This is a genomic window from Streptomyces cacaoi (assembly GCF_006539165.1).
Lineage (GTDB): Bacteria > Actinomycetota > Actinomycetes > Streptomycetales > Streptomycetaceae > Streptomyces > Streptomyces cacaoi.
On the sequence record NZ_BJMM01000002.1, the window covers coordinates 1 to 115,343 of the forward strand.

94 protein-coding genes and 1 pseudogene (1 of these 95 running past the window's edge) are annotated in these 115,343 nt (G+C 73.0%); 58 read left to right on the forward strand and 37 right to left on the reverse strand.

The genetic code is table 11. From position 1 onward, the window contains the following. Window positions 1–51: 51 nt before the first annotated feature. The 4 genes from SCA03_RS00520 to SCA03_RS00535 all read right to left on the reverse strand — a co-directional run bounded on the left by SCA03_RS00520 (window position 52) and on the right by SCA03_RS00535 (window position 3,957). Complete coding sequence (locus SCA03_RS00520; protein WP_051856178.1) at window positions 52–1,269, reverse strand: saccharopine dehydrogenase family protein; 1,218 nt, start codon at window positions 1,267–1,269, stop codon at window positions 52–54. A 91-nt stretch (window positions 1,270–1,360) separates the two neighbouring features. Next, the gene (locus tag SCA03_RS00525; protein WP_086817176.1) at window positions 1,361–2,239 is read right to left on the reverse strand and encodes an Fpg/Nei family DNA glycosylase; all 879 of its coding nucleotides are present in this window, start codon (window positions 2,237–2,239) and stop codon (window positions 1,361–1,363) included. 52 nt (window positions 2,240–2,291) lie between these two features. Next, window positions 2,292–2,717 (reverse strand): OsmC family peroxiredoxin, encoded by a 426-nt coding sequence (locus tag SCA03_RS00530; RefSeq protein WP_030890771.1) that lies wholly within the window; start codon window positions 2,715–2,717, stop codon window positions 2,292–2,294. Between the two features lie 190 nt (window positions 2,718–2,907). Next, window positions 2,908–3,957, reverse strand: coding sequence for an LLM class flavin-dependent oxidoreductase (locus SCA03_RS00535; protein ID WP_086817178.1), 1,050 nt, complete (start codon window positions 3,955–3,957; stop codon window positions 2,908–2,910). Window positions 3,958–4,326: 369 nt separating this feature from the next. Between SCA03_RS00535 and SCA03_RS00540 the strand changes: the two genes are divergently transcribed. Together SCA03_RS00540 and SCA03_RS00545 are read left to right on the forward strand one after the other, a co-directional pair. After that, window positions 4,327–4,884, forward strand: coding sequence for a glycoside hydrolase family 25 protein (locus tag SCA03_RS00540; RefSeq protein ID WP_030879069.1), 558 nt, complete (start codon window positions 4,327–4,329; stop codon window positions 4,882–4,884). Window positions 4,885–5,432: 548 nt separating this feature from the next. Then, window positions 5,433–5,696 (forward strand): hypothetical protein, encoded by a 264-nt coding sequence (locus SCA03_RS00545; protein WP_159787933.1) that lies wholly within the window; start codon window positions 5,433–5,435, stop codon window positions 5,694–5,696. 489 nt (window positions 5,697–6,185) lie between these two features. Here SCA03_RS00545 and SCA03_RS00550 read toward each other — a convergent pair whose 3' ends face one another. The 5 genes from SCA03_RS00550 to SCA03_RS00575 all read right to left on the reverse strand — a co-directional run bounded on the left by SCA03_RS00550 (window position 6,186) and on the right by SCA03_RS00575 (window position 11,419). Next, the gene (locus tag SCA03_RS00550; protein WP_141275188.1) at window positions 6,186–7,676 is read right to left on the reverse strand and encodes a CoA transferase; all 1,491 of its coding nucleotides are present in this window, start codon (window positions 7,674–7,676) and stop codon (window positions 6,186–6,188) included. Window positions 7,677–7,892: 216 nt separating this feature from the next. Beyond that, on the reverse strand, window positions 7,893–8,699 hold the full coding sequence (locus SCA03_RS00555) for a DeoR/GlpR family DNA-binding transcription regulator (protein ID WP_030879059.1): 807 nt from the start codon (window positions 8,697–8,699) through the stop codon (window positions 7,893–7,895). Then, complete coding sequence (locus SCA03_RS00560; protein WP_030879055.1) at window positions 8,686–9,579, reverse strand: class II fructose-bisphosphate aldolase; 894 nt, start codon at window positions 9,577–9,579, stop codon at window positions 8,686–8,688. Before SCA03_RS00560 ends, SCA03_RS00555 begins: the two co-directional genes overlap by 14 nt. Window positions 9,580–9,627: 48 nt before the next feature. Further along, complete coding sequence (locus tag SCA03_RS00565; protein ID WP_030879053.1) at window positions 9,628–10,524, reverse strand: SIS domain-containing protein; 897 nt, start codon at window positions 10,522–10,524, stop codon at window positions 9,628–9,630. A 322-nt stretch (window positions 10,525–10,846) separates the two neighbouring features. After that, window positions 10,847–11,419 carry a DUF1203 domain-containing protein gene (locus SCA03_RS00575; RefSeq protein ID WP_086815192.1) on the reverse strand — a complete coding sequence of 191 codons (573 nt, stop codon included), beginning with the start codon at window positions 11,417–11,419 and terminating at the stop codon, window positions 10,847–10,849. Window positions 11,420–11,587: 168 nt separating this feature from the next. Between SCA03_RS00575 and SCA03_RS00580 the strand changes: the two genes are divergently transcribed. The 5 genes from SCA03_RS00580 to SCA03_RS00600 all read left to right on the forward strand — a co-directional run bounded on the left by SCA03_RS00580 (window position 11,588) and on the right by SCA03_RS00600 (window position 19,197). Next, window positions 11,588–13,093, forward strand: a complete 1,506-nt coding sequence (locus tag SCA03_RS00580; protein WP_158102275.1) for an MFS transporter — start codon at window positions 11,588–11,590, stop codon at window positions 13,091–13,093. 163 nt (window positions 13,094–13,256) lie between these two features. Next, entirely contained in the window at window positions 13,257–14,459 is a 1,203-nt protein-coding gene (locus SCA03_RS00585; protein ID WP_107428973.1) for a CaiB/BaiF CoA transferase family protein, read from the forward strand. Beyond that, complete coding sequence (locus tag SCA03_RS00590) at window positions 14,456–15,598, forward strand: acyl-CoA dehydrogenase family protein (RefSeq protein WP_030879040.1); 1,143 nt, start codon at window positions 14,456–14,458, stop codon at window positions 15,596–15,598. The genes SCA03_RS00585 and SCA03_RS00590 overlap by 4 nt, the downstream gene beginning before the upstream one ends. 111 nt (window positions 15,599–15,709) lie before the next feature. Continuing rightward, entirely contained in the window at window positions 15,710–16,924 is a 1,215-nt protein-coding gene (locus SCA03_RS00595; protein ID WP_030879036.1) for an acetyl-CoA C-acetyltransferase, read from the forward strand. Between the two features lie 98 nt (window positions 16,925–17,022). Then, window positions 17,023–19,197 (forward strand): 3-hydroxyacyl-CoA dehydrogenase NAD-binding domain-containing protein, encoded by a 2,175-nt coding sequence (locus SCA03_RS00600; protein WP_086816966.1) that lies wholly within the window; start codon window positions 17,023–17,025, stop codon window positions 19,195–19,197. A 56-nt stretch (window positions 19,198–19,253) separates the two neighbouring features. On the opposite strand, the gene SCA03_RS00605 is transcribed toward SCA03_RS00600, so the two are convergent. Then, window positions 19,254–20,144: a MerR family transcriptional regulator gene (locus tag SCA03_RS00605; RefSeq protein ID WP_086816964.1), complete on the reverse strand. Its 891-nt coding sequence runs from the start codon at window positions 20,142–20,144 to the stop codon at window positions 19,254–19,256. A 203-nt stretch (window positions 20,145–20,347) separates the two neighbouring features. On the opposite strand from SCA03_RS00605, the gene SCA03_RS00610 reads away from it, so the two are divergent. The 3 genes from SCA03_RS00610 to SCA03_RS00620 all read left to right on the forward strand — a co-directional run bounded on the left by SCA03_RS00610 (window position 20,348) and on the right by SCA03_RS00620 (window position 24,849). Beyond that, window positions 20,348–22,213 (forward strand): AMP-dependent synthetase/ligase, encoded by a 1,866-nt coding sequence (locus tag SCA03_RS00610; RefSeq protein WP_086816962.1) that lies wholly within the window; start codon window positions 20,348–20,350, stop codon window positions 22,211–22,213. A 169-nt stretch (window positions 22,214–22,382) separates the two neighbouring features. After that, window positions 22,383–23,873: an amino acid permease gene (locus SCA03_RS00615; RefSeq protein WP_037850663.1), complete on the forward strand. Its 1,491-nt coding sequence runs from the start codon at window positions 22,383–22,385 to the stop codon at window positions 23,871–23,873. A gap of 37 nt (window positions 23,874–23,910) precedes the next feature. Next, on the forward strand, window positions 23,911–24,849 hold the full coding sequence (locus SCA03_RS00620; RefSeq protein WP_141275153.1) for an oxygenase MpaB family protein: 939 nt from the start codon (window positions 23,911–23,913) through the stop codon (window positions 24,847–24,849). 154 nt (window positions 24,850–25,003) lie between these two features. On the opposite strand, the gene SCA03_RS00625 is transcribed toward SCA03_RS00620, so the two are convergent. Further along, window positions 25,004–26,491, reverse strand: a complete 1,488-nt coding sequence (locus SCA03_RS00625) for a M1 family metallopeptidase (RefSeq protein WP_086818443.1) — start codon at window positions 26,489–26,491, stop codon at window positions 25,004–25,006. A 194-nt stretch (window positions 26,492–26,685) separates the two neighbouring features. Between SCA03_RS00625 and SCA03_RS00630 the strand changes: the two genes are divergently transcribed. After that, window positions 26,686–28,056 carry a M14 family metallopeptidase gene (locus SCA03_RS00630; RefSeq protein WP_141275154.1) on the forward strand — a complete coding sequence of 457 codons (1,371 nt, stop codon included), beginning with the start codon at window positions 26,686–26,688 and terminating at the stop codon, window positions 28,054–28,056. Window positions 28,057–28,122: 66 nt separating this feature from the next. Here the strand turns inward: SCA03_RS00630 and SCA03_RS00635 are convergent, their stop codons facing one another. From SCA03_RS00635 to SCA03_RS37395, 3 genes and pseudogenes are all read right to left on the reverse strand, one after another. Beyond that, window positions 28,123–29,151, reverse strand: coding sequence for an FAD-dependent oxidoreductase (locus tag SCA03_RS00635; protein WP_078874959.1), 1,029 nt, complete (start codon window positions 29,149–29,151; stop codon window positions 28,123–28,125). Window positions 29,152–29,228: 77 nt separating this feature from the next. Further along, entirely contained in the window at window positions 29,229–30,122 is an 894-nt protein-coding gene (locus tag SCA03_RS37390) for an ATP-binding cassette domain-containing protein (protein ID WP_443098227.1), read from the reverse strand. Between the two features lie 216 nt (window positions 30,123–30,338). Further along, a pseudogene (locus SCA03_RS37395) lies at window positions 30,339–31,067 on the reverse strand (ATP-binding cassette domain-containing protein); the annotation flags it as partial. A 128-nt stretch (window positions 31,068–31,195) separates the two neighbouring features. Here SCA03_RS37395 and SCA03_RS00645 point away from each other — a divergent pair. Next, a complete protein-coding gene (locus tag SCA03_RS00645) occupies window positions 31,196–31,882 on the forward strand; it encodes a nitroreductase family protein (protein WP_078874958.1) in 687 nt (228 codons plus the stop codon). A gap of 63 nt (window positions 31,883–31,945) precedes the next feature. On the opposite strand, the gene SCA03_RS00650 is transcribed toward SCA03_RS00645, so the two are convergent. The 3 genes from SCA03_RS00650 to SCA03_RS00660 form a co-directional block, all read right to left on the reverse strand. Next, entirely contained in the window at window positions 31,946–34,309 is a 2,364-nt protein-coding gene (locus SCA03_RS00650; protein WP_030879007.1) for a Tex family protein, read from the reverse strand. A 203-nt stretch (window positions 34,310–34,512) separates the two neighbouring features. Continuing rightward, window positions 34,513–35,385 (reverse strand): SCO6745 family protein, encoded by an 873-nt coding sequence (locus tag SCA03_RS00655; RefSeq protein ID WP_030879004.1) that lies wholly within the window; start codon window positions 35,383–35,385, stop codon window positions 34,513–34,515. A gap of 120 nt (window positions 35,386–35,505) precedes the next feature. After that, window positions 35,506–36,345: an enoyl-CoA hydratase/isomerase family protein gene (locus tag SCA03_RS00660; RefSeq protein ID WP_141275155.1), complete on the reverse strand. Its 840-nt coding sequence runs from the start codon at window positions 36,343–36,345 to the stop codon at window positions 35,506–35,508. Between the two features lie 524 nt (window positions 36,346–36,869). Between SCA03_RS00660 and SCA03_RS00665 the strand changes: the two genes are divergently transcribed. Next, the gene (locus SCA03_RS00665) at window positions 36,870–37,322 is read left to right on the forward strand and encodes an ATP-binding protein (protein WP_030878999.1); all 453 of its coding nucleotides are present in this window, start codon (window positions 36,870–36,872) and stop codon (window positions 37,320–37,322) included. A 122-nt stretch (window positions 37,323–37,444) separates the two neighbouring features. Here the strand turns inward: SCA03_RS00665 and idi are convergent, their stop codons facing one another. Beyond that, a complete protein-coding gene (gene idi / locus SCA03_RS00670) occupies window positions 37,445–38,005 on the reverse strand; it encodes an isopentenyl-diphosphate Delta-isomerase (RefSeq protein WP_030878997.1) in 561 nt (186 codons plus the stop codon). 122 nt (window positions 38,006–38,127) lie between these two features. Next, window positions 38,128–39,123 (reverse strand): UDP-glucose 4-epimerase GalE, encoded by a 996-nt coding sequence (galE, locus tag SCA03_RS00675; RefSeq protein WP_030878994.1) that lies wholly within the window; start codon window positions 39,121–39,123, stop codon window positions 38,128–38,130. Window positions 39,124–39,358: 235 nt separating this feature from the next. On the opposite strand from galE, the gene SCA03_RS00680 reads away from it, so the two are divergent. The 7 genes from SCA03_RS00680 (at window position 39,359) to SCA03_RS00710 (ending at window position 46,457) form a co-directional block, all read left to right on the forward strand. Further along, window positions 39,359–41,164 (forward strand): DUF5941 domain-containing protein, encoded by a 1,806-nt coding sequence (locus SCA03_RS00680; protein WP_086814821.1) that lies wholly within the window; start codon window positions 39,359–39,361, stop codon window positions 41,162–41,164. After that, on the forward strand, window positions 41,161–41,898 hold the full coding sequence (locus SCA03_RS00685) for a phosphocholine cytidylyltransferase family protein (protein ID WP_030878988.1): 738 nt from the start codon (window positions 41,161–41,163) through the stop codon (window positions 41,896–41,898). Before SCA03_RS00680 ends, SCA03_RS00685 begins: the two co-directional genes overlap by 4 nt. Beyond that, a complete protein-coding gene (locus tag SCA03_RS00690) occupies window positions 41,886–42,947 on the forward strand; it encodes an iron-containing alcohol dehydrogenase family protein (protein ID WP_030878987.1) in 1,062 nt (353 codons plus the stop codon). Before SCA03_RS00685 ends, SCA03_RS00690 begins: the two co-directional genes overlap by 13 nt. Further along, a complete protein-coding gene (locus tag SCA03_RS00695; RefSeq protein ID WP_170297943.1) occupies window positions 42,925–43,710 on the forward strand; it encodes a CDP-alcohol phosphatidyltransferase family protein in 786 nt (261 codons plus the stop codon). The genes SCA03_RS00690 and SCA03_RS00695 overlap by 23 nt, the downstream gene beginning before the upstream one ends. 17 nt (window positions 43,711–43,727) lie before the next feature. Beyond that, the gene (locus SCA03_RS00700; RefSeq protein WP_030878982.1) at window positions 43,728–44,600 is read left to right on the forward strand and encodes a glycosyltransferase family 2 protein; all 873 of its coding nucleotides are present in this window, start codon (window positions 43,728–43,730) and stop codon (window positions 44,598–44,600) included. A gap of 65 nt (window positions 44,601–44,665) precedes the next feature. Next, window positions 44,666–45,625, forward strand: a complete 960-nt coding sequence (locus SCA03_RS00705) for an ABC transporter permease (protein ID WP_086814814.1) — start codon at window positions 44,666–44,668, stop codon at window positions 45,623–45,625. After that, a complete protein-coding gene (locus SCA03_RS00710; RefSeq protein ID WP_030878975.1) occupies window positions 45,612–46,457 on the forward strand; it encodes an ABC transporter ATP-binding protein in 846 nt (281 codons plus the stop codon). Before SCA03_RS00705 ends, SCA03_RS00710 begins: the two co-directional genes overlap by 14 nt. A 103-nt stretch (window positions 46,458–46,560) precedes the next feature. Here SCA03_RS00710 and SCA03_RS00715 read toward each other — a convergent pair whose 3' ends face one another. Next, complete coding sequence (locus SCA03_RS00715; protein ID WP_086814815.1) at window positions 46,561–48,762, reverse strand: MMPL family transporter; 2,202 nt, start codon at window positions 48,760–48,762, stop codon at window positions 46,561–46,563. Window positions 48,763–48,879: 117 nt separating this feature from the next. Between SCA03_RS00715 and SCA03_RS00720 the strand changes: the two genes are divergently transcribed. From SCA03_RS00720 to SCA03_RS00765, 10 genes are all read left to right on the forward strand, one after another. After that, window positions 48,880–49,530 carry a TetR/AcrR family transcriptional regulator gene (locus SCA03_RS00720; RefSeq protein WP_030878969.1) on the forward strand — a complete coding sequence of 217 codons (651 nt, stop codon included), beginning with the start codon at window positions 48,880–48,882 and terminating at the stop codon, window positions 49,528–49,530. Between the two features lie 254 nt (window positions 49,531–49,784). Then, window positions 49,785–50,687, forward strand: a complete 903-nt coding sequence (hpnC, locus tag SCA03_RS00725; RefSeq protein WP_086814817.1) for a squalene synthase HpnC — start codon at window positions 49,785–49,787, stop codon at window positions 50,685–50,687. A gap of 7 nt (window positions 50,688–50,694) precedes the next feature. Further along, window positions 50,695–51,657: a presqualene diphosphate synthase HpnD gene (gene hpnD / locus SCA03_RS00730; protein WP_230988421.1), complete on the forward strand. Its 963-nt coding sequence runs from the start codon at window positions 50,695–50,697 to the stop codon at window positions 51,655–51,657. A gap of 116 nt (window positions 51,658–51,773) precedes the next feature. Next, the gene (gene hpnE, locus SCA03_RS00735) at window positions 51,774–53,237 is read left to right on the forward strand and encodes a hydroxysqualene dehydroxylase HpnE (RefSeq protein WP_086814818.1); all 1,464 of its coding nucleotides are present in this window, start codon (window positions 51,774–51,776) and stop codon (window positions 53,235–53,237) included. Beyond that, the gene (locus SCA03_RS00740) at window positions 53,224–54,387 is read left to right on the forward strand and encodes a polyprenyl synthetase family protein (protein ID WP_078872945.1); all 1,164 of its coding nucleotides are present in this window, start codon (window positions 53,224–53,226) and stop codon (window positions 54,385–54,387) included. The genes hpnE and SCA03_RS00740 overlap by 14 nt, the downstream gene beginning before the upstream one ends. 56 nt (window positions 54,388–54,443) lie before the next feature. Continuing rightward, a complete protein-coding gene (shc, locus tag SCA03_RS00745) occupies window positions 54,444–56,444 on the forward strand; it encodes a squalene--hopene cyclase (RefSeq protein ID WP_030878955.1) in 2,001 nt (666 codons plus the stop codon). Continuing rightward, on the forward strand, window positions 56,444–57,091 hold the full coding sequence (locus SCA03_RS00750; protein WP_030890711.1) for a phosphorylase family protein: 648 nt from the start codon (window positions 56,444–56,446) through the stop codon (window positions 57,089–57,091). Before shc ends, SCA03_RS00750 begins: the two co-directional genes overlap by 1 nt. Window positions 57,092–57,098: 7 nt before the next feature. Beyond that, window positions 57,099–58,118 (forward strand): adenosyl-hopene transferase HpnH, encoded by a 1,020-nt coding sequence (gene hpnH, locus SCA03_RS00755; RefSeq protein WP_030878950.1) that lies wholly within the window; start codon window positions 57,099–57,101, stop codon window positions 58,116–58,118. Between the two features lie 121 nt (window positions 58,119–58,239). After that, window positions 58,240–60,237: a 1-deoxy-D-xylulose-5-phosphate synthase gene (dxs, locus tag SCA03_RS00760; protein ID WP_086814819.1), complete on the forward strand. Its 1,998-nt coding sequence runs from the start codon at window positions 58,240–58,242 to the stop codon at window positions 60,235–60,237. Continuing rightward, window positions 60,234–61,616 carry an aspartate aminotransferase family protein gene (locus SCA03_RS00765; protein ID WP_030878944.1) on the forward strand — a complete coding sequence of 461 codons (1,383 nt, stop codon included), beginning with the start codon at window positions 60,234–60,236 and terminating at the stop codon, window positions 61,614–61,616. Before dxs ends, SCA03_RS00765 begins: the two co-directional genes overlap by 4 nt. A 108-nt stretch (window positions 61,617–61,724) precedes the next feature. On the opposite strand, the gene SCA03_RS00770 is transcribed toward SCA03_RS00765, so the two are convergent. Then, window positions 61,725–62,519: a tyrosine-protein phosphatase gene (locus SCA03_RS00770; protein ID WP_030890704.1), complete on the reverse strand. Its 795-nt coding sequence runs from the start codon at window positions 62,517–62,519 to the stop codon at window positions 61,725–61,727. A 118-nt stretch (window positions 62,520–62,637) separates the two neighbouring features. Here SCA03_RS00770 and SCA03_RS00775 point away from each other — a divergent pair, with 118 nt between their 5' ends. From SCA03_RS00775 to SCA03_RS00800, 6 genes are all read left to right on the forward strand, one after another. After that, window positions 62,638–63,297, forward strand: coding sequence for an alpha-ketoglutarate-dependent dioxygenase AlkB family protein (locus SCA03_RS00775; protein ID WP_086814820.1), 660 nt, complete (start codon window positions 62,638–62,640; stop codon window positions 63,295–63,297). Between the two features lie 399 nt (window positions 63,298–63,696). After that, window positions 63,697–66,453 (forward strand): ATP-binding protein, encoded by a 2,757-nt coding sequence (locus SCA03_RS37130; RefSeq protein WP_230988422.1) that lies wholly within the window; start codon window positions 63,697–63,699, stop codon window positions 66,451–66,453. A 32-nt stretch (window positions 66,454–66,485) separates the two neighbouring features. Further along, on the forward strand, window positions 66,486–66,914 hold the full coding sequence (locus SCA03_RS00785; RefSeq protein ID WP_141275157.1) for a roadblock/LC7 domain-containing protein: 429 nt from the start codon (window positions 66,486–66,488) through the stop codon (window positions 66,912–66,914). A gap of 68 nt (window positions 66,915–66,982) precedes the next feature. Further along, window positions 66,983–67,396, forward strand: coding sequence for a DUF742 domain-containing protein (locus SCA03_RS00790; RefSeq protein ID WP_371863881.1), 414 nt, complete (start codon window positions 66,983–66,985; stop codon window positions 67,394–67,396). Next, on the forward strand, window positions 67,374–68,045 hold the full coding sequence (locus SCA03_RS00795) for a GTP-binding protein (RefSeq protein ID WP_030890697.1): 672 nt from the start codon (window positions 67,374–67,376) through the stop codon (window positions 68,043–68,045). The genes SCA03_RS00790 and SCA03_RS00795 overlap by 23 nt, the downstream gene beginning before the upstream one ends. Further along, entirely contained in the window at window positions 67,996–68,604 is a 609-nt protein-coding gene (locus SCA03_RS00800) for a GAF domain-containing protein (protein ID WP_086816822.1), read from the forward strand. The genes SCA03_RS00795 and SCA03_RS00800 overlap by 50 nt, the downstream gene beginning before the upstream one ends. Window positions 68,605–68,613: 9 nt before the next feature. Here the strand turns inward: SCA03_RS00800 and SCA03_RS00805 are convergent, their stop codons facing one another. Continuing rightward, window positions 68,614–69,819, reverse strand: a complete 1,206-nt coding sequence (locus SCA03_RS00805) for an acyl-CoA dehydrogenase family protein (protein WP_030890693.1) — start codon at window positions 69,817–69,819, stop codon at window positions 68,614–68,616. A 399-nt stretch (window positions 69,820–70,218) separates the two neighbouring features. Here SCA03_RS00805 and lacZ point away from each other — a divergent pair, with 399 nt between their 5' ends. Together lacZ and SCA03_RS00815 are read left to right on the forward strand one after the other, a co-directional pair. Beyond that, complete coding sequence (gene lacZ, locus SCA03_RS00810) at window positions 70,219–73,338, forward strand: beta-galactosidase, LacZ type (protein WP_230988423.1); 3,120 nt, start codon at window positions 70,219–70,221, stop codon at window positions 73,336–73,338. A 40-nt stretch (window positions 73,339–73,378) separates the two neighbouring features. Then, window positions 73,379–74,311: an alpha/beta fold hydrolase gene (locus tag SCA03_RS00815; RefSeq protein ID WP_030878917.1), complete on the forward strand. Its 933-nt coding sequence runs from the start codon at window positions 73,379–73,381 to the stop codon at window positions 74,309–74,311. A gap of 66 nt (window positions 74,312–74,377) precedes the next feature. On the opposite strand, the gene SCA03_RS00820 is transcribed toward SCA03_RS00815, so the two are convergent. Both SCA03_RS00820 and SCA03_RS00825 read right to left on the reverse strand, forming a co-directional pair. Next, window positions 74,378–76,522, reverse strand: coding sequence for a putative bifunctional diguanylate cyclase/phosphodiesterase (locus SCA03_RS00820; RefSeq protein WP_086816826.1), 2,145 nt, complete (start codon window positions 76,520–76,522; stop codon window positions 74,378–74,380). After that, entirely contained in the window at window positions 76,519–77,337 is an 819-nt protein-coding gene (locus SCA03_RS00825; protein ID WP_030890681.1) for an SAM-dependent methyltransferase, read from the reverse strand. Before SCA03_RS00825 ends, SCA03_RS00820 begins: the two co-directional genes overlap by 4 nt. A gap of 269 nt (window positions 77,338–77,606) precedes the next feature. Between SCA03_RS00825 and SCA03_RS00830 the strand changes: the two genes are divergently transcribed. The 5 genes from SCA03_RS00830 to SCA03_RS00850 all read left to right on the forward strand — a co-directional run bounded on the left by SCA03_RS00830 (window position 77,607) and on the right by SCA03_RS00850 (window position 82,888). Continuing rightward, the gene (locus SCA03_RS00830; protein WP_086816828.1) at window positions 77,607–79,205 is read left to right on the forward strand and encodes an ABC transporter substrate-binding protein; all 1,599 of its coding nucleotides are present in this window, start codon (window positions 77,607–77,609) and stop codon (window positions 79,203–79,205) included. Window positions 79,206–79,246: 41 nt separating this feature from the next. After that, window positions 79,247–80,248, forward strand: coding sequence for an ABC transporter permease (locus SCA03_RS00835; protein ID WP_371863885.1), 1,002 nt, complete (start codon window positions 79,247–79,249; stop codon window positions 80,246–80,248). Continuing rightward, window positions 80,245–81,075, forward strand: coding sequence for an ABC transporter permease (locus SCA03_RS00840; RefSeq protein ID WP_230988424.1), 831 nt, complete (start codon window positions 80,245–80,247; stop codon window positions 81,073–81,075). The genes SCA03_RS00835 and SCA03_RS00840 overlap by 4 nt, the downstream gene beginning before the upstream one ends. A gap of 110 nt (window positions 81,076–81,185) precedes the next feature. After that, the gene (locus SCA03_RS00845; protein WP_086816853.1) at window positions 81,186–82,124 is read left to right on the forward strand and encodes an ABC transporter ATP-binding protein; all 939 of its coding nucleotides are present in this window, start codon (window positions 81,186–81,188) and stop codon (window positions 82,122–82,124) included. Then, the gene (locus SCA03_RS00850; RefSeq protein ID WP_086816830.1) at window positions 82,121–82,888 is read left to right on the forward strand and encodes an ABC transporter ATP-binding protein; all 768 of its coding nucleotides are present in this window, start codon (window positions 82,121–82,123) and stop codon (window positions 82,886–82,888) included. Before SCA03_RS00845 ends, SCA03_RS00850 begins: the two co-directional genes overlap by 4 nt. Before the next feature lie 155 nt (window positions 82,889–83,043). Here SCA03_RS00850 and SCA03_RS00855 read toward each other — a convergent pair whose 3' ends face one another. Beyond that, a complete protein-coding gene (locus SCA03_RS00855; protein ID WP_086816832.1) occupies window positions 83,044–84,402 on the reverse strand; it encodes a transglycosylase family protein in 1,359 nt (452 codons plus the stop codon). A gap of 372 nt (window positions 84,403–84,774) precedes the next feature. Next, entirely contained in the window at window positions 84,775–85,578 is an 804-nt protein-coding gene (locus SCA03_RS00860) for a DUF6227 family protein (protein WP_086816834.1), read from the reverse strand. A gap of 267 nt (window positions 85,579–85,845) precedes the next feature. On the opposite strand from SCA03_RS00860, the gene SCA03_RS00865 reads away from it, so the two are divergent. Further along, complete coding sequence (locus SCA03_RS00865; RefSeq protein WP_086816836.1) at window positions 85,846–87,396, forward strand: FAD-dependent oxidoreductase; 1,551 nt, start codon at window positions 85,846–85,848, stop codon at window positions 87,394–87,396. Between the two features lie 127 nt (window positions 87,397–87,523). Then, a complete protein-coding gene (locus tag SCA03_RS00870; RefSeq protein WP_086816838.1) occupies window positions 87,524–88,987 on the forward strand; it encodes an LCP family protein in 1,464 nt (487 codons plus the stop codon). 66 nt (window positions 88,988–89,053) lie between these two features. On the opposite strand, the gene SCA03_RS00875 is transcribed toward SCA03_RS00870, so the two are convergent. The 5 genes from SCA03_RS00875 to SCA03_RS00895 all read right to left on the reverse strand — a co-directional run bounded on the left by SCA03_RS00875 (window position 89,054) and on the right by SCA03_RS00895 (window position 93,999). After that, window positions 89,054–90,901, reverse strand: a complete 1,848-nt coding sequence (locus SCA03_RS00875; protein WP_086816840.1) for an acyl-CoA dehydrogenase — start codon at window positions 90,899–90,901, stop codon at window positions 89,054–89,056. Window positions 90,902–91,152: 251 nt separating this feature from the next. Beyond that, window positions 91,153–91,992, reverse strand: coding sequence for an SAM-dependent methyltransferase (locus SCA03_RS00880; RefSeq protein ID WP_230988425.1), 840 nt, complete (start codon window positions 91,990–91,992; stop codon window positions 91,153–91,155). Window positions 91,993–92,018: 26 nt separating this feature from the next. Further along, complete coding sequence (locus SCA03_RS00885) at window positions 92,019–92,843, reverse strand: SAM-dependent methyltransferase (RefSeq protein ID WP_086816842.1); 825 nt, start codon at window positions 92,841–92,843, stop codon at window positions 92,019–92,021. A gap of 37 nt (window positions 92,844–92,880) precedes the next feature. After that, window positions 92,881–93,141, reverse strand: a complete 261-nt coding sequence (locus SCA03_RS00890; protein ID WP_030878883.1) for a DUF397 domain-containing protein — start codon at window positions 93,139–93,141, stop codon at window positions 92,881–92,883. A gap of 3 nt (window positions 93,142–93,144) precedes the next feature. After that, window positions 93,145–93,999 carry a Sco1979 family transcriptional regulator gene (locus SCA03_RS00895; protein ID WP_030878880.1) on the reverse strand — a complete coding sequence of 285 codons (855 nt, stop codon included), beginning with the start codon at window positions 93,997–93,999 and terminating at the stop codon, window positions 93,145–93,147. A gap of 334 nt (window positions 94,000–94,333) precedes the next feature. Between SCA03_RS00895 and SCA03_RS00900 the strand changes: the two genes are divergently transcribed. Next, a complete protein-coding gene (locus SCA03_RS00900; RefSeq protein WP_030878877.1) occupies window positions 94,334–94,795 on the forward strand; it encodes an ATP-binding protein in 462 nt (153 codons plus the stop codon). A gap of 370 nt (window positions 94,796–95,165) precedes the next feature. Next, window positions 95,166–95,999, forward strand: a complete 834-nt coding sequence (locus SCA03_RS00905) for an SAM-dependent methyltransferase (protein WP_051846393.1) — start codon at window positions 95,166–95,168, stop codon at window positions 95,997–95,999. Window positions 96,000–96,080: 81 nt separating this feature from the next. On the opposite strand, the gene SCA03_RS00910 is transcribed toward SCA03_RS00905, so the two are convergent. Together SCA03_RS00910 and SCA03_RS00915 are read right to left on the reverse strand one after the other, a co-directional pair. Then, complete coding sequence (locus SCA03_RS00910) at window positions 96,081–96,983, reverse strand: Sco1979 family transcriptional regulator (RefSeq protein WP_371863886.1); 903 nt, start codon at window positions 96,981–96,983, stop codon at window positions 96,081–96,083. Window positions 96,984–97,193: 210 nt separating this feature from the next. Continuing rightward, complete coding sequence (locus tag SCA03_RS00915; protein ID WP_030878870.1) at window positions 97,194–97,436, reverse strand: DUF397 domain-containing protein; 243 nt, start codon at window positions 97,434–97,436, stop codon at window positions 97,194–97,196. A 208-nt stretch (window positions 97,437–97,644) separates the two neighbouring features. On the opposite strand from SCA03_RS00915, the gene SCA03_RS34915 reads away from it, so the two are divergent. After that, window positions 97,645–97,806, forward strand: coding sequence for a hypothetical protein (locus SCA03_RS34915; protein WP_158102330.1), 162 nt, complete (start codon window positions 97,645–97,647; stop codon window positions 97,804–97,806). Window positions 97,807–97,909: 103 nt separating this feature from the next. On the opposite strand, the gene SCA03_RS00920 is transcribed toward SCA03_RS34915, so the two are convergent. Both SCA03_RS00920 and SCA03_RS00925 read right to left on the reverse strand, forming a co-directional pair. Next, entirely contained in the window at window positions 97,910–100,198 is a 2,289-nt protein-coding gene (locus SCA03_RS00920; RefSeq protein ID WP_086816844.1) for a HelD family protein, read from the reverse strand. Between the two features lie 83 nt (window positions 100,199–100,281). Continuing rightward, complete coding sequence (locus SCA03_RS00925; RefSeq protein WP_030878868.1) at window positions 100,282–100,926, reverse strand: TetR/AcrR family transcriptional regulator; 645 nt, start codon at window positions 100,924–100,926, stop codon at window positions 100,282–100,284. A 241-nt stretch (window positions 100,927–101,167) separates the two neighbouring features. On the opposite strand from SCA03_RS00925, the gene SCA03_RS00930 reads away from it, so the two are divergent. The 7 genes from SCA03_RS00930 to SCA03_RS00960 all read left to right on the forward strand — a co-directional run bounded on the left by SCA03_RS00930 (window position 101,168) and on the right by SCA03_RS00960 (window position 109,691). Continuing rightward, window positions 101,168–101,698, forward strand: coding sequence for a ferritin-like domain-containing protein (locus tag SCA03_RS00930; RefSeq protein WP_030878865.1), 531 nt, complete (start codon window positions 101,168–101,170; stop codon window positions 101,696–101,698). 73 nt (window positions 101,699–101,771) lie between these two features. Beyond that, window positions 101,772–104,342, forward strand: a complete 2,571-nt coding sequence (locus SCA03_RS00935; RefSeq protein WP_086816846.1) for an ATP-dependent Clp protease ATP-binding subunit — start codon at window positions 101,772–101,774, stop codon at window positions 104,340–104,342. A 136-nt stretch (window positions 104,343–104,478) separates the two neighbouring features. Next, on the forward strand, window positions 104,479–105,513 hold the full coding sequence (locus SCA03_RS00940) for an NAD(P)-dependent alcohol dehydrogenase (RefSeq protein WP_030878863.1): 1,035 nt from the start codon (window positions 104,479–104,481) through the stop codon (window positions 105,511–105,513). Between the two features lie 100 nt (window positions 105,514–105,613). Next, window positions 105,614–106,546, forward strand: coding sequence for a universal stress protein (locus SCA03_RS00945; protein WP_051846392.1), 933 nt, complete (start codon window positions 105,614–105,616; stop codon window positions 106,544–106,546). 210 nt (window positions 106,547–106,756) lie between these two features. After that, window positions 106,757–108,301, forward strand: coding sequence for a purine-cytosine permease family protein (locus SCA03_RS00950; RefSeq protein WP_037865846.1), 1,545 nt, complete (start codon window positions 106,757–106,759; stop codon window positions 108,299–108,301). A gap of 150 nt (window positions 108,302–108,451) precedes the next feature. Beyond that, a complete protein-coding gene (locus tag SCA03_RS00955) occupies window positions 108,452–109,237 on the forward strand; it encodes an aldo/keto reductase (RefSeq protein ID WP_051856187.1) in 786 nt (261 codons plus the stop codon). A 7-nt stretch (window positions 109,238–109,244) separates the two neighbouring features. Continuing rightward, window positions 109,245–109,691, forward strand: coding sequence for an HIT family protein (locus tag SCA03_RS00960; protein WP_086816848.1), 447 nt, complete (start codon window positions 109,245–109,247; stop codon window positions 109,689–109,691). Between the two features lie 3 nt (window positions 109,692–109,694). On the opposite strand, the gene SCA03_RS00965 is transcribed toward SCA03_RS00960, so the two are convergent. Together SCA03_RS00965 and SCA03_RS00970 are read right to left on the reverse strand one after the other, a co-directional pair. After that, window positions 109,695–110,423, reverse strand: coding sequence for an aspartate/glutamate racemase family protein (locus SCA03_RS00965; protein WP_030878850.1), 729 nt, complete (start codon window positions 110,421–110,423; stop codon window positions 109,695–109,697). A gap of 33 nt (window positions 110,424–110,456) precedes the next feature. Then, a complete protein-coding gene (locus SCA03_RS00970; protein WP_086816849.1) occupies window positions 110,457–111,938 on the reverse strand; it encodes an NCS1 family nucleobase:cation symporter-1 in 1,482 nt (493 codons plus the stop codon). A 332-nt stretch (window positions 111,939–112,270) separates the two neighbouring features. Between SCA03_RS00970 and SCA03_RS00975 the strand changes: the two genes are divergently transcribed. From SCA03_RS00975 to SCA03_RS00985, 3 genes are all read left to right on the forward strand, one after another. Beyond that, window positions 112,271–112,543: a hypothetical protein gene (locus SCA03_RS00975; protein ID WP_030890078.1), complete on the forward strand. Its 273-nt coding sequence runs from the start codon at window positions 112,271–112,273 to the stop codon at window positions 112,541–112,543. 57 nt (window positions 112,544–112,600) lie between these two features. After that, window positions 112,601–115,015, forward strand: coding sequence for an ATP-binding protein (locus SCA03_RS00980; protein WP_230988426.1), 2,415 nt, complete (start codon window positions 112,601–112,603; stop codon window positions 115,013–115,015). Between the two features lie 84 nt (window positions 115,016–115,099). Next, window positions 115,100–115,343 carry the start of a serine/threonine-protein kinase gene (locus SCA03_RS00985; RefSeq protein ID WP_141275158.1) on the forward strand. The gene runs 1,421 nt beyond the window's last position, so only the first 244 of its 1,665 coding nucleotides appear in the window; the start codon lies at window positions 115,100–115,102; its stop codon lies off the right edge, out of view.

The following is a 115,343-nucleotide window of genomic DNA, read 5'->3' on the forward strand; positions in this document are numbered from 1 at the left end:
GGCGGCCGGCTCCCGCCGCTCCCGGCCCGGCGGTCGGGGCCGGGAGCCGGCTCAGCCGGCCGCGGACGTGCCCGGGGCGTCCTCGGTGACCTCCAGGGTGCGGAACTCCAGGCCCGAGGCCGCCAGCCGGCCGATGAGCGCGTCCCCCATGGCCACGGCCGGTGTCACCTGCCCCGCCGTCCCGGGCAGTTCGTCGTGCGCCAGGCACAGCGCCGCCTCGCCGAGGATCCGCGCCGTCTCGTCGTACCCGGGGTCGCCGCCCGCGACCTCCGTCACCACACGACGGCCGCCGCCCCGCCCCGTGAAACGCAGCGAGAACCAACTGCGCGCCCGCCGCTGGGGATCCGGGCCCTCGCCCGGCGCGAGCCGCGCGGAGACGAACTTGCGCACCGACGGCACCTGGGCGGCCACGAACAGCGCGCCCAGCCCGGCGGCGGCGCCGGCGATCACCGGAAGATTCGGTGCCGCCACATACGGCCGGTAGGTGAACTCCGGCCCGTAGCGCTCCAGCGCGGCGGCCGAACGGGCCACGATCTGCGCGTCGATCGTCGGCATCGGCACCGCCCACGCGTCCAGGTCCGCCCGCCGGTGGACGGTTCCGAGCGGTGTGTGCACCCCGCGGTCGGCCGGGCGCGGATCGGCGGCCCTGCGGGCCTTCATGGCGCGCAGCGTACGGTCGGCGCGGGAGAGGCCGAGCATGATGCTCGCGAACGTCCCGCCGGAGACACGGGCGTTGGTCCGCAGACAGGCGTCGACGGTCAGCGGCACGCCCTCGGGCAGCTGCTCGACGGTGTGGAGCGCGCCCAGGTCCTGCGGCACGGAGTCGAAACCGGCCGCGTGCACCAGCCGGGCACCGGTCCGACGGGCCCGGCTGTGGTGGCGCAGATACATCAGATCGACGAACTCCGGCTCCCCGGACAGATCCAGATAGTCGGTGCCCGCGTCGGCGCAGGCGGCGACCAGCCGCGTCCCGTACCGGATGTACGGGCCGACCGTCGTCGCCACCACCCGGCCCTGCCGGGCCAGCCGGGCGAGCGCCTCGCTGTCGCCCGCGTCGGCCGTGAGCACACCCGCCTCCGCCGCCCGCGGATGCACCGCCGCCAGCCGCTCCCGCACGCCCTCCAGCTTCTCCCGGCTGCGGCCGGCCAGCGCCCAGCGGCAGTCCGCGGGCGCGTGCCCGGCCAGATACTGCGCCGTCAGCTCCCCGACGAAGCCCGACGCGCCGTACAGGATGACGTCGAACTCCCGCGTACCGCTCCGCACCGCCACGGCGGCCCTCCTCAACTCGCTTCCGGCGTACGCTCCGTTCCTACCCGGCGTCCGGCGGGGACCGCGAGGGGACGGGCCGGGCGGGCCCGGCTCACTTCAGCAGCCGCGACAGCCTCCGGTCGGCCAGCGGCTTGCCGCCCGTCTGGCAGGTGGGGCAGTACTCCAGCGAGGAGTCGCGGAAGGAGACCGAGCGGATGGTGTCCCCGCACACCGGACACCGCTCACCGGCCCGGCCGTGCACCCGCAGCCCGAGCCGCTTGCCCGCCTTCAACTGGCCGGCGTCCAGCCCCCGGGCCCGCCGCACGGCGTCGCCGAGCGTACGGGTCATGGCCTCGTACAGCGCCGTCAGTTCGTCCTCGCGCAGATCGGCGGCCAGCTTGAACGGGGACATCCGCGCCGCGTGCAGGATCTCGTCCGAGTACGCGTTGCCGATACCGGCGATGACCGACTGGTCCCGCAACAGCCCCTTGAGCTGCTGCCGTCTGCCCCGCAGCAGCGCCGCGAACTCCTCCCGGCCGAAGCCCGGGGCCAGCGGGTCGGGGCCCAGCCGCGCGATGCCCGGCACCTGCTCCGGCTCGCCGACCAGATACACCGCGAGCCGCTTCTGGGTGCCCGCCTCCGTGAGGTCGAAGCCGTCGGCCGCGCCGCCCTGCTCCGCCTCCAGCGCCACACGCAGCGCCAGCGGGCCCTTGCCCGGGCGGGGCGGCGCGGCCGGCAGGGAGTCCTGCCAGCGCAGCCAGCCCGCCCGGGCCAGATGGACGACGAGACGGAGCCCGCCGTCCACCGCCAGATCGAGGAACTTGCCGTGCCGTACGACCTCGCTGAACGTCCGCCCTTCGAGCGCGTCGAGCGGCGGATCGTACGTCTTGAGCACGCTCACCGCGACCGGCAGGACCCGGCCGACGGTGCGGCCGGCCAGCCGCTCGTCCAGAAAGCCCCGCAGGGCCTCGACCTCGGGGAGCTCCGGCATGGTGCTGCGCCTCCGTTCTGGCGCGTGCGGTCGTACGGCGGATACCGGCCGGTCAGGCCAGCTTGGCCTCGTGGGTGATCTCGGTGCCCTTGAGCGCCTGGCTGACCGGGCAGTTCTGCGCGGCCTCGGCGGCGGCCGCGGCGAACGCCGCCTGGTCGATCCCCGGCACCTCGCCCTCCACGGTGAGGTGGATGCCGGTGATGCCCGTGCCCGGCTGGAACGTGACCGAGGCGCGGGTGGTCAGCGTGGTGGGCGGCGTACCGGCGCTGGTCAGCCCGTTGGAGAGGGCCATCGAGAAGCAGCTGGAGTGCGCCGCGGCGATCAGCTCCTCCGGGCTCGTCCGGCCGGCCGGCTCCTCGGCCCGGGACGGCCAGGAGACCGACTGCTCGCCGATGCCCGACGAATCGAAGGAGACGGTGCCCGACCCCTCCATCAGGGTGCCGTTCCAGACGGTGTGGGCCGTGCGTGTGGTGGCCATGGTGGTCCTTCCGGTGACGTCTCGTGATCGGCTGTCGCGGCAGCGGAACGGCCCGCCCGCCGTGGCCGGCGGACCGCACCTGCCGCAGTACCCGATCCTGCTCCTTCACCGCCCGGACCGCGAATCCGCGGCCCTCGCCCCGCGCCCGGCACGCACACGGGCGCCGGGCGCGGGCACCTCCCGCCGGCCGTCAGACGAACTCCGGCATGATCCGGTCGTGGATGAGCCGGAGCTGTTCGTTCACGTCGGCGACCCCCTCCACGGTGCGCCCCGTGAACGCCTGCACGAGGATCCGGTCGGTGACGGCGCAGATGATGTGGTTGACGCCCGCCGGCGCGATCTGCTCACTGATCCTGGCGGCGCACTCCTCCGGCGTGCCCGCGATGGACAGCCGCTCCGCCAGCGACGGGGTCGTCAGCTCGATCCCGCGCGCCAGATCGCCCTCGGCGATGGCCGCGACCACCGGCTCCACCTCGGCCGGATCGACGCCGTTGCGGATCAGCTGCTCCGGCGGCATGGACGAGGCGTAGATACCGACCATGCTGCGCGCGGCGTCCTTCGCCGCGTCCCCGTCCGGGCCGGTCGCGAAGACCACCCACGCCCCGATGTCCAGCGCACGCCAGTCCTTCCCGGCCCGCTCGGCACCGGCCCTGATGTGCCGGACGGCGTACTCGTAGGCGGGGCGCGAGCAGCTCAGCGCGTGGTGACAGCCGTCGGACAGCTCCCCGGCGGCCTCGAAGGACCGCGGGCCGCGCATGGCACCCAGCTTCAGCGGCACCCGCTCCTGCACCGGGCGCGCGAAGGTGAACAGCCCGTCGTAGGTGTAGAACTCGCCGTGGTGCGTAATCGCGCCGTCCGCCAGGAGCGTACGGACGACGCCGAGCGCCTCCTTCGTCCGGGACAGCGGCTTCGTGCGCTTCCAGTCGACGCCGTACTGCGCGAGCAGCCCGAAGTTCCCGCTGGAGAGCACCGCTTCGGCCCGGCCGTCCGACAACTCGTCCAGCGTGGCCACCGCCTGGGCCACCAGCGACGGCTCCCGCAGCGTGACGGGTGTGACGCTCGGCCCCAGCCGGATGCGTTCGGTGCTGCCGGCCGCCGCGGCGAACAGCAGCCACATGTCCTTGTGCCAGGTCTCGTCGGCCGCGTAGCAGGCGTGGAAGCCCAGCTCGTCGGCGAGCCTGATGGAGGCCAGCGACTCGCGCAGCGGGTAGTCGGGGAGCATCGCGTAACTGAACTTCACTGGGGCCACCTTTTCCGTAGCGGCGGTGCCTCGGCCGCGCGCGGTGAGCCGGCGCGGGCCTCGGCGGTGCGAAGTGGGGCGCGGACGCGCAGATTGTGCCAACGCGGCGCCCGCCGGGGGAGAGGGCGGACGCGGTTGTGCGGGCGAGCGGACGGGGCTCGTGGAGCGTGCGCGCGGGGCGCCCCGCACCGCAACAGCGTCGATGGCCGGTGAGTGCGGCAGCGGTCCGCCGCGCTCACCGGGGTTCCATGCCGTTCCTTCACAACTTCCGCCCGGGGACCGCCCCTTGCAGAGGTACGGTGTGCGTCCCGGCGGGTATCACCGAGTAATCAGCACATCACCGGAGAGTGAACAAGGGGAAGGTGAAGCATGATCAAAGGGATCGATGTGTCCTCCTACCAGCCGGAGGACTACAGCACCAGGGGCATCGACTTCGTCTTCATCAAGGTGACCGAGGGCAAGTCGTACACGAACCCGAAGTGGGTCAAGCAGCGCAAGACCGCCCGCGACGCCGGACTGGTCACCGGCTTCTACCACTTCGTCCGCTCCGGCAGCATGAAGACCCAGGCCGACTACTTCCTCTCGAAGATCAACCTCGTCGCGGGCGACATGCTCGTCCTGGACTGGGAGGACCCCGACGTCGGCAACGGCGAGAAGGACGACTGGATCAAGTACGTCCAGGACAAGCGCCCGGACCACAAGGTGCTGCTCTACTGCAACCGCGACTTCTGGCTCAACCGGGACAAGACCTCGTTCGCGGGCGACGGGCTATGGATCGCGCACTACAACGGCAAGCCCGGCGAGCCCGGCATCAAGCACCGCTGGCGCTTCCACCAGTACACGAGCGAGCCCATCGACACCAACCTCGGCGACTTCGACAGCAAGGCCGCGCTGCGCTCCTGGGCCGGCGGCGACAAGAAGGAATAGAGCGACAACGGCGACAACCGACCGGCTTCCGCCGGGAGACCGGCAGCCTCCGGCTCCGCCGTGTGCGGGCGGCAGATACCCTCCCCTGCATGCCGGAAGCCGACGCGTCCTCCTCCCCAGCCCGCACCGTCTCCACCCGGGACCGCTCCGGGACCCCGCCGCACACCCCCGACCAGCCGCCCGCAGCCGACGCACCCCGTCCCGAACCGGGACCGCGCGCCGAGCAGGGAGCGGGCTCCGCCGCACACGGGCAGAGCCCGGAGCGGGGGCCGAGCGAGGGCGCAGGGTCGAGCGGGGGCGCGGGTCCGAGCGAGCCCGGAGGCCCGGGTGGGCTCGAAGGCCCGAGCGGGCCCGGAGGTCCGCGCGAGGGAGGTCCGCGCGAAGGCGGAGGGCCGGGTGAGGACCACGGCCCGGAGCGGGAGCCCGGCGCCGGAGCGCGGCCGGAGCAGCGGATAGCCGACGGCGAGAGGCCCGATCCGGACGAGCCCGCCACGACGGACGGACTCCCGACCGCCCCCGAGGAGCAGGAGGCAGACCTCCGGCCCTCATTGACCCCCCGTCAGGCCCGTCGGCTGCGGATCGTCCTGTCCGCCGCCGTCATGCTCGCCGTCGCCGTCGCCCTGATTCTGCGGCTGGGCTCGGAGCCCTCCGTGCTCACCGTCGGGTTCTACGGCATCGCGCTCGTGCTCTCCGGCACGGCCATCGTGCTCAGCCGCCGGGGACGCACCCGGGTGGCGACCGCGGTCCTCGGCGTGGGCTTCGCCGTCATCCTGGGCGGCGAATGGCTCCTCGGCTTCCCCGGAGGCATCTGAACCGGGCCCGTACGCAGGGGAGTCGGAGCCGGACTCCACGAGCCTCTGCGCACGGCGACCACGGTGAGCACGGCGACCACGACGCGCACGGCGATCACGTCTGCTCGGAGGCCCGTGGCCGTGCGGTACGGCAGCCGCCGACGCACGGAGACCATCCGAGAGCACAGCTCCCGCACGGAGCGCCCGGCCGACACACGGACGCCGTGGGCACACGGGATCCACGACCGGACGGCGCCGTCCCCGGCCACCGGACGGCGGGGGACCGCAGCCGGACGTGGGCGTCTCCGGGACGGAGCCGACCGGCGGCCCACACCGAGCACGCCCCGTCGGCCGGACGCGACCGACGCGGACGCGACCGGCGCGCGGATGCGACGAGTGTGCGGACGCGACCGGTGCGCGGGACGTGCGGCGCGGAGACGCGGGGTACGGGGACCCGGGCAGCGGGGTGCCGGGTACGGGAGGCGGGTTCCCGGGCGTGGTGATGTCGCGTCAGGACCAGGCGGCGGGATCGGCGCCGGCGGTGCCGGGGGGCCGGGACCAGTCGGCCGGGCCGGCGGAACCCGGCGAGCCGAAGCGCACCGGCGGCAGCACATACCGCAGCCGGCCCAGCGGACCGTCGGCCTCCGTCAACCACGGCGAGGGATCGAAATCCCCGGCGGGCACCGGCGCACCTCCCGGTTCGACCGTGGGCTCCGACGGCAGATCGTGCAGCAGCCAGTGTGCCGTACGCGCCAGCGCGACCCGCACCACCCGCGATCCGGCCGTACCCGCCCGCTGCTCGCTGAGCGCCCGCAGAAGACCGGCCGCCAGCAGATAGCCGGTCGCATGGTCCAGCGCCTGTGCGGGGAGGGCACCCGGCGCCGGGTCCGTGCCGGCCTCGTCGGGGGCGCCCGCCTCGATACGGGAGATCCCCGTCGCGGCCTGGACCAGGCTGTCGAAGCCGCGTCTGCGCTGCCAGGGCCCGGCGGTGCCCCAGGCGCTGAGCTGGCCGACCACCAGACCGGGCCGCCGGTCCGCCAGCGACTCGGGCGCCAGCCCGAACCTGTCCAGCGCACCCGGCCGGTACCCGGTCACCACGAGGTGCGCGCCGGACAGCAGTTCCTCGAACGTCGCCTGCCCGGACCGGCTGGAGAGATCCAGCAGCGTCGACCGCTTCCCCAGATCACCGTCGGCGTGCGCATCCACCAGCTCGGGCCGGTCGGGTGCGTCGATCCGCAGCACCTCGGCGCCCAGCAGGGCCAGCGTGCGGGTGGCGACCGGACCCGCGATGGTCCGCGTCAGATCCAGCACCCGCAGGCCCGCGAGCCCGCCCGGCCCCGCCTGCGCCCCCGGATCGAGCGGAGCGGCGGTGTCCAGCCGCGCGGAGCCCACCAGGGGCAGCCGGGCGACGGCGGCGCACTGCGGATGCGCGGCCCACTCGTCGGGCGTCCGCACGGCCACGGCCAGGCCGCCCGCGCCGAAGACGGTCTCCTCGACCTCGTGCGCCGAGCGCTCCGCCAGCTCCGCCGCCAGCCGTCCCACCGTGGCCTCGTCCTCGGCGGGACCGGGATCCGGCAGGCCGAGCGCCGCCAGCAGCCGGGCCCGGTGGTGCGGATAGTTGGCGTGCGTACGCACCCAGCCGTCGGCGACCGGCCAGAATCGGGAGAGCGGAGCGAAGTTGACCGGGGGGCGGCCGTCGGTACGGACGAGCCGGTCGCTGAGGAAGGCCGCGGCGACCGCGCCGTCATCCGTCTCGACCGGCGGTACCAGCTCACTGCCGGTACGCACCGCGAGGAACTCGGCGGCGGCCAGCGCGCACACCGACACCGTCGAAGAGGCCAGATCCAGCACGGGCAGCGCGGAGGGCAGCAGCCCCGGACGGCGCTCCCGCCGGATCCGGCCCGGCAGCGCCGGGTCCCCGCCGAGCGCGGCCCATGCCTGCGCGGGCCCCGGCTGAGCGGGTGAGCCGCCCGGGACGACCGGGCCGCTCGCGGCGCCCATGGCATCCGCCTCGACGGAACCGCGCCGCCCGGCGGCCTGCGCGTCTTCGGGCTCTACAGCGGGTGAGAACTGATCCATGCCGCGATTCTGGCACCGGACCCGCCCCGGGCCGGTGACGGCGGGGCACGAACGCCCAGGTTGCAACAGCCGACGACCCCCGATGGAGGCCTCCACACCCCCACCTGCACCCCTGGCCGCCGGCTCCGGCAGCGGTGTTCAGGAGCCTTCGGGGGGCTCCTCGGCGAGGACCAGGCGCAGGCCTTGCTCCTCGAACTCCTTGCGGCGGGCGGCGGTGATGCCGGTGTCGGTGAGGAACGTCTTGAAGAGCTCCGCGCCGCCCACCCGGGCGAAGCAGCGGTTGCCGATCTTCGACGAGTCGGCGACGACCACGGCACGCTCGGCCCGCTGGGCCATCAGACCGTTGATGCGGGCCTCCGCCTCGTCGTGCACCGTGGCGCCCGTCTGCGGATCCATCCCGTTGGCGCCGATGAAGGCCAGGTCCATCGAGATCTGCTGGAGTACGAGATCGCTGTAGGGCCCGGTGAGTTCGAAGGTGCGGGAGTGGGCGACGCCGCCGGTCAGAACGGTCTTGATCTGGGGCCGCACGGCCAGCTCGTTGGCGATGTTCAACGCGTTGGTGACGATCGTCAGATGCGGCTGGGGGCCCGGCTCCGCCAGATCGGGACGGGTCGCCAGGGCGCGGGCGATCTCCGTCGTCGTCGTGCCGCCGCTGAGTCCGACGACGTCTCCGCGCTCCACCATCTCGGCCGCCGTACGGGCCAGGGACTCCTTGGCCGCCGCGTGGTACCCCCGCTTGTAGCGGATCGGCAGATCGTAGGTGACCGCGCTGAGGACGGCTCCGCCCCGGGTCCGGGTGAGCAGTTGCTGCTCGGCCAGCGCGTCCATGTCCCGGCGCATGGTGGCGGCCGAGACCTCCAGCTCCGTGGCCGCCTCCTCCACGTCGACACTGCCGCGCTCGCCGAGCAGCTCCAGCAGAGCGTTCATCCGTTCATGGCGTTTCACCGCTCGTTCCCTCTCCCTGGCCGGCGGGCTGTGCGGCGGCCTCCGGGGCGCTGCCGAGGAGTTGCAGCAGCCGGGCCGCCTCCGTCGCGACGGCCTCACGCGCCGGAGCCACATACTTCCGAGAATCGATCAGCGCCGGATCCGCGTCCAGCGTCCCCCGCAGGCTACGGGTGAACGTGGAGACGAGGTGCGTCGATATGTTGATTTTCGTCATCCCCGCGGCGACCGCGGCACGCAGTTCCTCGTCCGGGACGCCCGAGGAACCGTGGAGGACGAGGGGGACGGGGAGGGCGGCGCGCAGGCTGCGGATCAGCTCGGTGTCCAGCTTCGCCGTCCGCTCCCGCATGGCGTGCGAGGAGCCCACGGCGACCGCCAGGGCATCGACGCCGGTGGCCGTCACGAACTCCAGCGCCTCCCCGGGATCCGTCCGTACGCCCGGCGCGTGCACCCCGTCCTTCCCGCCGACCTCCCCGAGCTCGGCCTCGACGAAGACGTCGCGGTCGTGGCACCAGGAGGTCAGCCGCCGGGTGGTGGCGAGGTTCTGCTCGTAGGGGAGGGTCGAGGCGTCGATCATCACCGAGCCGACACCGGCCTCCACGCCCTGGCGTACCAGCTCGGCCTCGGTGATGTGGTCCAGGTGCACCGAGACACCGGTGCGGGCCGCCTCGGCGAGGGCCAGGGTCGCCCTGGTGAGGGGCAGCAGACTGCCGTGGTAGCGCACGCAGTTCTCGCTGATCTGGAGAATGACGGGCACGCCCGTACGCTCGGCGGCGGTGACGAGCGCTTCGGCGGTCTCCAGGTGGATCACATTGAACGCGGCGGCTCCCACCCCGGCCGAGCGCGCCGAGGCCAGGATCGAGGCGGTGGATACAAGGGGCATGGCTCTTCCTCGGGTTGGCAGGGCTCAGGGCCGGGGGCGGGGGAGTGCTCAGTTCTCCAGCATCACGGAGCGGGTGAGGCTGCGGGGGTTGTCCGGGTCGAGGCCGCGGGCGCGGGCACGCTCCAGGGCGATGCGCTGCACCAGCACCAGATCGGCCAGCGGGTCGCGGGAGTGGCGGACAAACCGGGCGCCGGTGCCGGTGACTTCGGCGCTCAGCCCCTCCGGCTCCGCTCCGAAGAGCCAGGTGACCCGGCCCGGGGCGGCGATGGCTATCGGGCCGTGCCGGTACTCCATCGCGGGGTAGGACTCCGTCCAGCTCTGCGACGCCTCGCGCATCTTCAGCGCGGCCTCGCGGGCCAGGCCGTAGGTCCAGCCGGTGCCGAGGAAGGTGAACTGCTCGGCGTCGATCCACTCCTGCTCGACCGGCGCCTCCAGGGCCTCCCGTGCGTCCTGCACCGCGGTGCCGAGATCCTCGCCGAGGTGGGCGCGGAGCAGGGCGAGGGCGGAGGTGGCGAAGCGGGTCTGCACGACCGACTGCTCGTCGGCGAAGGGGAGTTCGACGGTGTGGTCGGAGAGCGGGGTGGCGGGGGTGTCGGGATCGCCGAGGATGCTGATGCTCGGGATGCGGCCGCGTGTCGACTCCAGCACCCGGAGCACCTCCGTCGTGGTGCCGGACCGGCTGATCGCCACCAGCGCGTCGTACCCCCGGGCCTCGCCGAGGGGGGCTTCGGAGGCGGCGAAGGCGTCCGTCACGCCCTGGCCGGCCGCCTCCCGCAGGGCCGCGTACGCCTGGGCCATGAACCACGAGGTGCCGCAGCCGACGACGGCCACGCGTGCGCCGGGGGCCGGGAGCCCCTTCTCCGCGGCGCCCAACTCCGCCGCGGTGCGCCACACCTCGGGCTGACTGTGCAGTTCCCGTTCCATGTGCGTTGCTGTCGCGCTCATGCGGTACCCCCTCCATGGCCGGGTCGGCCGTCACGATGGTGCATGCGTGTTAGTGCGTGAAATCCGACTGCTTCGCTCAACTTTACGCAAAGAACGGCGGGGGCGTCCATACCTCTTACGAGGGACGCCGGCCCCGTGCCGGGAGGCGGGCTGCCCTGTGCGGTCGTGGGGTGGCGCCGGGCGTGCGAACGCGCCGGAGGGGCGCGGGATCTCCGCGCCCCTCCGGGCAGTTCTCTGTCGGTCGAGTCGGTCGGGTCGGTCGGGTCGGTCGGGTCGGTCGAGTCGGTCGAGTCGGTCGGGCTGGTCGGCCGGTCGGGGCCGGTCACGGGTCCGTGCGGCGCGTCTCCACGAGGAAGCAGCCGAACTCCACGGCCCGTACGTGCACGGTGGCCACCCGGGGATCCGCGTACAGCTGGTCCAGGCCCTCCTCGATGGTCGGCGCGCCGTCCGGGCGGCTCCGGTCGAGCAGCAGCCCTCCGAGGATCCGTCCCTCGCCGGAGTAGGCGCGCAGTGTGCGGCGTTCGCCCCGCATCGCGTCGGGGAAGCGGCCGTGGGGCGTGCCGGGGTCTCCGCCGCAGTCGTGCGCGTGCAGGAAGACCGGGCCCGACTCGTCGTACGCGGCGGGGTCGGCGCCCGTCTCGCGTGCCCAGCGCCGCAGCGGTGCGTACGAGGCGAAGGCCAAGGTCTCGCCGGGCGTGCTGCGTCCGAAGCAGCAGCGCAGCGGGTTGCCGCCGTCGGTGTCGGTGATCCGCCGGGTGGCCGCCCCGGTGTCGTCCCGCTCGCGCAGCTGAGCGAGGAGTTCGGCGGGCAGCGGGTGCACCGCCCAGTGGGCGGCGGAACGGGGGTCCGTGGTGTCCGTGCCGGGGGTGCGGTGTGTGGCGTGCGGTGTGCTCATGGTCTCCAGGTTCCGTCGTTCCGGGCGGCGTCGCTGGCGGAAATACGGCGTCGCGTTCCGCCCGGTGAGACGGCGCGGAAAGGGCGTTGACGGGCTCGCGCGGGGATTTCTACGCTCACATCACAAGACAGAGAGTTTCAATATGTGAGACGCGGAATGTGGGACGCGATGAGTGAACAGCCTCTCCGTGCGGCTTCTGACGGGGCAGCGGTCTTCGACCGGGCGCCGGGCGCGGCCACGGGCCGGCCGCGGGGCCGCGCCCGGCCCCTGCTCGGGTTCACCGGGATCTGCCTCGGCTACTTCGTGATCATCCTGGACGGCAGCGTGCTCAACGTCGCCGTGCCCACCATCCGTGCGGGCCTGGGCAGTTCGATGGCCGGTGCCCAGTGGGTGCTGAACGCGTACACGCTCACGCTGGCCGCCCTGCTGCTCACCGCCGGGGCGCTGGGCGACCGGATGGGCCTGCGGCGGATGCTGCTGGGAGGGCTCGCGGTGTTCGCGCTCGCGTCGGCGGCCTGCGCCGCCGCGCAGGGCACCGCCGCACTCGTGGCGGCCCGTGCCGCGCAGGGCACCGCCGCACTCGTGGCGGCCCGTGCCGTGCAGGGCATCGGGGCCGCCGCGCTGCTGCCCGCGACGCTGGCGCTGATCCCGCATCTGTTCCCGGCGGCGGCCGCCCGGTCCCGCGCCACGGTCGTCTGGGTCGCGACGGGGGCGATATCGATGGCCGTCGGGCCGCTCGTCGGCGGCGTCCTCGTCGACACCGTCGGCTGGCGGTCCATCTTCCTGATCAACCTGCCGCTCGGCGTCGCCGGGATCCTCCTGGTGCGGGCCGGGGTGGCCGAGACACCCAGGCGCCGTACGCCGGTCGACCGGGCGGGGCAGATCGCCGCCGCGCTGACGCTCGCGTCCCTGACGGCCGGGCTGGTGCAGGCCGGTTCGGCGGGCTGGTCAGCGCCCGTCACCCTGGGGCTGCTCGCCGGATCGGCCGTCGCGGGGGCGTGGTTCGTGTGGTGGGCGCGCCGGGCGCCGCATCCGATGCTGCCGCCGTCGTTCTTCGCCGTCCGCATCAGGACGTCGGCCGTCGCGAGCGCGGGCCTGATGGGATTCGTCTTCTACGGGGCGCTGTTCGTGATGTCCCTGTACTTCCAGCAGCTGCGCGGCTGGTCGGCGGCCGGGGCCGGGGTGGCTCTGCTGCCGATGACCGTGGGCAGCACCGTCGGCCCGCTGCTGCTGTACCGGCCGCTGTCCGAGCGCTTCGGTCACCGCCTCCTGCTGCCCGCCGGGTTCGTGTGCTGTGCGGCCGGAGTCGTGACCCTGGCGCTCGCCGGTCCCGACGCGCCGTACTCCGCAACAGCTGTGGGACTGCTGCTCATCGGGGTCGCCAGCACGATGGCCTTCTCCGCGCTGACGTCGCTGCTGATGGCGAACGTCCCGCAGGAGCTGTCGGGGTTGGCGTCGGGGGTGCAGAACACCAGCCGGCAGAGCGGGGCGCTCATCGCCGTCGCGGTCCTGGGCGCGCTGCTGAACGGCTCCTCGCCGCGGCAGGGGCTGCCGGCCGCCTTCGCCGTCCTCGTGGGCGCCGTCCTGCTCGGTGTCGCCGTCGGCGTGTGCGCCCTGCGGGCCGCCGGTACGGCCGGGCGGGAGCACGCCGGCCAGGGAGGGTCTTCCGAGTAGCGGCGTCCGCCCGTCGGGCAGGCGGGACTTCGCCGACACGACCTGGGGGCGCGGGGTGGCGCGGAACGGCTGGTGCTCCGGCCGTCCCGGGTCTTGTGGAACGGAAAAGCGGTTCTTAGCATTCCTGGTGTTACATCAGATGTGTCACAGCGCTGGGGGCTTGATGACAGCAGCCGGAGAGCAGTCCCGTTCCGGCCCGCGGCCCTCCTCCGGGCCCGGGCCGGCCGGTCCCCTCGCCGGGGTGCGGGTCGTGGAGCTGGCGGGAATCGGGCCCGGCCCGTTCGCGGCCATGACGCTGGCCGATCTGGGCGCCGATGTGGTGCGCGTCGACCGGCCGGGCGGCGGGGGCCTCGCGATCCCGCACCGGCACGACGTCACCAACCGCAACAAGCGCTCCGTGCTGCTGGATCTCAAGCAGCCGGCGGGGGTCGAGGCCGTGCTCGCCCTCGCCGAGCGGGCCGACATCCTCGTCGAGGGCTTCCGGCCGGGGGTCGCCGAGCGGCTCGGTGTGGGCCCCGACGCCTGTCTGGCCCGCAACTCCCGGCTGGTGTACGGCCGGATGACCGGCTGGGGCCAGGACGGCCCGCTGGCGCACCGCGCCGGGCACGACATCGGCTACATCGCCGTCACCGGCGCGCTCGGCATGACGGGCGCGCCCGACGGCCCGCCGTACGCCCCGGCCAATCTTCTGGGCGACTACGCGGGAGGCGCGCTCTACCTCGTCATCGGGGTGCTGGCGGCGCTCCAGCACGCCCGCGCCGAGGGCGGCGCCGGGCAGGTGGTGGACGCCGCGATCGTCGACGGGACGAGCCATCTGACGGCGATGATCCAGGGGATGCTCGCCGCGGGCGGCTGGCAGGACCGGCGCGGCGCGAATCTGCTGGACGGCGGCGCGCCGTTCTACGGCACCTACGCCACCAAGGACGGCGGATACATGGCCGTCGGCGCCCTGGAGCCCAAGTTCTACGCCGAGTTCGTACGGCTGCTCGGTCTCGCCGAACAGGCACCGGCGCGGGACGACCCCGCCGCCTGGGCCGCGCTGCGCGAGGCCGTCGCGGCGCGCTTCGCCTCCCGCACCCGCGCGGAGTGGACGCGGGTGTTCGAGGACTCCGACGCCTGTGTGGCGCCCGTCCTCTCCCTCACCGAGGCGCCCCACCACCCCCATCTCGCCGCCCGGGGCACCTATGTCGACCACGCGGGCATCACCCAGCCGGCGCCCGCACCCCGGTTCTCCGCCACCCCCACCGCCGTCGCCTCGGGCCCCGCCCGGCCCGGCGCGCACGCCGCCGAGGTGGCCAGGGACTGGGCGGCGCCCGAGGTCGAGGCGGCGGCCCTACCGTCCGAAGGAGCGCAGTCCACCCCATGAAGCGCCGCATCTTCACCGAGGAGCACGAGGCGTTCCGCGCCACGGTCCGCACCTTTCTGGCCAAGGAGGTCGAGCCGCACTACGAGCAGTGGGAGCGGGACGGCATCGTCTCGCGGGAGGCGTGGCGGGCCGCCGGCCGGCAGGGGCTGCTGGGCATGGCCGTCCCGGAGGAGTACGGCGGCGGGGGCGAGCCGGACTTCCGGTACGCGGCCGTGCTCACCGAGGAGTTCGCCCGGGCGGGCGCCGCCGGGCTGGCCGTCGGGCTGCACAACGACATCGTCGGGCCGTATCTGACCGGCCTGGCCACCGAGGAGCAGAAGCGCCGCTGGCTGCCGGGCTTCTGCTCCGGGGAGACCGTCACCGCGATCGCCATGACCGAACCCGGCGCCGGCTCCGACCTCCAGGGCATACGCACGACGGCGGAGGAGCACGGCGACCACTGGGTGCTCAACGGCTCGAAGACGTTCATCTCCAACGGCATCCTCGCCGACCTCGTGATCGTCGTGGCGCGGACGACGCCGGAGGGCGGGGCGCACGGGCTGAGTCTGTTCGTCGTCGAGCGGGGTGCGGAGGGCTTCGAGCGGGGCCGTAATCTGGCCAAGATCGGCCAGCACGCCCAGGACACCGCCGAGTTGTTCTTCCACGACGTGCGGGTGCCGAAGGAGAATCTGCTCGGCGAGCTGAACGGCGCGTTCGTCCACCTCATGACGCATCTGGCGCAGGAGCGGATGGGCATCGCGGTCGCGGGGATCGCCGCCGCCGAGCAGCTGCTGGAGATCACCACGGCGTACGTCAAGGAGCGCGAGGCGTTCGGCCGTCCGCTCGCCAGGCTCCAGCACATCCGCTTCGAGATCGCGGAGATGGCCACGGAGTGCGCCGTGACGCGCTCCTTCCTGGACCGCTGCATCGAGGACCACGCGAACGGCGAACTGGACGCCACGCACGCCTCGATGGCCAAGTGGTGGGCGACCGAGCTGCAAAAGCGCGTCGCCGACCGCTGCCTCCAACTCCACGGCGGATACGGGTACATGAGCGAGTACCCCGTCGCCCGGGCGTTCACCGACGGCCGTATCCAGACCATCTACGGCGGGACCACCGAGATCATGAAGGAGATCATCGGCCGTTCGCTGCTCGGCTGAACCCCGCCGCCCCGCCGCCCCGCCGCCCCGCCGCACGCCTGACGCGCTCCACGCCCCACGCCCCGCACCGGGCACCGGCCCCGCACCCGTACACCCGAGAAAGGCACCACAGTGACCAGCGAAGCGTATGTCTACGACGCCCTCCGCACCCCGCGCGGGCGCGGCAAGGCGAACGGCGCCCTGCACGGCACGAAGCCCGTCGACCTCGTGGTCGGCCTCATCCACGCGCTGCGCGAGCGGCTGCCCGGGCTCGACCCGCAGGCCATCGACGACGTGGTGCTCGGCGTCGTGGGGCCGGTCGGTGACCAGGGCTCCGACATCGCCAAGATCGCCGCGCTCGCCGCCGGGCTGCCCGACACCGTCGCCGGCGTCCAGGAGAACCGCTTCTGCGCCTCGGGCCTGGAAGCCGTCAACCTGGCCGCTGCGAAGGTGCGTTCGGGCTGGGAGGATCTGATCCTGGCCGGCGGGGTGGAGTCCATGTCCCGGGTCGCGATGGGCAGCGACGGCGGAGCCTGGTTCAACGACCCGATGACGAGCTTCGAGACGGGGTTCGTCCCGCAGGGCATCGGCGCCGACCTCATCGCCACCGTCGAGGGCTTCAGCCGCCGCGACGTCGACGAGTACGCCGCGCGCTCCCAGGAACTGGCGGCGGCGGCCTGGAAGGACGACCGCTTCGCGCGCTCCGTCGTACCGGTGCGCGACCGCAACGGGCTCACCGTGCTGGACCGCGACGAGCACATCAGGCCCGGCACCACCGCCGACTCCCTCGCCGGGCTCAAGCCGTCCTTCGCCGCCATCGGCGACATGGGCGGCTTCGACGCCGTCGCGTTGCAGAAGTACCACTGGATCGAGCGGATCGACCATGTGCACCACGCGGGCAACTCCTCGGGCATCGTGGACGGTTCGGCGCTGGTCGCCATCGGCAACGAGGAGGTCGGGCGGCGCTTCGGGCTGACCCCGCGGGCCCGTATCGTCTCCGCCGCGGTCTCCGGGGCCGACCCGACGATCATGCTGACCGGCCCGGCGCCCGCTTCCCGCAAGGCCCTCGCCAAGGCCGGGCTGACGATCGACGACATCGACCTCGTGGAGATCAACGAGGCGTTCGCCGCGGTCGTGCTGCGGTTCGCCCGCGACATGGACCTGCCGCTGGAGAAGATCAACGTCAACGGCGGCGCCATCGCCATGGGGCACCCGCTGGGCGCGACCGGGGCGATGATCCTCGGCACGGTCGTGGACGAACTGGAGCGCCGGGACCGGCGCTACGGGCTGGTGACGCTCTGCGTGGGCGGCGGCATGGGCATCGCCACCGTCGTCGAGCGGCTGTAGAGCCGGCCGCCGCCGGCCGCCGGCCGGCCTCCCGATCCGCGACGAACCGGGCCGCCGCGACGCGCGCGGGCCCGCACCGACCTTGGAGACGACCAGAAATGCCCGAGTCCACCACCATCCGCTGGGACCGCGACAGCGACGGTGTCGTCACGCTCACGCTCGACGACCCCGACCAGTCCGCCAACACCGTGAACGCGGCCTTCCAGACCTCGCTCACCGCGATCGCCGACCGGCTGGAGGCCGAACGCGACGAGGTACGCGGCGTCATCGTCACCTCCGCCAAGAAGACGTTCTTCGCCGGGGGCGATCTGCGGCTGCTGATCCAGGCGCGCCCGCAGGACGCCGAGGAGGTGTTCGAGCGGAGCATGGGCGTCAAACGCGACCTGCGCCGTATCGAGACCCTCGGGAAGCCGGTCGTGGCCGCCCTCAACGGGGCCGCGCTGGGCGGCGGCCTGGAGCTGGCGCTCGCCTGCCACCACCGTGTCGCCCTCGACGCGCCCGGCTCGAAGATCGGCTGCCCGGAGGCCACGCTCGGGCTGCTGCCCGCCGGGGGCGGCGTCACCCGCACCGTACGGATGCTCGGTGTCGCCGACGCGCTGCTCAAGGTGCTCCTCCAAGGGCAGCAGTACACCCCGCACCGGGCCCGGGAGGCCGGCCTGGTCGACGAGGTGGCCGGAACGCCGGAGGAGATGCTCGCGGCGGCGCGGGCGTACATCGAGGCGCACCCCGAGGCACGCCAGCCCTGGGACGAGGACGGGTACAAGATCCCCGGCGGTACCCCGGCGCACCCGAAGTTCGCCGCGAACCTGCCGGCGTTCCCCGCGAACCTCAAGAAGCAGACGGCGGGCGCCCCCTACCCCGCGCAGCGCAACATCCTGGCGGCGGCCGTCGAGGGCTCCCAGGTGGACTTCGAGACGGCACAGGTCATCGAGAGCCGCTACTTCGTCGAGCTGGTCACCGGCCAGATCTCCAAGAACATGATCCAGGCGTTCTTCTTCGACCTCCAGGCCGTCAACGCCGGGCGCAGCCGGCCGCGCGGCGTCGAGGAGCGCACCGTACGCAAGGTCGGCGTGCTCGGCGCCGGGATGATGGGCGCGGGCATCGCCTACGTCTGCGCCAAGGCCGGGATCGACGTCGTCCTCAAGGACGTCTCCGCCGAGGCCGCGCAGAAGGGAAAGGCGTACGCCGAGCAGCTCCAGGACAAGGCGCTGGCGCGCGGCAGGACGACGCAGGAGAAGCGGGACGCGCTGCTCGCCCGGATCGCCCCGACCGCCGATCCGCGGGACCTCGCGGGATGCGATGCCGTGATCGAGGCGGTGTTCGAGGACCAGGCGCTCAAGCACAAGGTGTTCCAGGAGATCCAGGACATCGTCGAACCCGATGCGCTGCTGTGCTCCAACACCTCCACCCTGCCCATCACCGCGCTCGCCGAAGGCGTCGAGCGGCAGGGGGACTTCATCGGTCTGCACTTCTTCTCGCCCGTCGACAAGATGCCGCTCGTCGAGATCATCAAGGGCGGGCAGACCGGTGACACGGCGCTGGCCCGCGCCTTCGACCTGGTCCGGCAGATCCGCAAGACGCCGATCGTCGTGAACGACTCGCGCGGCTTCTTCACCTCGCGGGTGATCGGCCACTTCCTCGACGAGGGCATCGCGCTGCTCGCCGAGGGCGTCGCCCCGGCCACCGTCGAGCAGGCCGCCGCCCAGGCCGGCTACCCGGCCAAGGTGCTCTCCCTGATGGACGAGCTGACGTTCACGCTGCCCCGGAAGATCCGCCAGGAGACCCGGCAGGCGCTGCGTGCCGAGGGCGAGGATCTGCCCGTGCACCCCGCCGAGGCCGTACTCGACCGCATGATCGACGAGTTCGGGCGCACCGGACGCAGCGGGGGAGCGGGCTTCTACGACTACGACGAGGAGGGCCGGCGCACCGGGCTGTGGCCCGGCCTGCGCGAGCACTTCGGCACGGCCGGGGACCCGGGCATCCCGCTGAAGGACATGCAGGAGCGGATGCTCTTCGCGGAGGCGCTGGACACCGTCAGGCTCTTCGAGGAGGGCGTGCTGACCTCCGTCGCCGACGCCAACATCGGCTCGATCATGGGCATCGGCTTCCCCGCCTGGACCGGCGGTGTCCTCCAGTACATCAACGGCTACGAGGGCGGCCTGCCCGGCTTCGTGGCGCGGACGAAGGAGCTGGCCGAGCGGTACGGGGACCGGTTCGCCGTGCCCGCGCTGCTCGCCGAGAAGGCCGATCGGGGCGAGGTCTTCGCGGACTGAGCGGCACGTGCGGGGCCCGTGCCCGCGGCCCGAGGGGGCGCGGGCACACCGCCGGTTCAGCCGTCGGCGCCCGGCTCGTCCCCGCGCGCGCTCCCGGTACGCGGGGCGCTCTCGGCCGGGAACGCCTCGCGCAGCTCCTCCTTCATCGACCGCTGGAAGGCGGTGAGCAGCGCCTGGACCACCATCGGTTGCAGATGCGCGGACAGCGACTTCATCCGCTCCACCCGCTCGGGGTCGCTCTCGTGGGCGCGGTAGGGCTCCCACACCTCCTGTTTGAACAGCCGGCTCAACTCCCGTGCGGCGGACCGCGCGTGGTCGAGCGTGACCCGGCGGGCCGCGAGGATGGCCTCGTGCGAGACGGGGACGTCCAGCAGCCGCACGCCCAGCTGCACCAGCGCCGGGTCGACGCGGAAGACGTCCGGTTCCTCGGTGCGGGCGAGCACGCTCATGGCCGCGAGCCGGTCGATGTCGTCCTCGGTCAGCGCCCGCCCGACGCGCCCCTCCAACTGGGCGCGCGTCGTCTCGTCGACGGTGTCCGGCATCCAGGAGGCCACGACCGCGCGGTGGATGGCCAGATCGTGGGCGCTGAGGTCGTCCGGCAGCCGCTGGAGGTAGCGCTCGATGGCGGCGAGCGTCATGCCCTGGTTCTGCAACTCCTCTATCAGCGCCAGGCGCGAGAGGTGCTCGGCCCCGTACCGGCCCACGCGGCGGGGGCCGATGGTGGGCGGCGGCAGCAGACCGCGGGTGCCGTAGAAGCGGACGGTCCGCACGGTCACCCCTGCGCGGGCGGCCAGTTGATCGACGGTGAGGCCGTCGGCGGGGTCCGCCGCTGCGGCCTGCGCGCCCTCGGCGGGTGCGGTGCGCCGCGTCAACGGTGCCGGCCGGGACGACCGGGACGGTTGCACTTCCGCCGTTTCGTCACGTGCGGTGCCGTTCGCTGGTTCCATGTACGGGTGCCCCTCCCACCGCCGGCCCGGGGGCCGGCCTGCGCCGATCAACGTTCAACAGTATTGCTGTCGCACCGGTCCTGTGAAACCTTCCCCACGCTCACCCCGCCCGCCGGGCCCGCGGGCCGGGAGAGCCGCGGAGCGGCCGTACGGCGGGACAGGCGGGGCACACGGTTTCCCGGTGCATTCCCTGTGGAGGTGTCATGACCACGAGCCTGCGGCTCCCCGGCGACGACCCGGAGCAGCTCACCGTCCCGCAACTCCTCCTGCGCAATGTGCGGGACCACGGCGAACTCCCCGCCCTCAGCTGGCAGTCGGAGGAGAGCGGCGGGACGACCCTCACCTGGGCCGAGGTCCGGCAGGAGGTCGCCGCACTCGCCGCCGGGTTCGCCGCCGCCGGCGTCCGGCGCGGCGAGCACGTGCTGCTGAAGCTGGGGAACACGCCCGAGCACTGGCTCAGCGATCTGGCACTGGTGCATCTGGGCGCGGTCCCCGTCTCCGTCTACGGCACGGCGGCGCCGGACCAGATCGCCTATATCGCCCGGCACTCCCGCGCCCGGCTCGCGGTCGTCGGCAGCGCGGCCGATGTCGCCTGCTGGGAGCCGCTGTTGGAGCCGGACGCCGGGACGCGGCTGGAGCGGCTGGTCGTCACCGAGCCGTCCGCCACCGGCCCGCACACGCACTGGAGCACACTGCGCCGCCCGGCCGGGCAGCCGGCGTCCGAGGAGCCAGGGGAGGAGCCCGCGGACGCCGTGGACGCCGTGGACGCCGCGGAGTTCGAGGAGAGCCTGCGTTCCGTACGCGCCGACGACCCGGTGACCGTCGTCTACACCTCCGGCACCACCGGCGATCCGAAGGGCGCCGTGATCACGCACCGGAACGTGCTGTGCGACGCGCTCGCGCTGGACGCCGTCATCCCCGTACCGCCCCACTCCGACCACCTGTGCTACCTCCCGCTCGCCCATATCGCCGAGCGGATGCTGAGCATCTATCTGCCGATCGTGCGCGCCTCCCATGTGCACCTGTGCCCCGACCCGGCGCGGATCGCCGACCACGTACGCGAGCTGCGCCCGGAGGAGTTCTTCGGCGTGCCGCGCGTCTGGGAGAAGCTGACCGCCGCGCTGCGCGCCGGTCTGGACGCGCTGCCGCCCGAGCGGCGGGCCGCGCTGGAGGAAGCCGGGCGGGTGGCCCGCGCGCACGTGCGCTGCCGGGAGCGCGGCGAGCGCCCCTCGCCCCAGCTGGCGGACGACTTCGCGAAGGTCCAGGACGAGGTCATCCGGCCGCTGCTCACCCTGGCCGGGCTCGACCGTCTGGTCTGGGCCGCCAGCGCCTCGGCGCCCCTGCCGCCGGACGTGCTCGACTTCTGGGCGGGCCTGGGCATCGTCGTGATGGACGTGTGGGGGATGACGGAGACGAGCGGAGCGCTCACCCTCAACACCCCGGACGCCTTCCGGCTCGGCTCGGTCGGCCGCCCGGTCGCGGGCAGCGAGGTCCGTATCGCGCCGGACGGCGAGATCGAGGTGCGCGGCCCCCTGCTCTTCCAGGGGTATCTGCGTGCGGACGGCTCGATCGAGTCCGTCACCGGTCCGGACGGCTGGTTCGCCACGGGCGACGTGGGCCGGCTCGACGAGGACGGCTTCCTGTGGATCACCGACCGCAAGAAGGAGATCATCGTGACCTCCACGGGCAAGAACGTCTCGCCCGCGCTGGTCGAGAACGTGCTGAAGGAACACCCGCTGATCGGCCAGGCCATGGCGTACGGGGACGGCCGCTCCTACCTCGTCGCGCTCCTCGTGCTGGACGCGGAGGCCGCACCGGCGTGGGCGGCGCGGCACGGCATCGAGGCGGCGCCCGGGCAGCTGGCCGCCCACCCCGAGGTGCGCGCCGAGGTCGACCGTGCCGTCGAGGCCGCCAACGCGCGGCTCAACCGCACCGAGCAGATCAAGCGGTACCGGCTGCTGGAGGACGAGTGGAGCCCGCTGACGGGTGAGCTGACGCCCTCGATGAAGCTGCGGCGCCGGGTGCTCGTGGAGAAGTTCGGCTCCCGGATCGCCGAACTGTACGCCTGAGCGGTAACGGCCGCCCGGCGCCCGGGTGTTCACCATGTGAGATGTTCCGCTGTGTGAGATGGACCACCGCATAGTTGGCCCATGAAAGGAAAGGTGCAGCTCCGGTCGGAACCGCCGCACCCGGCGGGCCAGGCCCGGCAGAGCCCGTTCCTACGACTTGGAACCCACTGTGAACAACGACGTCGTCCAGGGCGCAATCCCCTCGCAGCCCGGCGGGGGTGACGGGCCGGCCGCGCAGGCGGCACAGCCCGCGGGGCCCGCGCGGGACGCCGGTGACACCGGCTACAGCAAGGACCTCAAACCCCGCCACATCAACATGATCGCCATCGGCGGAGCCATCGGCACCGGCCTCTTCCTCGGGGCCGGCGGCCGGCTCGCCTCGGCCGGGCCCGCGCTCGCGCTGGCGTACGCCGTCTGCGGGCTGTTCGCGTTCTTCGTGGTCAAGGCCCTCGGCGAGATGGTGCTCCACCGCCCCTCCTCTGGCTCCTTCGTCTCCTACTCGCGCGAGTTCCTGGGGGAGAAGGGCGCCTATGTCGCGGGCTGGATGTACTTCCTCAACTGGTCGACGACCGGCATCGCGGACATCACCGCCATCGCGCTCTACACCCACTACTGGAGCTTCTTCACGCCCGTACCGCAGTGGGTGCTGGCCCTCATCGCGCTCGCCGTGGTGCTGGCCGTCAACATGATCTCCGTGAAGATCTTCGGTGAGCTGGAGTTCTGGTTCGCCGTGATCAAGGTGGCGGCGCTCGTCGTCTTCATGCTCGTCGGCATCGTGCTGCTCGCCACCCAGCACCCGGTGGGCGGCAGCACCCCCGGCATCGGACAGATCGTCGACCACGGCGGCCTGTTCCCCAACGGGCTGATGCCGGTCGTCATCGTGCTCCAGGGCGTCGTCTTCGCCTACTCCTGCGTCGAGCTGGTCGGTGTCACCGCGGGGGAGACGGCCGAGCCGCACAAGGTCGTGCCCAAGGCCGTCAACGCCATCATGTGGCGCGTCGGCTTCTTCTACGTCGGCTCGGTCCTGCTGCTCGCGCTCCTGCTGCCCTGGGGCGAATTCAGCGACGGGGAGAGCCCGTTCGTGACGGTTCTGTCCCGGCTCGGTGTGCCCTTCGCCGGTGACATGATGAACCTCGTCGTCCTGACGGCCGCCATGTCCAGCCTCAACTCGGGGCTGTACTCGACGGGGCGGATCCTGCGCTCCATGGCCGTGTCCGGCTCGGCGCCGAAGTTCACCGCGCGGATGAACCGCAGCCAGGTGCCCTACGGCGGCATCCTGCTCACCGCCGCGGTCTGCGTCGTCGGCGTCGGGCTCAACTACGTCGTCCCCGGCAAGGCGTTCGAGATCGTGCTCAACATCGCCGCGCTCGGCATCATCAGCACCTGGTGCACCATCATGCTGTGCCACCTGGTGTTCGTCCGCCGCGCCCGGCAGGGCCTGGTGGAACGGCCCGCCTTCCGGCTGCCGTTCTCCCCCTGGACCGAGTACGTGACGATCGCGTTCCTGGTGGGCGTCGTCGTCCTCATGTGGAACGACCCCGATGTGGGGCGGAGCACGGTGATGCTGGTCCCGGTGATCGCCGCGGCGCTCGTCGCCGGCTGGTTCGCGGTACGGCGGCGGGTGGGCGCCGTGGCCGCGGGCGAGCGGCGCGAGCCGTAGCCGGGCGCCCGTGCGCCGCCCCTGAGCGGGCGGCATCATGGAGAACGTGACAGCCCAGCACCGGTCCGCACGCCCCGACCCGCAGCCCCCGCCGCCCGGCGGCCCGCTGTGGGACATCGCCGGTGAACTCCGCGCTCTCCTGATGCTGCCCGCGGCCCTCACCCTCCAGGTGGCCCACCCGGCCGTCGGCGCGGGTGTCGACGAGCACTCCGTCTTCCGCACCGACCCCTGGGGCCGCGGCGAACGCTCCCTGCGCAGCGTGCTGCTGTGGATCTACGGGGGAGAGGCGGGGGTGGCCGAGGGGCGCAGGCTGCGCACGCTGCACAGGACGATCCGGGGCGTCGACACCCACGGCCGCCCCTACCACGCGCTCACCCCCGCCCACTACGCGTGGGTGCACGCCACCGGTTTCCCGACCTACCGGCACGGCATGCGCTACCTCGGCCGCCGGCCGTACACCGAGGCCGAGGAGCGGCAGCTGTACGCGGAGTGGCTCCAGGTCGGCCGGCTCCTCGGCATCCACGACCGGGACATGCCGCAGACACCGGAGGAGTTCTGGCCCTACTGGCACCGGATGGTCACGGAAGTGATCGAGCCCACCCCGGTCGCCCGCGAACTCGTCGCGTACAACCCCGGCATTCCGCCGCCCCCGTACGGCCCGCGCCCGGTCCGCGTGCTGTGCCGCCTCGTCTGGCCGCTGCTGGTGCCGCCCCTGGCCCGCTTCCGCAGCTTCGTGACGATCGGCCTGCTCCCGCCGGAGGCCCGCGGCGCGCTCGGTCTGCGCTGGACCCCGCGCCAGGAGCGCCGCCTGCGCCGCTTCGGCCGCCTGGTCGCGCACACCGTCCCCCACCTCCCCGAACGCCTGCGCTACCTCCCCCGGGCCCGCGACGCGCGACGGGCCCACGCCGCCCACCCGCGGTCGGACAGCCCGCGATCCGGCCCGTCCGGGCACGCCTCCGGCTCGTCCGGCGCTTGAGGACGCGCGCGAGCGACAGCCCCCGCGGCGCCGCGGAAGACCTCGGACGGAAGCCACGGAGCCCCGGCACCGCGGAAGCCCTCGGGGCCGACGGCGCCGGGGAGACCCCGGCGCGCAGCCTCGACCGCCCGCGGCGCCGGGCCCACCCCACCCCTCAGTGGTGCCGGGGATGGCTCACGGACTGGATCTGCTTCCAGGACTTCGGCTCGGCAGGAACCCGCGAGGCGGCGGAGAACCCCGCCCGGGCAGGGGCCTTCGGCTTGGACGGCTGGAACAGCCACTCCTGGAACAGCGTGCCGAGCCGCTTGCCGGACACCTTCTCCGCGTAGGCGATGAAGTCGTCCACGTCGGCGTTGCCCCCGGCGTGCTCGCTCGGCCAGCCCTTGAGGATCGTGAAGAAGGCCCGGTCGCCGACGGTGTTGCGCAGCGCCTGCACGGCCATCGCCCCCCGGTCGTAGACCGCCGCGTGGAACTGGTTGTCGGGCCCCGGGTCGCCGGGCGCGACCTTCCAGAAGTCGTCGTCCGCCTTGTGCGAGGCGTAGGCGTAGTCCGCCAGCTCCTGCGCGGTCTCCTCACCCTGGTCCTCGGACCACAGCCACTGGCTGTAGCGCGCGAAGCCCTCGTTGATCCAGATGTCCTTCCAGCCCTTGAGGGACACGCTGTCCCCGTACCACTGGTGCGCCATCTCGTGTACGACGACGGAGGTGTTGGAGCCGTCGGCGAAGTCGTCGGGGCTGTAGAAGGGCCGGGTCTGGGTCTCCAGCGCGTAGGTCGTATCGGTGTTCGGGACGTAGCCGCCCAGCGCGTCGAAGGGGTAGGGGCCGAAGTAGCGCTCCAGCCACTCGGTGATCTCCCCGGTGCGCTCCAGGCTGGCGCGCGCCGCGCCCTCGTGCTCGCCGAGGTCCTTGCTGTAGGCGTTGACGACCGGCAGGCCGGAGGAGGTGGTGTCCTCGGTGATGTCGAACTTCCCGATGGCGAGCGTCGACAGATAGGTGGCCTGCGGTGCGCGGGAGCGCCAGTTCCAGCGGGTCCAGCCGGCGCGTGAACGCTGCGACTGGAGAGTGCCGTTGCTGATCACCTGGGTGCCGTCGGGCACGGCGACGCTCACGTCGTAGGACGCCTTGTCCTTCGGGTGGTCGTTGCTGGGGAACCACCACCAGGCGGCCTCCGGCTCGTTGGCCGCGACCCCGCCGTCCGGGGTGCGCATCCAGGAGGTGAAGCCGTTCACCTCGACCTTCGAGGGCACGCCGGAGTAGCGGACGACGACGGTCGCCTTCTCGCCCGCGGCGAGCGGCTTCGCCGGGGTGACCTCGACCTCGTGCGCGCCGGAGGTGGTGAACCTGGCCTCCTCGCCGTTCACCCGTATCGAGCCGACGTCGAGCGCGAAGTCCAGATTGAAGCGCGAGAGGTCCTGGGTCGCGGTCACCAGCAGGGTGGCGGTGCCGGCCAGCTCGTCCGTCTTCGGCTGGTACTTCAGCCGCAGGTCGTAGTGCGAGACGTCGTATCCGCCGTTGCCGTACTCCGGGTAGTAGGGGTCGCCCGCTCCCGGGGCTCCCGGGGTCGGTTCGGCCGCCGAGGCGGGAACCGCGAGCAGCAGCGACGCCGCTGCGAGAGCTCCCGGGATCAAGAGTCTGTGACGCACGAGTCCTCCAACGCGCTTGCGACAGGTGTGACTTCGTCCGAAGGGTATGTACTCATGTGCCGTCCGCCGTGTCCACGGCGCCGCTTGTCACAAGATCGCCATGCGGCCGACATGTGCCGCCTTCCTCCACCGCTGTCGCCTTCGGTGTCTTCTGCCTCTTCTGCGTCCCGTGGCCGGAGGATTACCGTCCTCGCATGCCGAGACTCACGCGGCTCAGCCGCCCCGGATGGAAGACGGACCTCCTGGCCTCGGCAGCGGTCCTCGCACCGCTGCTCGCCACGGCCCCGGCCCACGCCGGCCCCGCCGCCGGCGACGACGCGCGCCCCGCCCCCACGAGGGCCACCGACCCGCCGCGCACCGGCTTCGAACGCAGCCACGGCGCCCGCTGGACCACGCAGTCCGAGGAACGCGCCTTCCTGGCCGCCGTCGACCGGGGCAGCCGCCGTACCGCGCTGGACACCCTCGGCACGACACGGCAGGGCCGCCCCCTGAACCTGCTGCGCATCGGCGCCACCGCCCCGCCCGACGCGGCGGCGGCCCGCCGCGGCAACACCCTGCTGCTGGTGTGCAGCCAGCACGGCAACGAGCCCTCGGGGCGCGAGGCGTGCCTGACCACGGTCCGGGACCTCGCCTTCGCCCGGGACCGTGACACCCTGCGCTTCCTCGCCCGCACCCGCGTCCTCGTCGTCCCCACCGCCAACCCCGACGGGCGCGCCGCGAACACCCGCGGCAACCACGACGGCATCGACATCAACCGCGACCACCTCGCGCTGAGGACGGCCGAGGCCCGCGCCATGGCGGCCGTCCAGCGCGACTACCGCCCCGACATCGTCTACGACCTGCACGAGTACGGGGCGCACGAGCCGTACTACGTCAAGGATCTGCTGGCGCTGTGGCCGCGGAACCTCAACACCGCCGACGGCGTGCACCGGGAGTCCACCGTGCTCTCCGAGCGCTATGTACGGCCCTCCACCGAGAAGGCCGGCTTCAGCACCGGCACCTACGGCATCTGGACGGACCCGGAGACCGGCGAGCCCGTCAAGCAGGTGGCGGGCGACGGGCAGGAGCGGATCCTGCGCAACACGGTCGGCGTCAAACACGCGGTCGGACTGCTGTCGGAGACCCGCACCGACCCCCTGACGGACGAGGAGAAGTCCGACCCGGCCGTCAACAACCGCCGTCGTGTCGACTCCCAGCTCGCCGGTCTGGACGGGCTGTTCGCCTTCGCCCAGGAGCGCCACGGCCGGATCGAGGCGGCCACCGCGCGGGCGCGCGCCGCGGGCTTCGCCGACCGCGGCCCCGTCCGCCTCGGCGGCGCCGACAACGAACCCCCGGCCGACGACGAGGTCCTCACCGATCCGCCCTGCGGCTACCGGCTCACCGCACACCAGTGGAAGGACGTCCGCGGCACCCTGGGCCTGCACGGGGTACGGGCCGAACACCGGCGCGCCGGCGGTGTCCTCGTCCCGCTGCGGCAGTCGCAGCGCGCCCTCGTCCCGCTGCTGCTGGACGGGCGGGCCGAGTTCGCGCTGACGAAGGGCACCCCGGTGGAGCGCTGCCGCTGACACCCGCCCGCACCGGCGCCGGGCGCAGGGGGCGGCCACGCTCCCCGAAGCGCCCGGCGCCGGGCCTCAGCCCGCGGCGTCCACGGCGGCCCCCTCCGCGGCGTCCCGCCCGGCGCTCTGCCCGGCCTCTTCTCCAGCCCCTGCTCCGGCTCCGGAGTCGATCAGCCGTACCGCGTCCAGGGCGCACCCCCACGAGACGGTGATCCCGGCGCCGCCGTGCCCGTAGTTGTGCACGCACAGCGCTTCGCCGCCCGCACCGTCACCGATCCGCTCCGCCGCCAGCCGGACACCGGGCCGGAACGGGCGCAGCCCCACGCGGTGTTCGAGTATCCGGGCGGTCGCCAGGCCGGGATGGATCCGCGCGCAGCGCCGTACGACGGCCTGTGCCGTCGCCGGGTCGGGCGCCGTCTCCTCGCTGCCGTCCTGCGCGGTGCCGCCCAGGATCACACCGTGCGGCTGGGGCAGGACGTAGGTCGTCTCGTCGGCGTCGTCCGAGGCGTCGACGTACCACTCCTCGACGCCCGGGTTCTCCACCACGACGACCTGCCCGCGCACCGGCCGCATCGACGGGTCGGGCACCAGCTCCCTGGCCCCGAGGCCGGTGCAGTTGACGACGGTGTCCGCGACCGCCGCCGCCTCGGCGAGCGAACCGGCGGCACGCCGCTCCCAGCGACCGCCGGCCGCCTCGAACCGGCCCAGCAGATAGGGGAGATACGTCCGCATGTCGACAAGCGGCGCCCGGGGCGGCGAGCCGGTCAGCCGCGTCCACTCCGGCGGCGGCGTCGCGCCCGGCATGCTGCCGCGCACCAGCCGCACCCCGGTCAGCTCCGGCTGCTCGGCCAGCCAGGAGAACTGTCCGAACGCGCGTACCGCCCACTCCAGCGCCCGCTCCTGCGGCTCGATCCGGTAGGGCCAGCACAGCCCCCCGGCCACGGCGGACGTGGTCTCCCCGGGCCGGTCGGGGCTCCACAGGCGTACCGGCCGGCCCTGCTCCGCCAGCAGCACCGCCGTCGTCAGCCCCATCACCCCGCCTCCCAGAACGACGACGTGTGCGCCCCCGGACCCGCTCCTCGACGTGCTCGGCTCATCGCTCATGCGCCCGACCGTAGCCGGACGTCCGCGGGCCCGACACCGGGCCCGCACGCCCGGGCCCCGGACCCGCGGGCCGTCCCTCACAGCTCGTCCGGATCCACCTCCTCCAGCGCACCGTCGCGCAAAGCCATCCAGCGGGTGACGCCGATGTCCCGCAGGAACGGCACATCGTGGCCCGCCACGATCAGCGCGCCCCGGAACGCGGCCAGCGCCTCGCGCAGTTGGCGCACGCTGGCCAGGTCCAGATTGTTCGTCGGCTCGTCCAGCATCAGCAGCTGCGGCCCCGGCACGGCCAGCATCACCCCGGCCAGCGTGGCCCGGAGCCACTCCCCGCCGGACAGCGTGCCGACGAGCTGATCGGCGCGCGCACCCCGGAACAGGAACCGGGCCAGCCCCGCCCTGATCTCCTGCGGCCCGGCTTCCGGAGCCAGCCGGGCGAGGTTGTCGGCCAGGGACAGCTCCTCGTCCAGCAGATCCAGCCGCTGCGGCAGACAGCGCGCCGGAACGAAGGTGTGCGCCTCGCCCGAGACGGGCTCCAGCTGGCCGGCCAGCGTGCGCAGCAGCGTCGTCTTGCCCGTGCCGTTGCCGCCCACCAGGGCGATCCGCTCCGGGCCGTGCACCTGCCAGTCGACGACGGCACCGTTGCGCAGTTCCGCCTCGCGCAGCGCGAGCACCCGCCGACCGTACGGCACGGCGGTGAAGGGCAGTTCGACCCGGATCTCGGCGTCCTCCCTGACCCGTTCCTGCGCGTCCTCCAGCCGTTCCTTGGCGTCCTCCAGCCGCTGCTCGTGCATGAGGCGGTGCTTGCCGGACGACACCTGCGCCTGCCGCTTGCGCAGCTTCATCACCGCACGCGGCTCCCGGGCGTTGGCGTACATCTTGTCGGCGTAGCGCTTCCGCTGGGCCAGCTTGGTGTGCGCCTCGGCCAACTCCCGCTTCTGCCGGCGCAGATCGCTCTCCGCCGAGCGCACCATCCGCTCGGCGGCCTGCTGTTCGGCGGCCACGGCCTCCTCGTAGGCGTCGAGGTCACCGCCGTACCAGGTCACCCCGCCCTGCCGCAGATCGCCGATCCGGTCCACCAGGCCGAGCAGCTCCCGGTCGTGGCTGACGGCGACGAGCACACCGTTCCAGCTCTGCACCGCGTCGTAGAGCCGGTGCCGCGCGGCGCGGTCGAGGTTGTTCGTCGGCTCGTCCAGCAGCAGCACCTCGGGCCGGGCCAGCATCAGCGCCGCCAGCCGCAGCAGCACCGACTCACCGCCGGACAGCTCGCCCAGCGTGCGGTCGAGCCCCACACCGGACAGGCCCAGCTCGCCGAGCGTGGCCCGGGCCCGCTCCTCGACGTCCCAGTCGTCGCCGACGGCGGTGAAGTGCTCCTCGCGTACATCACCCGCCTCGATGGCGTGCAGCGCGGCGCGGGCCCGGGCGATGCCGAGCGCCTCGTCCACCCGCAGCGAGGTGGCGAGCGTGAGGTTCTGCGGCAGCAGCCCGACCTCCCCGCCCACCGAGACGGAGCCGGCGGAGGGGCGCAGCTCGCCGGTGAACAGCTTCAACAGGGTGGATTTTCCCGAGCCGTTGAGCCCGATCAGGCCACTGCGTCCGGGCCCGATGGACAGGTCGAGATCGCGGAACACCGGGGTGCCGTCCTCCCAGGAGAACGACAGCCCGGAGCAGGTCACAGCGGGGTTCGTCGGGGTCGTCACAAAGGTCTCCTCAGCGTTGTGCGGTCTGGTGCACACGGGCGGTGAACAGCGGGGAGACACCGGGCCCCGGTACGCGGGCGCGAGGGCCCGCCGGGGGAAACCGACGGAGGAGAACCGGGAAGAGGCTCGGGCGGGCTTCGGGCGCCGGCCGGGCCGGGATCGGGAAGACGGCTCATCACTACCGAGGTCGCGCACACATGGCCACACGAAAGGGCACACGGCGTCTCGAACCTCAGATGAGCAACGCCTCTCCTTCCCTGGACAACAGAGCCAGGACCCGACGTTACGCAGCGCCCCTGGCGCCCGCAAGCCTTTTCCCCGGCCCCCGCATGTGCTCTGCTGCGCATATGGTCCGTACCACAGCGCCCAGCCAGAACTCCGGCCCGAGCCCTCGCACGGTGCCGCTGCGGCCGATGACGGTCCCCGCGGCGGAGGCCGAGGAGCGCGCCCGCTCCTTCCACGACGTCATGTCCCGTCGCCGCACCGTCCGCGACTTCGACTCCCGCCCGATCCCCGACGGCGTCCTCGAATGGGCGGTGCGCACCGCCGCCACCGCGCCCAGCGGCGCCCATGTGCAGCCCTGGCGGTTCGTCGTCCTCACCGACCCCGAGCGCAAGCGGCGGCTGCGCGCGGCCGCCGAGGCCGAGGAGCGCGAGTTCTACTCCCGGCGTGCCTCCGAGGAGTGGCTCGCCGCGCTCGCGCCGCTCGGCACCGACGCGCACAAGCCGTTCCTGGAGACGGCGCCCGCCGTCATCGTCGTCTTCGAGGTCCACAAGGGCCCGCACACGCCCCGGCCCTACTACACGAAGGAGTCCGTCGGCATCGCCGTCGGACTCCTGCTCGCCACACTCCACCAGGCCGGACTGGCCACGCTCACCCACACCCCGAGCCCGATGCGCTTCCTCAACGAGATCTGCGAGCGCCCGCCGGAGGAACGCGGCGCCTACGTGGTGCCCGTCGGCTACCCCGCGCCCGGCGCCCGCGTGCCCGACCTGGTACGCAAACCGCTGGATCAGGTGATGACCAGGCTGTGACGCCCGGCACACGCCAGGGGCGGCCCCCGCGCCGGGAGCCGCCCCTGGTGGGCACCGCGTGCGTTACGCCAGACCCGCGCGCCGCAGCGCCTCGGCCATCTCGCTGTTGGCCGGGGCCGGCGCCGACGAACCACCGCCGCCGCGCCGCTGCTTGCCGCCGCCGCGGCCCGCCGGGGAGCCCTGCCGCTGGCGCGGCGCACCGCCGCCGCGCTGCTTGCCCTTCTCGCCGCGCCGGCCGCCGCTCTCCGGCTCGTCGTCCAGCCGCAGGGTCAGCGAGATCCGCTTGCGGGGCGCGTCCACGTCCAGGACCCGCACCTTGACGATGTCGCCCGGCTTGACCACATCACGCGGATCCTTCACGAACGTCTTCGACATCGCCGAGACGTGCACCAGGCCGTCCTGGTGCACACCGACGTCCACGAACGCACCGAAGGCGGCGACATTGGTCACCACGCCCTCCAGCACCATTCCGGCCGACAGATCCGTGAGCTTCTCGACGCCCTCCTTGAAGTGCGCCGTACGGAAGGCGGGGCGCGGGTCGCGGCCCGGCTTCTCCAGCTCGCGCAGGATGTCGGTGACGGTCGGCAGACCGAAGGAGTCGTCGACGAACTCCTGGGGATCCAGCGAGCGCAGCGTGGCCGTGTTCCCGATCAGCGAGGGGACGTCCGTACCGGAGGCACGCACCATCGAGCGCACCACCGCGTACGCCTCCGGGTGCACCGCCGAGGCGTCCAGGGGGTCCTCGCCGTCGGTGATCCGCAGGAAGCCGGCGCACTGCTCGAAGGCCTTCGGGCCGAGCCGGGCCACGTCCTTGAGCTGCTTGCGGCTGCTGAACGGGCCGTTGCCGTCCCGGTGCGCCACGATGTTCTCCGCCAGCACCGAGCCGATGCCCGACACCCGCGACAGCAGCGGGGCCGAGGCGGTGTTCACATCGACGCCCACGCCGTTGACGCAGTCCTCGACGACCGCGTCCAGCGAGCGGGACAGCTTCACCTCGGACAGATCGTGCTGGTACTGGCCGACACCGATCGACTTCGGGTCGATCTTGACCAGTTCGGCCAGCGGGTCCTGGAGCCGCCGTGCGATGGAGACCGCTCCACGCAGCGACACATCGAGATCGGGCAGCTCCCGCGAGGCGTACGGCGAGGCCGAGTAGACCGACGCGCCCGCCTCCGAGACCATCACCTTGGTCAGCTTCAACTCCGGCCGGGCCGCGAGTAGTTCGCCCGCGAGCTTGTCCGTCTCCCGGGACGCCGTGCCGTTGCCGATCGCGATCAGCTCGACACGGTGCTCCTCGGCGAGCTTCCCGAGCCGGGCCAGCGCCTCGTCCCAGCGCTTCTGCGGCGCGTGCGGATAGACCGTGTCGGTGGCCGCCACCTTGCCGGTCGCGTCGATCACCGCGACCTTCACGCCCGTCCGCAGCCCCGGGTCCAGGCCGAGCGTGGGACGGGTACCGGCGGGCGCGGCCAGCAGCAGATCCCGCAGATTGGCGGCGAAGACCCGCACCGCCTCGTCCTCGGCGGCCGTCCGCAGCCGCGTCCGCAGATCGATGCCCAGATGCACCAGCACCCGCGTCCGCCAGGCCCAGCGCACCGTCTCCAGCAGCCAGGCGTCCGCCGGCCGGCCCTCGTCGCGCACGCCGAAGCGCCGGGCGATGGCCTGCTCGTAGGAGCCGGGGCCCTCCTGCGGCGCCTCACCGGCCGGTTCGGGCTCCAGCGAGAGGTCGAGGATCTCCTCCTTCTCGCCGCGCAGCATGGCCAGGATCCGGTGCGAGGGCAGCTCGGTGAACGCCTCGGAGAAGTCGAAGTAGTCGGAGAACTTCGCCCCCTGCTCCTCCTTGCCCTCGCGCACGGACGCGGCCAGCCGGCCGCGCTCCCACATGCGCTCGCGCAGCTCGCCGATGAGATCGGCGTCCTCGCTGAACCGCTCGGCCAGGATCGCGCGGGCGCCCTCCAGGGCCGCCGCGGTGTCCGCGACGCCCTTGTCCGCGTCGACGAAGGCGGCCGCCGCTGCCTCCGGCTGCACCGTCGGATCGCCGAGCAGACCCTCGGCGAGCGGTTCGAGCCCGGCCTCGCGGGCGATCTGTGCCTTGGTGCGCCGCTTGGGCTTGTACGGCAGGTAGATGTCCTCCAGGCGCGCCTTCGACTCGGCGGCCCTGATCCGTTCCTCCAGCTCGGGCGTCAGCTTGCCCTGGGAGCGCACGGACTCCAGGATCGCCCCGCGCCGCTCCTCCAGCTCCCGCAGATACCGCAGACGCTCCTCGACGGAGCGCAGCTGCGCGTCGTCGAGCATCTCGGTGGCTTCCTTGCGGTAGCGCGCGATGAAGGGCACGGTCGATCCGCCGTCGAGCAGCTCGACCGCGGCCTTGACCTGCCGCTCGCGTACGCCGAGCTCCTCGGCGATCCTGCCTTCGATCGTCGTCGTCACGATGGTTCGTTCCGCCTTCTCGGTGCTGTGGTCCCCCGGTAGGCCAGCATTGTGGCAGGTGGGCACGACAGCACCGGGCAGGCGGGGCGGCCCGCCGTACCGGGTGCGCGGCCGTGACCTGCCGCTGCGGCCCGCGTCACGTCCCGGGCCGGGGCCCGCTCGCCCGTGTCGGACGGGCCGGCTGAGCCCTCGCGGACGCCGGCTCAGCCCTTGCCGAACAGGTCGGCCGGGTAGGCACCCGCCTCGGCCGCGGCGCGGGCCAGCCCGCCGGCCAGCTCGGTGAGCCGGGCGACGCCCTCGGCGCCGAGCCGCTCGTACGGCCCGCGGTCCAGCCGGTCCGTCTCCTCCTCCAGGTGCTTGCGCAGCGCCGTGCCCTGCTCGGTGAGTTCGCCGTCGCCGCCCAGCAGCCCGCGCTCGCGCAGCCGGTTCTGTGCCGCGGCCCAGTCCTGGGCGTTGTAGCCACGCGTCTCCATGGCCCACTTCGGCGCCATCCCGCGCCCGCTGGCGGTGTGGCTCACCACGGCCTCCAGCGCGTCGAGTTCGGCGTTCTGGAGCGCCGCGATGTGCGCGTCGCCGCGGTGCTCGCGCAGCAGCGTCGCCGCGTGCCACAGGGCCAGGTGCGGGCACCGGTCGACCGGCGGGACGGGCAGGTCGGCGTTGGCGGCGTGCAGCGGACGGCCCGAGCGCGAGCAGCCCTCGGTGGCGGTGAGGGCGAGCCGGGCGGCCTCCGCCACCGGCTCGGACGTCACGGTCTCCTCGCCCAGCAGCCGGCGCAGTGTGGCGTCGACGGCCCGCAGCCGGGCCGCGAGCACCGTCTCCGGCGAGGCGGCCTCCCAGACCTCGGGCACGTAGCGGGCCACCAGCGTGTGGCTGTAGTTGTAGAACGTGGCGGTCACGGTGCCGGCGCCCACCGCGCCCAGCGGCGCCGCCCGGACGGCCAGATTGACGGCGTGCGGATCGTCGATGCCGTACGGCGTCAGCTCCTTCTCCGTGTCCGGGGAGAAGTACATCGTGGAGTGCAGGGAGTTCAGCGCGCTCTGGCAGCGCCGGCCCGCGCGTTCGGGAAGTGACGTCATGCCCGTACGCTACCGGGGGGTATGGGCGACCTGAAGGGGGAGGGGAAGGGCCGCTTCCGGCGGCCGGGTCAGGGAGGCGTCAAGGCCGGCGCCGGCTGCCGGGCCGGGCGGCCGTGCGGTTCAACTGCCGCTGCTGCGCGGCCAGTTGAACCGTGGCGCACGGCGCTCCAGGAAGGCCGCGACACCCTCTGCCGTCTCGCCGCTGCGGACGGCCTCGCGCTGCCAGTACGCCTGCCGCTGCGGCCGGGCCGGCCCGTCGGCGAACTCCTTGGCGGCTGCCTGCGTCAGCGCGGAGCGCGCCGCGAGCGTGGCGGTGAACGCGTCCACGCGTGTGCCCAGTTCGCCGGCCGGGTGGATCTCGTCCACGAGTCCGGTGCGCAGCGCCCGCTCCGCGTCGATCAGTTCGCCGGAGAAGAGCAGGAACTTGGCGGTCGCCGGGCCGGTCAGGCGCACCAGACGCTCGACGGAGGACGCGCTGTGCGCGATGCCGAGCTTGGCCGGGGTGACGCCGAAGAGCGCGTCCCGTGCGGCGAAGCGCAGATCGCAGGCGGCCGCCAATTGGCAGCCGCCGCCCACGCAGTAGCCTTCGACGACCGCCAGCGTGGGCCGGGGGAAGGCGGCCAGCGCCTCCTCGGCGGCCACCGCCAGCTCCTGCTGGCCGGGGTCGCCGCCGTCCGGCGCTCCGTCCGTGCGCCGCAGGGCGCCGATGTCGGCGCCGGCGCAGAATGTCCCCTCGGCGCCGGTCAGTACGAGCGCGCGGACGCCCGGGTCGGCGGCCAGCTCGTCGAGCAGTCCGGGCAGCCGCCGCCACATCGACGGTGTCATGGCGTTGCGCTTCCCCGGGTGGCTGATGGTGACGGTGACGATGCCGTTCCCGTCGCGCTCGGTGAGCAGGCCGGGGCGCGCGGGACGCGGGGCGGGCGCTGACCGCGCCGGCTGCGCAGGTTGGGTCGGCTGCATGGAGGTGATCGTAGCCGGGCGCACGCCGCGGGGCGCCCCCGCCGAGTGGCAGGAGGGGCCAGCCGGGGTGGCAGAGTCGATCACGGAGTTGGCCACTGCGAAATTCTTCTGTCAATTGCCATCGATACGTGCCGACTTGCAGTCAGAACCCCGGGCCGGGCCCGAACAGTGCCAACACTCGGTGCAAGTGCATCTGCAAGAACGCTCAGGCACGGAGAGCCAGAACGCAGAGCACCAGAGCCAGAACGCAGAGCGGGGACAACCGAGGAGAGCGGGGTGCGGAGATGGACAGCCGCAGCGGACACCTGCCTGGTGTCGTCGGCGGAACTCCTTCCGGCGTAGGGAGCGTGGCGCCCCCCGGTGCCGGCGGATGGGCCCCGGAGCGGACCGGTGGACGGAGCCCGGTCGCGACGCGGGTGCGGGAACGTACCGGCGTCGAGGAGTGCGCGGTGCGCCACGAACGGGGCCCGGCGCGGCCCGAACCGGCCGAGCGGCAGCCGCCCGTCGAGCGGCACGCGCCGGCGGTGGCGGCGGCGCCCGCGCCACCACCGCAGGCGCCGGGCACCTGGCGGTTCACCGCGCCCGCCACCGAGTCGTCGGTGCCGCGGCTGCGGCACACCGTGCGGGACCTGCTCGGCAGACAGGACACCCCCGTACCGGGCGAGGCGGTCGACAACGCGCTGCTGATCCTGTCCGAACTGGTCACCAACGCGGTGCGGCACGCCGCCCTGCTCTCCCCGTACATCGGGGTGGAGATCACCCTCGGCGGGGGCTGGCTCAAGGTCGCCGTCGAGGACAGCCACCCCTACCGGCCCAAGGCGCTCGCCGTCGACCCGCAGGGCGAAGAGACCAGCGGGCGCGGCCTGTTGCTCGTCAAGGCCGTCACGCACGAGGCCGGCGGCGTCTGCGACGTCGAGCAGACGGGAGCGGGCGGAAAGGTCATCTGGGCGGCGCTGCCGCTGGCCGCCGGGGCGTAGGGAGTGTCTTCGAGGTAGCGGTCCGCCCGCCAGGACAGGCGGGACTGTGCAGACACGGCGCGGGCCGTCCCACCCGGCGGGCGGGGCGGCCCGCGCCGTCGCGCGATGTGGCGCGCGCCGCTTCACCAGCCGCCGAGGCCGTCCGTGATCTCGCGGACGGCGGGGCGCGCCGCGTCCAGCACCGTCATGAACCAGGTGGAGAAGGTGTCGGACGCATGCCGTTTCTCCAACTCCTCCGGCGTCACGAAGGCGATCTCGGAGATCTCCTCGGGCGCGGGCCGCGGCTCCTGGTCCAGCAGCCCGACGAACAGGTGGTTGAACTCCTGCTCGACGAGGCCGGAGAGCGGGTCGGGATGGTTGTAGCGGACGGTGCCCGCCTCGCGCATCAGGAACGGCGCGATCCCCAGTTCCTCGCCCACCCGCCGGGCCGCCGCGGCGAACGGCGGCTCTCCCGGATACGGGTGCCCGCAGCAGGTGTTGGACCAGACGCCGGGGGAGTGGTACTTCTCCAACGCCCGCCGCTGGAGCAGCAGTCTGCCCGTCGCGTCGAACAGGAACACCGAGAAGGCCCGGTGCAGGCGGCCCGGGGGCTCGTGGGCGGAGAGCTTCTCCGCGGTGCCGATCGTCGTCCCGTCCTCATCGACCAGTTCGAGCATGATCGGGGCCGCTGAGCTGTTCGCCATGTTGATCCTTCTTGTGGGCCTGTGGGCAGCGCGATCCAGTGTGCCGCAGCCAGCGTGCCAACTCCGCACGGTGATCGCATTTGTCCACACCGCTCGTGTCCGGCGCGCAAGCGCGACGCCGCCTACCCCGACTCCGCCCGGGAATGGTGCGCCAGCCACCCCTCCCACGCCGAGGCGACCATGTCCCGGACGGCGAACCGGGGTTCCCAGCCGAGTTCCGCGCGGATCCGCCCGGCGCTCGCCACCACCCGCGCCGGATCCCCCGGCCGCCGCGCCACCACGCGCGGCGGCACCGTCCGCCCCGTCACCTCGGCCACCACGGCGGCCATCTCCCGTACGGAGACGCCCTCTCCGGTGCCGACGTTGAGCGTGAGGTCGGTGGGAGAGCCCGGCCCGTCCCCGCGCGCGGCCAGCGTCCGCGCGGCGGCGACATGGGCCTCGGCGAGATCCTCGACGTGGATGTAGTCCCGTACGCAGGTGCCGTCCGGCGTGGGGTAGTCGTCGCCGAAGATGCGCGGGGCCTCACCGCGGGTGAGGGCGTCGAAGTACATCGGGACGATGTTGAAGACCCCGGTGTCCGCGAGCGCCGGCTCGGCGGCGCCCGCGACGTTGAAGTACCGCAGACAGCAGGTCGTCAGGCCGTGCGCGCGCCCCGCCGACCGCACCAGCCATTCCCCGGCCAGCTTCGTCTCGCCGTACGGGTTCATCGGGACCGTCGGGGTGTCCTCCGTCACCACGTCCACGTCCGGCATGCCGTAGACGGAGGCCGAGGAGGAGAAGACGAAGCGGCGGACACCGGCGGCGACCACCGCCTCCAGCAGCACGGCGAGCCCGTGCACGTTCTCCTCGTAGTAGCGCAGCGGCTGTTCCACCGATTCGCCGACCTGCTTCCGGGCCGCGAGATGGATCACACCGGTGACGTGGTGCCGGGCCAGCGTGCCCTCCACCAGGGCCCGGTCCTGCACCGTTCCCCGCACCAGCGGCACCTGTGCGGGCAGTCTGTCCGCGTCGCCGCTGGAGAGGTCGTCGAGTGCCACGGCGGACTCACCGGCCGCGGTCAGGGCCCGGGCGACGTGCGCGCCGATGTAGCCCGCGCCGCCTGTGATCAACCACGTCATACCCCGACCCTATCGGCCCCCGGTTGAGCCCCGAGCCCATGATCGACCATGCTGGTCCGCACACACGCCCCGCGGGCAACACCGGGGCGGTGAACGCTCGGTGAAGGCTCCCGACGGTCATCGGATACTCTCTGCCGACGTGCTGCCCGCCCTGGCCGGGCCCGGGCGCGCCCTGCCCGCTGCTTGTTGTCCCCTTTCTGCGCGGGTATGCCAGTTTCCGAGGAGTGAGTTCGTTCTGTCGACCGCCATCCTTACCGGTCCGCCGGTCGCCGGGTCGTCGCTGGAGCACGACCTGCGGTCGCTCGGGTTCGAGGTGCACGTGGCCCGGGACGCCCGGGACGCCTGGGAAGCGGCCTCCGTCGCCGCGCAGACCGCCCCGGGCGAACGACTGGCGCTCGTCGACCCCCGCTTCGTCGGCCACACCCACGCGCTGCGCCTCGCGCTGAAGGACCCCCGCTTCGACGCCAGCGCGCTGCCCGGCGTCCTCGGCATCGCCCCCTCCGCCCGCGCCGCGCTCGGCCGGCTGCCCGCCGCCGGGCCCGACGAGACGGCCGACGCCCTGGAGGCCGAGGGCGTCGCCGTGCACCGCCCCGAGCTGGGCGTCCTGGTGGCCGCCGTCCCCGAGAGCGCGCAGGAGCGGCACGAGGCGCGGGAGGCCGTCGCCGCCGTCGACGACGAGAAGGTGCGGCTGCGCTCCGCCGTGAAGTCCCGCGACGGCTTCTTCACCACCTTCTGCATCAGCCCCTACTCCCGCTACCTCGCGCGCTGGTGCGCCCGCCGCGGGCTGACCCCGAACCAGGTCACCACCGGCTCCCTGCTCACCGCGCTGATCGCCGCCGCCTGCGCCGCCACCGGGGAGCGGGCCGGGTTCGTCGCGGCCGGTGTGCTGCTGATCGCCTCGTTCGTGCTGGACGCCACCGACGGCCAGCTCGCCCGCTACGACCTCCAGTACTCCAAGCTCGGCGCCTGGCTGGACGCCACCTTCGACCGGGCCAAGGAGTACGCCTACTACGTCGGCCTCGCCCTGGGCGCGTCCCGCGGCGGTGACGACGTCTGGGCCCTGGCGCTCGGCGCGATGCTGCTGATGACCGCCCGGCACACCGTCGACTTCTCCTTCAACGAGTCGAACGCCGGCGTGACCGGCAACGCGAGCCCCACCGCCGCCCTCTCCGGCCGGCTCGACAGCGTCGGCTGGACCGTCTGGCTGCGGCGCATGATCATCCTGCCGATCGGCGAGCGCTGGGCCCTGATCGCCGTGCTCACCGCCGTGACGACGCCCCGCATCACCTTCGTCGTGCTGCTGATCGCCGGCACCCTCGCCGCCTGCTACACGACGGCCGGACGCCTGCTGCGCTCGATCTCCCGCCGGACCCCGCGCACCCGGCAGGCCGCCGAGGGTGTCGGCGCGCTCACCGACAGCGGGATCCTCGCCCGCGGCTGCGCCCGGCTGCTGGGCGGTGTGCGGCTGCCCCGCTTCGGCCCGCCCGCACTGGCGCTGCTCGGCACCGCCGTGATCCTCGCCACGGCCTGGGGCGCCCCCGTGGGCAGCTGGTGGCCGGTGCTCGCCGCCGCCGTCTACGCGCTGCTGACCGGGCTCTCCCTGGTGGCCCCGCTCACCGGCCCGCTCGACTGGCTGCTGCCCCCGCTCTTCCGTATCGCCGAGTACGGCACCGTGCTCGTGCTGGCCGCCCGCGCGTCCGCCGACGGAGCGCTTCCCGCTGCGTACGGGCTGGTCGCGGCCGTCGCCTACCATCACTACGACACGGTCTACCGCATCCGCGGTGGCACCGGCGCGCCTCCGCACTGGCTGGTGAGCGCGGTCGGGGGGCACGAAGGAAGGACGGTGCTGGTCACCGTCGCCGCGGCCCTCTGGCTCGGCGGCGGCGGGCCCGCCGAAGGAATCGACGGATTCGGTGCGTTTGATCTGGCGCTGACCGCGCTCGCCGTGGTCATCGCTGCCGTGGTGCTCGTCGAGAGCATCCGCTTCTGGGTGTCCTCCCATGCACCCGCTGTACACGACGAAACAGGAGAACCCGCATGATCGGCCTCGTGCTGGCCGCCGGCGCCGGACGGCGTCTGCGCCCCTACACCGACACCCTGCCCAAGGCGCTGGTGCCCGTCGACGGCGACAAGACCGTGCTCGACATCGCGCTGGCCAACTTCGCCGCGGTCGGGCTCACCGATGTCGCCGTCGTCGTGGGCTACCGCAAGGAGGCCGTCTACGAGCGGCAGGCCGCCCTGGAGGCCGAGCACGGCGTCAAGCTGACGCTCATCGACAACGACAAGGCCGAGGAGTGGAACAACGCCTACTCCCTCTACTGCGCCCGCGAGGTGTTCAAGGAGGGCGTGCTCCTGGCCAACGGCGACACCGTGCACCCCGTCTCCGTCGAGAAGACGCTGCTGGACGCGCGCGGCGAGGGCAAGAAGATCATCCTGGCGCTGGACACCGTCAAGGACCTCGCCGACGAGGAGATGAAGGTCGTCGTCGAGGACGACAAGGGCGTCCAGAAGATCACCAAGCTGATGGACCCGGCCGAGGCCACCGGCGAGTACATCGGTCTGACCCTCATCGAGCCGGAGGCCGGCGCCGAGCTGGCCGACGCGCTGAAGGCCACCTTCGAGCGGGACCCGCAGCTCTACTACGAGGACGGCTACCAGGAGCTGGCCAACCGCGGCTTCAAGATCGACGTGGCGCCCATCGGCGATGTGCGGTGGGTCGAGATCGACAACCACGACGATCTCGCCAAGGGCAGGGAGATCGCATGCCGGTACTGACCCGCCTCATCCCGTCCCCGGTAGTCGTCGACATCAGCCGCGGCGCCCTGGACGATCTGGCGGGCCTGCTGGCCGATCAGCGGATCTCCTCCAACGGCAAGCTGGCGTTCGCGATCAGCGGGGGCTCGGGTGCTGCCCTGCGCGAGCGGTTCGCGCCGGAGCTGCCCAACGCCTCCTGGTACGAGGTGGGCGGCGGGACGCTGGACGACGCGATCAAGCTCGCCGACGCCATGAAGTCCGGCCGCTACGACGCGGTCGTCGGCATGGGCGGCGGCAAGATCATCGACTGCGCCAAGTTCGCCGCGGCACGGATCGGGCTGCCGCTGGTGGCCGTCGCGACGAACCTGTCGCACGACGGTCTGTGCTCGCCCGTCGCCACCCTCGACAACGACGCGGGCCGGGGCTCCTACGGGGTGCCCAACCCGATCGCCGTCGTCATCGACCTCGACGTCATCCGCGAGGCACCGGAGCGGTACGTACGCTCCGGCATCGGCGACGTCATCTCCAACATCTCGGCCGTCAAGGACTGGGAGCTGGGGCACGAGGTGCGCGGCGAGGACATCGACGGGCTGGCCGCCGCCATGGCACGCCAGGCAGGCGAAGCGGTTCTGCGCCACCCCGGCGACGTCAGCGACGACGCCTTCCTGCAAGTGCTGGCCGAGGGCCTGGTCCTCACCGGGATCTCCATGTCCGTCGCCGGCGACAGCCGCCCCGCCTCCGGGGCCTGCCACGAGATCAACCACGCCTTCGACCTGCTCTACCCGAAGCGGGCCGCCCCGCACGGCGAGCAGTGCGGCCTCGGCGCGGTGTTCGCCACCTACCTGCGCGGGGACAAGGACACCGCGCGGCTGATGGTCGAGGTGCTGCGCCGGCACGACCTGCCGGTCCTGCCCCAGGACATCGGCTTCGACGCCGACGAGTTCGTCGAGGTCGTCGCCTACGCGCCGCAGACCCGCCCCGGGCGGTACACGATCCTCGAACATCTCGACCTGTCCACCGACCAGATCAGGGACGCATACGCCGACTATGCACAAGCCATCGGTAGCTGAACTGCGCCCGGTCGTTCATCCCGAAGGGGTGAAGGACCGCCGCAGCGGTGAGCACTGGGCCGGACGCCTGTACATGCGAGAGCTCTCGCTGCGCGTCGATCCGTACCTGGTCAACACCCGGATCACGCCCAACCAGCTCACCCATCTGATGGTCGTCGCGGGCGTCCTGGCGGGCGCGGCACTGCTGGTGCCGGGCCTCGCCGGGGCGCTCCTCGGCGCCCTTCTCATCCAGCTGTACCTGCTGCTGGACTGCGTGGACGGCGAGGTCGCGCGCTGGCGCGGCCAGACGTCCATCACCGGCGTCTACCTCGACCGCGTCGGCCACTATCTGTCCGAGGCGGCGCTGCTCGTCGGCTTCGGCCTGCGTGCCGCCGACCTCTTCCACCGCGAGGGCGCCACGAGCAACTGGATGTGGGCCTTCCTGGGAACCGTCGCGGCCCTCGGCGCCATCCTCATCAAGGCGGAGACCGATCTGGTCGACGTGGCCAGGGCGCGCAGCGGCCTGCCTGCGGTGAAGGACGAGGCGGCGGTGCCCCGCTCCTCCGGCCTGGCCGTGGCCCGCAAGGCGGCCGCGGCGCTGAAGTTCCACCGGCTCGTCGGCGGGGTCGAGGCCAGCCTGCTGATCCTGCTGGTGGCGATCGGGGACGCCGTCCGCGGGGACCTGTTCTTCACCCGGCTCGGCGTCGCGGTCCTGGCGGCCATCGCGGTCGTCCAGACGCTGCTGCACCTGGTGTCCATCCTGGCGTCGAGCCGGCTCAAGTGACGGGAGGCGAGCGGACCATGCGGCTGGGTGCGGTCATCCTGACCATGGGCAACCGCCCCGAGGAACTGCGGGCGCTGCTGGAGTCGGTCGCCAAGCAGGACGGCGAGGCGATCGAGGTCGTGGTGGTGGGTAACGGCGCGCCGTTGCCCGAGCTGCCGGAAGGTGTACGGACGGTCGAGCTTCCGGAAAATCTCGGCATCCCCGGAGGCCGCAACGTCGGCATCGAGGCGTTCGGCCCGTCCGGCAGCGAGGTGGACGCGCTGCTGTTCCTCGACGACGACGGACTGCTGCCCAACACCGACACGGCCGAGCTGGTGCGCGAGGCGTTCACCCGCGACCCGAAGCTGGGCATCATCAGCTTCCGTATCGCCGACCCCGACACGGGGGAGACCCAGCGCCGCCACGTGCCCCGGCTGCGTGCCGCCGACCCGCTGCGCTCCTCCCGCGTCACCACCTTCCTGGGCGGGGCCAACGCGGTGCGCACCAGGGTGCTGGCCGAAGTCGGCGGTCTGCCCGACGAGTTCTTCTACGCGCACGAGGAGACCGACCTCGCCTGGCGCACGCTGAACGCGGGCTGGATGATCGACTACCGGGCCGACATGGTGCTCCACCACCCCACCACCGCACCCAGCAGGCACGCGGTCTACCACCGCATGGTCGCCCGCAACCGGGTCTGGCTGGCCCGCCGCAACCTCCCGGCCCTGCTCGTCCCCGTCTACCTGGGTGTGTGGCTGCTGCTCACGCTCGCCCGCCGTCCGTCGATGCCGGCGCTGCGCGCGTGGCTGGGTGGCTTCAAGGAGGGCTGGACGACTCCGGCGGGTCCGCGCAGGCCCATGCGGTGGCGTACGGTATGGCGTCTGACGCGGCTGGGACGCCCACCGGTGATCTGACAGTCTCGTTTTCTGAGAGCATCGGCACAGGATTCACTTGCGCAGTGTGAGGACGTAATTCCAACGTGAGCGAGACAACCCACGACAGTGCCGACAGCGCTGACAGTGCTGTCGGTGTGGTGCCCCCACCGTCCCCGGACGACCGGCTGACCTCGGCCGAACTCGCGGTCAAATACGGCCTGTCGGTGAGCGGAGCCCGCCCCTCGTTGCCCGAGTACGTGCGGCAGCTGTGGGCACGGCGGCACTTCATCCTCGCCTTTTCCCGGGCGAAGCTGCTGGCGCAGTACAGCCAGGCGAAGCTGGGCCAGCTGTGGCAGGTCGCGACGCCGCTGCTGAACGCGGCCGTCTACTTCCTCATCTTCGGCATCATCATGGGGGGCCGCGAGGGCATCCCCGGCGGCAGCGGACGGTACATCCCCTTCCTCGTCACCGGGGTGTTCGTCTTCACCTTCACCCAGACCTCGGTGCTCAACGGGGTGCGGGCGATCTCCTCGAACCTCGGCCTGGTGCGTGCGCTGCACTTCCCGCGCGCCTCGCTGCCGATCTCGATCTCGCTCCAGCAGCTCCAGCAGCTGCTGTTCTCGATGATCGTCCTGGTTGTCATCCTGCTGGGCTTCCGCGAGATGCCCGGCCTCACCTGGCTGCTGATCGTCCCGGTGCTGGCCTGCCAGTTCGTGTTCAACACCGGGCTGGCGCTGATCATGGCCCGGCTGGGCAGCAAGACCCCGGACCTGGCACAGCTGATGCCCTTCATCACCCGGACCTGGCTGTACGCGTCCGGCGTGATGTTCTCCCTGCCGTACATGCTCAGCAAGCACGACGCACCGCACTGGCTGGTGCAGGTGATGCAGGCGAACCCGGCCACGGTCTACATGGATCTGATGCGCTACTCGCTCATCGACGAATACACGCTGAATGACATGTCGCACTACGCCTGGCCACTGGCCCTCGTGTGGGCGATCGTGATCGGCGTCGGCGGATTTGTTTTCTTCTGGAAGTCGGAGGAGCGTTATGGCCGTGGCTGAACACACCGGGCAGGACGGTGCGCCCGCCGAGGCCGGTTACAAGACGCCGGCGCAGGCCGAGCACACCCCCGCACCGTGGGTGCCCACCGTGATCGCGGAAGATCTGCACATCGTCTACCGCGTCTACGGCGGAGCCAAGGGCAAGGGCAGCGCGACGGCCGCCCTCAACCGCATCGTCCGCCGCAAGCCGGGCGGCAACATGCGCGAGGTGCACGCCGTGCGCGGCGTCAGCTTCACCGCCTACCGCGGCCAGGCCATCGGCCTGATCGGCTCCAACGGCTCGGGCAAGTCGACGCTGTTGAAGGCCATCGCGGGGCTGCTGCCCGCGGAGAGCGGCAAGGTCTACACCGACGGCCAGCCCTCCCTGCTCGGCGTGAACGCGGCGATGATGAACGACCTCACCGGCGAGCGCAACGTCGTCCTCGGCGGCCTGGCCATGGGCATGTCCCGCGAGGAGATCCAGCAGCGCTACCAGGAGATCGTCGACTTCTCCGGCATCAACGAGAAGGGCGACTTCATCACCCTGCCGATGCGCACCTACTCCTCCGGCATGGCGGCCCGGCTGCGCTTCTCCATCGCCGCCGCCAAGCGGCACGACGTCCTGATGATCGACGAGGCGCTGGCCACGGGCGACAAGAAGTTCCAGAAGCGCTCGGAGAAGCGCATCCGCGAACTGCGCAAGGAGGCCGGCACGGTCTTCCTGGTCAGCCACAACAACAAGTCCATCCGGGACACCTGCGAGCGCGTGCTGTGGCTGGAGAAGGGCCGGCTGATGCTGGACGGCCCGACCGAGGACGTGCTCAAGGAGTACGAGAAGTTCACCAGCAAGTAGGCGCCCGCCGGCCTGCCCGGCGCGCACACACCGAGGCCCCCGCCCGGCACGGCGGGGGCCTCGGTGTGTGACAGGGGCCGGACGGCCGCGGCGACCGGAGGGCTCAGACCCCGCTCGGCACCCGCTCCTCGTCGCGGGCCGAGCCGTCGGCGTCGTTCTCCCGCAGCCCGGCCTTCTCGTGCAGCCGCCGCAGCGGCCCGGGCGCGTACCAGGCGGCGCGGCCCAGCAGCCGCATCGCCGCGGGCACGAGCACACCGCGCACCGCCACCGCGTCGATGAGGATGGCGAGCCCGCTGCCCAGGCCGAACATCTGGAGGAACGAGACGTTGCCGGTCCCGAAGGCGAAGAAGCTGACGGCCAGCAGCCCGGCGGCCATGGTCACGATCCGGCCGGTGCGCGAGAGCCCGCCGGTCACGGCCTCGCGTCCGGTGACACCGGCGTCGTGCAGCTCCTTGATGCGGCTGGTGACGAACACCTCGTAGTCCATGGACAGCCCGAAGACGATGCAGAACATCAGGACGGTCATCGAGGTGTCCATCGGCATCGGCGTGAAGCCCAGCAGCGAGGCCAGATGCCCGTCCTGGAAAATCCAGACCATCGCCCCGAGGGACGCGGTCAGGCTGACGGCGTTGAGCACCAGCGCCCGCAGCGGCTGGAGGAGGCTGCCGGTGAACAGGAAGAGCAGCACGAAGGTCGAGCCGACGATCCACCCGGCGGCGGCCGGCAGCCGCGCCCCGATGGACTCCTTGGAGTCGATCAGCTGCGCGTCCCTGCCGCCGACCAGCGTCCGCGTCGACCCGGGCCCCGGCAGATCACGGATCGCCCGCACGAGGTCCTGCGCCTCCTGCGAGGCCGGCGCGGTCCTCGTCGTGACCGACAGCCGGTGCACCCCGTCCCGGACGAACCGCTCCGGCTGCCCCGGCCCCTGTGCCGCCCGGCCGCCGCTGTGCACACCGGCCTCGGACTCGACGCGTACGACGCCGTCCAGCCGGGAGAGCCGCGCGGCGTATCCCGCCACGTCCCGGGCGGTGGCCCGCCCCTCGGCGACCACGGGCACCCCGCTCGTGGCGTTGCCGGCGAAGTCCTCCTGGAGGGCGGTCTGCACCTGCCGGCTCTCCGCCTTCTCGGGCAGCACCCGCTCGTCCGGTACGCCGAACGAGGCGCCCAGCAGCGGGCTCGCCGCGACCAGCAGCACGGCCAGCACGGGCAGCGCGGTGAGCGCCGGCCGCCGCATGACGGCACCCGCGACCCGCCCCCACAGCGGCGCGTCGGCCCGCCGCACGGCATCGGCCCAGGGCAGCCGCCCCTTGTTGACCCGGCGCCCCAGCACGGCGAGCAGCGCGGGCACCACGAACAGCGCGGCGAGGGCGGCGATGACCACGACCCCTATGCCGGCATAGGCGAACGACCGCAGGAAGAACGGCGGGAAGAGCAGCAGCGCCCCGAGCGCGGCGACGACGGTGGAGGCGGAGAACGCGATGGTGCGGCCCGCGGTGCGCACGGTGGTCAGCAGCGCCTGCCCGGTGTCGTCTCCCGCGGCCAGCCGTTCGCGGAAGCGGCTGACCAGGAGCAGCCCGTAGTCGATCCCCAGCCCCAGGCCGAGCGCGGTCGTCAGATTGATCGCGAAGACGGAGACATCGGTGAGGCTGCCCAGGACGTACAGCTCGGCGAAGGTCCCCAGCACGGCGACGATGCCGATCGCCAGCGGCAGCAGCGCCGCGACGACGCTGCCGAACGCGATGACCAGCAGGAGCAGCGTCACCGGCACGGCGATCGCCTCGGCCACGGCCAGGTCCTTCGACACCTGGTCGCTGATGTCGTGGTTGAGCGCCGCCGCACCGCCGGCCCGTACGGAGACGGAGTCGCGGTCCCCGGTCCAGCGTGCGCCGACGTCGGCGACGGTCTCCTCGTCGTTCAGGTCGACATGGGCGAGGACGAGCGCCTGGGTGCCGTCCCGCGAGGTCAGCCGGGAGCCGCCGGGCCCCCAGTAGGAGGCCACCTGGGTGACCCCGGGCTCCTTCCGCAGCCCCTCGGTCAGCTTCCGCCCGGCCTGTTCGGCCCGCGGCGAGTCGAGTCCGCCGTCGTGCGGGCGGACGAGCAGGACGAGGTTGCTCTCGCCCCCGAACTTCTCGTCGATCACGTCCTGCGCCCGTGAGGAGGGCGAGCCGGGATCGTCGAATCCGCCGCCCTGGAGCTTGCCGAAGGCGCCGGAGCCCACGGCGGCGAGGGCCACGACGGCGAGGAAGGTCACCGTGAGCACGGCCCGCGCGCGGCGGTGGGTGAGGTGGGCAATGCGTTGGAGCACGTGATGATCCCCCGGTTCGCAGACGGACGCACGGCCGTGCGAGCCGCCATGTTTACAGCGTCAACATGGAGCATGGCATGGGATGTTTACCCCGTCAACATCGGGCAGGATGGAGGTATGCCGGAGCACAGGAGCGGTAAGCCGCGCTACCACCACGGAGATCTGCGCAACGCCTTGGTGCGAGCGGCCGTCGACCTGGCACGGGACGGCGGACCCGAAGCGGTCGTCCTCCGCGCCGCCGCCCGCCGGGTCGGCGTCTCGGCCACCGCCGCCTACCGACACTTCTCCGGCCAGTCCGACCTCCTCGCGGCCGTCAAGGACCACGCGCAGCAGTGCCTCGTCGCCGCCATGGAGGAGAGCCGCGAGGGAATCCGCGGCGAGGGCGTCGAGGCGGCCCGGGAGGGGGTCAAGGCGCTCGGCCGCGGCTACGTCCGCTTCGCGCTGCGCGAGCCGGGCCTCTTCCGCTCCGCCTTCTGCGGCACCGTCGACCCCCTCGGAGCGGACGCCGCCGGGCCGCCGCACGGCGGGCAACACCACCCGCAGGTCCGCTCGTTCCAGATGCTCACCGAGAGCCTGGACGCGCTCGCCGAGGCCGGCGCGCTGCCCGCAACACGCAGACAGGGCGCCGAGTTGAGCGCCTGGGCGATGGTGCACGGAGTCGCCGTCCTGATAATGGGCCGCCATCTCGGCGAACTGACGCAGGAACAGACGACGCAGGTGGTCGAGCGCGCCTTCGACGATCTCGTCGCCGGACTCGCCGCCCCCTGAGCACCACCCCGCCACCTGGGCCGATCCCCTCGCCCCCGGACCCGTCGACGGCGGAATGAAACCCCTCGCGTATGGGGTTGATGTACGGCGTAAGCTGTTTCGGTGCTGAAGGCGGCAAGTCGGGCGCCGGAGCGGCGGCTGACGGCTGCCGTGGTGCGCTTTCGCAGGCCAGCGCAGGCGGCGTGTCCGAAATAAGATGTTCGGGTGCAGCGGTGTAGAAACGGAGATGTGACGGCAATGGCCATGGGCAGCACGTGGTGACCGCGGAGGAGAACGCGTACGCGCGCGCTGTGCTCTCCAAGGCCGGCCGCGAGAACTTCCCGGTGGCGCCCCGCTTCCTTCCCCGGTCCTGGCGGGACGATCTGATGGCCGTCTACGGATTCGCCCGCCTCGTCGACGACATCGGGGACAGCGATCTCGAATCCCCGCACACACACGCACTCGCCCTGGGACTGCCGCCCGATCAGGCGCACGACCCCCTCGCGATGCTCGACGCGTTCGAAGCCGATGTGCGCCGCGTCTTCACCCGTACGGGTACCGAACCCGGCCATCCCCTGTTGCAGGCGCTCGTCCCCACGGTGCGCCGCCGCGAGTTGACGCCCGATCCGTTCCTCGCCCTGATCGAGGCCAACCGGCAGGACCAGAAGGTCCGCCGCTACGCCACCTACGCCGACCTCCTCGCCTACTGCGAGCTGTCCGCCAACCCGGTGGGGCACCTGGTCCTCGCCCTCACGGACACCGCGACGCCGGAGCGGGTGCGGCGCTCGGACGCCGTCTGCACCGCGTTGCAGATCGTCGAACACCTCCAGGACGTCGCCGAGGACCTCGCCCGGGACCGCATCTACATCCCGGCGCAGGACATGGACCGCTTCCGGGTCGACGAGGCGGACCTCGCCGCACCGACGGCCAACGCCTCCGTCCGCACGCTGATCGCCTTCGAGGCGGAGCGCGCACAGGGGCTGCTGGATGAGGGGATGCCGCTCGTGCGCAGCGTGCACGGCCGGCTGCGACTGCTGCTCGCCGGCTTCACCGGCGGAGGACGCGCCGCTGTGGGCGCGCTGCGGACGGCGCGATACGACGTACTGGCAGGAGCCCCCAAGGCGGGCGCGCCGCGCGTGCTGCGCGCCGCCTTGGCGAGCCTGCGTGGAGAGGGGTGACGGGAACGTGGACGGAAGGGACCTGTTCAGAACGCGGCCCACGCAGCAGCCGCCGCCGCAGGTGGCCGCCGCGTACCGCTACTGCGAGGCCGTCACGGGTCAGCAGGCGCGCAACTTCGCCTACGGCATCCGGCTGCTCCCCCCGGGGAAGCGGCAGGCCATGTCGGCGTTGTACGCCTTCTCGCGCCGGGTCGACGACATCGGCGACGGCAGCCTGGAGACGGCGGCGAAGCGGGAGCGGCTGGAGGAGACCCGGGAGCTGCTCGGCCGCGTCAAGGACGGCGGCGTCTCCTGGGACGACACCGACCCGGTCGCCGTCGCCCTCACTCACGCCTCGCGGGTCTTCCCCCTGCCGCTCGACGCGCTGGACGAACTGATCGACGGCGTTCTGATGGATGTTCAGGGCGCGACGTACGAGACCTGGGACGAGCTCAAGGTCTACTGCCGGTGCGTGGCCGGGGCCATCGGGCGGCTGTCCCTCGGCGTCTTCGGTACCGTGCCCGGCGCGCGCGAGGCCGCCCGCGCTCCCGAGTACGCCGACACCCTCGGTCTGGCCCTCCAACTGACCAATATTCTCCGGGACGTCAGGGAAGACGCGGAGGGCGGACGCACGTACCTGCCCGCGGAGGATCTGGAGAAATTTGGCTGTTCTGCGGGCTTCGGCGGCGACACGGTGCCGCCCGGTGCCGACTTCACCGGGCTGGTGCACTTCGAAGTACGCCGCGCCCGCGCCCTGTTCGCCGAGGGCTACCGGCTCCTCCCGATGCTCGACCGCCGCTCCGGCGCCTGCGTCGCCGCGATGGCCGGCATCTACCACCGGCTGCTCGACCGCATCTCCGCCGACCCCGGCGCCGTGCTCCGCGGCCGGGTGTCGCTGCCCGGCCGGGAGAAGGCGTACGTGGCGGTGCGCGGGCTGTCGGGGTTCGACGCGCGGCTGGTCTCCCGTCAGGCGACGCGGCGGAGCGCGTAATGCAGGCGACGCGGCGGAGCGCGTAATGGCCCTCGGCCGGGCAACCCACCGTACGGTCCCGGCGTCCCAGCGGGCGCGGACTTCGGGCGACAGCAGGATCCAGGGGAGGAGCACGGATGACGGCCGACGCGGCGCACGACGTGCGGCCCGGTGACCGGCCCGCGGCACGGCGCGCGGTGGTCCTCGGCGGGGGCATCGCCGGGACGACCGCCGCCTTGCTGCTGGCCGAGGCGGGGCTGGAGACGACGCTCGTGGAGACCAGGCCCCGGCTGGGCGGGCTCGCCTTCTCCTTCCGCCGCCACTCGGCGGCCGGTGAACTGACCGTCGACAACGGCCAGCACGTCTATCTGCGCTGCTGCTCGGCCTACACCTGGTTCCTGGAGCGGCTGGGCGCCCTCGGTCTCGCACCGTTGCAGGACCGTATGGAGGTGCCGGTGCTGGACGCCGGAGGGGAGCGGCTGCGGGCCGGGCGGCTGCGGCGCACCCAGGCCCCCGTCCCGCTGCACCTGGCCGCCGGGCTGGCCACCTACCCCCATCTCTCCCTGCTGGAGCGGGCCTCGGTGGGCCGGGCGGCGCTCGCCCTGAAGCGGCTCGACCCGGCCGATCCGGCCCTGGACGGCATCGACTTCGGCACCTGGCTGCACCGGCACGGCCAGTCCCCGCGCGCCGTCGAGGCGCTGTGGGACCTGGTGGGGACGGCGACGCTCAACGCCCGGGCGCCCGAGGCGTCGATGGGCCTGGCCGCCAAGGTGTTCAAGACCGGTCTGCTGACCGACCCCGGTGCCGCCGACATCGGCTGGTCCCATGTGCCGCTCGGCGACATCCACGACGTCATGGCGGGCGCCGCGCTGGAGAAGGCCGGGGTGCGCACGCTGCTGCGGACCCGGGCGCGCGCGGTCGCGCCGGACGACGAGGGCGGCTGGCGGGTCCGTGTCGAGCAGGGCGCCGGCGGCGCGGAGGAGCTGACCGCCGGAACGGTTGTTCTCGCCGTCCCGCACCGCGAGGCGCACGGGCTGCTTCCCGAGGGGGCGCTCACCGAGCCGGACCGCCTCCTGGAGATCGGTACCTCGCCGATCCTGAACGTGCATGTGATCTACGACCGCAAGGTGCTGCGGCGGCCGTTCTTCGCGGCGCTGGGCACCCCCGTCCAGTGGGTCTTCGACCGTACGTCCGCCGCCGGGCTCTCCGGGGGCGGCCAGTACCTCGCGCTGTCCCAGTCCGTGGCGCACGAGGAGATCGACCTGCCGGTCGCGACGCTGCGCGAGCGGTATCTGCCCGAACTGGACCGGCTGCTGCCGGCGGCGCGCGGCGCGCGGGTGCGCGACTTCTTCGTGACGCGGGAGCGCACCGCCACTTTCACTCCTGCCCCCGGCGTCGGCCGGCTGCGCCCGCCGGCGCGCACCGCGGCGCGCGGTGTCTTCCTCGCGGGCGCGTGGACCGCCACCGGCTGGCCCGCGACCATGGAGGGCGCGGTGCGCAGCGGAGCCGAGGCCGCGCGGGAAGCACTCGTCACGCTGGGCCGTCCGTACGGCAAGGCCCCGGTCCCCGGTATCGAAGGAAGGGCCCATGAGCACCATTGACGCGGCCGGCACGGCCGGCACGGAAGCACCGCACGGAGGAGAAGCAGTGACCTCGGCGAATTCGGCGAACTCGGGGTCCGCGGGTGAGCACCTCGCGGGCGGGACGGCCGGCACCGACAGCGTGCACGCGCTGCTGGAGCGCGGGCGGACGCTCGCAACTCCCGTGCTGCGCACGGCCGTCGACCGGCTGGCGCCTCCGATGGACACCGTCGCCGCCTACCACTTCGGCTGGATCGACACCGAGGGACGGCCGTCGGCCGCCGACGGCGGCAAGGCGGTGCGGCCGGCGCTGGCCCTGCTGTCGGCCGAGGTGGCGGGCGCGAAGCCCGAGGCGGGCATCCCCGGGGCCGTCGCCGTGGAACTGGTCCACAACTTCTCGCTGCTGCACGACGATCTGATGGACGGCGACGAGCAGCGCCGGCACCGCGACACCGTCTGGAAGGTGCACGGTCCGGCCCAGGCCATCCTCGTCGGCGACGCGCTGTTCGCGCTCGCCGGCGAAATACTGCTGGAGCCGGGAACGCCGGAGTCGGGCCGCGCGATGCGCCGGCTCACCCTGGCGACGCGCCGGCTCATCGACGGCCAGGCACAGGACATCTCCTACGAGCACCGGGACGTGGTCACGGTGGAGGAGTGCCTGGACATGGAGGGCAACAAGACCGGCGCGCTGCTGGCCTGTGCCGCCTCCATCGGCGCCGTGCTCGGCGGCGCCGACGACCGTACGGCCGACGCGCTGGAGTCCTACGGCTACCACCTGGGGCTCGCCTTCCAGGCCGTGGACGACCTGCTGGGCATCTGGGGAGACCCGCAGGCGACCGGCAAGCAGGCGTGGAGCGATCTGCGGCAGCGCAAGAAGTCGCTGCCGGTGGCCGCCGCGCTCGGTTCGGACGGTGAGGCCGCCATGCGGCTCGCGGAGCTGATGGCGGCGGATGCCAAGAAGACCCAGGAGGAGTTCGAGGACTTCGACGAGGCGGAGTTCGCCCAGCGGGCGGCCCTGATCGAGCAGGCCGGAGGCCGCGAGTGGACCTCGCAGGAGGCCCAGCGCCAGCACGAGCAGGCGCTCGCCGCGCTCGAACCGGTCGAGATGCCGGGGCGGGTGCGCGAGCAACTCGCGGCGCTGGCCGACTTCGTCGTCGTCAGACAGAGGTGACATTCTTGGCAGGCCGCTTAGATCCGATCATTTCGGACACTTCGAAAGGAGAAGCGATGACAGCCACGACGGACGGACCCGCTGGACCCGGCGTCTCCGGAACGAAGAACACGGACCGCGACACTCCCACGGCCCCGGCTCCCCAACGCGAGGAGCTGACCGCCGTAGCGGAGCGGACCACGGCCCGCGCCGTCGATCATCTCCTCGCCCGCCAGGACGAAGCGGGCTGGTGGAAGGGCGATCTGGACACCAACGTCACCATGGATGCCGAGGATCTCCTGCTGCGCGAGTTCCTCGGCATTCGGGACGAGAAGACCACCCGGGCCGCGGCCCGGTGGATCCGCTCCCAGCAGCGGGAGGACGGCACCTGGGCCACCTTCTACGGCGGCCCCGGCGAACTGTCCACCACCATCGAGGCGTACGTCGCCCTCAAGCTCGCCGGGGACGAGCCGGAGGCGCCGCACATGACGAAGGCCGCCGCGTGGGTACGCGAGAGCGGCGGCATCGCGCGCAGCAGGGTCTTCACCCGGATCTGGCTGGCCCTGTTCGGCTGGTGGCGCTACGAGGACCTGCCGGAGATGCCGCCGGAGGTCATCTTCTTCCCCAAGTGGTTCCCGCTCAACATCTACGACTTCGGCTGCTGGGCCCGGCAGACGATCGTGCCGCTGACCATCGTCTCCGCCTTCCGCCCGGTCCGCCCGGCGCCCTTCGCACTGGACGAGCTGCACCGCGACCCCGCACGGCCCGTCCCGCCGGCCCGGCTGGCGCCCGCGAACAGCTGGGACGGCGCCTTCCAGCGCATCGACAAGGCGCTGCACGCCTACCGGAAGGTCGCCTCCCGCCGGCTGCGCCGGGCCGCCATCAAGGAAGCCTCGCGCTGGATCATCGAGCGGCAGGAGAACGACGGTTGCTGGGGCGGCATCCAGCCCCCCGCCGTCTACTCGCTCATCGCCCTGCGGCTGCTCGGCTACGACCTGGAGCACCCGGTGATGAAGGCCGGGCTGGAGTCCCTCGACAGGTTCGCCGTCTGGCCCGACGCCGAGACACGGATGGTCGAGGCGTGCCAGTCCCCGGTCTGGGACACCTGTCTGACGGCCATCGCGCTCGCCGACGCCGGGCTGCCGCGCGATCACCCCGCGCTGGTCAAGGCCGCCGACTGGATGCTCGGCGAGCAGATCGTCCGGCCCGGCGACTGGTCGGTGCGGCGGCCCCGACTCCAGCCCGGCGGCTGGGCGTTCGAGTTCCACAACGACAACTACCCGGACATCGACGACACCGCCGAGGTCGCGCTGGCGCTGCGCCGGATCGCGCACCCCGATCCGGAGCGCGTCGACCGGGCCGTCGAGCGCGCCGTGCGCTGGAACCTGGGCATGCAGTCCGGCAACGGCGCCTGGGGGGCCTTCGACGTCGACAACACCAGCAAGTTCCCCAACCGGCTGCCGTTCTGCGACTTCGGCGAGGTCATCGACCCGCCCTCCGCCGATGTCACCGCGCACGTGCTGGAGATGCTCGCCGCCGAGGGGAAGCAGGGCGACCCCCGGGCACGCAGGGCCATCGCCTGGCTGCTGGCCGAACAGGAGTCCAATGGAGCCTGGTTCGGGCGCTGGGGCGTCAACTACCTCTACGGCACGGGCTCCGTGCTCCCGGCGCTCGTCGCCGCCGGCCTGCCCGTCTCGCACCCCGCGATCCGCCGGGCCGTCGGCTGGCTGGAGAGCGTCCAGAACGACGACGGCGGCTGGGGCGAGGACCTGCGCTCCTACATCGACGCCGAGTGGGTGGCCAACGGCACCTCCACCGCCTCGCAGACCGGCTGGGCGCTGATGGCGCTGCTGGCGGCGGGGGAGCGGGACGGCAAGGCCGTCGAACGCGGCATCAACTGGCTGGCGGAGACCCAGCAGGAGGACGGGTACTGGGACGAGCCGTACTTCACCGGCACCGGCTTCCCCTGGGACTTCTCCATCAACTACCACATGTACCGGATGGTCTTCCCCCTCACCGCCCTCGGCCGCTATCTGCACGGGGACGGGCTGGAGCGCCTCGCGGGGCGGGACGCCTGATGGACACCTCCGGCGACCCAGGTCCGCTGCTCGTCGCGTGCGCGCTCGGCATCGAGCACGCCGCGCTGCGGCGCGGGCCGGGCCGCCGGAGCAGCGGTGACCCGAACGGCCCAACACTGCTGCGCAGCGGCATGGGGCCGCAGGCGGCCCGGGCCGCCGTCACCCGTGCCCTGGCCGAGGAGCCGGTGGTAGGCGGCACCGCCGTGCTGGCCACCGGCTTCTGCGCGGGGCTCGCCCCCGGGATGCGGCCGGGCGACCTCGTCGTCGCGGAGGAGACCCGCCACCCCGGTGGACGCACCCCGACCACCGCCACCGAGCTGCTGTCCGCCGCGCTGCGGCCGCACGGCACCGTCCACACCGGCCCGCTCCTCGGCAGCGATCACGTGGTGCGCGGCGCCGAGCGGGCCGCGCTGCACGCCACCGGAGCCGTCGCCGTCGACATGGAGTCGGCCGCGACCTTGGACGCCGCCCGCGCGGGCGCGGCGCGTCGTCCGGTTGCGGCTGTGCGGGTGGTGGTGGACGCTCCGGGGCATGAACTGATTCGTATCGGCACACTGCGAGGTGGAATATCGGCATTCCGTATGCTGCGCGGCGTTCTGCCCGCATTTCTTGAATGGCACCGATCCTTGTTGCTCCCCTGGAGGTGAGCCAGTAATGGCCATGCCACTGCGCCAGACCGTTCGTATCGGGACCTATCTCTTTCAGCAGAAGCTCCGCAAGCGTGACAAGTTCCCGCTCATCGTGGAGCTGGAGCCTCTTTTTGCGTGCAATCTCAAGTGCGAGGGATGCGGGAAGATCCAGCACCCGGCCGGCGTGCTCAAGCAGCGGATGCCGGTGGCGCAGGCGGTCGGTGCCGTGCTGGAGTCCGGGGCTCCCATGGTCTCCATCGCGGGCGGCGAGCCGCTGATGCATCCGCAGATCGGCGAGATCGTGCGGCAGTTGGTCGCCAAGCGCAAGTATGTCTTCCTGTGCACCAACGCGATGCTGCTGCGCAAGAAGATGGACCAGTTCAAACCCTCGCCCTACTTCGCGTTCGCCGTGCACATCGACGGGCTGCGGGAGCGGCACGACGAATCCGTCGCCAAGGAAGGCGTTTTCGACGAGGCCGTCGAGGCGATGAAGGAGGCCAAGCGGCGCGGCTTCCGTGTCACCACCAACTCCACCTTCTTCAACACCGACACCCCGCAGACCGTCATCGACGTCCTCAACTACCTCAACGACGAGTTGAAGGTGGACGAGATGATGATTTCGCCCGCCTACGCCTACGAGAAGGCCCCCGACCAGGAGCACTTCCTGGGCGTCGAGCAGACCAGGGAGCTGTTCCGCAAGGCGTTCGCCGGCGGCAACCGCTACCGCTGGCGGCTCAACCACAGCCCGCTGTTCCTGGACTTCCTGGAGGGCAAGGCCGACTTCGACTGCACGGCGTGGGCGATCCCCAACTACTCGCTGTTCGGCTGGCAGCGGCCCTGCTATCTCATGAGCGACGGCTACGTGCCCACGTACCGGGAGCTGATCGAGAAGACCGACTGGGACAAGTACGGCCGCGGCAAGGACCCGCGCTGCGCCAACTGCATGGCCCACTGCGGCTACGAGCCCACCGCCGTCATGGCGACCATGGGCTCGCTCAAGGAGTCCCTGCGGGCCGCGCGCGACACGGCCATCGGCCCCAAGTAGCCCGGACCCACCGACACATCCAGTTCTCCGGCGCACGGGCCCGCCTCGGCGGCGCCGTGCTCCGGTACCACCTTTTCCGTGCCGCCCGGGCGCCGGGCGCACGGAGAACAGGGGGGCCACCATGTCCTTGTTGGAATCCCTGGACGGGCCACGCGGCCTCGACGCGCTGAACGACCAGCAACTGGCCGAACTCGCCGACGAGATCCGCCGGTTCCTCGTCCACGCCGTCTCCCGCACCGGCGGCCATCTCGGACCGAACCTGGGGGTGGTGGAGCTGTCCATCGCCCTGCACCGGGTCTTCGCGTCACCGGCCGACCGGATCCTGTGGGACACCGGGCACCAGTCCTACGTCCACAAACTGCTCACCGGTCGCAAGGACTTCTCCAAGCTGCGGCTCAAGGGCGGCCTCTCCGGCTACCCCTCGCGGGAGGAGTCACCGCACGATGTCATCGAGAACTCGCACGCCTCCACGGTGCTCGGCTGGGCCGACGGCCTGGCGAAGGCCAACGAGGTGCGCGGCAGTGACGACCACGTCGTCGCCGTCATCGGGGACGGGGCGCTCACCGGCGGAATGGCCTGGGAGGCGCTCAACAACATCGCCGCCGCGAAGGACCGTCCGCTCGTCATCGTCGTCAACGACAACGAGCGCTCGTACGCGCCGACCATAGGGGGGCTCGCCAACCATCTCGCCACCCTGCGCACCACGGACGAGTACGAGCGGGTCCTGGAGTGGGGCCGGGAGATGCTGCGGCAGACGCCGGTGGTGGGCCGGCCGCTGTACGACGGGCTGCACGGGGCCAAGAAGGGGTTCAAGGACGCCTTCGCGCCGCAGGCTCTGTTCGAGGACCTCGGGCTGAAGTACATCGGGCCGGTCGACGGGCACGATCTCGGCGCCGTCGAGTCCGCGCTGCGCCGGGCCAAGCGGTTCGGCGGCCCCGTCCTCGTCCACTGCCTCACGGAGAAGGGCCGCGGATTCGAACCGGCGCTGGCGGACGAGGCCGACCACTTCCACAGCGTCAGCCGTATCGACCCGGTCACGGGCGAGCCCGTCGAGCCGTCCGCGGGGCGGTCGTGGACCTCCGTCTTCGGCGCCGAGATGGTGCGGGTCGGAGCCGAACGCCCGGACGTCGTCGCGGTGACGGCGGCCATGCTCCAGCCCGTGGGCCTGGCCGGGTTCGCGGACGCCTACCCGGAGCGGGTGTACGACGTCGGGATCGCCGAGCAGCACGCGGTGGTCTCCGCCGCCGGGATGGCGACCGGCGGGCTGCACCCGGTGGTGGCGGTCTACTCCACCTTCCTCAACCGGGCCTTCGACCAGGTCCTGATGGATGTCGCGCTGCACCGCTGCGGGGTGACGTTCGTGCTGGACCGCGCGGGCATCACCGGGCCGGACGGGCCCTCGCACCACGGGATGTGGGACCTGTCCCTGTTGCAGGTGGTGCCCGGGCTGCGGATCGCGGCGCCGCGCGATGCCGAGCGGCTGAGCGAGGAGCTGTCCGAGGCGCTCGACGTGGACGACGCACCGACCGTGCTGCGGCTGCCCAAGGCCACGGTGGGCGAGCCCCTCGCCGCCCTGCGCCGGGTGGGCGGGGTGGATGTGCTCGCCGAGGGCGCACGCCGGGACGTGCTGCTGATCGCCGTCGGGGCGATGGCCCCCGGCTGTCTGGAGGCCGCCGGGCTGCTGGCCGAGCGGGGGACCGGTGTGACGGTCGTCGATCCGCGGTGGGTCAAGCCGGTGGACCCGGCGCTGGTCGAACTGGCGGCGGAGCACCGGGCGGTGGCCGTCGTCGAGGACAACGTCCGTACGGGCGGGGTGGGTTCGGCGGTGGACCAGGCGCTGCGGGACGCCGGGCTGGACATGCCGCTGTGCTCGCTGGGGATGCCGGAGAGCTTCGTCCCGCACGGCAAGCGGGCCGAACTCCTGGCCGAGCTGGGGCTGACCCCGGTGGAGATCGCCGGGCGGATCGGCGCCCGGCTGGCGCCTCCCGAGGAGCGGGAGGAGGCCGCGGAGTCCGGGGAGGCCCGCGGACGCGGGGAGGACCGTCGTGCGGGCGGCGGCCGGCGCGCGGATGCGGACGGCACCGGCGGCGTCCGTACGAACGAAGGGAGCATGGCGTGACCGGCTTCGACCTGGCGAAGCTGCTGGCCGAACGGGGCGAGGAGCGCTATGAGCTCCACGCGCGGTACCTCAACCACCAACTGCCGCGCATGCTGCGGACCATCGGCTTCGACAAGGTCTACGAACGGGCCGAGGGCGCCTACTTCTACGACGCCGAGGGCAACGACTACCTCGACATGCTCGCCGGGTTCGGCGTCATGGGCCTGGGCCGCCACCACCCCGTCGTACGGCAGGCGCTGCACGACGTGCTGGATGCGCAGACGGCCGATCTCACCCGGTTCGACTGCCAGCCGCTGCCCGGGCTGCTCGCCGAGCGGCTGCTGTCGTTCGCACCGGGCATGGAGCGGGTCTTCTTCGGCAACAGCGGTACCGAGGCCGTCGAGACGGCGTTGAAGTTCGCCCGGTTCGCCACCGGCAGACCCCGGGTGCTCTACTGCGACCACGCCTTCCACGGGCTGACCACCGGCTCCCTCTCCGTCAACGGCGAGGCGGGCTTCCGCGACGGCTTCGCGCCGCTGCTGCCCGACACCGCCGTCCCGCTCGGCGATCTGGAGGCGCTGCGCGCCCAGTTGCGCAAGGGCGATGTGGCCGCGCTCGTCGTCGAACCCATCCAGGGCAAGGGCGTGCACGAGGCCCCGCCCGGCTATCTGCGTGCGGCCGGGGAGCTGCTGCACAAGCACGGGGCGCTGCTCATCGCCGACGAGGTGCAGACCGGGCTGGGGCGTACCGGGGACTTCTTCGCCTACCAGCACGAGGACGGGGTGGACCCGGACCTGGTGTGCGTGGCCAAGTCGCTCTCGGGCGGCTATGTGCCGGTGAGCGCCACGCTGGGCAAGGAGTGGATCTTCAAGAAGGTGTACTCCTCGATGGACCGGGTGCTCGTCCACTCGGCGAGCTTCGGCGCCAACGCCCAGGCCATGGCAGCGGGCCTGGCCACGCTCGCCGTCATGGAGGACGAGCGCATCGTCGAGAACGCGCGCCGCACCGGGGATCTGCTGCGGGAGCGGCTGTCGGCGCTGGTCGACCGGTACGAGCTGCTGTACGAGGTGCGGGGCCGGGGCCTGATGGTGGGCATCGAGTTCGGCAAGCCCCGCTCGCTGCGGCTGCGCAGCCGGTGGACGATGCTCCAGGCGGCGCGCAAGGGGCTGTTCGCGCAGATGGTGGTGGTGCCGCTGCTGCAACGGCACCGGATCCTCACCCAGGTCTCGGGCGACCATCTGGAGGTCATCAAGCTCATCCCGCCGCTGGTGGTGGGCGAGCCCGAAGTGGAGCGCTTCGTCTCGGCGTTCACGCAGGTCATGGACGATGCCCACAGCGGGAACGGGCTGATGTGGGACTTCGGCAGGACGCTGGTGAAGCAGGCGCTGGCGAACCGCTGACGCCACGCGGGCGGCGGGCCCGGCCGGTGCGCCGGGGCCGTCGCCTGTCCGGCCTGTCCGGGGCCGATGGGCCCGCCGGGTGTCCTGCGGCCGGGCGGAGCCGTCGGGTCAGTCCTCCAGCATGCGCGAGCGCAGCCGGTCGCGGGTCTGCGGCTCCAGGCGCAGGCCCTTGAGCAGATAGGTGTCGACGTCGCCCCAGGTCTCGTCGATCGCGGTGAAGGCCGCGTGGAGGTAGGCGGCCCGCGCGTCGAAGAGCGGCGCCAGCAGCTCCATGACCTCCGGGGACATCCCGGCGCTGGACTTCTCGCTGCGGTGCACCCGGTACCGCCGGTGTGCGGCGTTCGACTCCAGGTAGTCCGCCTCGATGGCGCCCCTGTCCACGCCGAGCGCCAGCAGACTGATCGCCACGGCCAGGCCGGCCCTGTCCTTGCCGGCCGCGCAGTGCATCAGGGCCGGGACGCTGTCCTCCGCCAGCGCGTGCAGGATGCGGCTGTGCTCGGCCGTACGCGCGCCGATCATGGAGCGGTAGGAGTCGGTCATCCGGGCGGCGGCACGGCCCTCGCCGAGCAGCTCGCGCAGCTGCTGGAGTTCGCCCTCGCGGACCATCTGCCAGAACTCCTTGCCGCTGGCCGGGTCGCTGAGCGGGATGTTGAGGTTGCGCACCCCCGGCAGCTCCACGTCCGGGCCCTCCATGGCCTGGTCGGCGGCGTTGCGGAAGTCGAAGACGGTGTGCAGCCCGAGGCCGCCGAGGTAGGCCGCGTCCTCGTCGGTCGCGTGTGCCAGGTGGCCGCTGCGGTAGAGGACGCCCTTGCGTACCCGCCGGCCGTCCACGGTGGGCAGCCCGCCCACGTCACGGAAGTTGCGGACACCGGACAGCAGCGTCTCGGCGGGCTCCTGGCTCACGGGGGCTCCTCGGATGTGCGACGACCGTTCGTTCGACCATACGGCATGAGTGCCGGGGGCAATCATCCCCTCGTACCGCCCCGGGCGGCCACCGTCCGGCACGGGCGACCATGGAGTCGTGAGCACCGACGAGCTGTTCCCCGCACCTCCGGCGCAGATCGCCCCGGGCGCCGTCCACCTGCCCGGATGGCTGGACGCCGCCGCCCAGCGCGAGCTGCTGCGGGCGGCCCGGGAGTGGGCCCTGCCGCCGGCCGGGCTGCGCACCGTGCGGATGCCGCGCGGCGGTGAGATGTCCGTGCGCCAGCTGAGCCTCGGCCGCCACTGGTTCCCCTACGGCTACGCCCCCACGGTGGTCGACGGCGGGGGAGAGCCGGTGAAGCCGTTCCCGGAGTGGCTGGGGGAGTGGGCGCGTGCCGCGGTGCGGGACGCGGCCGCCGTGGCGGACGGGCTCGTCCCCGGGGAGGCCCCGGCGTACGACATCGCGCTGGTGAACTTCTACGACGCGGCGGCGCGCATGGGCATGCACCGGGACAGCGACGAGCGGTCGCAGGCGCCGGTGGTCTCCTTCAGCCTCGGCGACTCCTGTGTGTTCCGCTTCGGGAACACGCACGCGCGTGGCAGGCCCTGGTCCGACACCGTGCTGCGCAGCGGGGACGCCTTCGTCTTCGGCGGGCCGGGGCGCATGGCCTACCACGGGGTGCCGCGTACCGAGCCGGGCTCGGGGCCGGAGTGGCTGGGGTTGCGCGGGCGGATCAATGTGACGGTGCGGGAGTTTTGAACACCGGCCGGTACGGGGCGAGTTGGGGACAGCCACGACGTCAACCGGAAACCCGGTTTCTTCACTCGTTCGAAGGTGGCGAGGGGTAGCGAATAGCTCGTCCCGGCCCAGCGGGGGTCACGGAGAGGGCTAGCGTTGCCACGGCTCGTCACTGCCACCCCAGAACTTCTTCACCCGGCCCACAAGTTCTCCGAGGACCCGATGCCTGAACCCCCGAGCTATCCGGCGCAGACAGGAAGGGGAACCTCCTCTCCCGCATCCGTTCCGTCCGCTGCGGCAGGTTCCGCCGTTTCCGTCGATTCCGCCGGTCCTGCTGGTCCCGCCGGGCGCACCCGGACGCCCGGCGCCCGGCGGCGGCACGGCAGGGCCCCGGCGCGTGAGAGCACCGGCGACGCGGCGGTGCGTCACCGGCTGGTGCGCCTCGCCGTCCTGCCCGCCACGCTGATCGCCGTCGTGGCGGCGGCCGTGGTCGCCTATGTGCTGCGGGTCGGCGGCGGCCTCGGCCCGGACGGTACGCCCGGGACCGCCGGCTCACCGGCCGCTCCCGTCTGGGGTGTACTGGCCGGCAGCCTGCTGCTGGTGTGCGCGGTCGTCGGCACGGCCGCCGCCCTCGCCTCCGCCGAGGCGCGGCGCACCGCCGAGCGCTGCACGGCACTGCGCCGCAGCCTGTCGCGCGGTCACAGCGAACTCCGGGCGATGCTGCGCCAGTTGGAGCGGGGTGAGCGTCCCGTGGCACGCACCGGGCTGCCGGAGGGCGAGCCCACCGGGGACGCGCTGGATCTGCTGGCCCACCAGACGGCGCACGCCCAGCGGGCCGCCGAGGACGCCGTCGCGGAGGCGGCGGCGCTGGTCCGCAACGCCTACAGCGGCAGCGAGGAGAAGGTCGAGGTCTTCGTCAACCTCGCCCGCAGGCTCCAGTCGCTCGTCCACCGGGAGATCGAGCTGCTGGACGAGCTGGAGAACGAGGTCGAGGACCCCGATCTGCTCAAGGGCCTCTTCCACGTCGACCATCTGGCGACGCGGATCCGGCGGCACGCGGAGAATCTGGCCGTCCTCGGCGGCGCCGTCTCCCGGCGGCAGTGGACGCGCCCGGTCGGGATGACGGAGGTGCTGCGCTCGGCCATCGCGGAGGTCGAGCAGTACCCCCGGGTGAAGCTGGTCCCCCCGATCGAGGGCACCCTGCGCGGGCACGCCGTCGCCGACGTGATCCATCTGCTGGCCGAACTCATCGAGAACGCCACGGTGTTCTCCGCCCCGCAGACGCAGGTCCTGCTGCGCGCCCAGTACGTCACCTCCGGCCTCGCCATCGAGGTCGAGGACCGCGGCCTGGGCATGACGGCGGACGAGCAGAACCATATGAACGCGGTGCTCTCCGAACCCGGCCGGATCGACGTCCCCGATCTGCTGCGGGACGGCAGGATCGGCCTGTTCGTCGTCTCGGCACTGGCCCGGCGGCACAGCGTGGTCGTCCAGTTGCAGAGCAACATCTACGGCGGCGTCCAGGCCGTGCTGGTGGTACCGCGCGAGCTGCTCGGTGAGGAGAGTGGCGGGGACGCGGGTGTGAGCGCGGGCGTCGGCGTCGGTGAGGGGACCCCGGGGCACGCGGTGCCGCCCGCGGGGAACGGGGCTCCGGCTGCCGGGAGTTCGGGGGACCCGGAGAACGTGGCGCCTGCCGGGGGCGTGGGGCGCTCCGGGGAGGTGGCTCCGCCCGGGAGCGCCGGGGGGTCGGGGAACGTGGCTCCGCCTGCTGGCAGTGCCGGGAGTGCTGCTCCGTCTGCTGGGAGTGCTGGCAGTGCCGGCAGTGCTGGGCGTACCGGGGGCCCGGGGGACACAGGGGACTCCGGCAAGGCCGGGGGCGTCGGTGATGCCGCGCACGTGGGGCGCGTCGGTGAGACGGGGCACGCCGCCGGGGCCGGGCACACCGGTGGTGCCGGGCACGTGAGGGAGCTCGGTGATGCCGGGCACGCCGGGCAGGTCGGCGGCGCGGGGCACACCAGCAACGCCGGGCATGCCGGGCACACCGTCAACGCCGGGCACGCTGGGCAGATCGGGGACTCGGAGCGTACCGGCAACGCTCGGCATGGCGGTGACGCAGGGCATGGCGGTGACGCCTCGAATCCCGGCGACGCCTCGCGCCCCGGTGACGCCGGGTACACCAGCGACGCGGGGAGCGTCGGGTACACCGACGGCGCGGGGCACACCGCCGACACGGGGAGCATCGGGTCCACCGGCTACCCCGGCGACGCAGGGCGCTTCGGGGATGCCGCGCACGCGGAGCAGGCCGGTAACGCAGAGCATGTCCGCGGTGCACGGGACAGCAGGGGCAGTGGGGGCGGCGGAGGCAGCGCGGGTGGTGGGCTCGCCGGGGAAGCCGTGGGTGGGGCGGTCGTCGGGCCGGTGGGGTTCGTCGGTGCGCCGGGTGGTCCCGGTGCCGGCCCCGGCGGGGCCTCCGCCGCCGACGTGCCGCAGGACGCCGTCGGGGACGCGCCGGGCACGGCCGACCCGCGGCCCGTCGGCGGGGAGCCCGTGCCGCGCCGCCCGTATCCGTTTCCCGCGCAGCCGTCGGCCGCCGCCCGGCAGGGCACGTCCGGCGTCCACGGCCGGGCGCCGCTGCCGCGGGAGGCGGCGCCACCGGAGGCCTCCGCTGCCGGGGCCGCCGCGCCGCTCCCCGAGGAGGCGGCGCCCGGCCCGGTCGACGACTCCGGCCGGCCGCGGCTGCCCAAGCGCCGTAAGCAGCAGCACATCGTGCCCGAGCTGCGGGAGCCCCCCGCCTGGGTGGCGGCGGCCCGTGCCGGTACGCCGTACGGCGCCGACAGCGCGGACGAGGGGCACGACCCCGGGCTGATGGCGGCCTTCCGCCGGGGCACCAGCCTCGCCGACGAACTCCCGGACGAGGCACCGGAACCGGGCGGCGATCTCCCCGTGGACCGCGCGGACGTCCCCGCGGCTCCGCACGCCGACGCGACCGCGGGCCCGCGCCCCGACGAGCCCGGCACGGGCCCGGTCGCCCGGCACCGCCGTACCGGCGGCCCGGGCCCCGCCGGTGCCGACCGGCCAGCTCCCTCGTCGGCCTCGTCGGCCTCGTCGGCCCCGCCGCCCCCGCCGTCCTCGCCGTCCCCGGCCACCGAAGGGGACGCCTCCCGCCCCGCTCGTTAGCGTGGCCCGCCCTCAAGGAGAACGACACGATCATGGTGAGCGAAGCCCCCGTCGGGCACAGCACCGACCTCTCCTGGCTGTTGACCAACCTCGTCCAGCGCGTGCCGCACGCCGACAGCGCCATCCTGCTGTCCTCCGACGGACTGGTGAAGGCGGTGCACGGCCTGGAGCCGGACACCGCCGACCACATGGCCGCCCTCGCCTCCGGCCTCTACTCGCTGGCCCGCAGTGCGGGTGTACGGCTGGGGGACGGCGGTCAGGTGCGGCAGGTCGTGGTCGAGCTGGACACCTCCCTGCTGTTCGTCTCGACCGCCTGTCAGGGCGCGTGCCTGGCCGTGCTCGCCGGGCGCGAGGCGGACGCCGCCGTGCTGGGCTACGAGATGACGATGCTCGTCAAGAGCGTCAAGCCGTACCTCGGTACGCCGCCCCGGCGGCCGGCCGGGCACCGGGGCTCCGCGTGACCCCTCCCGCGGGACCTCCCGCGGGTTCTCCGCCGGGTCCTTCCCCGGGCACCGGGCTGCCCCGCCGGGTGTCCGCCCGCCCCAAGCCGCGGGCGGACGCCGCCGGTGTCCTGGGCGCTCCGCCGCTGCTCGACGGCGCCGCCGGCCGGCTGGTGCGGCCGTACACGGTCAGCGGGGGGCGCACCCGGCCGACGGCCGACTTCGATCTGATGACGCTGGTCATGGCGACCGGTGACCGGCCGCAGGGCTATCTCGGGCCGGACCACACCCGGGTGCTGGGGCTGTGCCGCGGGCCGGTGTCGGTGGCCGAACTCGCCGCGCAGATACGGCTGCCGGCCGTTGTCACCAAGGTCCTGCTGTCGGATCTCGCCGACTGCGGGGCGATCCGTGCCCGGGCGCCCGTGCGCGCGCCGCTGGGCCCGGACCCGACCGATCGAGAGCTGCTGGAGGCGGTGCTGGATGGGCTCCGTAGACGACTCTGAGACGTGCGCGGCGTCCGGCGGCGCCCCCGGGCCGTGGGACGACGAGGGGCCCGTGTTCCCCACCGCGCTGAAGATCCTGGTCGCCGGTGGTTTCGGGGTGGGCAAGACGACCTTCGTCGGTGCGGTCAGCGAGATCGCGCCGCTCAGCACCGAGGAGCTGCTCACCCAGGTCAGCGCCCGCACGGACGATCTGTCGGGGGTGGAGCAGAAGACCACGACCACCGTGGCCATGGACTTCGGACGCATCACCCTGAGCACCGAACACGTCCTCTACCTCTTCGGCACCCCCGGGCAGGAACGCTTCTGGTTCCTGTGGGACGAGCTGTCCGAGGGCGCGCTGGGCGCGGTGGTGCTGGCGGACACCCGCAGGCTCGAACACTGCTTCGCCGCCGTGGACTTCTTCGAACGCCGGGGCATCGGATTCGTCGTCGCCGTCAACGAGTTCGACGGTTCCCACCACTACGACCCGGAGGAGGTCCGTGCCGCCGTCGACCTCGAACCCGAGGTGCCGGTCGTGCTGTGCGACGCACGGCAGGCCGCCTCGGGCACCCGTGTCCTCGTCACCCTGGTCCAGCATCTGATCGACACCTGGAGTCCCCATGCCTCCGACCTCGTACGACCCGACCAGCCATCTGCTCCTCACCCCTGAGGACACCGAGGCGCCGCGCCGTGTGGTGCGGCTGCGCGCGCTGGGCCTGGGCGAGGCGCCGGTACCCGAGTTCGACGAGTTCGCGCGCCGGCTCGCCGGTGTGACCTCGGCGCCCTTCGCGATGGTCAACTTCATCGACGAACACCGCCAGTACTTCGCGGGCCTGTACACCCCGGCGGACGGCCGGGCCGTCGAACTCGACCCCTCGGTACGGCCGACGGCGCGCCCCGGCCGGGTCATGGCCCGCGACCACGGGTACTGCCCGCACGTCGTCGTCCGCCGCAAGGCGCTGGTGCTGGAGGACGTGTGCGACTATCCGCGCTTCGCCGGCAATCCCGTCGTCGACGAGATCGGCATCCGCTCCTATCTCGGCGCGCCCCTCATCGACCGCACGGGCATGACGCTGGGCACGGTGTGCGTGGTGGACCGGGAGCCCCGGCCCTGGGGGCGCCAGGGGCTGGAGACCATCAAGGCGATGGCGGCGGAACTGGTGGAGCGGATCCACCGCCGGGAGGACGCCGGGCGGTCCGGGCGAGAGGACCTCAACGCCGGAGCGTGAGCGCGGTGTTCACAGCGCGGGGGTCGGCTCCTCGGCGCGGACGAGGTCGGCCAGCCGGTCCGACCAGGAGCCCTTGGCGGTGCCGAGCGCCAGCTCTCCCAGCCGCAGCAGCTGGATGTCGGAGGTGCCCGCCGGGGCGAAGATGTGGTGCGCGTCGCGCAGATAGCGCTCGATGGGCCGGTCGGTGAACAGGCCGCAGGCGGCGTGGATCTCCATCGCGTTCCGTGCGGAGTCCAGCGCGGACTCGACGTTGACCAGCTTGGCGTTCATCAGTTCCGCGTCGCAGGGCTCGCCGCGGTCCAGCAGATGGACCGCGTGGTAGGCGGCCAGCCGTGCGGTCATCAGCCGCGACTGCATCTGGCCGAGCTTGAGCTTGATGTTGGCCAGATCGCCCAGCGGTGCGCCGTAGCGGCGGCGCTCCGCGCAGAACGCCGCGGTCTCGTCCACGAGGGCCTGGTGGATGCCGAGTGCGACGGCCGTCAGGTTCGCCCTGCCGTACAGGACGCTGGAGGAGTAGGCGACGGCGAGCCCCTCGCCCTCGGCGCCGATCCGATGGGCCGCCGGGACACGGCAGTTGTCCAGGATCAGCTCCCCGAAGCCGAAGCCGTGCAGGCCCATGGTGGGGCGCTCGGGCGCCGCCACACAGCCGGGGCGGCCGGACTCCACGAGGAACGCCGACAGCCCGCGCGCTCCCGGCCCGGTCCGCAGGACGACCCCGTGCAGATCGCCGACATGGCTGTTGCCGACGTACACCTTGCTGCCGTTGAGGACGTAGCTGTCGCCGTCGCGTACCGCGCTGCCGGTCATACCGAGCACATGGCCGCCGGCGCCGGCTTCGGTCACCGCGATCGTCGGCAGACAGCTGCCGGAGGCGATGGCCGGCAGCCAGTCCTTCTTCTGTGTCTCGTCGCCGAAGTGCAGGATCTTGGCCACGCCGAGCTGGGACGCCTGCACCATGGCCCCCATCGCGCCGCTGTGCCGGGACAGCTCCTCGATGATCACGGTCTTGGCGACATGGCCGGCGCCCATCCCGCCGTAGGCGCGGGGGATGGTCGCGCCGATCCACCCCCGCCGGGCGATGCGCCGGGACAGATCGCGGCAGACCGCCCGCGACCGTTCCATCTCCGCGACCCTGGGGCGCACTTCCCGGTCGGCGAACTCCCGCACCTCGGCACGCAGACGGGTGTGCCGTTGTTCCGTGAAGTATCGGTCCATGAGCTCTCCTCCCCGGGCACCCCCGCGCGGGAAGGGCCGGCGGAGGGTGCGGAACTGCGTTCTCGGCTGAGCCGGTGGTGCATGGCGACGGGGTGGTGCCTGCTGGTGACGCCGCGTCACCCGGGAAGCATTACCCAGGGGCATAGCCGCGCTACCCCGATATCACGGCGTATATACGGCAGATTTCTCTCCGCCAAGAGGTGCACGGCTGAGGGAAGTTGTGCGAAAGCGTTGATGTCTCTTTGGCTCTGTGGTGTCTTGTGGAACATGGCAGCGAAGTCATGGGCACGGCGGAGTTTTCTGACGGCGAGTGGCGGCGTACTGGCAGGGTGGGCCGCCCTGAGAGAGCAGAAGGCGGCGTTCGCCGCGACAGCGCGGAAAGGGGGGAGGGGCGCCCCGGTGAGCGGTCGGGAGTGGGACGCGGATCCGACCGTTTTCCAGGTCAACCGCGAACCGGCGCGCACGGCGCTCGTGCCGTACCGCGACACCGCCTCCGCGCTCCGGGGGAGACCGGCCGGCTCCCCGGGCGCGGACGGCGCCCACGGCTCCCACGGCGTCCACAGCTCCCACAGCTCCCCCTACTACCGCTCGCTCAACGGCACCTGGCGCTTCCACTGGGCGGAGAACCCCGACAAGAGACCCGACGGTTTCCACCGCCCCGACTACGACGACAGCGGCTGGAGCGGGCTGCCCGTTCCGTCGAACTGGGAGATGCACGGCTACCGGGAGCCGATCTACCTCAACGTCCCCTATCCGTGGACGGGTTACGAGAAGCCCGAGCCCCCGCGGGTCCCCAAGAAGTTCAACCCCGTCGGCTCCTACCGGCGGGACTTCACCGTGCCGGGGAACTGGAAGGGCCGGCGCACGCTGCTGTCCTTCCAGGGCGTGAAGTCCGCCTTCTTCGTCTGGGTCAACGGCGAACAGGTGGGCTACAGCGAGGACAGCTACACCCCGGCCGAGTTCGACATCAGCGGACATCTGCGCGAGGGCCGCAACACCCTGGCCGTGCAGGTCTACCGGTGGTCCGACGGCAGCTGGCTGGAGGACCAGGACATGATCGACCTGTCCGGGATCTTCCGCGACGTGTACCTGTACGCGGTGCCCCGCGTCCACGTGGACGACGTCGAGGTCCGCACCGGCCTGGACGAGGCGCTCACCTCCGCTGATCTGACCGTCCACGTCCGGCTGCGCAACACCCTGGACTCCGGCGCGGCGCCGGAGCACACCGTCACCGCGAAGCTCTACGACGCGGACGGCGGCGAGGTGGACACCGGCCCGCTGAAGGGCGCCGCGCAGCCGCCGGCGGGCGGCACCGCGAAGCTGGAGCTGCGCGGCCGTGTGCGCCGGCCCGCCCTGTGGTCGGCCGAGAGCCCGAGCCTGTACACGCTCGTCCTGACGGCGCACGGGCCCGACGGCGCCGGGACGGAGGTCCACCGGGTGCGGTTCGGCTTCCGGCGGATCACCTTCGGCCCGGGGAAGCTGGAGATCAACGGCAAGCCTCTGGTGTTCGCCGGAACCAACCGGCACGAGTCCGACCCCGTGCACGGGCAGGCCGTGCCGGAGGAGACGATGCTGCGCGATGTGCGCCTGATGAAGCAGTACAACATCAACGCCGTGCGTACCTCGCACTATCCGGACTCGCCCCGCTGGCTGGAGCTGTGCGACGAGTACGGGCTCTACGTCGTCGACGAGGCCAACCTGGAGACGCACGAGGTACGCGACCATCTGCCCGGCTCGCTCGCCGAGTGGCGGGAGGCGTGTGTGGACCGGGCACGCAGCATGGTCGAGCGCGACAAGAACCACGCCTGCGTGGTGATGTGGTCGCTGGGCAACGAGGCCGGCGGCGGCGACGACTTCGCGGCCATGGCCGACTGGATCCACGAGCGGGACGACAGCCGCCCCGTGCACTACGAGGGCATGAACTCCGTGGCCGACGTGGAGAGCCGGATGTACGCGCCGCCGGCCGAGGTCGAGAAGTACGGGAAGTCCGGCAATCCGAAGCCGTTCCTGCTGTGCGAGTACGCGCACTCCATGGGCAACAGCACCGGCAACTTCCGCGAGTACTGGGACGTCTTCGACAAGTACCCCAATCTGCACGGCGGCTTCATCTGGGACTGGGTCGACCAGGCCATCACCCGACCCGTGCCCGGCGACTCCTCCCGCACGTACTTCAGCTACGGCGGCGACTGGGTGCCCGGCTACCCGACCGACGGCAACTTCTGCTGCAACGGCGTCGTCGGCCCGGACCGGGCGCCGCACCCCGGGCTGCACGAGGTCAAGCACGTCTACCAGCCCATCGCCTTCTCCGGTCCGAAGGCCGCCGAGGGCGAGGTGCGGATCGCCAACGACCAGCAGTTCACCGGGCTGGAGGGGTACGAGCTGCGCTGGGAGGTGACGCGGGACGGCGAGCGGGTGCAGCACGGTCGGGCCCGCCCGCCGAAGACGGAGCCGGGCGGGCGGAGCACCGTACGGCTGCCGTTGAAGCGGCCGGCGCGTCCCCGGCCGGGCGCCGAGTACTGGCTGAACCTGTCGCTGGTGCTGCGCGAGAGGACCCGCTGGGCCGACGCGGGCCACGAGGTGGCGAGCGGCCAGCTCCAGCTCACCGACTGGCAGGCGCCGGCGCCCGGCGAGCCGGACCCGGGGAAGCTGCCGCCCGTCGAGCACGAGGAGACCGACGAGCGGATCACCGTCACCGGCAGGGACTTCACCGTCGTCGTGGACAAGCGCACCGGCACCCTGAGCGACTTCCGGGTCAAGGGCACGCGGCTGCTGACCGAGGGGCCGGTGCCGTGCTTCTGGCGCGGGCCGACCGACAACGACATCGGGCGCAAGTACCACGAGGAGGCGAAGACCTGGAAGAAGGCCGGGGCCGAGCGCACCGTCGAGGAGGTGCGGGCGAGCGCCGAGGGCGACTCCGCCGTACGGATCGAGGTGCGCGCCACGCTGCCCACCGCGCCGGCGGCCTCGGCCTGGACGACGGTGTTCACCGTGCGCGGCGACGGCGAGGTCCACGTCGCGCACACCCTGGAGCCCGGCACCGGCCTGCCCGATCTCCCGCTCGTCGGCGCCCTGTTGACGCTGCCGAAGGCGTACGGGGAGTTCGGCTGGTACGGGTGCGGTCCCCAGGAGAACTACCGGGACCGCCGGACCGCCGCGTACGTCGGCCGGTACCGCTCCACGGTGGAGGACCGGTTCACGCCCTATGTGCGCCCGCAGGAGTGCGGCAACGTCACCGGGGTGCGCCACGCCTCGCTCACCGCCAAGGACGGCACCGGGCTGCGGGTGACCGCCGACGGCGACGGCCATCTGGAGCTGCGCGCCCTGCGGTACACGCCGGACGACCTGGACGGGCCGAAGCACCCGCACGAGCTGAAGCCCCGCGAGGCGACGGTCCTCGCCGTCAACCACCGCCAGATGGGCGTCGGCGGCAACGACTCCTGGGGCGCTGCCCCGCTGGAGCAGTACCTCCTTCACGCGGACCGGACCTACCAGTACGGTTACCGCCTGCGCGCGGAGTGATCCGCGCGGCCGGACCAGGTGAGCGGCGAAGGGGCTGGATGTGACGCAGCGGCACGACGACTTCACGACGGTGGCGGACGGGACCCGGGTGGCGACCTACACCTGGCTCCCCGAAGGGGACGTACGCGCCCTCGTGCAGATCGCCCACGGCGCCGCCGAACACGCCCAGCGCTACGACAGGTTCGCCCGCCATCTGGCCGGCAGCGGCTTCGCCGTCGTGGCCTCGGACCACCGGGGCCACGGCGCGACCGCCCGGGAGACCGGGGGCTACGGCGCGGTCGGTGCCGAGGGCTGGCGCACGACCGTCGCCGACCTGAAGGAGATCGGCGACCGGACGCGTGCCCGGATGCCCTCCGACGCGCCGTACTTCCTCCTCGGCCACAGCATGGGCTCCCAGCTGGCCCGGGACTGGGCGCAGGAGTACGCCGCCGACACGGGCATCGCCGGGCTGGTCCTCTCCGGCACCTTCCGTTCGCTGCCCTTCAGCGAGCCCGAGAGCGACATCCGGCGGCTGGAGGCGGAGATCGAGAGCGGCGGGCGCGACGCCGTCTCGCAGTTCGTGCCCGAGCTGTTCGGCTCGTTCAACGACCCCTTCGCACACCGCACCGGCTACGAATGGCTCTCCCGGGACCCCGCCGAGGTCGACGCCTACGTCCGGGACGAGCGCTGCGGCTTCCCCTTCGGTGCCGGCCTCTCGCTGGACTGGGTGCGCGGCGTGCGCAAGATCAACGACCCGGAGCAGTTCGCCCGCATCCCGCGGGAGCTGCCCGTGCACATCGCCGTCGGCGAGCTGGACCCGTGCCACCAGGGCCTGACGCTCGTCCACGAACTCCTGGAGGACTTCCGCTACCGGGGGCAGCACGATCTGAGCTGGCACGCGTATCCCGGCGCGCGGCACGAGATCCTCAACGAGACCGACCGGGACCAGGTGCAGGCCGATCTGCTGGAGTGGTTCGAGAGCCACCTGGGCTGAGCCCCTCCGGGAGCCGCGCGCCGGGCGCCGGGGGAGCGCGCCGCGCGGGCGGCCCGGCGGCGGCCGTCAGGAGGTCGCCCACTCCCGGGCGAACTCCGTCGCGGAGGACGGGCGGGCGTAGTACCAGCCCTGGGCGGTGTCGCAGCCCAGCTCGCGCAGCTGGCCCGCCTGGTGCTCGGTCTCCACGCCCTCCACGGTGACGGCCAGGCCCAGCGCGTGCGCCAGCGAGACGATGCCCTCGACGAAGGTGACGTCGACCGGGTCCGCCGGATGGCGCTGGAGGCCCTGGGTGAAGGAGCGGTCGAGCTTCAGCGTGGTGGCGGGCAGCTTGCGCAGATTGGCGAGGTTCGAGTAGCCGGTGCCGAAGTCGTCCAGCGCGATGTCCACCCCGAGTTCGGCCAGTTGCCACAGCGGCTTCAGCTCGGCCTCGTCCGCGCTGATCAGGGCGCTCTCGGTCACCTCCAGGCAGAGCGCGGAGGGCTCGACGCCCGCGGCCTCCAGCACGGCGATGGTGTCCGGCACCAGATCGGGGTGGTGCAGCTGGCGCGGGGAGAGGTTGACGTTGACCCGCAGCGGCAGCCCCGAGGCCCAGGTGCAGGTCTGGGCGACGGCCTGCTCCAGCACCCAGCGGCCCAACGGCACGATGAGGCCGGTGTGTTCGGCCAGCGGGATGAAGCGGTCCGGGCCGAGCCTGCCGTGCACCGGATGCGCCCAGCGCACCAGGGCCTCGGCGCCGTCGACCGTGCCGTCGCTCATCCGGATCAGCGGCTGGAACTCCAGGAAGAACTCGTCGCGTTCGAGCGCGGCCGGCAGATGCGTGGTGAGGCTGTGCCGGTCTATGGCACGCGCGTCGGAGTCGGGGTCGGCCACCTCGTAGCGGTTGCCGCCGGCGTCCTTCGCCCGGTACATGGTGATGTCGGCGCTGCGCATCACCTCGGCCGGCTCCAGCTCGCCCGAGGGGCCCTCGACGATGCCGATGCTGGCGCGCACCGACAGATCGCGCCCGTCCACCGAGATCGGGGTGGCCAGCGTGGCGAGCGCCGCCCGCGCCAGCGAGGTGACCTCCTCGCGGCCGTCCGGGTCGGAGATCAGGATCACGAACTCGTCGCCGCCGATCCGGGCCACCAGGTGCGCGGGCGCCGCCGTGCAGGACTGGAGGCGTTCGGCGACGGAGACCAGCAGCTGGTCGCCGACGGCATGGCCCAGGCTGTCGTTGACGGTCTTGAAGCCGTCGATGTCCAGGTAGCACAGCCCGAAGCGCCGTGCGCCGCTGCCCGCGGTGAGGATCCGCTCCAGCCGCTCGGCGAACAGCGTGCGGTTGGGCAGGCCGGTCAGCTCGTCGTGGGTGGCCTCGTAGCGCAACCGCAGGTGCAGCAGGCGGCGTTCGGTGATGTCCTCCATGAGCGCGAGCTGGTACCGGGGCTCGCCCTCGGCGTCGCGCAGCAGCGAGAGCGTCAGATTGGTCCACAGGACGGTGCCGTCCGGGCGCTGGTAGGGCTTCTCGACACGGAAGTGGTCGCGCTCGCCGCGGGCGAGTTCGCGGTGCAGGCGCCACACCTCCGGGGCGTCGTCCGGGTGCACCCAGTCGTTGATGTTGCGCCGGCACATCTCCTCGACGGTGTGGCCGAACATCCGGGCGAGCGCGCCGTTGGCGTCGCGCAGCCGGCCGTTCATGTCGGCGATGCCGATGCCGATCGTCGCGCCCTCGAAGACGGCGCGGAACCGCGTCTCGGACGCGTGCAGCGCCTCCTCGACGGCCGACTGGGCCGCCAGCGCGGCGCGGGAGAGCGCCTCCTGCTCGGCCAGGGTCCGCTCGCGCACCGCCCGGGTGAAGCCGGCGGCGATGGCGTGCTGGAGGCGGGCGCAGCGCGAGCGGGCCTCGTCGACGGCGAGGAGCCCGTGCGGGCTGCCGTACAGCACCAGATAGGACTCGACGACGCCGAGGATGTGCGGCAGTGCGTCCGGGCTGGTGCAGTGCGCGGCGACGAGGGCCTCGCCCACCTCGCGGCCGGGTGCGGGGGAGAACGGCTGGGTGTGCAGGGCCTCGGACAGGGTGCGGACCAACGGGTGGAGGAAGTCCTCCAGTTCGGCCCGGGTCATCGAGGTCTGGGTGGCCGGGTAGACCGCGCGGCTCCAGATCCGCGCGAACCGGCGCAGTCCGTCGTCGGCTCTGTCGTCGTCGAGCTCCGTGTGCTCGTGCGAGGGGGTCACCCGGCACGTCCCGCCTTGTGCCCGACGCCCGCCAGGGAGCAGAAGGCGACGGCATCCTCCTCCTCGGGCGGGGTGTCCGGGTGCCACTCGGGCACCGGGACCAGCCCCGGCTCGACCGGCTCGAAGCCGTCCAGGAAGCCCGCGACGGCCTCCCGGGTGCGCGCCACCAGCGGGAAGCCCGCCGCTCGGTAGACCTCCCGCAGTGCGCTGCCGTCCCGGCGCGGGCCGCCCTCGGGAAAGCCGTGGGAGAGGACGAGCAGGCTGCCGGGCGGCAGCGGCGCGGCCAGCTCGGCGAGCTTCTTGTGCGGCTCGTCCCGGTCCTCGATGAAGTGCAGCAGGCCGACCAGCAGCAGCGCCACGGGCTCGCCGGGCTCCAGGAGTTGCTCGACCTCGGGGCTCTCCACGATGTCCTGCGGGGCGCGGAAGTCGGCGGAGACGACGGCGGCGTCGCGGTTCCGCTCCAGCACGGCCCGGCTGTGCGCGACGGCCACCGGGTCGTTGTCGACGTAGACGACCTGTGCCCGCGGGGCGGTCCGCCCGGCGATCTCGTGGACGTTGCCGAAGGTGGGGATGCCCGAGCCGATGTCCAGGAAGCGGGTCACGCCGCGGGAGACGGCGTAGCGGACGGCGCGTCGCAGGAACGCACGGTTGGCCTGTACCGCCTTGGGCAGCCCGGGCCACGCCTCGACGGCCCGCCGGGCGGTCTCCCGGTCGACCTCGAAGTTGTGCGAGCCGCCGAGGTAGAAGTCGTACATCCGCGACACGCTCGGCACATCGAGGTCGATGCCCTGTGGGGCCCAGGCGGGACGTTCCATCGAGGGGTCTCCAGCTCGCTGAATTCACCGGGGAGTTCCGGTACGGGCCCATGAGGCTACTGACCCGGGAGCGGCGCGCGGAAGGAATTGGCGATTCGGCGGCTTGATCTTGTCTCCGGCCGCGGGAGGTATCGGGGCATACCACTCCGGCGTGTGCCCGTCCGGCTCCGGGTGCGTCCGCACCTGCGCGGAGGGCGAGGTTCCGCCCCATGATTTAATTGCGAGTCGTTCGCAAGAACGTGTGATCTTTAACAAGGAGTGTGTCACACATGACTGCCCGGACTGTACGCACGACCACAGCAGCCGCGGCGGCCGTCGCGGTGCTCGCGGGTGCGGCCGCCTGCTCGAAACCGAGCGACTCGGGCGGTTCGGGCGGCGGCACCGACGCGGTGACCATCGGTGTCGCACAGGAACCGGAGACGCTCAGCCCGCTGTTGGGCTACGGCCGTGAGGGAAACTCGAAGATATTCGACGGACTTCTGCGGCACGACGCGCAGATGCGGCTCGAACCGGCCCTCGCGACGAAGCTCCCCGAGGTCACCGACGGTGGCAAGACCTACACGTACAGCCTCCGCAAGGGCGTGAAGTTCAGCGACGGCAAGCCGTTCACCTCCAAGGACGTGGTCTTCACCTACCGGACCGTCCTCGACAAGAAGACCAACAACCCGTACAAGGACGATCTCGCCGCGATCGACCAGGTGCGTGCCGACGGCCCGCACAAGGTCGTCTTCACGCTCAAGTACCCGTACGCGGCCTTCGCCGAGCGGACCATCCTGCCCATCGCCTCCCAGGCCGACGCCGGCTCCGGCCAGGACGTCAACAACGGCCCGTACAACACCCGGCCGGTCGGCACCGGGCCCTACGTCCTCAGCAGCTGGCGCAAGGGCGAGAAGCTCAGCTTCAAGGCCAACCCGCACTACTGGGGCGGCAAGCCGAAGGTCAAGCGGTTCACCGTCGCCGTCATCGAGGACGACGACGTACGCGCCACCCGGCTGCGCTCCGGCGACCTGGACGCGGCCATCCTGCCGCCCAACCTGGCCAAGCCCTACGAGAAGGACGACGACAAGCGGGTCTTCGAGGCGAAGACCACCGACTACCGCGCCGTCTCGCTGCCCTCCGGCAACCCCGTCACCGGTGACAAGGCCGTCCGCCGCGCCCTCGATCTGGCCGTCGACCGGGACTCCATGGTCAAGTCCATCCTCAACGGCGCCGGCAAGCCCGCCTACGGGCCCGTGCCCTCCGACAGCCCCTGGTTCGCCAAGGGGACCGAGCGCGCACACGACCTCGGCGAGGCCAAGAAGATCCTCGACGCGGCCGGCTGGAAGCCCGGCAAGGACGGCATCCGCGTCAAGGACGGCAAGCGCGCCGCGTTCAAGCTGTGGTACTTCTCCGGCGACAAGCTGCGCAAGGACCACGCGCTGGCCTACGCCTCCGACGCGAAGAAGGCCGGCATCGACGTCAAGGTGCAGGCCGGCAGCCGCGAGGTCATCCGGCCCAAGCTCGACCACGACTCGATGCTGCTGGGCAACGGCTTCCCGCCCGACCCGGACTTCGACCTCTTCCCCGCGCTGCACTCCTCGCAGATCGGCAGCGGCTGGAACAACGTCGCCTCCTACGACGACGAGAAGGTCGACGAGGAGCTGGACGCCGGCCGCCGCACCAGCGACGAGAAGGCCCGCCACAAGGCGTACGACACCGTCCAGCGCGAGCTGCGCAAGAACCCGCCGTACACCTTCCTGACCACCATCGACCACGTCTACGTCGTCGACGACAAGTGGAAGGGCCTGACCACCCAGATCGAACCGCACGACCACGGCATCGGCGCCGGCCCCTGGTGGAACGTGCAGGACTGGCAGCCGAAGAAGTGACGCAGACGCAGAGCGAGCCGGCCGCGGCCGGCGGCCCGCCGGTGCCGCGCGGCCGGCGGCGGCTGTGGGGCCCGGCGGCGCGGCTGACCGGACGGCGGCTGCTGGCCGCCGTGCCGGTGCTGGCCGCCGTCACGTTCGGCGTCTTCGCCGTCGCCGCCGCCTCCCCGTTCGACCCCGTGCAGCAGTACGCCGGCGGGGGAGGGCTCACCGCCTCCCAGGACACGCTCGACCAGCTGCGGCACAACCTCGGCGTCGACGGGCCGTTCCCCGAGCGCTGGTGGCACTGGGTGACCGGGGCGCTCACCGGCGACCTCGGCGACTCCACCGCGCTGCGCCAGCCCGTCGCCCAGGTGATCGGTGAACGCCTGGGCTGGTCCGTGCTGTTGTGTGCCGTCGGCTTCGCCGTCGCCCTCGTGCTCGGCACGGTGCTCGGTGTGGCCGCCGCCCGGCGGCGCGGCGGCATGCTCGACCGCTGCGTCACCTCCGTCTCCTACGCGCTGGAGGCCGCACCGCCGTTCTGGATCGGGCTGCTGGGCATCTGGCTGTTCGCCGTCCGGCTCGACGTCCTGCCGGCCGGCGGGCTGACGGACACCGGGACCGACGCCGTCACCGCCGGCGGGCTGCTGAGCCATCTCGCCCTGCCCGCCCTCGTGCTGGGCGTCTCCCAGGTGCCGTGGTTCCTGCTGTACGTGCGCCAGGGCGTGGCCGACGCGCTGGAGGAGGACCCCGTGCGCGGTGCCCGGGCGCGCGGACTGTCCGAGCGCACCGTGCTGTTCGGGCACGCGCTGCGCTCCGGGCTGCTGCCGGTGCTCACCCTGGTCGGCTCCCGGGTGCCCGAACTGATCACCGGAGCCCTGCTCGTGGAGACCGTCTTCAGCTGGCCCGGCATCGCCTCGGCCACCGTCAAGGCGGCCACCGCGACGGACTTCTCGCTGCTGGCCGCGCTCACCGCGCTGGCCACCGTCGCCGTGCTCGCCGGGAACCTGCTCGCCGATCTGCTGTACGGGCTGGCCGATCCGCGCGTCGCCTGGGAGGAGATGTGAACGCCACGCGCACCGTGCGGGTGTACACCTCGGTCGGGCTGGTCGCCGCCGTCGTCCTGGCCGTGGTGTTCGTGCCGCTGCTCTTCCCCGTCGACGAACAGGCCGTCGACATGGCGCACAAGCTCCAGGCGCCCTCCCTCGCCCACCCGTTCGGCACCGACGACGTCGGCCGCGATGTGCTGCTGCGCTGTGTGTACGGGCTGCGGGTCTCGCTCCTCGTCGGCGTCGTCGCCGCGCTCGCCTCGACCGTCATCGGCACGGCGGTCGGCGCCGCCTCCGCCGCTGCCGGCGGGCGCGGCGACCGGCTGGTGATGCGCGTCGTCGACGTCTTCTCCTCCGTGCCGCACCTGCTGCTGGGCATCTTCATCGTGGCCATGTTCCGTCCCGGCGTCTGGCCCGTCGTCGTCTCCGTCGGGCTGACGCACTGGCTGTCCACGGCACGCATCGTGCGCGCCGAGGTGCTCTCCCTGCGCTCACGCCCCTTCGTGGACGCCGCGATATCCGGGGGCGCCTCCCGGCTGCGCGTCGCCGTCCGCCATCTGACGCCCGCCGTACTGCCGCAGGCCGGGCTCGCCGCCGTGCTCATGGTGCCGCACGCCATCTGGCACGAGTCCGCGCTCTCCTTCCTCGGCCTGGGCCTGCCCACCCACCGCGCCAGCCTCGGCAACATGATCCAGGACGCACGCGGCACCCTCCTGGCCGGTGACTGGTGGCCCACCCTCTTCCCCGGGCTGTTCCTCATCGTTCCCACCCTCGCCATCGCCGGCCTGGCGGGCGTGTGGCGGGAGCGCATCAACCCGCGCCGCCGATCGGAGCTGATGCTGTGAACCAGGCGCAGACCACGACCGCCCCCGGCCCCAAGACCGCCACCGAGCCGGGGCCCGCCCCGTCCGCCGAACCACTGCTGTCCGTCACCGGTCTCACCGTCCGCTTCCGGATGCGGGCCGGGCGGCAGGTCGCCGCCGTCACGGACGTGTCCTTCGGCCTCGCGCCCGGCGAGTGCCTCGCGCTGGTCGGGGAGAGCGGCTGCGGCAAGTCCGTGCTGGCCTCGGCCCTGCTCGGGCTGCTGCCCGGCAACGCCCGCACCGACGGCAGCGCCCTGCTGCACGCCCGCGGCGGACAGCCGCGCCTTGACCTGCTCACCGCCGACGAACCGACGCTCGCCCGGACGGTGCGCGGCCGCCGCGTGGGCCTCGTCCCGCAGAGCCCCGCCGGGCACCTGACACCGGTACGCACCGTACGGGCCCAACTCACCGAGACCGTCCGCGAGTTGCGCGGGCTGCGCGGCCCGGAACTGGCCGCCGCCACGGTGGCCGCAGCCGAGCGCGCCGCCTTCCCCGCCGACCATCTGGACCGCTACCCGCACGAGTTGTCCGGCGGTCTCGCCCAGCGCGCCGCCACCGCCCTGGCGCTCGTCGGGGACGCGCCCGTGCTCCTGGCCGACGAGCCCACCACGGGGCTGGACCGCGCGCTGGTGGACCGGACCGTCGACGAGCTGCGCGGCCACACGGCGGACGGGCGAGGACTGCTGATCATCACCCACGACCTCGCCGCCGCCGAGCGCATCGCCGACCGGGTCGCCGTCATGTACGCCGGACGCCTGGTCGAACTCGCCCCCGCCGCACGGTTCTTCGGCACACCGGGCCCCCGCCACCCCTACGCCCGCGGCCTGCTGGAGGCCCTGCCCGAACGCGCCTTCACCCCCATCCCGGGCATGCCGCCCGAGCTGGACGCGCTGCCGGCCGGCTGCGCCTTCGCGCCGCGCTGCCCCCGCGCGGACGAGCGGTGCGCCACCCGCCCCGAGCCGGACGACGGCCTCGCCTGCCACCACCCGCTGGTGCCGGCCGGGACCGCGAGCGAGGAGACCCACGCATGAGCGCCGCCGGGAACACACCGGGCGCGTGCGACCCGCCCGCCCTGCGGCTGAGCGGCATCACGGCCGGCTACGAGCGCCGCAGCCCGGTGCTGCGGGACGTCTCCCTCACGGTGCGGAAGGGCGAGGCCGTCGGGCTGCTCGGCCCCAGCGGCTGCGGCAAGTCCACCCTCGCCAGGGTCGCCGCGCTGCTGCACCGCCCCTGGGCCGGCACCGTCCACCTCGCCGGGCAGCCGGCCCGCGGCTGGCGGTACCGGGCCCCGCGCGCGCAGCGCACCTTCGCCGGCGTCGTCTTCCAGCAGCCCCGCACCGCGGCCGATCCACGGCTCACCCTGCACGCGCTGATCGCCGAACCGCTGCGGGCCACCGGACGCGCAGTCGAGGCCACCGACCGGGTGGGGCGGCTCGCGGACGCCGTGGGCCTCGGCCCGGAACTGCTCACCCGCCGCCCGCACGAGGTCAGCGACGGACAGCTGCAACGCGCCTGCGTCGCCCGCGCGCTCGTGCTCGACCCGGGCCTGCTCGTGTGCGACGAGATGACGGCCATGCTCGACGCCTCCACGACGGCCGCGCTCGTCACCGTCGTCGAGGACTACCGGGCCCGCACCGGAGCGGCGCTGCTGGCCGTCGGCCACGACCGGACCCTGCTGGAACGCTGGTGCGACCGCACGGTCGAGGCCGCCGGACTCGGCGCGCCGGACGAGCGGTCCCGTACACCGCGGGCCCGGGAGACGACCCCGGCCGGCACTCCGGCCTCCGGCACCTGACCGGTGACGGGCCACAGCGGCGGCACATCGACCCGACGACGAGCGGCGCCCCGTCCGACCCGTCCGACCCGACGACCGTGCCGGTCCGCGCCGCGCCCGGCCGGTGACGCGGTGCCCGGTGCGGCACCGTGCCGCCCGGCCGTCGGCCCCGCCGTTCAGATGCGGACGCCGCGCTGCCGGAGATAGGTGAGCGGATTGATGTCGCTGCCGTAGCCGGGGCCGGTGCGTACCTCGAAGTGCAGATGCGGCCCGGTGGCGTTGCCCGTGGAGCCCGAGCGGCCGATGCGCTGCCCGGTGTCGACGGACTGCCCGGCCCGCACCGAGATGGCCGACAGATGCGCGTACTGGCTGTACTTGCCGTCCGGGTGCCGCAGCACCACCTGGTACCCGTAGGCATCGGCCCAGCCGGCGGAGACGACCCGCGCCGAGGAGACGGCCTTGACGGTCGTCCCGGTGCCCACCGGGAAGTCCACCCCGGTGTGGTGTCCGGACGACCAACTGCCGCCCGCCGCGCGGTAGGCGGTGCTCGGCGCCACCCCGCTGACCGGGGCCGTGACCGCCGGGGCGCTCTTCTTCTGCGCCGCCTGCCGCTTGGCCGCGGCCCGCTCCTTGGCGGCCTTCTCCTCGGCGCCCTTCTCCTTGGCCGCCTTCTCCTTCGCCGCGCGCTCCTTCGCGGCCTTCTCCTTCGCGGCGCGCTCCTTCGCAGCCCGCTCCTCGGCCGCCTTCTGCGCCGCGGTCTTCGTCTGCGGCGGTGCGGCCTGCCGCTGCGGGGAAGCCTGCCGCTCGGGAGCCCGGTGACCGGTGTGCCCGCCGGCGGACGTCCGGCTGGAGCCGGTCATGCTCAGCCGCTGGCCCGGCAGGATCAGATCCGGGTCGTCGCCGACCGTGCTCCGGTTCGCGTCGTACAGGGACCGCCAGCCGCCGTCCACCCGGTGCGTGTCCGCGATGCCCGAGAGGGTGTCGCCGCCCACCACCTCGTACGTCGTCGGCTTCTTCTGCCGCTCGGCGGTCGCCTTCGCCGCCCGTTCCGCCCGGCCGCCCGCGGGCCGGGACCGCCGCGGCTCCTGCGCCGTGCGCTGCCGCGCCTGCGGGGCCGCGGCCGACCGCACGGCGGAGCCGGTGTCCGGGTCCGCCGCCGCCCGGGAAAGCCCGGCCCGGGGGCCGCAGTTGGGCCAGGCGCCCGCGCCCTGCCCGCGCAGCACCTTCTCCGCCACGGCGATCTGCTCGCCCTTGGTGGCCAGATCGGCCCGGGCCGCGTAGGCCGTGCCCCCGTACGCCTGCCAGGTGCTGCGGGTGAACTGGAGCCCGCCGAAGTAGCCGTTGCCGGTGTTGGTGTCCCACCGGCCGCTGCTCTCGCAGGCGGCGACCTTCTCCCAGGCGTCCTGCGGCGCGGCGTGTGCGACCTGTGCCGCCACGATGGGGATGGCGATTCCCGCACTGCCCGCCGTCAGCCGCAGGGTGACGCGTGCGGTGGAACGAGGCTTGCTGCGGCGGTGGCGCCCACGAGCGGACATGGCCGGTCCCTTTCGTTGTCTGGCGACCCACGGAAAGCTTGGCCGAGCCCGCTCACGATAGAGGCGCCGATTCCGGCCTCACAAGAGGCAGCCGGGGCGCTCAACCCCCGGCGCACGGGCGCAAGTTGGCGCACGGCGCGGTGTGCGCCGGCCGTCCGTGCGACCCCGTCGGCCGACGTCCGGGGACACGGGGGAGGCGTGAGCCGGGGACGACGAGAAGGCGGACGCGGGGACGGCATGGAAGCGGCGCGGGGACGGCATGGAAGCGGCGCGGGGACGGCGTGGAAGCGGACGCGGGACCGGCCGGGGCACCGGGGACGGGAGCCGCGCGCTACCGGTACCCCGCCGGAAGGCCGAGGGCGTCCGGCCCGTTCACAGATCGATGCCGCGCTCGCGGGCCATGCGCAGGACCGCCTCGTCCGCGACGGTCTCCTCCAGATACACCTCGCACACCAGCCGCCCGCTCCCGGAGAGGTTGTGCTCCAGCTCGTAGAGGCTGATCTCGCTGCCGTCCGCGAGGAGGAACGCGTGCTGGTACACCGAGCACCACACTCTTCCCCTGCTCTCCCAGGCCGACGGCCTCGGTACGTAGACGATGTCGTGGCCCAGCGCCGTCGCGAGGCGCCTGCGCACGTCCTCGCCCGGGCGGTCCGGGTTCTCGGCCCGGCGCAGCAGCCGGCGCGCATGGTCGGGCGAGTCCTCACCGGTGTAGGTGTGCGCCCCCTGCGCCGTCGTGTCCGGTGCGGACAGATGCCCGCAGGAGGACCGCGGCTCGGCCGGGCCCCGGCGCGCGGCCGGCTCCCCGCTCGCCGTGCTCCCGGGGCCGGTGCGCGGCCCACCGCCCATCCGGCGGTGCACCCGCTGCTCCGCGCGCCGCAGTTCGGCCTCGTCGGCGTACACCTCGCGCAGCTCGCCGCCGTGCTCCGGGTCGTCGTAGCACAGCTCCCACAGCACGGCGCTGCCGCCGTCGGCCAGCAGGAAGGCGTGCCGGAAACTGCTGCACCGCAGCGCGGGGCGGGGATTGTTGCGGTGCCGCCACCCGGCGAGTTCGACCTGGACCATCAGCGCGCTGTCCAGCCGCCGCAGCAGCGCATCCGGAACGTCGAACGGATTTCGCGCACGTGCCAGCAGCTCGCCCACGTGGTGGGCCGGCGTCAGGTGTTCTCCCTCGCTCATCGGCGAACCCTCCCGGCCTGTGGCTGGCAACCGATCGATCCCGCGGGCACACACGGTAGCGCCATGACTGCACTGTGCGGGCAGAAACCGGGGAAATGGCCCAAGAACCCCTCCCGACAAGACGGTTGACGCCCCTCGGGGCCGTCCGGCCGCGCACACGACCGCCGGCGGACCGCGCGCCCGCGCGGATGAGCGCCGGCCCAGCGGGAACCACACAGGCGACATCGGGGCACCGGGCGGGGCCCCGGAACCGGAAGGAGCGCACGGATGACGACGCTGCCCGTGGGTTACGAGTCGTACTGGATGCTCTCCGCCGCGGCGGCGCGCAGGCCGCCGCTGGAGCCGGGCAGCAGCCTGCGGGCCGATGTGGCCGTCGTCGGCGGGGGAGTGGCGGGCCTGTCGGCCGCCTGGGAACTGACCCGCGCGGGGCTGCGCGTGGCCGTCCTGGAGTCGGACCGGCTGGCCGCCGGCGTCACCGGCCACACCACGGCGAAGCTCTCCGCGCTGCACGGCCTGATGTACAGCTGGCTGCGCTCGGTCCGCGACGCCGAGGACGCCCGGCTGTACGCGTGCTCGCAGCAGGACGCCGTCGAACACGTCGCGGACGTGGCCGAAGAACTCGGCGTCGACTGCGAGTTCGAGCGGGTGCCGGCGCACACCTGTGTGGAGTCCGAGGAGCACGAGGACGAGATCCGCGCCGAGGCGAGCGCGGCGGCCGACGCCGGTCTGCCGGCCTCCTTCGGCACGGACACCGGTCTGCCCTTCCCCGTCCGCGCGGCCGTACGCGTGGAGAACCAGGCGCAGTTCCACCCGCGCAAGTACCTGCTGGGCCTCGCCGACGACATCGAGCGCCGCGGCGGTCTGTTGTACGAACGCACCCGCGTGGTCGGTCTGGACGAGGGCGAGCCGTGCCGGCTGGCCACCGAGAACGGCGCCGAGGTGGTCGCCCGCGACGTCGTCGTCGCCACGCACTACCCCGTGTTCGACCGGGCGCTGCTGTTCTCCCGGCTCGTCCCGCGCCGCGCACTGGTCATCTCGGCGCTGCTGCCCCAGGACGAGGACCCGGCCGGCACCTATCTGCTGCCCGAGCGCGGCACCCGCTCGGTGCGCACCGCGCCCTACCCGTTCACGCCCGGACAGCGGCTGCTGATCGTCACCGGGGAGACCTTCACGCCCGGCACCCGGGGCATCGGCAGCGTCGCCGCCCGCTACGAGCGCCTCGCCGCCTGGACCTACCAGCGCTTTCCGTCGGCCCGGCTCGCCCACCGCTGGGCGACCCAGGACAACGACACCACCGACCGGCTGCCGTACATCGGGCGCTTCCACCCCGCCTCGGAACACGCCTGGGTCGCCACCGGGTTCGGGGGCTGGGGCATGAGCTCGGGCGTACTGGCCGGCCGGCTGCTGAGCGCGCACATCAGCGGGGCGCCGCTGCCGCCCTGGGCACGGCTGTACGACCCGGTGCGGCTGCGGCCCCGCGAGGCACCCGCGCTGCTGCGCATACAGTCCGCCGTCGCCCGCCGCTACGTCGGCGACCGGCTGCGCCCCTCCTACGTCGACTCGGTGGACGAGATCGCCCCGGGCACCGGCGCGATCGTCCGTGTGGGCGGGCGGCGCTGCGCGGTGCACCGGACGCCCGAGGGAGAGCTGCGCGCCCTCTCGCCGCGCTGCACCCATCTGGGGTGCCTGGTGCGGTTCAACGACGCCGAGGCGGCCTGGGAGTGCCCCTGCCACGGCTCCCGGTTCGGCACCGACGGCGGCGTCATCCAGGGCCCGGCGACCCGGCCGCTGGAGCCGCGTGACCTCGGCGAGGAGTGAACGCGGGGCCGCTTGGACCGGGCGGGTGACCGGGCGGCGCCGACGGGCGGTGTGTGCCGGGAAGCGGGGAAGAGCCCCGTCTGGCGTCCGAAATCATATTTTCCGCTCGAAGCGAGGTCCCCGACCCATGAGCGAGCCCCTGAGCACGTCCCCGCCCGTCCCTGACGGTCCGCCCGCCCACCGGCACCGGCGGCTGCGCCGCCTCGCGCTCCTGTGCGCGGCCGGCGCCCTGCTGACCACCGGCGTGACGGCGGCGCCCGCCGGGCCCGCCCGAGGGGTGCCCGACCCCCGCGGCCAGGTCACGGCCCGGCCGCTGAACCTCCTGCTGGTCGGCCTCGACACCCGCGAGGGCCTCACGAAGCGGCAGCGCGACCGGCTCCACGTGGGCGGTACCGCGTGCGAGTGCACGGACGTCATGATGCTGCTGCACCTGTCGGCCGACCGCCGCCGTGCCTCGCTCGTGAGCATTCCGCGGGACTCCTGGGTCCGGTTCGCGCCGCACCGGGAGAAGGAACCGGAGGGCAAGGCGACCGGGCCCCGGCCCGGCACCCACCAGGGGAAGATCAACGCCGCGCACCGGCACGGCGGCCCCCAACTGACCGTCCGCACCGTGGAACAGGCCACCGGCGTGGACATCGATCACTATCTGGAGACCGACTTCGCCGGGTTCGTCCGCGCCGTCGACCGGCTCGGCGGCGCCCCCGTGTGCACCCGCGAGGACCTCCACGACGCCAACTCCGGGCTGGCCATGCCCGCCGGCTCGCACCACACCGACGGCCGCGAGGCGCTGCGCTTCGTCCGCGCCCGGCATGTGCAGCCGCCCGGCGACCTGGGGCGGGTGCGCCGTCAGCAGCAGCTCATGGCGGGCATGATGCGCCGGCTCACCGACCCCGGGATCACCGGCCGTCCGGCCCGGCTGCTCGACGCGGTGCGGGCCCTGCGCGGCACCGTGCGCACCGACCCGGGGCTGACCGCGGCACGGCTCGTGGAGATCGGGCGGTCGCTGCGCGGACTCGACGGCGACCACATGGAGTTCGCGACCGTCCCCATCGAGAAGTTCGACCACCGGGTGCCCGGCTGGGGCTCGACGCTCGTCTGGGACGCCCCGCGCGCCCGGCTGCTCTTCCGCACGCTGCGCGCCGACCGGCCGCTGCGCTCCGAACCCCGGCTGGGACCGCCGCCCGGCACCCGCCCGGTGGCCGCCGACCCGGCCCGTATCGCGGTGCGGGTGCGGGGGGCGGGCGGCGCCGGGGACCGGATGGCGCGCCGGCTGCGGGACACCGGGTTCGACGTCGCCGCGCGGCACCCCGGCGAGCCGGGGCAGGCGGACGGCATGCTCACCGGGCGCACCGAGATCCGCTACGCGCCGGACCTCAGGAGCGAGGCCCGGGCGCTGGCCACCGCGCTGCCCGGGGCGGTGCTCGTCCCGGTGCCGGGCCACGGCGGGACGTTCGTGATCCGGCCCGGGCTGACCGGCACGCGGGTCGTCCGCGTCGTCCACGACCGCAGCAGCGTGGAGGGGGCACCGGCCTCCGCCACGGCCCTGGCCTGCGACCCCTCGGGCGGGCTGCTCGGACCCGCGGGGGAGTGACGGCCCGGCGCCGCGGTCGGAGCCGGTCGGGGCCGGTCGGGGCCGGTCAGATCCAGTCAGAGCCGGTCAGAGCCAGTCCGGGTCGGTGTCCAGGACGGTCGTGTCGAGCGACTCCAGCAGCGCGAACTGGACCCGGGTGCGCGGCAGTTCCCACCGGTAGAAGTACCGGGCCGCCTGCCGCTTGCCCTGGAGGAAGGCGGCATCGGCCGGGCGTGCCGCCGCCCCGGCCGGTGCGCCGTCGGCGGCCAGGAACTGGCCCAGCCAGATCCAGGCGACGACGACGTGCCCGACGGCCTCCAGATACACGGTCGAGTTCGCCAGCGCCGTGGTGGCCCCGCCGGGCCCGTCCTGCCACAGCCGGGCCGTGACCTCGACGACCCGCTGCCACGCGCCGGCCAGCGCGTCCGCGAGCCGTGCCGCCTCGCCGCCCGCCCGCCGGGCCCGCTCGACCGTCCGGCCGACGGCCTCGCCGAGCGCGCGCAGCCCGGCGCCGTCCTGCATCACGGCCTTGCGGCCCAGTAGATCGAGGCCCTGGATGCCGTGTGTGCCCTCGTGGATGGGGTTGAGCCGGTTGTCCCGGTAGTGCTGCTCGACGTCGTGGTCGCGGGTGTAGCCGTAGCCGCCGTGCACCTGGACGGCCAGGTCGTTGGCCGCCAGACACCACTGCGAGGGCCAGCTCTTCGCGATCGGGGTCAGCACGTCCAGCAGCAGCCCGGCACGGGCGCGGGCCTCCGGCGTCGGCGCCGAGTGCTGTTCGTCGACGAGCCGGGCGCAGTACAGCAGCAGGCCCGACGCGCCCTCGACATAGGACTTCTGCGCCAGCAGCATCCGCCGGACGTCGGCGTGCTCGACGATCGGCACCTGCGGCGTCCGCGGGTCCTTGCCGGGTCCGCCCCGCAGCGGCCGCCCCTGCGGCCGTTCCCTCGCGTACCGCAGCGACTTGAGATAGCCCGTGTACCCGAGGGCCATGGCGCCGGCGCCCACGCCGATACGCGCGTCGTTCATCATGTGGAACATGTACGCGAGCCCGCGGTGCGGCTCGCCGACCAGTTCCCCGACGGCACCGGCGGCGCCACCCGGCCGGAAGGCGGTGCCCTCGCCGAAGGCGAGCAGGGTGTTCGTCGTGCCGCGGTAGCCCATCTTGTGGTTCAGCCCGACGGTGGTGACGTCGTTGCGCTCGCCCGGCGAACCGTCCGGCCCCACCAGGTACTTGGGGACGATGAACAGCGAGAGCCCCTTGACCCCCGGCGGGCCTCCGGGGATCCGGGCCAGCACGAGATGGACGATGTTGCGGGACAGCTCGTGGTCGCCGCCGGAGATCCACATCTTGGTGCCGAACAGCCGGTAGCCGCCGTCCGGTTGCTCCTCGGCGCGGGTCGCGACGTCCGCCAGCGAGGAGCCCGCCTGCGGCTCGGACAGGCACATGGTGCCCAGGAACCGGCCGTCGAGCATCGGCTGCACATAGGTGGCGATCTGCTCGGGGGAGCCGTGGGCGCCCAGCAGACGGGCGTTGCCGAGGGTGAGGAACGGGTAGGCGGCGGTGGCGATGTTGGCGGCCTGGAACCAGGCGAAGCAGGCGGTCGTCACGGTGTGCGGCAGGCCCATGCCGCCGGCCTCCGGACCGACCGCGGCGGCCAGCAGCCCGGAGTCGGCGAAGACCTTCAGCGCCTCGGCGGCCTCCGGGACGGTGTGGACGCGTTCGCCGTCGAACCAGGGCTCCTCCAGGTCGTTCTTCCTGTTGTGCGGCGCGAAGTGCTCGCCGGCGATCCGCTCGCTGAGCGTGAGCGCGTCGTCGAACGTCTCCCGGGAGTGCTCGGCGTACCGATCCCGGTGCGTCAACTCCTCGGTGTCCAGCCAGGTGTAGAGCTGGAAGTCGAGATCGCGGCGGGAGAGCAGGAGCGAGGGTGTGGCCATGGTCGGTCCGATCCCGTGAGACGGCGGGGACGCGCGGCGCGCCGCCTCCCGCGGGCGGACGGTCCCGGGGCCGGGCGTGATCCGGCATCCGGGCGTACCGGGCGGACAGCGCGGTTAAGCGCCCGCTTATGCTCGGCTCCGGGGCGGCACGCTGTCAACGCCCGGCCGTGGCACCGGCATCGGCGCCGGAGGCGATGTGCCGCCCGGTGTCCCGTCCCGGCCCCCGTACGGGGCGGGACACCGGGCGGGGCTCAGGGTTTGCGGGCGACGCCCGCGTACATCGTCAGCTGTTCCGGAGGGAGCGTGGCGGCGGCCTCCGGGTCGGGCCGCCACGCCTGGACCATGGTGATGCCGGGCTCCAGCAGCTCCAGCCCGTCGAAGAAGCGGGCGACCTGGGCGCGGGTGCGCGGCGTGATCGGGGTGCCGCCGCGCTGGTAGATGCCGGACACATCGCCCAGACGTGCCGACAGCTCCTCGTCCGGCACATCGGCTATCCCGTGCGACAGGCACAGGAAGCTGCCCGGGGCCAGCTCCTCCAGCAGCGCGGAGACGATCTCGTACGGCTTCCAGTCCTCGGGCACGAAGTGCAGCAGCGCGTTGACCGACAGGGCCACCGGCTGCTCCAGGTCCAGCGTGCCCCGCAGCTCCTCCGCATCGAGGATGGCGCGGGGCTCGCGGACGTCGGCCTGGAGGTAGGCGGTGCGGCCCTCGGGGGTGCTGTGCAGGAGGGCCTGTGCGTACTGGAGGACGATGGGGTCGTTGTCGGTGTAGACGACGCGGGATTCGGGTGCGACGCCCTGTGCGACCTGGTGGAGGTTGGGCTGTGTGGGGATGCCCGAGCCGATGCCCAGGAACTGGCGGATGCCGTACTCGGCGGTCAGGGTGCGGGTGGCCCGGATCATGAAGTCCCGGTTGGCCCGCGCCGCCGGCACGATCTGGGGCAGGGTGGCGACGGCCGCCTCGGCGGCCCGGACATCCACCTCGTAGTGCGTCTTGCCGCCGAGGTAGTAGTCGTACATGCGGGCCACATGGGGCTTGCCGGCGTCCCCCGACGCCGCTTCGCCGGGGCGTGCCATCGCGTTCTCCGTCATCAGCGCGTGTCCAGAGGTCGAGTCGGTCAGGGCTTGCGTGCCACGCCGGCGAACATGCTCGGCTCGCCGTCCTTGAGTTCGGTCTCCGTGCCGGCGTCGGGACGCCAGTGGTGGGCCATGGTGATGCCCGGGTCGATCAGCTCCAGCCCGTGGAAGAACCGGGCGATCTCGGCGCTGTCGCGCAGCCGCAGGGTGGTGCCGCCCCGGGAGTAGATCTCCTCCACCCGCCGTCCGAGCGCGGCCAGTTCGGGATCGCCGACGTCCGTGGTGGCGTGCGACAGACACAGGAAGCTGCCCGGGGCCAGCCGGGACATCAGGCCGTCGAGGATCTCGTAGGGGCCCCACTCGTCCGGGACGAAGTGGAAGAGCGCGTTGACCGACAGGGCGACCGGCCGGTCGAGGTCCAGGGTGCTGCGCAGCTCGCCGGAGTCCAGGATCGTCTCCGGCTTGGAGGCGTCGGCCTGGAGGTAGGCGGTGCGGCCCTCGGGGGTGCTGTGCAGGAGGGCCTGTGCGTACTGGAGGACGATGGGGTCGTTGTCGGTGTAGACGACGCGGGATTCGGGTGCGACGCCCTGTGCGACCTGGTGGAGGTTGGGCTGGGTGGGGATGCCCGAGCCGATGTCCAGGAACTGGCGGATGCCGTAGTCCTCGACGAGCGTGCGGGTCGCCCGGATCATGAAGTCCCGGTTCGCGCGGGCCATGGCTCCCGCGAACGGCACGGTGGCGATGACCGCTTCCGCCGCCTGGACGTCGACCTCGTAGTGGGTCTTGCCGCCCAGGTAATAGTCGTACATCCGTGCGGAGTGCGGCTTGCTGGTGTCAATGACGGGGTTGTTCCCCTGGTCGGTCATCGCGTGCTCCGTTCCGGGTTCCGGGAAGTGGCTGGCGTCAGTCGGTGGCGAGCAGGAAGTCCGCGGCCCCCTGCTTGGCGCCCCGGAGGAAGGTCTCGAACTCGTGGGTGGTGTAGATGAGCGCGGGCCCTTCCGGGTCGGTCGACTGACGCAGGGCGACCCTGCCGTCGCCAAGCTTCATCGCCTCGACACAGCTGCCGCCGTTGGTGCCGCTCCAGGGCTTGTGCCAGCCCTCGCTGCCGAGGTCCTTGGCCGGCATGCCGTTGTATATCCGAGGCGGATAACCCCTGTGACCCATGGTTCAGAACTCCTTGCGGATGTCACCGAGGACGGCCTCGGTGTGTGGTACTGGCGCGGCCTGCGCGCCCATGCGGTCCAGCACCTCCAGGTACGCGGCGGTCTCCGGACGCTGGTCCAGATACGCGGCACCCGTGAGGCTCTCCGTGTAGACGATGTCCGGAAGCTCCGGGATGTCGAAGCGGAAGAGCTGGAACGGCCCGAACATGCCGGGGTGCGGCCCGGAGCTGAACGGGATGATCTGCAACGTGATGTTGGGGCGCGCGGTCAGCTCCACGAGCCGGTCGATCTGGGCTCGCATCACCGCCGGTGACCCCACGTGACGACGCAGTACCTGCTCGTCGAGCACGGCCCACAGCACGGGGGCCTCCGGGCCGTCGAGCAGCTGCTGACGGCCCATACGGAGCGCGACCCGGCGGTCGAGCTCCTCGTCGCTCGCGTTCGGGAAGCCGGTGCGCAGCAGGGCACGGGCGTAGTCCGGGGTCTGGAGCAGCCCGGGTACGCAGTGCGGTTCGTAGGCCCGGATCAGGCTGGCCTCGCCCTCCAGGCTCACGTACAGGCTGAACCAGGCAGGCAGTACATCGCGGAAGCTGTGCCACCAGCCGGGCCGGTTCGCCTCCTCCACGAAGGAGAGGAACGATTCGACCTCCTCGTCGGAGAGGCCGTAGACCCGCAGGAGCTTCTCCACGTACGGCGGCTTGAGGCCGACCTCCGCCTTCTCCATACGGCGCACGGTGGTCGTGTTGACACTCAGCGCGTGCGCTGCGTCATTGAACGAACACCCTGCGCGCTCGCGGAGGTCCCGCAGCCGCAGTCCCAGGACGATCTGCCCCACCGTCGCGGAACGGGTCTCGGCCACGCGTGCCTCCTCAACTGCCTTTGTCTGCGCATCGTTGACGGTTCAGCAGTGTGCCACGGCTCTTGTGCAGCAGCCATACTGCCCGTGCGATTCTGCGAATTGCAGATCTCCTCTTGCCATCTGCTTCTGAGCGACGCATAGTGAACAGGTGACCGAGCTCATGAGGTCGCGGCCCCGGAGTCGCACCGCATCGTTCGCGCTGCCGGAGGGCAGCCCCGGCGCCAGGCCGGCGGCCCTGCGGCCGTCCCGCCCGTGTCCCGGGCCGGGGCGTCATGCGGAGAGCACGCCGGAAGCCGTCCTCTCCCTCCGCAGGTAGACGGAAGGCGTACCGCCCGTGGCCCCCTCGTACTCTCCCGCGCCGCTCGCCCTGCCGCAGCCCGCCGGTTCCGGCGCCTCCGCCGGCCCCGTCCGCCGCGAAGGTTTCGAGCTGCCCGCGCACACCTCCTCCGTCTCCCGGGCGAGGTCCCGGCTCAGCGGCCAGCTGCGCCGCTGGGGATTCCCGGAGGAGCTGGGGCACACGGCCCTGCTGGTGATCTCCGAGTTCGTGACCAACGCCGTCCTGCACACCGACAGCGGCCGCATAGGGTGCAACATCCAGCTCGACGGGCAGCGGCTGCGTATCGAGGTCACCGACGAGGGCACCGAACGCTGTGTGCCCCGGGCCCGCTCCGCCGCCCCCGAGGAGGTCGGCGGCCGGGGGCTCCAGCTCGTCGGTGCGCTCACCGAACGCTGGGGCGTCTCCGCCGGCGACACCCCCTGCGGCCGCAAGGTGTGGGCCGAACTCGGCACCTGCTGACGCGGCTGCCGCCCGTCCGCCTGTCACGGCGCTCCCCTTCCGGGTGATGCACCGCTCGCGTCCCGTCCGCCCTTTTCGGCGTCTTTCAGCGTCTTCTGCGTTGTTCGCGTCTTCAGCGTTTCGGCGTCTTCGGTGTTCCGGTGTTTCCGGTGTTTCCGGCGTTCGCCCTCGGATTCCTCCGTGCCCCGCCGCCGTCGGCGGGGATTCCTCGTCGGTCGACGGCCTCCTTCGGTCGGCTCCGGGCTTCTCCAGGCGTCATTTCCCCGTAGGGAAAAGGGACTTGGCGTGGTGCGGGTGGCAGGCCCGTGCCATCCTCTCCCGGGAACGATGTGCGCACGCACGGGCGTGCGGGGGAGACGTGAGGCGGGAAATGCGGGACAACTGGGCCGACGAGGGCACTTCCACCACCGATGCCTTCGGAGTGGATGTGACCACCCCGAGCGTCGCGCGGATGTACGACCACTACCTCGGCGGCAAGGACAACTACGCCGTGGACCGTGAGGCCGTCGCCGAGCTGGACAAGACGGTGCCCAGCACCAAACCGCTCGCCCTCAACAACCGGCGTTTCCTGCGGCGCGTGGTGCGAGTGCTGGCCACCGACTACGGCATCCGCCAGTTCCTCGACCACGGTTCCGGGCTGCCCACGCAGGACAACGTGCACGAGGTCGCCCAGCGCGTCGACCCGGCCTCCCGCGTCGTCTACGTCGACAACGACCCCATCGTCCTGGCGCACGGCCGCGCGCTCCTGGAGGAGAACGACCGGACGAGCGTCATCCAGGCCGATATGCGGGACACGGAGGAGATCTTCGCGCACCCGGACGTGCGGCGTCTGATCCGGCTCGACGAGCCGGTCGCCGCGCTCTTCGTCTCGGTGATGCACTGCATCCCCGACTCCTCGGACCCGGCCGCGCTGGTGCGCCGGGTGATGGACCGGCTGCCCAGCGGCAGCCTCATCGTGATCAACCAGTTGGTGAGCCACGACCGGTCCGTGCGCGACTTCGTCACCTCGTTCATGGACGAGAACACGCACGGCAACTGGGGCCGGGTCCGCGAACCGCACGAGGTCGAGCGGTACTTCGAGGGGCTGGAGGTGCTCGACCCGGGCCTCGGGGAGATCAACGACTGGCGGCCCGACTCCGAGCTGGGCCCGCGGCAACTCACCGACGAGTGGTTCGAGTTCGGCGGCGTCGCCCGCAAGCCCTGACTCCGGAAACGGGGGCCCGGCCCCGGAAGCGCGGGCCTGCTCCTGCGATGCGGGCCGACCCCCCAGGGGCGCGGCCCGCGGTCACATCTCGTTCAGCAGGTTCTCCAGGAAGAGGCCGGTTCTGCCCGGTGGTTCGGCCATCGCGCACAGCCGGTCCATCACCACCATGTAGCCCTCCACCTCCTCGCGCTTCTCCAGGTAGAGCGAGGAGGAGAGCTGTTCGAGATACACGATGTCCGGCAGGTCCGGCTCCGAGAAGCGCAGTATCGTCACCGGGCCGCCCGCTGCCGCCAGACCGCCGATGCTGAATGGCGCGATCTGGAGGGTGACGTTGCTCTGCCGGTTGACGGCGATCAGATGCTCGATCTGCTCCCGCATCACCGCGTGCCCGCCCAGCGGACGGCGCAGCGCCGCCTCGTCCAGCACGGCCCACAGCCGCGGCCCGTGCTGGACGTGCAGGATGTCCTGCCGCCGCATCCGCAGATCGATACGGCGCTCGGCCTGCTGCTCGCTGTCCCGCGGGTGGCCGAGCCGGATGACCTCGCGTGCGTAGTTCTTCGTCTGGAGCAGACCCGGGATGAACTGCACCTCGTACGTACGGATGACGGAGGCCGCCTCCTCCATCCCGATGAGGCGGTCGAACCACGGCGACATGACATCGCTGTACTTCTGCCACCAGCCGGGGTTGCCGGCCTGGCGCGCGAGCTGGAGGTACTCCTCCCGCTCCTGCGGGTCCCACACCTCGTACAGCGTCAGCAGATCGGCGATGTCGCGTTCCTTGCAGCCCACCCGGCCGAGCTCCAGTCGGCTGATCTTGGCGTGCGAGCCGCGGATCGCCTCGCCCGCCTCCTCGCGGGTGATTCCGTGTGCTTCCCGGAGGCGGCGCAGCTGGGTTCCCAGCACGATGCGCAGGATGGTCGGCCCACCTCTGGGGTGGTCCGGTACCCGCCCGAACGGCCCTCCCCGCTCCGGCTGAGCCGGCACCGCTTGCCTCGCTGACATCAAGGCTCCTGCCTTGTCTCCCTGAGTGACGTTCCGAACGCTCAGTGTCCCACTCGTGCAACCGGTCGTACAGCCGGTTGTATACCGCCGACCTGTGCCATGCATATGCGCCGCCGCCACATGCCCGAGGCATGTGGCGGCGGCAGAGGGGGAATCGACGGGCGCCCCCCTGTGCCGGGGCGCCCGCGGTCCTCAGTCCTGGAGGTCCAGGAGGTCGTCGAAGTCGCCGTCCTTGGCGCCCTGGACGAACGCCGCGATCTCCGCCGGCGTGTAGACGAGCGCCGGGCCCGACGGGAAACGGGAGTTGCGGACGGCGACGCCCTTGCCGGGCAGGGTCGCCACCTCGACGCAGTTGCCGTTGGGGTTGCTGCGACGGCTCTTGCGCCAGACCGCGCCCTCGATACGGGTGGCCTCGATGCCGTTCTCGATCTGCATGTACCTCTCCCTTGGGTCTTCAGTGTCCCCCGTGAGCGGTTGCGACACAGGGAGCGTCTCACAACTCGGCGTCCTTGCAGATGTAATTGCAGATGTACTTGCGGAAGTAAGTACGCGGCCGGGAGAATGGCGTCTGTAGTCCAGCCGTGACGCAACTCGACGTTGGCACCGCGGAGTTCGAGCGCTTCAGTCCCCAACAGGAGCCCCAGTGACCGCACAAGGCACCGAACACCTCGCGCAAGTGGAACTGGACGACGACCTCGGCTGCGACCATCCGCTCACGCGGTTGTGCCTCCTGCTGGAGATCGCCGAACAGCCCGAGTGGCTGCGGGACCTCGTTCCCCAGGCCGCCGCCCGCCGGACCGCCTAGCCGTCGGCCGGGGGCGGCCCGCGAGGCCCGGCGCACCTTCCCTCGCGACACCGCAACACCTCCCTCCGCGCGAGGCTCCAACGGCCTCCTTCCCGGCGGGACTTCAGCGGGCCCGCACGCATCCGCTCCGTCCGGCGAACGCCCCCGCGAGGGCCCTCGGCAGCCGGTGCGCATGGACGATCTCCAGCCGGGAGACGGCGCGGGTCAGCGCGACATAGAGCAGCCGGAGGCCGTGCTCCCCGGCGGCCGTCAGCTCCGCGGGTTCGGCCAGGACGACGTGGTCGAACTCCAGGCCCTTGGCGAGACCGGCCGGCACCACGGTCACCCGTGCCCCGCCGTCGTCCTCGCCGGGCGCCGCCGTGGCCAGGCCCGCCGTCCGGAGCGCGGCCGTCAGCTCGGGCACCCGCGCGTCGGCCGCGATGACCGCGAGCGAACCCTCCAGACGCAGCGCGGCGGCGGCCGCTTCCACGACCGCCCTGGGCACCGCACCGGCGTCGGGCGCCCGGCGGGTGCGCAGGGCGCCGTCCGTGCGCAGGGACCGGGCCGGCGGTACGTCGATGTCCAGCTCCCGGAGCAGCCGGTTGGCCGGCTCGATCAGCGCGGCGGGCACCCGGAACCCGGTGGTCAGCGGCACCACCCGGGCGTCCGCCGCGCCGAGGTGGGCCAGTTGCGCGGGCCAGGAGCGGGCCGCCCAGGGGGTGGTGCCCTGCGCCAGATCGCCCAGGACGGTCAGCGAGCCGAAGCGGCTGCGGCGGGCCAGCACCCGGCACTCCATGGGGGAGAGGTCCTGCGCCTCGTCGACCACGACGTGGGCGTAGCTCTCCTCGGGGTGTGCCAGCAGTCCGGCGGCCTCGTCCAGGAGCAGCAGGTCCGCCTCCGACCAGCGGGCGGTGCGTGCGGTGCGGGCCCGGCGCGGCTCCCAGGCCAGCGCCGTCACCTCGTCGGGGCCGAGGAGCCCCTCGCCCGCGCGCGCCAACTCCTCGGCGTCGCCCAGCAGTCCGGCGACGACCTCGGTGGCGCGTACGCGCGGCCACACCTCGTCGAGGAAGGCGGTGACGGCACGCGCCCGGCCGATGCGGCGCTCCCAGGCGGCGCCGGGCGGCCCGGCCCGGCGTTCGGCCCGGGCCCGCAACAGCGCCACGACGCGGGCCCGTACCCGCTCCCTGCCCACCTCGTAGGGCGGCTGCTGGGCGAGCGTCTCCTCGACGACCGTGCGCAGTTCGTCCGCGGGCAGCCGCCAGCGGTACGAGCCGTCCGGCACCGTGAGCGGCTCCGCCGGCGGCCGTACCCGGGAGTGGAGCGCGCGGTGCAGGACGGTGGCCATCCGCGCCGAGTGCTTCAGCGCCGTGGTGCGCGGCGGGTCCTCGGCGCGGACCACGTGCGCGGGCAGGAGATCGGCGACCCGGCACTGGCGCACCCCCACCTCGCCGAGGGACGGCAGCACCTCGGAGATGTAGCGCAGGAAAGCCCTGTTGGGGCCGACCACGAGCAGCCCGCCCCGCTCGATCCGGCGGGGATGGGTGTACAGCAGATAGGCGGCGCGGTGCAGGCCGACCGCCGTCTTGCCGGTGCCGGGCGCCCCTTGGACGCACACCGAACCGGACGGCCCGGCACGCACGATGTCGTCCTGCTCGGGCTGGATGGTGGCGACGATGTCCCGCATCGGGCCGACCCGGGGGCGTTCGATCTCGTGGGCGACGATACGGCTGCGGTACGCGCCGTCCGCACCGGCGTCCTCGGTGCCGGGCGCGCCGAGCGGCTCGTCCTCCAGTCCGGTCAGCTCCTCGGGCGCGCCGCTGCTGCCGGGCGCCCAGCCGAAGCGGCGGCGGACGGCCACGCCCTGCGGTTCGCGGGCCGTGGCCTGGTAGAAGGCGCGGGAGACGGGGGCGCGCCAGTCGAGGACGAGCGGCGGCGCCGACGGGTGTTCGGAGATCCGGCGCCGGCCGATGTGGTAGCGCTGGCCCGCGTGTTCGCCGGCCTCCGCGCCGGTCTTCTCGCCGGCCGGTGCGAAGTCGAGTCTGCCGAAGAAGGGCGGTCCGGCCGGCTCCTCGCGCAACTCCTTGGCCTGGCTGCGCAGATACCGGCCGAGTGCCTCGGCTCCGGCGCCGTCCCCGGCGACGCCCTCCTGTGCGTCGTCGCCCGTGTGTGCGCCGCGCAGGATCCCGGCGCCTTCCCGGACGCGGTGCTGTGCGGCGTCGACGGAGCGCTCCAGCGCGGCGCGGCATGCCGCGATGTGGGCGCGCTCGGCGTCCAGTTCGGCTCGCAGGGCCTCCTCGTGCGCGGTGTCGTGCGGTGCTGCGCCGTCCCCGGGCGGGCCGGTGCGCCGTGCCGCGCGGGGGCCCGGCGCGTGGGCGGTTCCGGGGGCGCCGGACGGTGTGCGGGCTCCGGTCATGGACGGTTCTCCTCCTCGGACGGGGCAGGCGGGACGGCGGGACGACGGGGCTGCGGGGCGGTGAGGCGCCGGGGCGCGGTCGGTCAGCGGTATGCGGCGAGGCCGGTGCGCAGCAGGGCGAAGGCGTGGTGTGCGTCCCGTTCGGCGCGGGGGAGCAGGGCGGCGGCAGCGGCCCCGTCGGCGATCTGCCGCCAGTTGCCGGTGGCCAGTACGCGCTGGGTGGAGACGATCTGGCCGGCGGCCACGCGGGCGGTCAGCGCCGTGCGCTCCGCGTCCGGCGCCGCGCGTTCCAGGGCGGCGGCGAGCGCTTCCTCGGAGCGGGCCGTGTAGGTGTGCAGCCGGGCGAGCAGGCTCGGCGTTCCGTACAACAGCCGGTGGAAGGCGAGGACTTCGGGTGCGTCGCACAGTCCGGTGACCGGGTCGTGTGCCCGGAGCCCGGCGAGGAAGTGCTCTTCGAGCGCCGTGAGCGGTGTGCGGCCGTCCGGTCTGCCGGTGACGACCCGGGCCGCCTCGTCCTCGTGGTCGGCGAAGCGGTGCAGGGCCATGTCCTCCTTGGCGGGGAAGTAGCGGAACAGTGTCGGCTTGGAGACCTCGGCCGCCTCGGCGATCTCGGAGACCGAGACCCGGTCGAACCCCTTCTCCAGGAAGAGGGCGACGGCCGCGTCGGAGATGGCCCGGTAGGTGCGCTGCCGCTTGCGCTCGCGCAGGCCGGTGGGGTGCTCGCTCATGGGGAGGACGGTAACAGAGAAAATGTGACTCGGTTAAATTAGTTTCCAGTTATCAGGTGAGAGGGCGGGGCGGAAGTACCTTTTGCGGGCTTTTGTGGGGGCTGCTGTAGTGGAGCGGGAACCGCCGCCCGGCCGCGGCGGGGCCTCTGCGAGGCGGCGGGGCGAGCCGGTGTGCTCCCGGAAGCCGACCGACGTCGCAGAACGTCACACGTCATACACCGCCAGAGAGCAGGGAATGGGCATGGCTGACTTCCTCACCGATGTGCAGACACTCCGTGACCGCGCGCGGGACGGCATCATGAGCGGCCCGGTGACCACCTCCTACGGCACCGACGTCGACCGGGTCATCGAGCTGCTCAACGCGGCGCTCGCCACCGAACTCGTCTGCGTACTGCGGTACCGCCAGCACCACTTCGCCGCCAAGGGGCTCGACTCCGAGCCGGTCGCCGAGGAGTTCCTGGAACACTCCAACGAGGAACAGGACCACGCCGACCAGATCGCGGCCCGCATCCACCAGCTGGGCGGGACGGCCCTGATGAACCCGGCCGAGTTGCTGGGCAGATCCCACTCCGAGTACGTGACCTCGGACGATCTGACCGAGATGATCCGCGAGAACCTCATCGCCGAGCGCATCGCGATCGCCTCGTACACCGAGATGATCAACTGGATCGGCTCCGCCGACCCCACCACCCGGCGCGTGCTGGAGAACGTCCTGGAGAAGGAGGAGGAGCACGCGGACGACATGCTCACCTTCCTCCAGCCGCAGCACTGACCCGGCCGGCGCCGGCCCCGCGCACGGCCAGGCGGCGCCGCACGCGCAGTGGCCCCATGACGCGGAGTGCCCCATGACGACCCCCGACCTCGGCTCCTCCGGCGGCGCCGACCCGTTCTCCGATCTGCTCGACCGGTTCTTCGGCACCTCGCCCCACTCCTCGCCGCCCGCGGTGCAGCGGGTGCCGGTCGGCCGCCTGCTGACCGACGCGGCCCGGGACCTGCTCGCCCGCGCCTGCGCCCGCGCCGGGGAGGACGGCAGCGGTGATCTCGACACCGGACATCTGCTGTGGGCGGCCACCCGCATCGACCCGGCACGCTCCCTGCTCTCCCGCGCCGGAGCCGACCCGGACGCGCTGGCCTCCGCCCTCGCCCGGGCCCTCCCCGGGGAGAGCGGCACCCCTTCGGCCGAACCCGGGCTCACCCCGGCGGCCAAGCGGGCGCTGAGCACCGCCCACCGCCGCTCACGGGCCGCCGGGGCCTCCTACATCGGGCCGGAACACCTCCTCAGGGCCCTGCTCGACGACCCGGACGCGGCCGCCGCGCGGTTCCTGGCCGGACAGGGCGCCGACACCGAACGGCTGGGGCGGGACGCCGAGGCCGCCGCGCAGCGCGACGGCCCGGCCGCGGGCGGACGCGGCGCGAGCGGCACCCCGACCCTGGACGCGTACGGCAGGGACCTCACCGAGGAGGCGAGGGCCGGCCGGCTCGACGTCGTCGTGGGCCGGGCCGACGAGGCCGAGCAGACGCTGGAGATCCTCGCCCGGCGGACCAGGAACAGCCCGGTGCTGATCGGTGAGCCGGGGGTGGGCAAGACCGCCGTCGTCGAGGGCATCGCCCAGCGCATCGTCGCGGGGGACGTGCCCGGCACCCTCCGGGACGTCCGGGTGGTGGGCCTGGATCTGCCGGCGCTCGTCGCCGGCTCGAAGCACCGGGGCGATTTCGAGGAGCGGCTCAAGAAGGTCGTCGACGAGGTGAAGGCGCGGAAGGAGTCGGTGATCCTGTTCATCGACGAGCTGCACACCGCCGTCGGCGCCGGGTCCGGGGGCGAGGGCGCCATGGAGGCGGGCGCCGTCCTCGAACCGGCGCTGGTACGCGGCGAGTTGCACATCGTCGGCGCCACCACGCTGGACGAGTACCGCCGGCACGTGGAGAAGAACGCGGCACTGGAGCGCCGCTTCCAGCCGGTGCTGGTGGCCGAGCCGGGCGTCGCGGAGACGGTGCGGATCCTCCGGGGCCTGCGCGACTCCTACGAGGCGCACCACCAGGTCCGCTTCACCGATGCGGCGCTGGCCGCCGCGGCCGAGCTGGCCGACCGCCACCTCACCGACCGCTTCCTGCCCGACAAGGCCGTCGACCTGATGGACACGGCGGGCGCCCGCGTCCGGATGCGGGCGCTCGGCCGCTCGACGGAGGTGACCGGCCGCGAGGATCAACGCGCCCGGCTCCGGCGGGAGAAGGACCAGGCCGTCGCCGCGGAGGACTTCGAGCGCGCGGGCGGCCTCAAGCGGCGCATCGCCGAGGTCGAGGCCGAGCTGGCGGGCGTCCGGGAGCGGCGCGAGGGCGTCATGGCGGTACGGGCCGAGGACGTCGCCGAGGTGGTCTCCCGGCGCACCGGCATCCCCGTCGCCCGGTTGACCGAGAGCGAGAACGACCGGCTGATGAAGCTGGAGGAGTCGCTGCACGCCCGGGTCGTCGGGCAGGACGAGGCCGTCACGGCGGTCGCGCGGGCGGTACGCCGCAACTGCTCGGGCGTGGGCGATCCGGACCGGCCGGCCGGCTCGTTCCTCTTCCTCGGCCCGCCCGGCGTCGGCAGGACCGAACTGGCCAAGGCGCTGGCCGAGTTGCTCTTCGGGGACGAGAGCCGGCTCGTCCGGATCGACATGGGCGGGTTCCGGGAGAAGCACACGGTCTCCCGGCTGGTGGGCGCGCCGCCCGGGCACGCCGGGCACGAGGAGGAGGGGCAGCTCACCGGCAGGGTCCGCGGGCAGCCGTACAGCATCGTGCTGTTCGACGAGATCGAGAAGGCGCACCCGGATGTGTTCGACGTGCTGATGCAGGTGCTGGACGACGGCCGGCTGACCGATGCGCGGGGCCGCACCGTCGACTTCCGGCACACGCTGGTGATCATGACGAGCACCCTCGGGTCCCGGCTCCTCCTCGACCACGAGGGGGACGTCGACGCGGTCCGCGACCAGCTGCGCGAGCGGATCGACGCCGGCTTCCTGCCCGCGTTCCTCCACCGCGTCGACGAGATCGTGGTCTTCCACGCGCTCGCCGAGCAGGACCTCGACCGGATCCTCGATCTGCTGCTGGAGGCCGGCGTACGGCGGCTGGCGGCGCAGGACATCACGCTGGAGGTGACCGGCGCCGCCCGGCGGCTGCTCCTCGCACACGGACACCGGCCGGAGTGCGGGGCGCGCCCGCTGCGCCGCACCATCCGGACCGAACTGGACAACCGGCTGGCCGACTTCCTGCTCGGCGGCGAGGCAGGGCCCGGCGACAGGCTCGTCGCCGATGTGCGCGACGACGCGCTCGTCGTCGACGTGCATCCCGGGCAGGGCGGGCCGGGCAGCGGCGCGGGGCGGCCCGGGGGCACGGGCCGGGAAGGGGCGGCCGGGAAGCCGGGCCGGATCGCGGCCTGAACCGCTACTCGGCGGCGCCCCTCTCCCGTACGGAGGCGACCGGCCGCCGGAGGAGCGCCGCCCCGGCGGGAGCCAGGCGCCGGAGCACGTCGAGGACCGGGCGGCCGGCCCGGCCCGCCGATGGAGGAGGAGAAGCATGAAGGCGTTGCAGTACCAGCACGTCGGCGGGGCGCCGACGCTCGCGACCGTCCCCGATCCCGAACCGGGCCCGGGCCAGGTCCTGTTGAAGGTCACGGCGGCCGGCGCGTGCCACTCCGACATCGCCGTGATGAGCATGACCGCCGACCAGCTGACCTTCCCGCTGCCGCTCACGCTCGGCCACGAGGGCGTGGGCACCGTCGCGGCGCTGGGCGACGGCGCGAGCGGGGTCGCGGTGGGCGAGTCCGTCGCGGTGTACGGGCCGTGGGGGTGCGGGGTGTGCCACAGCTGCGCGCAGGGCAAGGAGAACTACTGCCTGCGCGCGGCCAAGGAGGGCATCCACCCGCCGGGCCTCGGCGAACCGGGGGCCATGGCCGAGTACCTGCTGGTGGACGACGTCCGCCATCTCGTGCCGCTCGGGGACCTCGACCCGGTCTCCACCGTGCCGCTGACGGACGCCGGACTGACGCCCTACCACGCCATCAAGATCTCGGTACCGAAGCTGGTGGCGGGCACCACCGCCGTCGTCATCGGCACCGGCGGCCTCGGCCATGTGGCCATCCAGCTGCTGCGCGCCATGACGCCGTCCCGGGTGATCGCGCTGGATGTCGTGGAGGAGAAGCTGGAGCTGGCCCGCCGGGTCGGCGCGCACGAGGCGCTGCTGTCGGACACCAAGGCGGCCGAACGGATCCGGGAGCTGACCGGCGGCCGCGGCGCCGAGGCCGTCTTCGACTTCGTCGGCGTCCCGCCCACCACGGCCCTCGCCGGGCAGTGCGCCGGCATCGAGGCGGACGTGACCCTCGTCGGCATCGGCGGCGGCTCGCTGCCCGTCGGCTTCGGCATCCTGCCGTACGAGACGACCGTGCGCTCGCCGTACTGGGGCAGCAGATCCGAGCTGGAGGAGGTGCTCGACCTGGCCCGGCAGGGGATGCTCGACATCCACGTCGAGCAGTTCTCGCTGGACGAGGCGCCGCGCGCCTACCAGCTGCTGCACGACGGGAAGATCAACGGCCGGGCCGTGGTGGTCCCTTGAGGCCGCGGCAGCCGCCGGGGCCGGCCCGCGCCCGGCCGGTGTGGGAACCGCCGGCGGGGTACCCGCGCGGTGACGCGAGGGACGCGAGGAGAGGACGGACATGACGCACCCCCAGCAAGGTCCCCGGCCGGACCGCGAGGACAGCCCGGAGGCCCGGCCGGGCCCCGGCCGGCCGCCCCGTGTGGTCGTCGGGGTGGACGGCTCCCCCCACTCGCTGCGGGCGCTCGACCGCGCCGCCGACGAGGCCGCACGGCGGAACGCCGCGCTGGAGGTCCTGTGCGGGGCGACGACGCCGCGCCGCAGCGTCGTCCCCGAGACCGACACCGACCGGGAGCGCGCCCGGCAGGCCGCCCGCGAGGTCGCCGCCGGCGCGGCCGAGCGCGCCCGCGACCGGGTGCCGGGCCTGGAGGTCGACCCCTGCGGAGTGACGGAGGCCCCGGCGGACGCGCTGGTCAAGGCGAGCCGGGACGCGGAGCTGACGGTGATCGGCACCCGCGGCCACGGCGGCTTCCGCGGGCTGCTGCTCGGCTCCGTCAGCCTGCGGCTGGCGGCGCACGCGGCCGGTCCGCTGATGGTGGTGCGCGGGGTGGAGCCCGGTGCGGTGCAGGGGCCGGGCGAGACGGTCGTCGGTCTGAAGTGGGCGGGCGCCACCGAGCCGGTGGCCTTCGGGTGCGCACAGGCCGAGCTGGACGGTTCGCCGGTGCGGGTCGTGCACGCCTGGTCGTACCCGGCGATGCCCAGTCTGTCGCTGAAGCTGCCGCCCAAGGAGCCGAGCGAGGAGACGCAGCGGGCGGCGGAGTTCGTGCGCGAGGCCGTCGAGCCCTTCCGGCGGCGGCACCCGGCGGTGCGGGTGACCACCGAGCAGCACCAGGGCGCCACCGCCGAGTACCTGATCGAGCTGAGCGCACAGGCCCGTCTGGTGGTGCTCGGCGTACGGCGGGAGCAGCGCAGGCTCGGGCTCCAGGTCGGGCCGGTGGTCCACTCGGTGCTCCAGCACGCCCGGTGCCCGGTGGTGCTCGTCCCGACGGACTGAGTGCGCGGGACGCGCGGTGCGCGGGGTCGCCGAAACCGGCCCCGCCAGGGGGGTTTGGAGGATCGCCCCAGGCGCGGGGGAAGCTGTCCGTGCCTATGTACGATGGAGAGCACCCTGCAACGCGCGTAGAGTCCGGCGCGGTCCTGGTCAGGGCCATCGTTTGACTGCAATGACGCACGACGCACCAGAGAACCGCACGGAGCACCATCCATGGCAGCTTCCCCCGGCGTAGCCGGCGCAGCCCACGCCGGTGAGGGTCCCTCCCCGGCCACGTCCTCGAAGTCCTCGGGCTCGGCCTCGGACTCCCCGCAAGCCTCGCAATCCCCGCACGACGAGACCGTCGAGTCCCGCGGGATCGAGCCGGTACCCGATCACGAGCGCCGCGGCCGGGTCCGTGAGCTGTTCCCCACCTGGGTGGCCGCCAACATCAGTGTCCTGCTGCTCACCATGGGCGCGGGGCTGGTCGTCTTCAACGGCCTCAACTTCTGGCAGGTGCTGCTCGCCGCGGCCGTCGCCGGAAGCGTCTCCTTCGGCCTCGTCGGGCTGCTGTCCGTCTCCGGCAAGTGGGGCGGGGCGCCCGGCGCCATGCTCTCCCGGGCGACGTTCGGCGTCCGCGGCAACTACTTCCCCGGCATGATCCTGTGGGTCGCCCGGTTCGGCTGGGAGACCATCAACGCGGTCACCGGCGCCTACGCCGTGCTCACCGTCCTCGACCTGCTGTTCGGCGTCCGGACCAGCACCCCGCTGATCATCGTCACGCTGCTGGTGTTCGTCGGCGTGACCTTCCTCGTCAGCGGCATGGGCCGGAAGGTCCTCAACATCTGCAACACCTGGTCGACCTACCTCTTCGGTGTGTTCACCGTGCTGGTGCTCATCTACCTGATCACCACCATCGACTGGGACGCGATGTTCTCCAAGCCGGCCGGCGGCACCGCCATGCTGATCGCGGGCATCGGCACCATCGCGGCCGGCGGCATCAGCTGGATCCCCACCGGACCGGACTTCGCGCGGTATCTGCCGCACAGCGCCGACGGCCGGAAGATCTTCGGAACGACGATCTCCGGCGCCCTGCTGGTACTCGTCCCCATGGTGCTCATGGGCGGCGTGATGTCGGTGGAGACCCCGGCGCTCGCCAAGACCGACGACCCGGTCTCCTTCCTGGGCGAGGCGCTGCCGATGTGGCTCGCGGTGCCGTACCTGGTCATCGCGCTGATCGGCATGGTGCTGATCAACAGCCTGTCGATGTACTCGGCCGGCTTCACCGCGCAGACCATGGGCGTCAAGCTGCCGCGTGCCTGGGCCGTGAGCATCAACGCGCTCATCAGCCTCGTCGGCGGGCTGCTGCTGATGCTCGTCGCCAAGAGCTTCTACGGCTCGTTCATCTCCTTCCTCTCGCTGCTGGCCGTCTCCTTCTCCGCCTGGGTCGGCGTCTACGCCGTGGACATGCTGCGGCGCCGGCACAAGGCCGTCCGCTACGACCCCGAGGGGCTGCTCGACACCTCCCGCAGCAGCCGCTACTGGTACGCCGGCGGCTACTGCTGGCAGGCCATGACCGCCTGGGGCGTCGCGCTCGTCCTCGGCCTCGGGTTCACCAAGGTCGACTGGTTCACCGGGCCGCTGGTCGACACCTGGATCGGCAGGAACGGGCTGGGCTGGGCCGCGACCGTGCTGCTCGCCGCCGTGCTCTTCGCCGTCCTCCCCGCCCCGCGGGAGAGCGAGCCGGCCGCCGCCGAACCGGTCGCGGCCGAGGCGTAGCGCCGGGGGCCGGGCGGCGGTCCACGTCGCCCGTGGAGCGTTCCGCCGGGACGTGTGCGTCAATGGCCGTGGAGCCACGGTCCCCATCGAGTCGAGGTCGAAGTGAGCAACGCACACGTTCCCGCGGTCACCCTCAACACCGGGGAGGCCATGCCCCAGCTCGGATTCGGTGTCTTCCAGGTGCCCGACGCGGAGGCGGAGGCCGTCGTCGCCGAGGCCCTGGACGCCGGGTACCGGAGCATCGACACCGCGACGCTCTACGAGAACGAGCGGGGCACCGGCCGGGCCCTGGCCGCCTCCGGCATCCCGCGCGAGGACCTGTTCGTGACCACGAAGCTGTGGAACACCGACCAGGGCCACGACGCCGCGCTGCGGGCCTTCGACAGCTCGCTGCACCGGCTGGGGCTCGACTACGTCGATCTCTACCTCATCCACTGGCCGGCCCCCGGACAGGACCGGTACGTGGAGACCTGGCGGGCCCTCGCCCGGATCCACGCCGAGGGCCGGGCCCGCAGCGTGGGCGTCTCCAACTTCGAGCCGGAACATCTGCGCCGGCTGCTCGACGACGGCGGCCCGGTCCCCGCCGTCAACCAGATCGAGCTGCACCCCAGGCTCCAGCAGGAGGAGCTGCGTGCCTTCGACGCCGAGCACGGCATCGCCACCGAGGCGTGGTCGCCGCTGGGCCGCAACAACGGGGTGCTCACCGACCCGGCCGTGCGCGCCGTGGCCGAGAAGCACGGCAGGAGCGCGGCGCAGACGGTGCTGCGCTGGCATCTCCAGCTGGGCAACGTCGTCATCCCCAAGTCGGTGACCCCGGCCCGGATCCGGGAGAACATCGACGTCTTCGGCTTCGAGCTGGACGAGGCGGACATGCGGGCGATCGGCACGCTGGAGACCGGGGTGCGCGTCGGCCCCGACCCGGCGACCTTCGGCTGAGCCGGCCGTGCCGGGGCCGGAGGCCGCCGGGTGCGTCTTCTGCCGGATCCTGGCGGGAGAGCTGCCGGCGCACAGGGTGTACGAGGACGAGGAGACCGTTGCCTTCCTGGACCGGAGGCCGCTCTTCCACGGCCATACGCTGGTGGTCCCCAGGCTGCACATCGAGACGCTGACGGACCTGCCCGAGGAGCGGGTCGGGCCCTACTTCCGCGCGGTGCGGCTGCTCGCCGGTGCGGTCGAGCGGGGGATGGCGGCGGCCGGTTCGTTCGTCGCGGAGAACAACCGCGTCAGCCAGTCCGTGCCGCATCTGCATGTGCACATCGTTCCGCGCAACCGCAAGGACGGGCTGCGGGGCTTCTTCTGGCCCCGGCACACCTACGCCGACGACGCCGAGGCGGAGCGGGCGGCCGAGCGCGTCCGCTCCGCCCTGCGCGCGGGCCCGGCGGCCGGGTAGGGCTCACCGGGCCTGCGGCGGCGGCCAGTTGAGGAACCTCTTGGGGCGCGGCGGTGCGTAGGTGCGCACCTTGGAGGTCGACAGGCCGAGCGAGACGAGGGACTCGGCCGTCTTCACCGCGGCGGTCACCCCGTCGACCACGGGAACGCCCGTCCGCTCGCCGACGCGTGCCGCCAGCCCCGCCATGCCGCCGCAGCCCAGACAGACGACCTCGGCGCCGTCCCGGGCGACGGCCCGCGCGGCCTGTTCGGCGACGGCGTCCACGGCGGCCGCCGCGTCCCGCTCCAGTTCCAGCACCGGCAGCCCGCTGGCGCGCACGGAGGCGCACCGCTCGCTCAGCCCCGCGGCCCGGAGCCGTTCCTCGATCAGCGGGACCGTGCGGTCGAGGCTGGTCACCACGGAGTAGGAACGGCCGAGGAACAGGGCGGTACCGGCGGCGGCCTCGGTGATGTCGACGACGGGCACGTCGAGCAGCTCCTGGAGCCCCTCGCGGCCGTGTTCGCCGTAGCCGGCCTGGATCACCGCGTCGAACGGGCCCGGATGGGCGCGGACGGTCTCCATCACGGCGACGGCCGCCAGGTAGCTCTCGTAGTTGCCCTCGACTGACTCCGGGCCGAACGCGGGTGTCAGCGGGACGATCCCGGTTCCCGGCGCGGCCGCGCCCGCGGCCTGGGCGCCGATCGCCTCGGTGACGGAGCGGCTGGTGTTGACGTTGACGACGAGGATGCGCACGGCGGGCCTCCTGGGCGCGGGACGCGTGACGGGTCAGTCGGCGGCGACGGCGAGTTCCTCGCCGTCCACGTCGCGGATGGGCGCCGAACGGTCGGCGACGAGCAGATACAGGGCGGCCGCGAGGGCGGCGCCGATGAACCAGGAGAATCCGGCCACCGCGTGGAAGGCCGGCACCAGGGCGAGGAGGACGGCGACGGCGGCGCTGGGCACGAAGGCGGCGACGGCCCGCGGGTTGCGGCCGCCGCGGTAGTGGTATTCGCCCCCGGTGTCCTCGGTGTAGAGGTCGGGCACGTTCACCCGGGCCTTCCGCAGCAGCCAGTAGTCGGCCATGATCACGCCGAACAACGGCCCGAGCAGGGCGCCGAGTCCGCCGAGGAAGTAGTTGACGACGACGGGATTGTCGTAGAGGTTCCAGGGCGTGATCACCAGCCCGAGCACCGCGCTCACCAGCCCGGCCCGGCGGAAGTCGAGCCGCCTGGGGAAGAGGTCGATCAGCGCGTAGATCGGCGCGACGAAATTGGCCAGCAGATTCACCGCCACCGTCAGCGCGATGAGCGCGAGCGAGGCGATGGCCAGCAGGAACATGTTCGGGATGGTCCGGACGATGTCCGTCGGGCTGGTGATGACATGCCCGTCGAGCCGGAACTGGGCCCCGCTGAGCACGGCCACGATGACGGCGAAGAAGAGCATGTTCACCGGGATCCCGATCACGTTGCCGCGGACGATGGCGGCACGGCTCCTGGCGGACCGGGTGAAGTCGCAGAAGTTCAGCACGAAGGTCCCGTAGACCACCACCCACAGCGCGGCGCCCTGGAGGATCTGCAACCACATCGCGCCGCCGCTGAGCGGTGCGTCGACGGACAGCGCGATGGAGCCGTCGGCGCGGAAGAACATCCAGGCGGCGAGGGCGCACATGGTGATCAGGGTGGTGGGCGCGGCGAAGGCCATGTAGCGCCGGATCATCTGCATCCCGTAGCTCACGATGAGCACCTGGAGGCCCCACAGGGCGAGGAAGGTGATCCAGCCCAGCGGGGACTGGCCCAGCAGGGAGCCGTCGTCCAGTCCGCGCAGCGCGGGGAACATCGCCAGGAGCAGGGCGCTGAGCACGGAGGCGGCGAGATAGGTCTGGATGCCGAACCAGGCGATGGCGACGGCGCCCCGTACGCCGGCCGGGATCTTGGCACCTTTGACGCCGAAGGCGATCCGGCTCATCACGGGGAAGGGGACGCCTGTTCTGTGGCCCATGAACCCGGAGAGGGTCAGCAGGAGGAAGAGCAGGACGGAGGCGAGCGCGAAGGCCGCCAGGATGCCCCAGACGTTCAGTCCGAGGGCGAACAGGCCGATGGCGAACGAGTAGTTGCCGAGGCTGTGGACGTCGTTGGCCCACAGCGTGAAGACGTTGTAGGCGCCCCAGCGACGCCCTTCCTTCCTGGTCGGTGCGAGGTCGTAGGTGTACAGGCCGGAACTGGTGGCTCCGGCGCTGTCCACGGCCGACCGGTCGTCCACGGCGGTCATGGCGGCTCCGGGGAGAGGAGACGGCGGGGGAGGGGGAGGCGCGGGCGCGCGGGAGGGCGCGGGAGGGGTGAAGGGAGTGGTGAAGGGAGTGGTGAGGGGCCGGGAGAGGGGAGAGGAGGCGTGGGGAGGGGTGCGCGAGGGGGAGGGCAGGCGTGCGGGGGTGAAGGGGAGGGTTCCGCGAAACGGAAAGCGAATTCCGTTGCGCAGAACGTAAGTTTCGGCCGCTGAGACCGTCAAGAGGTGCGGAAGAGTTCCCCGGCGCGGGCGGTCCATAGCGGGGACATGACATGAGCTCTACGATGGAGGTCTCCGGGACCAGGAGGAGGTAGGCGATGCCCCGTCCGTGGGAAGCCGATCCCACCGCGTCGTTCGCCCGCAGGCTCGGCAAGTCCGCCAAGGAGGACGGCAGTTCGGACGTCCGATCCCGCTGTCCCGACATCTGGGAACTCGACAACGGCGATGTCGCGGTGATCGGCAGGGACCTCACCGAGGCGTACGCCGGCAGCCTCCCGGCGGATGTGCGGATCGCACCGGACGAGCGGCTCGTCGTCATCCCCGGATCCATGCTGCGGGCGGCCAAGCCGGACATCCCCGGCCCAGGATGACCGGCCCCGGGTGACCGGCCCCGCTTCCAGGGGTTGCCGACCAGAAACGGAGAGCGGGTGTCCGGCGAGCAGGGGCACGGCCAGGAACCGGGGAGTTCGCACGCCGAACTGTCCGGCACCTCACGCGACGTGGTCCAGGCGGGCCATGTGGACGGCGGGATCCACTTCCACGGCGGAAGCCGGGCCCCGGGACACGGCGCCGCCCGGCCTCGGCAACTGCCGCACGACACCCGGCACTTCGTCAACCGCACCGCGGAGCTCGGGCAGTTGGACGACCTGCTGGGCCCGGGGCGCGACACGCCGTCCGCGGAGGCGTCCGTGTGCGTGGTGGCCGGCACCCCGGGTGCCGGCAAGACCTCCCTGGCCCTGCGCTGGGCACACCGTGCGCGCGACCGGTTCCCCGACGGACAGCTGTACATCAATCTGCACGGCTACGACCCCCAGGAGCCCGTCACCGCCCAACAGGCCCTGCACGGCTTCCTGCTGGGCCTCGGTGTGCCGTCCGGGTCCGTGCCGTCGGGCGCGGAGGAGGCCGCGGGGCTCTACCGGTCGCTGCTGGCCGGCCGCCGGCTGCTGGTCGTGCTGGACAACGCGGCCACCGAATCCCAGGTGCGGCCCCTGCTGCCCGGCAGCCCGGGGTGCCCCGTCCTGGTCACCAGCCGGGGCCGGCTGTCCGGGCTGGCCGTGCGGGACGGTGCCCAGCGCATCACGCTCGGCGTGCTCCCGGAGGGCGAGGCGGTCTCCTTGCTCCGCGCGGTGACCGCGGGCTACCGTACCGAGGAATCGCCGGAACACTGGGCCGAACTGGCCGGTCTGTGCGCCCGGTTGCCGCTCGCGCTGCGGGTCGCGGCGGAGCGCGCGGCCACACACCCGCACACGAGTCTGCACGAGCTGGTGGCCGACCTGCGGGACGAATCGGCCCTGTGGAACGCGCTGAGCACGGGCGACGACGCTGAGGCTGAGGCGGTGCGAACGGTTTTCGCTTGGTCCTATCGTGCCCTTCCCCCGGAAGCCGCCCGGCTGTTCCGGCTGCTGGGCCTGCACCCCGGCCCCGAGTTCGCCACCGGAGCCGCCGCAGCCCTCGCCGAGGACACCGAGCGGCATGTGCGCCAGACGCTGGACGTCCTGGTGGGCGCGCATCTGCTGGAGCAGAAGGGGCCCGACCGGTACGGATTCCACGACCTGCTGCGCGCCTACGCCACCGACCTGGCGCGCGAGGAAGAGGAGCCCGAACACTGCTCGGCGGCGCTGCGCCGGCTGCTCGACTGGTATCTGCACACCGCGCTCGCCGCCCGGGAGCTCCTCTCCCCGGGCAGGGAACCCGTCGGGGCGGGGCCGCCGGCCGACGGCGTCACGCCCGTGTCCTTCTCCGACTACGACGCGGCGGTCGGCTGGGTCGAGCGGGAACAGGCCAACTTCCCGCCCGTCGTCCGCGCCGCCGAACGCTCCGGATGCGACCGGCACGCCCGGCTGCTCGCCGAGGTGCTCTTCGACGCGCGTGCCCCCTCGGCGCCCAAGACGGAGTGGATCGGTGTCGCCGAGGCCGGGCTCAGCTCCAGCCGGCGCGCGGGCGACCGGAGCGGCGAGGCCACCCTGCTCCACTACCTCGGCTTCGCCCACCGCTCCCTCAACGCGCTCGACCGGTCCATCGCCTGCCACGAACAGGCCCTCGCCATCCGGCGGGAGCTGGGGGACCGGTGGGGCGAGACCGACGTCCTCAACGCGCTCGGCCTCGTCCATCTCGAACGGCGCCAACTCGACCGCGCCGAGGCCCGGTTCGACGAGGCCATGCAGCTCTTCCGGCAGCTCGGCGACCAGCAGAGCGTGGACCTCACCCTGTCGAACCGCGCCGGGGCACGGCACGACGCCGGCCGGACCAGGGAGGCCGCCGACGACATGGAGCAGGCGCTGGCGGGCCACCGCGCACACGGCGACAAGGCGTACCTCGGCGACGCCCTGTGCGCCACGAGCCTGATCCGGCTCGAACTCGGCGACCACGAAGCCGCACACGCCCTGGCGAGCGAGGCCGTCGACCTGGCGCTGGAGCTGCGCGACCACACGCTGGAGGGGTACTGGCTGCTCGCCCTCGGCGCCGCACAGCGTGCCGAGGGCGAGCACGCCGGGGCGCTCGCCTCCTACCACCGCTCGGCGCTGCTCCACCGGCGGCTCGGCAACCGGAACCGGGAGGCGCTGGCCTGGCGCGGAACCGGCGAGACCTACACCGCCATGCACCGCACCGACGACGCGGTCGACTTCCTGCGCCGGGCCGCGGCCGTCCACGCCGAACTGGGCGACTCCTGGAACGAGGCGCTGGCGCTCGCGGCCTGGGCGGCGGCACGGGAGCAGGACGACGGCCGGCCGGACGGCACCACGGCCGGCGAACTGCGGCAGCGCGCCGTGAGCCTGCTCTCCGCCTTCACCGACGGCCGTGCCGTCCGACTGCGCGGCCGGCTCACGCGGGGGCGGACCTAGGGCCTCTCCTCGGAACGGGCGCCGTCCGGTGAACACCGGGGACGGGAGTCCGAGGACGGGACGGCGCGACCCCAGGGAGGCGGCATGCGCGGCACGGTGCTCGGCGGGCGCTACGAGCTGCGGAGCGTGCTGGGTTCGGGCGGCGCAGCAGAGGTGTGGGAAGCGCACGACGGCCTGCTGGAGCGGACCGTGGCGGTCAAGCTGCCGTACGCGGGCGGCTCGACGGACGCTGCCCGCGCGCGGGCGCACGCCCGCTTCCGCCGGGCCGCGGTGCTCGGCGCCCAGCTGTCCGGCCATCCGCACATCGTCCCCGTCCACGACTACGGCC

Coding starts and splice junctions, on each gene's coding strand:
- SCA03_RS00575 (WP_086815192.1), bottom strand. CDS start 11,419: ATGAGCACACCGCACGCCACACACCGCACCCCCGGCACGGACACCACG.
- SCA03_RS00655 (WP_030879004.1), bottom strand. CDS start 35,385: ATGACGTCACTTCCCGAACGCGCGGGCCGGCGCTGCCAGAGCGCGCTG.
- SCA03_RS00580 (WP_158102275.1), top strand. CDS start 11,588: ATGAGTGAACAGCCTCTCCGTGCGGCTTCTGACGGGGCAGCGGTCTTC.
- SCA03_RS00785 (WP_141275157.1), top strand. CDS start 66,486: ATGGTGAGCGAAGCCCCCGTCGGGCACAGCACCGACCTCTCCTGGCTG.
- shc (WP_030878955.1), top strand. CDS start 54,444: ATGACAGCCACGACGGACGGACCCGCTGGACCCGGCGTCTCCGGAACG.
- idi (WP_030878997.1), bottom strand. CDS start 38,005: ATGGCGAACAGCTCAGCGGCCCCGATCATGCTCGAACTGGTCGATGAG.
- SCA03_RS00950 (WP_037865846.1), top strand. CDS start 106,757: ATGGCAGCTTCCCCCGGCGTAGCCGGCGCAGCCCACGCCGGTGAGGGT.
- SCA03_RS00875 (WP_086816840.1), bottom strand. CDS start 90,901: ATGGCCACACCCTCGCTCCTGCTCTCCCGCCGCGATCTCGACTTCCAG.
- SCA03_RS00585 (WP_107428973.1), top strand. CDS start 13,257: ATGACAGCAGCCGGAGAGCAGTCCCGTTCCGGCCCGCGGCCCTCCTCC.
- SCA03_RS00710 (WP_030878975.1), top strand. CDS start 45,612: ATGGCCGTGGCTGAACACACCGGGCAGGACGGTGCGCCCGCCGAGGCC.
- SCA03_RS00955 (WP_051856187.1), top strand. CDS start 108,452: ATGCCCCAGCTCGGATTCGGTGTCTTCCAGGTGCCCGACGCGGAGGCG.
- SCA03_RS00740 (WP_078872945.1), top strand. CDS start 53,224: ATGAGCACCATTGACGCGGCCGGCACGGCCGGCACGGAAGCACCGCAC.
- SCA03_RS00660 (WP_141275155.1), bottom strand. CDS start 36,345: ATGCAGCCGACCCAACCTGCGCAGCCGGCGCGGTCAGCGCCCGCCCCG.
- SCA03_RS00550 (WP_141275188.1), bottom strand. CDS start 7,676: ATGGGCGCCGCGAGCGGCCCGGTCGTCCCGGGCGGCTCACCCGCTCAG.
- SCA03_RS37390 (WP_443098227.1), bottom strand. CDS start 30,122: ATGGTGCGCTCGGCGGAGAGCGATCTGCGCCGGCAGAAGCGGGAGTTG.
- SCA03_RS00945 (WP_051846392.1), top strand. CDS start 105,614: ATGACGCACCCCCAGCAAGGTCCCCGGCCGGACCGCGAGGACAGCCCG.
- SCA03_RS00720 (WP_030878969.1), top strand. CDS start 48,880: ATGCCGGAGCACAGGAGCGGTAAGCCGCGCTACCACCACGGAGATCTG.
- SCA03_RS00925 (WP_030878868.1), bottom strand. CDS start 100,926: ATGAGCGAGCACCCCACCGGCCTGCGCGAGCGCAAGCGGCAGCGCACC.
- SCA03_RS00750 (WP_030890711.1), top strand. CDS start 56,444: ATGGACACCTCCGGCGACCCAGGTCCGCTGCTCGTCGCGTGCGCGCTC.
- SCA03_RS00525 (WP_086817176.1), bottom strand. CDS start 2,239: ATGCCGGAGCTCCCCGAGGTCGAGGCCCTGCGGGGCTTTCTGGACGAG.
- SCA03_RS00620 (WP_141275153.1), top strand. CDS start 23,911: ATGGAGAACGTGACAGCCCAGCACCGGTCCGCACGCCCCGACCCGCAG.
- hpnE (WP_086814818.1), top strand. CDS start 51,774: ATGACGGCCGACGCGGCGCACGACGTGCGGCCCGGTGACCGGCCCGCG.
- dxs (WP_086814819.1), top strand. CDS start 58,240: ATGTCCTTGTTGGAATCCCTGGACGGGCCACGCGGCCTCGACGCGCTG.
- SCA03_RS00850 (WP_086816830.1), top strand. CDS start 82,121: ATGAGCGCCGCCGGGAACACACCGGGCGCGTGCGACCCGCCCGCCCTG.
- SCA03_RS00690 (WP_030878987.1), top strand. CDS start 41,886: ATGCCGGTACTGACCCGCCTCATCCCGTCCCCGGTAGTCGTCGACATC.
- SCA03_RS00845 (WP_086816853.1), top strand. CDS start 81,186: ATGCGGGCCGGGCGGCAGGTCGCCGCCGTCACGGACGTGTCCTTCGGC.
- SCA03_RS00695 (WP_170297943.1), top strand. CDS start 42,925: ATGCACAAGCCATCGGTAGCTGAACTGCGCCCGGTCGTTCATCCCGAA.
- SCA03_RS00540 (WP_030879069.1), top strand. CDS start 4,327: ATGATCAAAGGGATCGATGTGTCCTCCTACCAGCCGGAGGACTACAGC.
- hpnH (WP_030878950.1), top strand. CDS start 57,099: ATGGCCATGCCACTGCGCCAGACCGTTCGTATCGGGACCTATCTCTTT.
- SCA03_RS00795 (WP_030890697.1), top strand. CDS start 67,374: ATGGGCTCCGTAGACGACTCTGAGACGTGCGCGGCGTCCGGCGGCGCC.
- SCA03_RS00865 (WP_086816836.1), top strand. CDS start 85,846: ATGACGACGCTGCCCGTGGGTTACGAGTCGTACTGGATGCTCTCCGCC.
- SCA03_RS00855 (WP_086816832.1), bottom strand. CDS start 84,402: ATGTCCGCTCGTGGGCGCCACCGCCGCAGCAAGCCTCGTTCCACCGCA.
- SCA03_RS00860 (WP_086816834.1), bottom strand. CDS start 85,578: ATGAGCGAGGGAGAACACCTGACGCCGGCCCACCACGTGGGCGAGCTG.
- SCA03_RS00825 (WP_030890681.1), bottom strand. CDS start 77,337: ATGGAACGTCCCGCCTGGGCCCCACAGGGCATCGACCTCGATGTGCCG.
- SCA03_RS00870 (WP_086816838.1), top strand. CDS start 87,524: ATGAGCGAGCCCCTGAGCACGTCCCCGCCCGTCCCTGACGGTCCGCCC.
- SCA03_RS00685 (WP_030878988.1), top strand. CDS start 41,161: ATGATCGGCCTCGTGCTGGCCGCCGGCGCCGGACGGCGTCTGCGCCCC.
- SCA03_RS00590 (WP_030879040.1), top strand. CDS start 14,456: ATGAAGCGCCGCATCTTCACCGAGGAGCACGAGGCGTTCCGCGCCACG.
- SCA03_RS00565 (WP_030879053.1), bottom strand. CDS start 10,524: ATGAGCGCGACAGCAACGCACATGGAACGGGAACTGCACAGTCAGCCC.
- SCA03_RS00560 (WP_030879055.1), bottom strand. CDS start 9,579: ATGCCCCTTGTATCCACCGCCTCGATCCTGGCCTCGGCGCGCTCGGCC.
- SCA03_RS00930 (WP_030878865.1), top strand. CDS start 101,168: ATGGCTGACTTCCTCACCGATGTGCAGACACTCCGTGACCGCGCGCGG.
- SCA03_RS00940 (WP_030878863.1), top strand. CDS start 104,479: ATGAAGGCGTTGCAGTACCAGCACGTCGGCGGGGCGCCGACGCTCGCG.
- SCA03_RS00530 (WP_030890771.1), bottom strand. CDS start 2,717: ATGGCCACCACACGCACGGCCCACACCGTCTGGAACGGCACCCTGATG.
- SCA03_RS00905 (WP_051846393.1), top strand. CDS start 95,166: ATGCGGGACAACTGGGCCGACGAGGGCACTTCCACCACCGATGCCTTC.
- SCA03_RS00645 (WP_078874958.1), top strand. CDS start 31,196: ATGGTCCGTACCACAGCGCCCAGCCAGAACTCCGGCCCGAGCCCTCGC.
- SCA03_RS00885 (WP_086816842.1), bottom strand. CDS start 92,843: ATGACCGACCAGGGGAACAACCCCGTCATTGACACCAGCAAGCCGCAC.
- SCA03_RS00830 (WP_086816828.1), top strand. CDS start 77,607: ATGACTGCCCGGACTGTACGCACGACCACAGCAGCCGCGGCGGCCGTC.
- SCA03_RS00890 (WP_030878883.1), bottom strand. CDS start 93,141: ATGGGTCACAGGGGTTATCCGCCTCGGATATACAACGGCATGCCGGCC.
- SCA03_RS00605 (WP_086816964.1), bottom strand. CDS start 20,144: ATGGAACCAGCGAACGGCACCGCACGTGACGAAACGGCGGAAGTGCAA.
- SCA03_RS00920 (WP_086816844.1), bottom strand. CDS start 100,198: ATGACCGGAGCCCGCACACCGTCCGGCGCCCCCGGAACCGCCCACGCG.
- SCA03_RS00800 (WP_086816822.1), top strand. CDS start 67,996: ATGCCTCCGACCTCGTACGACCCGACCAGCCATCTGCTCCTCACCCCT.
- SCA03_RS00600 (WP_086816966.1), top strand. CDS start 17,023: ATGCCCGAGTCCACCACCATCCGCTGGGACCGCGACAGCGACGGTGTC.
- SCA03_RS00880 (WP_230988425.1), bottom strand. CDS start 91,992: ATGACGGAGAACGCGATGGCACGCCCCGGCGAAGCGGCGTCGGGGGAC.
- SCA03_RS00635 (WP_078874959.1), bottom strand. CDS start 29,151: ATGAGCGATGAGCCGAGCACGTCGAGGAGCGGGTCCGGGGGCGCACAC.
- SCA03_RS00700 (WP_030878982.1), top strand. CDS start 43,728: ATGCGGCTGGGTGCGGTCATCCTGACCATGGGCAACCGCCCCGAGGAA.
- SCA03_RS00935 (WP_086816846.1), top strand. CDS start 101,772: ATGACGACCCCCGACCTCGGCTCCTCCGGCGGCGCCGACCCGTTCTCC.
- SCA03_RS00610 (WP_086816962.1), top strand. CDS start 20,348: ATGACCACGAGCCTGCGGCTCCCCGGCGACGACCCGGAGCAGCTCACC.
- SCA03_RS00915 (WP_030878870.1), bottom strand. CDS start 97,436: ATGCAGATCGAGAACGGCATCGAGGCCACCCGTATCGAGGGCGCGGTC.
- SCA03_RS00805 (WP_030890693.1), bottom strand. CDS start 69,819: ATGGACCGATACTTCACGGAACAACGGCACACCCGTCTGCGTGCCGAG.
- SCA03_RS00630 (WP_141275154.1), top strand. CDS start 26,686: ATGCCGAGACTCACGCGGCTCAGCCGCCCCGGATGGAAGACGGACCTC.
- galE (WP_030878994.1), bottom strand. CDS start 39,123: ATGACGTGGTTGATCACAGGCGGCGCGGGCTACATCGGCGCGCACGTC.
- SCA03_RS00975 (WP_030890078.1), top strand. CDS start 112,271: ATGCCCCGTCCGTGGGAAGCCGATCCCACCGCGTCGTTCGCCCGCAGG.
- SCA03_RS00970 (WP_086816849.1), bottom strand. CDS start 111,938: ATGACCGCCGTGGACGACCGGTCGGCCGTGGACAGCGCCGGAGCCACC.